This is a genomic window from Candidatus Nealsonbacteria bacterium DGGOD1a, from assembly GCA_022530585.1.
Classification (GTDB): domain Bacteria; phylum Patescibacteriota; class Minisyncoccia; order Minisyncoccales; family UBA5738; genus UBA5738.
In genome coordinates, this window is the sequence record CP092821.1 from 747,429 (window position 1) to 862,771 (window position 115,343).

The following is a 115,343-nucleotide window of genomic DNA, read 5'->3' on the forward strand; positions in this document are numbered from 1 at the left end:
GATGACTGTGAAGATTTAGCTTCAACAAAAACAGAAGAGAGCCGCACTAAAACTTATCAATGGTTGACGGGAGAGGTTATACCGGCCGGGGACAGAAATACTCGGCTGGTTGTTGTCGGCAATTTACTCCACGAAGACTCGCTTTTAATGAAAATTAGAAATAATATCCAAAACGAAAAAATTGAAGGCGTCTTTAAGGAGTATCCGTTATTGGATGTAAATGGAATTTGTTCTTGGCCGGGAAAATATCCTACAAATAAAGATATTGAAAACGAAAAAAGGCAAATCGGCAACGAAACCTCTTGGCAGAGAGAATATCTTTTAAGAATTATTCCCGATGATGACCAAGTGGTACGCCCGGAATGGATTCATTATTATGACCAGTTACCCGATTTCTCGCCGCAAACGGAACACCGCTTTGCGATCATTTCAGCCGATTTGGCAATATCGCAAGAATCCAGCGCGGATTTTACGGCGATTATCGTTGCGGAAATCTTCGGTTATGGAAAAAATGTTAAAATTTACATCCTTCCCGATCCGATTAACGAAAGACTTACTTTTCCTGAAACTGTTGAAAAGTTAAAAGCTATGGCCGGCGTTTTCGGTTTGATGGCTAAAATTATCGTTGAGGATGCCGGATATCAAAAATCAGTTATCCAGCAACTGGCTGCCTATGGATTAAATGTTGAAGGATTTACGCCTCACGGACAGGATAAACGCGCCCGGCTTTCCGCTACCACGCAAATGATCAAGTCCGGACATATTATATTTCCTAAACATGGCGCGGAAAAAATGATTCGCCAAATAATAGGGTTTGGCGCGGAAAAGCACGACGATCTCGTTGATTCGTTTTCGATGATTGTTATAAAAATCATAGAAAGCGAAAACTGCTATGGAGAAATTTCTTTCTTTTCGGGCGACAATGAATTTGACAGCAAAAAATATGGCTTAAACAAAGGGAATACACAAGAAGAAACCAAAAAATCAAACGAAGAGGAAAGAAAGAAGCTTGAGCGCGAAGCAGATTTAGAAATTTTACAACGCGATTTTAATCAATGCCAATCCGGATACTTTTTCGGTCAGTAGTTTTAAATCGATTTTTATTAACTTATTTTGCGGGCGGATTATAATTGTAAGCGTCAATGAGTTGCGCTATCCAAATTATTATCCCGGGTATTACAAAAAGAAAACAGCCCGCCACAAAGCTTATAAAAGCAATAATGCCTTTTAAAACTTCCCCCTTAACGATTTGCCCCATTCCGGGAATGAAAAAAGACAATAATGCGGGTACGCCGTATTTCTGTTTCGTATTTGTAGTAATGTTTATACTCTGCGCCGGAGCATATTTTTCGCGCTCTTGGGCTCGAACACGCTCCTCTTCTTGTATTTTTGCGATTTCTTCTGATGTTAATGGCATATATTTAAATTGTTAGATCGCTTCTTTTGAAAGATGAAAATCGACTTTATATGTATACAGGGCGATATTTTGCTGATTCATAAGCGCGTATTTGAGTTTATCGTCAGCTTCCAAAACAACGACGCACCCTTTTACGCTTTTATCTTGCGCCAAGTTCTTTTTAATCCAGGACATATATCTTAAAATCTGACCAACAACATAATCGGAAGGTTTTCCCTTTTTTAGTTCAATTATCAAATATTCGTTTTTATCCTTGGAAAGAGCCAAAATATCAATCGGGCCGACATCCGTTTGATATTGCTGGCTGTATAAATCGCCCTCATCGTATATCAAGCTATATTCCTTGCCAAAGATAGTTTTATCCCAATTGTCTATCAAAAAATCTTCCAAATGGCTTTCCAGCCCGAAATTTAACGGATCCACGATCCCTTTTTCTTCCAATTCTTTTTCTATCGCAGATTCATTATCGACTTCGGCACCTATCGGACTGTTCCCGGAGATATCTCCGAAAATACCATCCAACTGCCACAATGTAATGCCATATTCGCTGACAAGTTCGGTTAAAACATTGTTAACTTTAATATATTTTTCCGCAAAACCGTCCTTAGGCAAAAATTTTGGGAAAAGATCAAGCTGGCGCAATGCATCTTCGCTTCTTCGGTTCCAAACTCCGTATTTATCGGGATATGCAACAAGCAGAATCGGGGTTAATACCGCTTTGCCCAAACCATGAATAACGCATCTATCGTTTGCGCCGAAAATTTTGTTCAACCTGTCTTTCAATGGAATTGATTCATCGAGTAAAATCTTTAACATGTTTATTAACTTTACCATATTGGCGGTGATCATATTGCCTTGACGATGAATTCCTTCCCAATGGAGATTGTTTTTGATCAATAAAAACGACTTAAAATCTTCTTTGGATAAATTGCCCAAATTCATTAGATCAAATATTTTGCTTCTTCTCCACTTTATGTGATTCGTATTCTTGAATTTTTTCGGCGGCGGGGTGGAAATTATCCGTGGATTGGATATATTTGAAATATCTTAACCAATATTTCACATATGTCCAATCCACAGAACAACGATGTTAATTTGAATGTGTTTCAGATCGCGCTGGGTTTATCATCTCCCTGGTTTGTCCAGAAAACCGAATTTTCCCAAAAAGAAGGACGGTTGGATATTCATATCAGTTATCCCAAAGGTTCCCGCTTCATTTGCCCGCTCTGCCATCAAGAGCATCCGATACATGATTATCAAGAACGCGTTTGGCGGCATTTGAATTTTTTCCAGTTTGCCGCTTACCTGCATGCGCCGCTGCCTCGCCTGCAATGTCCGAAAAGCAACAATACCACAATTACCGTTTCCGTTCCCTGGGCAAGGCCAAACAGCGGGTTCACTTTGCTTTTTGAAGCTTTCGCGATGGAATTGGCAAGCCACATGCCTCTGGCAATGGTTGAAAGAATTTTAGGAATTTACGACAACCGCATCATGCGAATCGTCCAGCATTATGTGCGGGAAGCCCGATTAAAAGTGGATATGTCGGGCGTGAACGGAGTCAGCGTCGATGAAACCAGCAAAGCCAAAGGACACGATTATATTACCGTATTTTCCGATCAAAAAGAAAGAAAAGTGCTTTATATCACTGAAAACCGGGACGCTAAAACCTTTGAATCATTTGCAGCCAACCTTGCCGCCCACAAGGGCGATCCGGCTAAAATCACCACCGCCTGCATTGATTTGTCCAAAGCATTCATCAAGGGAGTTACTGACTATTTGCCCAACGCCGGCATTGTTTTCGATAAATTCCATGTAATGGGATATGTTAACAACGCCGTTGATGAAGTCTGCCGCCAAGAGCGCAAAGCCAATCCCTTACTCAACGGCACCCGCTACGCTTTTCTCCATAGTCCGGAAAATACCACCGCAAAACAGAAAAAACAGCTGGAAAACTTGTGCAAGCTGAATCTCAAAACCGTGAAAGCCTATAATCTTAAACTCGCTTTGAAAGACATTTATTCCCTTACCAGTCCATATTATGCCGAATCAAAACTGAAAAACTGGTATTTCTGGGCCACCCATTGCCGCTTGCGGCCGATGATCGAGGCGGCCAAAACTATCAAACGCCATTGGCAAGGAGTTGTTAGCTATTTCAAAGACCGGGTTACCAATGCGTTCGCCGAAGCCATCAACGGCATCATTCAGACCATCAAACGCCAAGCCAGAGGCTTCAAAAATACCGATAATTTTATCACGCTGATTTACTTGCGTTTGGGGAAATTGCATTTTGACCTGCCGCCCGTAATCGGCTTAAATTCACATTAAATGGAGAAGAGCCTTATTACCAGTTTGAATAGAGCGTAAAATTGCCGTCAAAGTACTTTTCCCTTGAGTATTTAAACCAAAAATGATTGCTTCACTGGAAAATTCACAACCGCCAGCATTGCAATCAACAAATCTTCCTATATTCTTAATTTTATGAATGCGTTTCAGCATAAATAGTTTATGTAAATAATCGTATTTACATTTTTAAATATCTGCCACCTATTTTTCATTAAAAATTCGTTTTTGAGCAAGCTCGGTGTATCTTTTTTCTTTTTCAATGCCAATCCAATTCCTTTCTAAATTATTTGCAACAATCGCCGTTGTACCACTTCCCAAGAAAGGATCTAATACTAAATCTCCTTTATTCGATGAAGCGAGTATAATTCTTTTTAGCATTTCTTCCGGTTTTTGAGTCGGATGAAGTGCCCTTCCATTTTTTCCATGCAATCTTTCCTTTCCTTGGACTAAGGGTAACGACCACACATCCCGCATTTGCTTTAAAGAGCCATCTTTCTGTTTTTCTGGGTTAATTTTTTTCAAATCGCTATAATTAAATATCCATTTCTTACCTTTTACAGCCCACACAATAAATTCCGTTGAATGGGTAAAAACTCTTTTTGTCATGTTGGGCATGGCGTTTGTTTTTTGCCAAACAATAACATTATTAATTTTAAAATTGAGTTGCTTAAGAACGATCATAACTTCGGAAAGGTTATGATATGTGCAAGATATATAAATCGAGCCGTTATCTTTTAGCGCAGAAAAACACCCGCCAATCCACTTTCTTGTAAATTGCATATATTCAGGAGCTGTCATCTTATCCCATTCTTCATTAATCATATACCAATCTCCACCAGTTTTATTTCCTTTCCATTTTAAGCCATTACCCGAGAGATTATAGGGTGGGTCGGCGAACACCAAATCAATTGATTTTTCATCAATCTTTTCTTTTAGAATATTTACGCAATCGCCTTTATAAATAATATTTTTCTCCATTGTTAAAAAATTAGGCTTTTCTCCCAAGAGGTAATGGTATTGGGGATATTTCTTACCCATTCATTTGAATCGGATAAATTTCGCGATACATCCAATATTTCATCATAGAGGCGGAAAAGGTCGCTATGCTTTAAAAGCTTCCCGTTTTGCTTAATCTCAATAAGAATTTTCAGAATTTTTATGAAGTCATCGATAGACAACGGAACAATTTTCTGTTTTTGTCCTTCATATTCATATTTTATAGAAGTCCAAAAAGTATTTATCGTATCACGGTGCAATTTAGGAGCCACGAATAAACAATAAACTTTTTTGTCCTGATACTTATTTTCAAAATCTCTTAAATGCCTCATAACCGGCTGGCCTTCGTTATACCATTGATCGCGTCCAGTAAGCATCGTAACTTCACAAATTGCATTATAATCTTTATAAAAACATTCAATGTCTGGGGTGTTTGCCGGAGCAGTGAATGTCGGCTCATTGTCATCTCCTACGGGATAGTTTGGTTTTATCCTTAAGGCGTCGTTCAAAGCATTAAGTCCAAGCGATAAAAGTTTTTCTAATAAAATCGGCTTATCTTCTGCGTTGAAAATATTTTTCAATTCTTCAATATATTTTTTAATCTGCTCTATTTCTTGAGACTTTTGATGATTTTGCTCATCTTGTAGCTCTCTTCGGTAGTCTCTTAAATCATTAATAAATATTTTCAGCTCATCCACATTTAATGTTTTGTAATCCGAAAATACTTTTTGACTTATTCCTATCCCTTCTTCGTACGATCTTATGTCTTCTAATAATTTTGTGGAAATTTCAACAAGTTTTTCTTTTGTTTCCCACGGTAGTTTTGGCTCCGAAATATTAGAAATGTAATCTAAATAATCTTTCTTTGAAGCGAAAGTTTTTGATTGTCCGTTATCGAAATTAAGTAAATTTTGAATTTCGATTGATCTCCTCTGTTCTAAGTCAATATAAAATCCTCCGCCTCGAATATATACATAACGAGTTAGGCGAAAATATCTAATTGCGTTATCTCCGTAATCTTTAAGATTCTTTAAAAGTTTTTGAATTTTTGCAACATTCGATACGCCTAAAAATTCTTTTGCAAAATATTTTTCATACTTATTCCAAACTATTTTTTGCTCTTGTTTTGATTTACCTTTGAGGGTTTTTCTTAGCGCAACAATCTTTTCGGCATAAGAATCTATATCCTCATAATTGACAAGCGTCGGACAAAATAAAGAAAATTCATCTTTGCTAATGCCTTTCGCTTTTTCTCCGATTTTCTCTGTTTTTTCGTTTACCTTCTGAATGAGATGAAGAACACTGATAAATGGCTTTATATTATAACCATCATCAAGTTTGTAGTCATCATTATCAAGGTTGGGAATTTGCCATTTTATAAAGCTTCTAAAAAATATTTCCCCAAGATCAAAATTGTCTTTTAGGAACAAACTTCCCAAACTAGTAATAAATAATTTTCCGTTCCTTATTACGATAAATCCAAATTTTTTAAGTGGATTTATAGACTGCCTGCCCCTCATCGCCGGGTCTTCGTATTTTTTAGCATTAAAAATTTCTTCAGCTTGTTCTAACGACATTTCTTTTGTCGGGTCATCGATTAAATCAACCTGCTCTTGGGAAAGTCCATTATAGAATTGAACACTTCCATAACCGTATATCCTTTCTTTAATCAGAAGAATTTGATATTTTTTTTGGCATTCCAAATCCCACTCACAATTTTCAAGTTGTTTCAGAACAATTAAAAAATCTCTCAATCTTTCGGGATTCCTTAATGTTGTTGTAATTGACCAAGGTTTTTTCATATTTTTAACTTAACTGGCTATTTTACAATAAAAAACTCTTTCAGTATGGCCGTTTGTTTCACTCTTTCCCGCTGTAAATGCTTTATAGTCTCGTTCAAAAATATCAACATCGCCACGGCTCTTTAATGTATTAATAATTTGCGTATCACTAATTCTTGCATTTGACCTTCCATCTTTTGATTCCCCTGTATTGTTGTATGAAACTAAAATATGCTTACAATTTGCGTTTCCAATTAGATCGGCGAAAGAGCTGGCAGCTGATTTTAGGCAATAATTACTCTTTAGCTGGGCCCTGTCCATTTTTTTTGCTTTTCCAAAAACTGGCGGCTTTCCCCAGTTCGCAAGATTTTCTAATAAATGGTAAGCATCGGCATATTGACGAGAATTATATGGCGGATCCAAATATAGAACATCGCAACTTAATTTTCTTATGAGCTGATTCGCATCTGTTTGGTAAATTTCATTATTTAAATTATTTTCAACTTTCAAATCTGGCATTAGGAGGCGTAATGGTTGAATCATGTCTAAATCCTTCCTGTAGGCATCGTAATGACCAACGGTATTCGCCACCTTATCTACCGCATATATTAGTGAAGTTATTAAAACTGTTTTTTCAACTTCATCTTTCGCAATTTCATCAATCTTTTCGCGGATAACCCCTATTTTTTTCGCATTTTCCAAAGTAAAAAAAGTGTTTCCGAAATTTTCAGAAAAATAATTATCGTATCTTGTATCTAAATTATTCAATAACGCTATTTTCTTAGCTATTTCTTCGCTATTCACCTCCGTGATTCCCAAGAAAGCTTTCAATGGAAGATAATTACTTGTGAGAAGGTCGTTTGAAATAACCTTGATGTTCTTTTTATTAAATCGATTTCCTACCACGCCCGTTCCGGCGAATATGTCACAAAAAGATTCAAATCCGTTACATTTCTCATTCACAATATCCTCGATAAATCCGACTAATTTATATTTGTTGCCCAAAAATCTTCTATTCTGTAGCTGGAAAAAACCTGATTTAATGTCGTTATTATGCGAAAAATTATTCTTCCGTTCTTTTTTAATAATATTCGGAGAATAGATCGGTTGATCGTTTTTCAATAAACTGAACAAGGAAATTTGGTTGCCATCGGAAATATAATTTATTTCTGATACTTGGGAATCGCTTAGGAAACTATGGGTTTCGCTTTCGCTAATGACAATAAAATCAACAATATTAATACCCATGATCTGCCCGGCTTCTAATATTTTATTCAAAACCTCGGAATCATGTTGGCTTGCGTTAACATCTCCTGATGGATGATTATGTATTAAAACAACTCCTGCCGCCCTTAACTCAATAGCGGGGCCAAATATTTCTCGAGGATGAATTAAACTTTTATCTAAAATACCGATAGATACGATTTCCTTTTTTAAAAGTACATTCCGAGCATTTAGATATAGACATACTAGATGCTCCTTTTTCTTATCTCTTATATCAGCTACCAGAGCAACTGCCTCTCGCGCAGATTGAATAATGTTGTCTTTAGGATTTAACTCATCAACGCAACGCTTTACTAATGCAACAGCTGAAACAATTTGTAAAGCTTTTGCTTTTCCGATTCCCGGAATTTCTAAAAGATCGGCAACGCTTATATTTAAAAAATTTTTACCAAATTTCTTGATTATTTGCCCGGAAAGCTCCTTAACGTTTTTCCCTTTAATTCCGCTGCCAATCATGATAGCTAAAAGCTCACTCTTAGAAAGAGCATCTGACCCCCTTTCGAGGAATCTTTCTCTAGGTCGATCAATTTTTGGGATGTCCTTTAATTTTCCCATTTATATATACTTATTGCATTTACTTTACTCTTTTTAAGGCATTTTTTCAATCAGCATAAGGGGGTCTGGACTCCCTAGCGCGGTTGCGTCATTAATGTACTTGTAAAGGAATAACAAGCAAATTTATGGAACAAACAATATCGTCGCAAATTCATAGCTCTCCGCCACTTATTGCCGCAAATCTCAAATATTGCCTTTATGCGCGGAAATCGACCGAAGCCGAAGATAAGCAGGCACTTTCGATTGAATCGCAGGTAAAGGAAATGCTAGAACTTGCGCGGCGAGATAATCTGAATGTGGTTGAAATCAAACGCGAGTCGCATTCTTCAAAGGAAGTTGGCCAGCGGCCTATATTTAACCAAATGCTGGGCGAAATCCGCCAAGGAAAGTATAATGCCGTATTGACATGGGCACCGGATCGATTAAGCCGGAATGCCGGCGATTTGGGATCGGTGGTTGATCTTATAGACCAAAAATTATTGCTGGAAATCAGAACTTATGGCCAAAAATTCACCAATAATCCTAATGAGAAATTCCTACTTATGATTTTGGGATCGCAAGCCAAGCTGGAAAACGACAATAAGGCCATAAACGTGAAGCGAGGACTACGAACCCGCTGTGAGATGGGTTTGAGGCCCGGAGTGGCTCCTACGGGCTATCTGAACGAGAAACACACCGACAGGAAATGCCAAGCGCGAATCGACCCGAAACGTGCGCCGATCATCAAACAAATGTTCGAAAAAGTGGCATACGAACAATTGAGCGGCCGGAAAGTTTATCGCTGGCTTAGGGAAATTAATTTTGAAACCAAAACTGGCAAACCATTGGTTCTGGCCAACATTTACCTGATATTTAGAAACCCATTTTATTATGGAGAATTCGAATATCCGGTCGGTAGCGGTAATTGGTACACCGGAAAACATACGCCAATCATTACTAAAGAACTTTTTGATAGGGTTCAATCCACGATAAATGAAAATTTTGTACCAAAAACCGAAAGCAAAGAATTTGCCTTCACAAAACTAATAAAATGCGGCCATTGCGGTTCGGGCATCTCGGCCGATGAAAAATTTAAAAAGCTCAAGGATGGCGGCACAAACCGCCACGTTTATTATTTCTGTACCCACGCCAGGAACATTGACTGCAAAAACTCACCAATCAACGAGCAATCCCTAATCAGCGAACTCGTAGAACTGATGGACAAAGTCGATCTTGATGAAATCGGAATCCGGTCAAGAATCGAGCAAGAAATCGCCAGATTCAACAAATTCAACGCCGGAGTACTTGGCAACAAACAACAAGCCAACAGCACGGAAATCGACATCAGAAATTACACCAAATACCTCCTCAAAGAAGGAACAATAATTGAGAAACGAGAATTACTCTCCTGCCTCAAAAGCAAACTGATACTTAGGGACAAAAAAATTACTCTGGAATAATCAAAAAGCCAAAACCGCAAAAAATGCAGTTTTGGGCTTCTGAATACGGCACTCAACCGGTATGGCTTAACTGGGTAAGGGATATACCACTCGGTCACCCGACTTAACATAGGCTGGCTGGCCATCTGGGGCGAAGTTGGAACATTATTCAAAAAATAATACGTTTTAAATTACGTATTTATAAGTGTATTAAGTTGATTTATTATCATATCTCTAATTATTGGCAAATCACGGGAAGAATAACAGCTATTGTCAAAATAAAAATGTTCATCAAACATCTTGCATAGTTGATCCTCTATCACATGTTCCAAACCAACTAATAAATCTAATTGATTTCCATTTTTTTCACTATCTCCCACATGTCTGAACATCTCCGCCCAATCATATGACCAATAATTCTTTAAATTACCCCTAATAGCAAAATTCTGGATAAAAATTTCTCTCTCTTCTATGTCGCTATATAACTTAATAGTTTCTGGCGAAAGCTTTTTCTGCTCCTCAATAAAATTAACAAGAGCATTGTATAGATTTTGTTCGAACTTTTGACGGCTGTAATCGGGATAGGCTTTAAGCATATAATCCATTACAACGACATTCTGTCGCAAGGTACTTATAGTAATATGGCAATATGTCTCTAGCTGATCTTGTGGTTTATCTTTAGGAGATTCTAGTTGAACGGGATCGGCTTTTTTCTCAATACTTTCAATCCAGCTCTCAAGTAATTCGCACCACTCTGTCCAATTGCTCATTTCCTCAAGCTTCGGTAAAAGCTCAGAATCTAAGTCTTTCAAAATTGCGTCATCATTGTAATGCCAATGTCGGCGCAAAGTAATAATATATCTATTTAAGAGTATTGCGTGTCGACGAGAATCGTAATAATTAAATGAATTTTTCGCTTTATTTTTAATAAATGCTAATTTTTGATCAATTGGTTTAAGTCGACGATTAAATAAGATGCCTCCAATTTTGTTTAAAAATATTTCGGCACTTGTTTGATCCAGCTTGCCATCATTTAAAAATTTAAGATAAGTTGTCGCTGACACATCTATGGCCTCCAATACTTCATTTGCGCCGTATCTTCGCAAAAGATTACCCAATATGGCTTTACCGCTCTCATTAATGGAATAGGGATTTATTTTTGCATCAGCATATTCTTTGATCATTCCTAAAGTTTTATCATCAAGCTTAGATAAAGATTTTTTCCATTCAAACATCAATTCGATTTGCTCTCGGCGTTCTTGCAACATTTCCAATTGCTTTCGCTGTTTTTCGACGACTGCATTATCGCTTAATGGCCTATCGCTTTTACCAATATTACACTCATAACAGCTTGTAATAAGATTTGCGATATCGTTTTCCCCACCTTTGGCAACAGGTTCAATGTGGTCAACCTGTAAAACAACATCGGGCGCTTTACGTCCGCAATAATTACAAGTAAATTTATCCCGCTTAAACACCTCAAAGCGTATTTTTTTGGTTAATGCAATCCTTTCCATGTAATATTAACTATCTAATTATCTCAACCTCGATATTTTCACAAAATAACAAAAAAATCAATAAATACAGTTTTATTGGGATGGAATTTTAAAAATCAAAATGGCCGAGGCGTCTCGGTTACTTGATTTAGCGTATGAAACTTGCCGAAGCAATTGTAATTGAAAAGCCAAAAACCGCAAAAGATGCGGTTTTTGGCTTCTGAATACGGCGCTCAGCCGGTATGACTTAACTGGGTAGAGTAACTATGCGACTCGGTCACCCGACTTAGCATAGGCTAGCTGCGGGACATGGATTCGAACCATGATAAACGGATTCAGAGTCCGTTGTCCTACCATTAGACGATCCCGCAATTTATAATGCCTGATTTAAGATATAAGATTTATGATTTACGAATAACTCAAAATTACGGATTCTTCTTAAATCTTGAATCCTAAATCTTAAATCAAACAATTCGCATTATAGCGGATTGTGTCAGACTTTCAAGTAGCGGGTAATGGCGATCATACTGGAAAAAATTCCCAGTCCGGCGCCGATACCGATCTGGATTCCGATCAGAGTCCAAATTCCGCCAAAGAAATTCTGCCACAAACTCATCCCGGGAAGAATTGCGGCCAGCATCGGGCTCAAATACCAGCAAATCGTCGCCGCGATTAAAAATGAAAACACCGCGCCCAAAATGCCGAAAATCAACCCTTCAACCAAAAACTGCCCGCGCACAAACCATCGCGACGCGCCCACAAGCCGCTGGATGGCAATCTCGCGGCCGCGGCTCAAAATAGCCGTCCGGATAGTGTTATAAGTGACAATCACCGATATAAAGCCGAGAATGGCGAACAATATCAACCCGACCTTCTTGGTGTTTTCGGTGATCGCGAAAATCTTTTGGATTACTTCTTTTTTTTCGTTATAATTCACGCGGTTCACCATATCCTTATATTCATCCTGCGCCAGCAACGCGGAAACTTCGTCAAACTTCACCGTTGATACCGCGCTCACATTCAATAACGAAACAAGCGGATTGCCGTTGATCTCATTGAGCGATTCCAACAAAACCGCGTCATTTTGGTGGCGAATCTTGAAATCTTCCAACGCCTGGTCTTTGGACACATACTGCACATTTTCAATGCCCGGGATTTGATTGATTTTGTCCTTAACTCTCAAAATGTCGTTTTCGGAAACGCTCTCGTTGAAATAAACCGAAATATCCGCCTTGGATTGGAATTCTCTGATCAAAAAAGCGCTCACATCCTTCATCTCGAACAACAGCGAAGTGAGCAAAATCGGAATCATTATTATGAAAATATTGGCTATCGCGATTCCGCCGTCGCGGCTCAAATTGTGCCAACCCAAACCGATTATTCTTTTGATGGAAGTAAACATAGAGTTCCTTGAATAATTTTTAATTGCCAATTTTCAATTTTCAATGAATGATCAATTGCCCAATTTTCAAACAAATACAAAATTTTGCATTCCGTTTGAACTATTGCAACATTGAAAATTCAATGAAAATTAGAAATTGAAAATTGAAAATTTTTAGAGAGCGAACCTTCCCTTCTCTTCGTCGCGGATAACCTTGCCTTTTTCCAGAGTCACTACGCGTCTTTTAAGTTTATTGACAATCTCGCGGTTATGCGTGGCCAGCACCACGGTCGTGCCCATCTCATTGATTTTGAGCAGAAGCTTTAAAATATCCAAAGTGTGATAAGGGTCAAGATTGCCGGTGGGTTCATCGGCCAGCACCACTTCGGGCCGGTGGATCAGCGCGCGCGCAATGGCTACCCGCTGGCGTTCGCCGCCGGAAAGCTCGGCCGGAAAATTTTTCTCGCGGTCGGACAATTCCACGATCTCCAATATCCGCGGCACATCCCGCCTAATTTCAGTGTCGCTGGCGCCGATAACTTTCATCACATAGGCGATATTGTCGCGCACGGTCATATTTGGCAAAAGTTTGTAATCTTGAAAAACCGCGCCAATGCTGCGGCGCAAACCATTGAGATTCCCTTGCTTCAATTTGTAAATGTTCTGGTCTTTGAATAAAATACTGCCGTTGGTCGGTTTTTCTTCAACCAGCATCAGCTTGAAAAGCGTGGTTTTGCCCGCGCCCGACCGACCCACCACCGACACAAATTCGCCCGGCATTATGCCAAACGAAACTCCATCCAGCGCCACGATATTGTTGGCGCCCGCGGTTCGCGAATCATAAACTTTCGTGATGTCGTTAAATTTAATCATTTGATTGAAACCAATTTACAAATCGCGATTCGTTATGCCAGCTTGATTTCCGCTTCGATAAATTTGTCCAATTCTCCGTCAAGGACTTCGTCCACTTGCGTCGTTTCCACTCCGGTGCGCGTATCTTTCACCAGCTTGTAGGGATCAAGCACATAGTTGCGGATCTGGTTGCTCCAACTGGCCGAAACCCGCTCGCCTTTGATCTTCGACAGTTCGGTCTCGCGCGTTTCCCGCATCAGCTGGAACAGCTTCATTTTTAACAATTCCATGGCCCGGTCGCGGTTTTGCCCCTGCACGCGCTCGGTCTGGCAAGTGGTGAATATCCCTGTCGGGATATGGGTAATGCGCACCGCCGACTCGCGTTTATTCACATATTGTCCGCCCGGACCGGACGACCGGTAGAAATCAATCCTCAAATCTTCGGGCTTCAATTCCAAATTTTTCAATTCGCTTTTCGGAAATTCGGGATAAACTTCCACCAGCGCGAATGATGTCTGGCGCAAATGTTTGGCGTTGAACGGAGACAACCTCACCAAACGATGAACGCCGGTTTCTTTTTTCAAATAACCGTATGCCGTCAATCCTTTAATATATACCGAAACTTCTTTATAGCCAACCCGTCCGTCGGTAACGCCATCGCCAAACGACTCGTGCAAAATGGCGGTTTTAAATCCTTTACGCTCGCAATAACGATTGTACATCCGCAAAAGCATCGCGCCCCAATCCTGCGCGTCCTGGCCCCCCGCGCCGGAATGAATTGTCAGTATCGCGTTTTCGCGGTCATATTTGCCCGACAAAAAAACAATTTGTTCGATTGCCTCAAGTTTTTTGAGAGCTTGGGCGATCGCTTCGTTGTCCCCCGCGTCAACCAATAATTCCAGTTCCACTTCCAGATTCTCGAAATCTTCAACCGTTTTTTTCAAACTGGCCAGCTCTTCGCTGACTCGCGACGCCGCATCGGGAGAACTCCAAAAATCCGGCCGGGAAGTTTCGATCTCCAATTCTTTTATCTTCTCTTTTTTGGCGCGAAAGTCAAAGACGGTCCATCAAAAGATGGAGCTTATCCCGCAATTCGTTGATCCGCGAATTTGTGTCCGCCATAATGGTTTATACAATCCCCACTGCCAATTTACCACACAAAAAACCAAAAGTGAAGCTTGGTTTTTGATAATTGTGAAATTGAAAATTGATTGTAAATCAAAAATTGATAATCGAAAATTGCAGAAACAACCTTTTGGGTTGTTTTTGCGAATTTGGGAGCCGAGAAGAGGGGTCGAACCTCCGACCTGCGGTTTACGATACCGCCGCTCTGCCAACTGAGCTATCTCGGCTTGATAACGGGTTTGCCGCCACGACAAAATCTTATCACAAGTAAAAGTTTGAAGCAATAAGCCTTATTAAAAAATGCCCTCACGGGCAAGATTTAAAAACTTGAGAGGATGATGGGGACGATCGGGTTTACATCCGGCGCTGTAATTTTTATATACTCACCGGGAAACCCTTTGGACAGCGCTTTCGGAAACTGTCCCGGAGGCGAAGCCTGAAGGACGGTAACCGGCAACTGTCATATTCTTCCTCATCATTCTCCCAACTTTCACTTTTTCTCGGTAAAACGCTTATCGTCTTACACCTACATTATACAATACTTTTCTATTATTTGTCAATAGCAAAACCCGTAACCCCTCACCGGGGTATTTGTATCTGGGGTCTAACCCCTGTGTAATCGCAGGGGTTAGACCCCTTTAATGGCATTATGAATTTAAATTCGAATACTGTTACAGGGGTCGCGCTAAAGCTTCGCAGGGGAACGACCCCAAATGCAAAAAGCGCTACCCCGGTAAGTGGTTACAAAAACCGGTGGAAACCGAAAATCGGCTTGCCGCCGGCCAAGTTCCCGGGGAAAATCATGGCTGCGGGTTTTGGTTTCCCGGCGTTTCCTTTTCGTAATCCGGCCGTATCTTTTTTCCGGGAATGCCCAGAGCCAGAAAAAAACCGCCCGCGATCAAGCTCATAACTGTCGCCACCTCGAATTGCGTTGCGGACAAAACCGAATTCTTGTGCGCCATTATCCCCAACCCGAACCCGATCAAGATTCCGCCCAGGATTGTAAAAATAAATTTAATGAATCTGTTCATAAATTCATGATTTAAGATTTATGATTTAAGGTTCAAGAATGAATTAAAAATCATAAATCATATCTCTTAAATCTTAAATCAAAGCGACAAAAAAACGAGATTACTCTATTTTATCACAAACAAAGATAAAGTCAGGCAAATTAATGTTTTTTGGAAAAATCACAGATGGCTTTGAACTCGCACCACTCGCACTGCCAACCCGGCTTGGCGCGGAAATCGCTTTTGCTGATTTCCTTGATTATGGAAGCGATCTTGTCGCGCTCGTCAACCACATCTTGCCCGCTCGGAGAAAATGATAACGGCTTGCATTCGTTTAAATAAAAATAAGTCAATTTCTCCGCGTTCAAGTCGAATACTTCCTTGGCCGCAATCTGGTAAATCATCAACTGCATCTTGTCTTCGGGCCGCAACCGCTCCTTGGCGGCGCCGGTTTTGTAATCAATGATTTCAATCCCGCGTCCGCTTTCATCAATGCGGTCAATCTTGCCCGTGATGGAATAGCCGTCGATTTTCAGATTGAAATCCTGCTCCAGCGCCGGCACGCCATTGATGGTGTGTATCCTCGGCCGGCGGACCGAAAAATCTTTCCAAAAATTTTTTAACGATTCCAGCCCTTGTTTGTAATATGTTTCTTTTTCGCTCTTGCCGTCGTACCATTCGTCGATCCAATTTTTTTTGTAAATATCCGCCAGCTGTTTGAAACTCCCTTTTTTGTTTCCCATTTCAAACAAGAATTCGTAAAGCGCGTTATGCATTGTTTTGCCATAGCTGAAAAACGCTTTACCGCGCGTGGGAATCCGCAAAATATGGGCAAATTTGTATTGCATCGGACACTTCTCGAACGCCGCCAACTGCGTGAACGAAAAGTGGCCCGGCAAAACTCCGCGCGCTTGCGGCTTGCGGTAGTTGTTGGCAACGCGCACCGTACGCACTTCATCTTCATGGTTGTCGCCGTTATAACCCATTTCATGCAAAAACCGCGAAATCTTTTTGGGTCTTATCCCGCCATAGTCCGCGGCCGAGGTCAAATACAATCCGCGCCGCGCCCGAGTCATTGCCACATAAAATAAACGCCTTTCTTCTTCCAAATGCGCGTCGCCGGCCGGAACCGGATCGTTTGCCAATTCCTCGGGAATTTCGATTTCGTCGCCGCGCGCGCCGGTCGGAAATTTCCGATCAACAAGATTGGCGATGAAAACATACTCGAATTCCAGCCCTTTGGCGGAATGAATCGTCATGATCTGCACCGCGTCCGGAGTTTTAATCGGATCGAAATTCAATTTGCCTTCCTCTCCGGATTCGATTTCCATATCAAGTTCATCAACAAATTTTTTCAAATTGGGATCGATATTGGCCGCTTCAAAATCCTTGATTTTGCCATAAAATTGGCCTATAAAATCAATCTCGCCGCGGCGATCCTGGCGCACCAATTGCTCCAGATAACCCGAATCTTCCAAAAATGACAGCATCAATTCGGAAACTTTTCTTTCCCGCACGATCGCGCCGTGCTTTGACGCCATTTCCAGCAATTTGTTGATGCCCGCGATGCCGTGCTCGGTCAGTCCGCTTATCAACGGCAGTTCGTTTAACGACTCATAAATCGATTGGGATTTTTTATACCCGTACTGGGTAATTTTAACGATATCCGCGTTGGGAATCATCAAAAACGGCATATTGATCACCCGCCACACCGCCGAACTTTCGTGGTAATTGTTTAAAAACTTCAGGTAGGAAATGATGTCCAGCACCGCGGGCTTGGAATATAAACCTTTTAACGCCATAAATTGCGCCGGCACGCCCGACCGCTCGCACGCGCGCGCGAATTGGCCGGCGCTCTCGTTGGCCCGCAGTAAAATCGCGAAATCGCCGTAACCGCAATTTTTTTCCTCCTTTAGAATTTTAATGATTTCATTGACCACGCCCTGCACTTCCTGCTCCACGCTTTTAAAATGCAAATGCCTGATGACGCCATCGCAATCCGCGTCAGCGATCAAACGCTTGTCTATTTTATCAATAAATTCTAAACGCCGCGGATTGTTGGCCTGGATAAAATTATAAGCCTGATCCAAAATATTCTGGCATGAACGGTAATTGCGCGTCAGCACCACGCTCTCCGCTTCGGGAAAATCTCTCTTAAACTGGACGATATTGCCAAAACTGGCGCCGCGCCAGCGATAAATCGCCTGGTCGTCGTCGGCGCATACGGTAAGATTGTTGTTCGGGGCGGCGATAAGCTTAACCAGCTCGTATTGTATCCAATTGGTGTCTTGAAACTCATCCACCAGAATATATTTGAATTGCTTGCGGAATTTTTCCAGAACCGCGGGCCGTTTTTTAAAAAGATCAACCGCGTAATTAAGCAAATCGCCGAAATCCAGCAAATTATTTTCCATTAATAAATTCCGATAATGTTCATAAGCGCGGACCAGTTCAAGCAACCTTTCTTTTTCTTCAACCGCGCCTTTGGCATACTTTAAATAATCCGCGGGAAATATTCCCTGGTCTTTGCACCGCGAGAAATGATTGAGTAGGGCGTGGATGAACTTTGCCGGATTGCCCAGCGGTTTGTAATATTTCAACTTCAAGCGGTCAAGATTGTTCCGCACCAAAAGCCACGCCGCGGTTTGGTCAACCAGCTTGAAATTTCCCGGAATACCGATATCCAGCCCGTTTTGGCGCAAAACCCGCTCGCAAAACGAATGGAAAGTGCATATCCAAAGATCGGCATAGGCAAGCGACAACAGATCGTCCACGCGGTCTTCCATTTCGCCCGCGGCTTTGTCGGTGAAAGTAAGCGCCAAAATCTCCTCGGGCTTGGCCAATCCTTGCTCAACAAGCCAGGCGATCCGGTGCGTGATTGCCCTGGTCTTCCCGGTCCCCGCCCCCGCCACGATCAAAAGCGGCCCCTCGCCATGGGTAACGGCGGTTTTTTGCTCCTTATTTAACTTTTCCAAATCAATCGCCATACAAAAACTTGACAAAAAAATTATCTATGTTAAACGCTTGTTATGGATATCGGAGATTTTATTTTGGGTGTGATAACAGGAATGATGATCGAAATACTGATAATAATGATGGCGATCATCATATATTATGTTCCAAATTAAAAGATATCCCTTTTTTTAAATCCCACTTTTGCATTTTAGCGTAAAATCAAAAAATTTAAAAACGCCTCTTACGATTGTCAGGGCGTTTTTGTTTTATTGTTCGTCAATGTTCAATTTTATTGATTATGAATTTCTTCTTCTTTTTGCGTCCAATCTTTGTATTTTTCTTCCACAATATCTTTTTCTTTTTTGATCCGATGATGTTTTTCCTCCAATTCTTTGGGAATCGCGCGGTTTTGCTTGGCGTAATAATCAAAAATCGCTTCCGCCAGCGCGTCGGCGGCCAAAACCGAACAATGCAATTTAATCGGCGGCAGGCCGCCCAAACTTTGCACGATCTCTTGCTTGTCAATGGCAATCGCCTCTTCTAAAGTTTTTTCTTTTGCCAAATCCGTAATCGCGCTGGAAGTGGCAATCGCCGCCACGCACCCGAAAGTTTCAAATTTAATGTCTTTGATGATTTCTTTTCCCGCTTTATTCTTGCCCACTTTGATATACAGCCACATCACATCGCCGCAGACCAAGTTACCCACTTTGCCGACGCCGTCAGGGTTCTTGATCTTGCCATAGTTGTGTGGCCGGGAAAAATGTTCCATCACATCGGCGGTATAAGGACCGCTGGCGGCGGTTCTTCCTTTCGGACATACGCCGCATTTGGGTTCGCAAACCGCGCGACTTTTTGTCGTTTTTTTTGTAATTTTCTTAGTCATTGGCTTTAAACGGCGAAATTTCTCTCAACCTCGTTATTATTTTGGGCAAGGTTTTCAAAACATAATTTACATCCGAATCCTTGGTCTGGCGCCCTATCGACAACCGGAGCGAGCCGTGCGCCTCCTGGGGCTTTAAACCGATGGCGGTAAGCACATGGCTGGCGGTCAGTTTGGCCGATGAGCAGGCCGAACCGGTCGACGCGGCAATGCCGTTGATGTCCATCTGGATGATCATCGACTCGCCCTCCACAAACTCAAACCAAATGTTGGCGTTGCCCGGCAAGCGTTTGGCCGGATGGCCGTTTAAATGGGAACGAGGAATGTTTTTTAATATCCCGGCGATCAATTTATCGCGCAATTTTATCTGGCGCGCCGATTCTTTGGCCATTTCTTTTTTGGCGATCAACGCCGCCTGCGCGAAACCATAGATCGCCGGCACATTCACCGTGGATGAACGCATTCCCGATTCCTGGCCGCCGCCGTGCAATATCGGTTCGATTTTCACTCCTTGGCGAACGAACAAACAAGCCGCGCCTTTCGGTCCGTAAATTTTTTGCGAACTGGCGGTCAATAAATCAATGTTCATTTTGGAAACATCAATTTCAATTTTGCCGAATGATTGCGCCGCGTCGGTGTGAAAATACGCGCCTTTATCGCGGCATATCTTGCCGATTTCGGCAATCGGCTCAATCGTGCCGATTTCATTGTTGGCGTGCATCACCGAAACCAGCACCGTGTCGGAACGGATTGCCGCGGCGACATCGTCGGGATTTGCCAAGCCGTATTTGTCAACTTTGAGGCGCGTCACTTCAAATCCCTGCTTTTCCAGCCACGCCGCGCTTTCCATCACGCACGCGTGCTCAATCGGCGAGATGATCAGATGTTTTCCTTTTTGGCGATTGGCAAACATCACGCCCTTCAACGCCAAATTATTGCTTTCGGTGGCCGATCCGGTAAAAATAATTTCTTTCGCCGGCGCGCCGATAACCGACGCGACATCTTGGCGGCTTTGTTCCAAAACCGCGCGGGCATCCTGGCCGAAAGAATGAAACGACATTGAATTGGCAAAAATTTCCGGCAAAATACCGGCGGCAAGTTTGGCCGCCCGCGGATCAACCGGAGTGGCCGCGCCATAATCCATATATATCCGCTTGGGTTGCAACTGACGATCGCTTTTATTTTTCTTAACAATTATTTTTTTAACCATCATATTGTTTAAAAATTTAAAATGCAAAAATCAAAATGAAAAGTTAAAATGAAGAAACGACATTTTTAATTTTAAACTGTCATTTTTCATTTTGATTTTTACATTTTAAATTTTTTTGTTAATTAAATCATCCAAACTCACGGAATCGAGAAAATCGCTGACCGCGGCTTGCATTTTGATCCACAGGCATTTGGTTAAACAATCGTTTTGGCGCGGACATTTGCCGTCGATGCACTTAACTTTCGTGGCCGGATTTTCAATGGCGTTAAAAATCTCTCCGATCTTAATTTTGTCCGCGCTTTTGCCCATAATATATCCGCCGCGCACGCCCTTTTTGGCCGCCACCAAATTCGCTTTCAAAAGCTTGGCGAAAATTTTTTCCAAATAATCCGCGGGCATTTTCTCGCGGATGGCAATCTCGCGCACCGACACCGCGCGGTTATCAATTGAATTTTGCGCCAAATAAGCCATCGCCCGCAACCCGTATTGCACCTTGGTGGATATCTTCATCGTAAATGTAAAATGTAAATATCAAAGATAAAAATGACAATTTAAAAATTAAAAATTACAATTAAACAATTTTAAATTTTACTCTGTCGCTTTCCATTTTGATTTTTTAACTTCAAATTATATTAAAGCCGACTCTTTTCGTCGGCTTTAATATATCATCATTGAACCGCGCCTGTCAAATTGAAAATAGTTCCTTTGAATTGCGAAGCCGTTAAATTCAAACGCTTTAAAGGGGTCTAACCCTTGCGATTATCCCTCGCAAAAGCCTCGGGACAGGCGCGAGGGATAGACCCCAAATACAAAGCGTTTCGCAACTCAAGATAATTAAGTTTTCTTTTTAAATTCCAAATACGAATAAACAACCAGATAGAAAGACAAAATTATTATCAAGCCCGTAAAGATTATAAATCCCCATTCACCCAAAAAGATCGTTGCCAAACTTAAAATAGCGATAATCTTAAAAATTTTCGCGCCCAATTTGTTGGTTTTGTCCCAGACCTTTTCGCTCGACAGAGTCCATGGAGTGCGGATGCCGATGAACCAATTTTGTTTTGTGTTTTCCAAGATCGTAGCGATAAAATAGAAAAGGATGGCCATTGCCGGCATAATCGCCGCGGTCATATTAAATTCGATGCCGTTGTTGAACAGAACGGTAAGCGCGTAAATATAGGCCATAAACGCCACGAACGCGGATATGAATTTATCATAATAATTACCGAACTTCGCGTAATTCTCTTTCAAGGGATCAATCTTGGGCAAGACTAAAAATAATAAAAACATCGCCAAAGTGATTATGGGCATCAAAAACAACGCCCAAAATTTAGGCATATAACCGTTGGCGTTCCCGTCGCTTCCCCAATGGCTGGCCATCAATTCCGGCATTGCCGCATAGAAATACGCGCCCGCGGCAAAACACAAAACTATTGCCGCAAAATCAATTTTTTCAATGTTCTTCATGAATTTACGGCCTATCGGCAATCCCCTTGTTTTTGGAGAAAAGATAACGCATGCCGCCCAAACCCCAGACGATCGCGGCAAACGAGAATATGCCGCCGATCACCGGTATGGCGAATAAAATCCAAAGAACGGCAACGCCGACCAGCGCTTGGGCGGCCGGTGAATCCTGCTTGCTTTTCCAATAGTCTTTGGTAATTTTTCTGCCCACCGCGATCGCGGCCAAAACTCTTGACAGAAACAGCGCGGCGATAAAAAGCAAGACTGCCAGTATCGCCACCGGAATGCCGATGATTGTAATCGCCAGCGCAATCGCGGCAATCGGAACCGCGATCATAATTATCAATCCCCAGCCAAACGACCGGCCGGGTTTTTTCAAGATCGCCCCGGCAATCTTTGATGTGAGATTTTTAAATAAAAACACCAGCGCCAGCGCAACCGCCAGATTGATAATAAGACCCATCGCTTTGTCCGCGGCATTTTGCCAAACTGTTTTTCGCGCCTTCGAAAAAACCGTGCCGTCCTTGACCGCGGGAACGGTTCGATTGACGCCGCCCAAAATCTGCCCGCCCTGATTTGCCAATTCGTTGTCGCTGGTATAGTTCAGCTCGCCGCCAATACGGCTGTCTTTTCGCAAAGTCAGATTTTTATCGTAAAAATCGGCATTGCCGGCGATATCGCCGTTAATGGATATTCTGTTGCCGGCGCCGGCGATATTGCCGGCGATCCGGCCGCCGATATCGGCTTGCTGGCCGGCAAAAAGCATTTCTCCGGCGATCGCCGAACCGGCCGATATTGTTTGCGCCGCCACGGTTACATTTCTCCCGCCGCGCCGCTGATTTTCACAATCTGGCCAACGCACCGCACGCTTCCGCTCACGGCGCCGGTGATCGTGATATTTTGACCGGCGCAAATGATATCGCCGTCGACGGCGCCGTTAATATCGATATTCTGTCCGGCGCAAATGATATCGCCTTTAATATCGCCGTCAATCATGACCGTTTGGCCGGAAGCTAAAAGCGTTCCATCGACAACCTCGCTTTTGGGCACGACAACCTGCGATCCGGTTCTTGCCGCGAAAGCAAGCGCGTCCTTTGGAAACACGAAATTCAGAATCAAAAAAACCGCGAAAAAGAAACGCGCGAACAAGCGTTTTGTGTTCATATGTGGTTATTCACCGGTTATTATTTTACTTTGAATTATGAAACGCTTTACATTCTGGGGTCTATCCCTTGCGCCTGTCCCGAGGCTTTTGCGAGGGATAATCGCAAGGGTTAGACCCCTTCAAAGCATTTGAATTTAATGGTTTCGTAATCCAAGATATTTTAATCATTTTACCATTGATGGATGTTTTAAAGAAGCCCGCTTCATATAATGTTCCCTTCTTTCGCCGCTGAATTTCTCGATCGCGTAACGCAACATCATGCGCGGCATCGTCTTGTAATGCTTGTTCAAAAAATCTTCCTCGGTTTCCCGCCCGCAACGATTGCCGATTTCCCGCAACGCCCAACCAACCGCTTTGTGAATCAAATCTTCTTTATCGCCAAGCAGAAGCTCGGCAATTTCCAACGCGGCGCGGCAATCGCCATTTTTTATAAAGAAAAATGTCGCCAGTATCGCGATCCGCCGCTCCCACAAGCTTTTTGACCTCGCCAGCTTGAAAAGAATGCTTTTGTCTTTGCCCTCCAAATATCCGCCGACGATTTGCGGCGCGGTCAAATCCACCAAATCCCAATTATTGACATATTTCGTATTTTTCAAATACAGATCGAAAATTTTTCGTTTTGTTTTATCGTCCCCTTTTTGAAATTTCTTCACCAAAATCAAAAGCGCGGCCATACGCTCCTCATGAAATTCGCTTTCCAGCAGTTTTCGCGCTTCGTCGGGCGTAATTTCTTCCCAACATTTTTTAATCGCCGCCCGTATTTGCGGCACCATCGCGCCCAAAAACTTGTCGCCCTCGGCATATTCTCCCGGCCCGGTCTTAAAAAACCTCTGCAACTCCCGAGCCTTTTCCTTGCTCGCTCCAATTCGCAATTCTCTTTGTATTTTTTCTATCATATTTTCCTTTCTTTTGAATTTTAATGTTGATAAATTGCATGAGCCCATCACAATTTATCAACATTAAAATTATTTTCCCCACTTACAGCCGGTTTTAGACTCAATCGCTTTTGTTTCCGCCGCGGCGATTTCGGTTTTGTATTTTTGATTTTCCGGGTAAAAGCGCGCGATTGCCAAGCCCTCGGCAACCATCTTTTGATTGATGTTTTCGCTGTCCAAAAATATATAACGCAGTTGCCGGCCATATTGGTCCGAATCTTCGCTGTCCGCTTCCAGCGATACGGTTTTCCCCAAAATCAATTCCTCCAACCGCAAGCGGCCCGCGTCATAGCACGGATATCCTTTTTCATCCGCGTCGATTCCCAGCAAACGCACATGATCGCCGCCCGAAACCACAATTGTATCGCCGTCAAGAACCTTGGTGACAATCGCTTTTTGGACTCGCGCCGGCGCGTTTGAGACCGCATTTTCGTTTTGCGCGGGAAAAACGGCGATTTGATCGCGGCCAAACCAAGCCGCGGCCGATAAAACCAGAACAAACAGGGCGGCGATTATTGATTTATTTTGTCCGGGAGTAATTTTCATTTTTTTATCGCGAGCAAAAGATTTTGAATCTGTTTTGCCGCGTTTTCCCGGCCTTGGGCCGCGATCTTTTCCATTATGAAAAAATCAAACCACTTAAACGATGCCACTGCCGGTTTGAAGCAAAAATCGCATTGCCTTTCCTCGAACCCGCTCAATTCTTTCTGGATGATATCCATCGCGCGCGCGGCGATCTCGATGCGGTTAATCTTGCCGGCTTTTTCATCGTCGATCCGGTCAACCGCGTAAATCGACGAACCGATCACGAATTCCGCGCCCGCGGCGCGCGCTTCTCCGGCCGGCAAATTGCGCGTCGCGCCGCCATCGATATAAAATTTGCCGCCGATCTCGCGCGCGGCGAACACTCCCGGATAAGCCGACGATGCCATTACCGCGGCCACCGGGTCGCCGGAATTAAAAACTTCCCGCTCACCCGTGGCAAGATTGGTGGCGCAACAAGAAAAAGGAATCGCCAATTGGTCGAATTTTTTGCCTTTGCACAACTCCGCCAGCGCCAGCTGGATGTATTCCAACGCGCCGTCCGCGCCTTTGGCAAACAGCAGTTTGTTTTTCTTGCCGAAATTACCGATCGCGTCATCGTAAAATCTATGCAATGTCTCCAAACCGCCGATCGCGTACGCCAATCCGATAATCGCGCCCGCGGAAGTTCCGCAAACGAAATTGATTTTTATCCCGGATTTTTCGATTTCTTCAATCGCCCCGATATGCGCCACCCCCAGCGCCCCGCCGCCGCTCAAAGCAAGTCCGATTTTTTTATTGGTCATAATGATAAAGCCGCGAAATAGGTTTATTGCGCGCGCAAATACTCGGCGGCGGATTCGGGAGTAATGGTGGAAATTTCGATACGGGCTCCGAATTCAAAACCGGCCATAGTGCTGGTTTTGGGCATTATAGTCCAATGGTAATGATAGAAAGAATAATCGCCGCCATCGCTGGGCGCGGTGTGCAAATAGAAATTATACGGCGGATCGCCCAACCCTTTATATATTTTTTTCATCACCGCGGAAAATATATCGGCCAGACTTTTTATCAAGGCCGGAGTGATCTTTTCAAAATAGGGCGAATGTTTTTTGGGCGCGATAATCACTTGAAAAGCCGATTTGGGCGCGAACGGGCAAGTGGCGATAAAATCTTTGTTTTCATAAACAATGCGCGCTTTGTCTTTGCGCTCCCAAGCCGTCATTTCGCAACTGATGCATTTTTTGTTCCTTTGATAATATCTTTTTGAATTGGCCAAAGCATTGCGCACATCGACATCGATCAAGGGGCTGGTAATAATCTGTGAATGCGGATGCGGCTGGGACGCGCCCGCTTCCACTCCGTGATTGTGAAAAATTGAAATGTATTTCACGAAGTCGCGCTTTTTGAGATCCAAATAGCGCGTCCGATAAGCGGCAATCAATTCTTCCACCGCCGCGACATCCATTAGCGCGATATGTTTTTCGTGGCTGCGCGTAACCACCACTTCGCAAAAACCCGCCGCGTCCATCGAATGATAAAGCGGCCCCACGCGCTGTTTGCAAATTTTGGCGCCCTCAACCGCGCAAAACGCCGGAAATTTATTGGGAATTACAGCCAGCGTCCAATCGGCCGGCAACAAAGCCGCGTCGACTTTTTTTCCGTTGGCCAGCGCCATAATCGGCGGCGCCTGCTTTTCCAAATTGCAAAAAATACAATCCTGCGGCGTTATGGGCGAATGTATCCGCTCGCGTTTGAACGCCTCGGGCCGCTTGCCGCGGCCGGGCGCGATCACCACCCAGTCCCGGGAAACTTCGTCGTAACGCAACTGCGATGGACAGCATTTATTGTTGTTTTCTGTTTGTTCCATATACTCCTTTGATAAGATTTAAACGAATGCGCATCAAATCCTGGAACATCTTCACCATCGAGCCGACTTTGACGGTACTGCGCGTGTCATTCTTCCACAATATGCCGACTTCCTTGATCCGCAACTTGGCCCGTCGAACAAGCGCCAGGATTTCCGGATCAAACGCAAACCGGTCGATTTTGCATTTCGGCAAAATTTCCCGCGCGGCCATGGCGGTCATTGCTTTGAAACCGCACTGCGTATCTTTGATCGCCCAAGTGCCAACCATGATATTGGTTAATAATCCCCAACCCTCCCCCAAAAACCGCCGGATCATCGGCTGGGGCGGCTCAAGCTTCGCGCCTTTGGCATCGCGCGAACCGATTACCACATCATAACCTTCTTTGAAATATGGCAGGAGTTTTTCCACCTGTTCGATTGGCGTGGAATTATCCGAATCGGTGAATAATCTGACCTGGCCCTTGGCCGCCAACATTCCCTGCCGCACCACATAACCCTTGCCGTGGTTTGCCCGGTTATCAATCAATTTCAAATTGCCCACCTTGCCGATCAGCGCCTCCACCGCGGCCGCGGTCCCGTCTTTTGACCCGTCATTGACTACGATAATCTCGTAAGCATACGGTTGTTTTTTTAAATAATCGCCGATCGCGGTCAAAGTCCGCGGCAAACGCTGTTCTTCATTGTATGCCGGCACCACCACCGAAAGATAGACATCCCGATTGGCGGCGGATCGAAACGATCTTGGCGCTCCGCCGGCCGCCCGGCCGCGGCCGCGCGCGCCTCCCCTGCCGCTTAGATTGCCCTTGCTTCTTCCATTCACCTTATTGATTTCACCATTGTTGCTGATCATTATTTTGCGTTATTGTTCGTTATTGCTTTTCGTCCCTTTTTATAATCTACCACAAAACCCGGTTCCAAACAAAAACGGAAGCCTTGTCTCTGTTTTTTCAAAAATTATATTACTTTGAATCGCGAAATAGCGAATTTTGAAATCAATTTTTTTGCGTAATCGCCAGAAATTTGATTTCAAAATTAGCGCGGTAACCGCCGCGTTCGGTGAAAATTGACTTCCCAAAAGCTGAAGTCAAATTTCCCCAAACGCTAGTTTCGCAATTCAAAGGAAATCAATTGGCTGAATTAGTTTTTAAATTCGTCTTCATTTGGCGATTCGGGTTCATCGATTTTTGTCAGAATACGGGCGCCGTCGGGAAAAATCGCGATAGTGTGTTCAAAGTGCGCCGCCCAGCCGCCGTCTTTAACGCGGTAAGTCCAGCCGTTCTTGTCGCGGTAAATATCCGGATTCCCGGCGGTCACCATCGGCTCCGGACAAAAAACCATACCGACTTTAATCGCCGGCCCTTTGTGCCGCCGGCCGTAATTCATAACTTGAGGATCCTCGTGCAGGCTTTTGCCAATGCCGTGTCCGCACAAATCCGAAATCACATGAAATCCTTGGCTTTCCACATAGCGTTCAATGGTGTTGCCCACATCGCCGAAAGTATTGCCGGCGCGGGATTTTTTTATGGCGTATTTCAGCGCTTTTTTGGTAATGCGCAGCATGCGCCGTGTTTCCGGCGCGGCCTCGCCCACCGCCACCGACAGCGCGGTATCGGTGTGGAATCCTTTATAAACCATACCCACATCGACCGTGACCAAATCTCCGTCTTTAACAATTCTTTCGGAAGGAATCCCGTGCACCACCTCGTCGTTGATGGAGACGCAGGTCGCGGCCGGAAAACCGCCGCCGCCCGAATTCTCGGGCAAACTGAAAGATGGTTTCCCGCCGCACTCGAAAATCAATTTCTCCGCCAGATTATCAATCTCTTTGGTGGCAATGCCGATTTTCACTTCATCTTTCAAGCGCGCCAAAACCGAGGCCAACAGCTTGCCTCCTTGAGCGATTATTTCCAAATCTTTGGGTGTTTTAATGTAAATCATTTTTTGACAAAACTGTCCCGCCTTGGCGGGACAGCAGATATCCTGGCATTAAATTTCGTAAACTTTAAAACACGGCCCCAGCGCGTCCAAAATGTCGGAAAAAACATTTTCCACATATTGGTCGGCATTGATCTTTTTCAAATTAAAATTCCGGCTGCGGTAATAATCTTCAAGCGGCGCCATAGTTTGGTCATATTCTTCCAAGCGCAATTTTATGGTTTCCACATTATCCAAATCGCGATGAATCAACCGCGATCCGTCGAGCGGACAGCGCCTCAAATTGGCATTTTCCGGAATATAAAGTATGGAATGGCGCATCAATTCGCAAATTCGGCGGTTGCTGTTGCGAAAAATCGTCTGTTCCCGCGGCAGATCAAGAAAGAAGATATGAATGTTTTCCTTGCCGTAGAGTTTTTCCAAAAAAGGAATTTCGATTTCAGCTTCCGGCAATGACCGGGGAGATCCGGATAATATGAGCGACTTGCCCAGGCTGTGTATCTCGGCCATTCTTTTATTCATCAGGCAAGCCGTGAATTCCACCGAGCACAACACGCCTTTGCGCCTCTTCTCAAGTTCGACATCGATAGGATATCTCTTGCCCTCGATTTCAATCGCTTCGCCGGATTTCGCGTTCTTGAATTTTTCCTCAAGCACGCGGCTGGTATCCAGATTGTAGAAATAGAATTTAGACGCCAACAATTCCGACTGCGTGCCTTTGCCCGCGCCCGGAGGGCCGAAAAGCAATATCACTTTCTTGATATGGTTGCCGGAGAGATTGTTGGAAGATGCGTTGCCGCCTTCGGCGGACTTGGAAATTTCTTTGTTAAAAAGTTTCATATTCGCGCATTTGAAGCTGGGCCCTGATTTGTCGCACAGTTTCCAGAATAACGCTAACCGCGATCAAAAGCGATGTGCCGCCGATCAAAAAACTGAATGAATTGATGCCCGTAAACGATCCGATCACCTGCGGCATAATCGCGATTATTCCCAAGAACACCGCGCCCACAAGAAGCACCCGATTCAAAATATAATGCAGAAAATCGGCGGTCGGGGTTCCGGGACGAATGCCGGGAACAAACCCGCCCATCTTTTGCAAATTATTCGATATTTGTTTAGGGTCGAATGTCACCGCGGTATAAAAATAAGTGAAGAGCACCACCAACAGGAAATAAGAAGCCATATAGAACGCGCTGTCGGCCTGGAAAAGATTGACGGTCGCCTGCGCGACACTGCCCACCCATCCGGGCGAAGAAACCAGAAAATTGGCGATCATCGACGGAAACAGCAATATCGAAAGCGCGAAGATAATCGGAATCACGCCCGCCGGATTGATATTCAACGGCAAATAGGTTGATACCCCGCCCACCATTTTCATCCCCCGCACGCGTTTGGCGTACGACACGGGAATGTTGCGCCGCGCTTCATTGACCAATACCACCGCGGCCACCATCGCGATCGCCATCACGAAAAACGCGATGTAGCCGGGAATCATCGACGGATCATAAGCGGACGCCATTTGTTGGACATTCTTCGGAAAATCGGCCACGATGCCGGCAAAGATCAAAAGCGAAACGCCATTGCCGATCCCCTTTTCGGTTATCAATTCGCCCATCCACATCAAAAGCATCGATCCGGCCGTGATCGTCAGAAGCGCCGCGACCATTACCAAGGGCGAGGAAAACTCCACCACATTCTGGCGTTGCAGCAATATCATCATCGCGTAACCTTGCAATAATGCCAGAGGAACCGTAGCGACGCGCGCATATTGGTTAAATTTGGTCCGGCCCGCTTCGCCTTCTTCTTTATACATCTTTTCCAGCGTCGGGAAAATCATTGTCAACAACTGCAAAATAATGATTGCCGTAATGTAAGGCCCGAGCCCGAGCATCGCGATCGAAAGCCGGTCCATTGATCCGCCCGTAAACGCGCCTAAAAGCTGGAACATTTGGAATTGGCCGAAAAATATTTTCAGCTGGTTGACATCGATTCCGGGAATCGGGATATTGCACATCATCCGGAACAGCGCGAAAGCTCCCAGCACAAAAATGATCTTGTTGCGCAAGTCCTTGATCTTAAAAGCCTGAATTACAGTTTGGTACCACATCTCAAAATTTAAAATGCAAAAATCAAAGATCAAAATTAAGGAAAATATGTCGTTGAAATTTTCTTCAAAAATTTTAACTCCAAAATTTTTCATTTTCCCGCCAGAGGCGGATGCGCCTCAGGTGCAGATCTTTCAATTTTTAATTTTTTACGCTGCCTCCCGCTTTCTCTATCTTCTCCTTCGCCGATTTGGAAACTTCGCAATCCTCGACAATCAAATTCTTGGTAATTTCTCCCGTACCCAGTATCTTTATTTCGGGATATCGACCCGAAACCCGGGGCGCCAAATTCATTTCCACCAAAGTTCTGGGATTGACTTTCTGGCCGTTTTCAAATTTTGATTCAAGCTCCTTGATATTCACAATTTCCGCCTTAACGCCAACTCTATGGTTTTTATAACCCCTCAATTTGGGATAACGCTTCAAAACATCCCTGATGATGGGACGAAAATTGCGGCCCGATCTTGCGGTCTGGCCCTTGCCGCCGTGGCCCGAATAAGTGCCGCGCTTGCCTCCGCGGCCGACGCGCTTCCGGGATTTGACGGCGATTTTAGCGGCTAATTGATGTGTCTGCATGATAACCTTGAATAATTTTCAATTTCCAATTTTCAATTTTCAATTAAAAATCCGGAAATCGAAATTCAGTATAAATTTAAAAATTATTTTTCCGGGACGACTTTTTCTTCAGCAATCGGCGTGATGATTTCCGATTTTTTGGAAGTTTGAAGTTTCAGATATTCAAAAGCTTTTAAAGTCGCGCGCGCGTTGTTCAATTTATTTTTAGTCGTACCCAACATTTTGGAAGAAATGTCTTTTATCCCGGCCAACTGGCAAATCAAGCGCACCACGCCGCCCGCCATCAAACCGCGCCCTTTGCGCTGGGGTTTGATGATAACCTGGGCGGGACCGACTTTGGCAACCGCTTCGTGGGAAATCGTTCCCTTGACCACCGGCACGATCACCATATTCTTTTTTGACTGAATGGTCGCTTTTTCGACCGCTTGAGCCACATCCAAACCGGAAGCGACTCCCAAGCCAACTTTGCCCGCCTTATTGCCGCTGATCACAATCGCGCGAAAACGCAACCGCCGCCCTCCGGCGCGGGTATGGGAAACTCTCGACAAATCAAGCAGTTTGGAATCCATACCGTCGCGATCCTTCTCTTCGCGCTTGCCGTAACCTCCCCGCGATCTGCCGCCGCCGAAACGGCTGTCGCCTTTGGGCCGCGAAAACCGATTGTCCTGGCCGCGAAAACCGCTCCGGTCGTTCCGGGGCGCAGTTTGCGCCGCCGGCGGCGTTGCCGGAACAGCCGCAACCTGCGGCGCCGTTCCTTTTTGTATTGTTTGTTGTGTTGCTTCCATGTTTCAAATTTAAAATGCAAATATCAAAGATCAAAATTAAGGAAAATATATATCGTTGAAATTTTCTTCAAAAATTTCAACTCCAAAATTTTTAACTTTCCCGCCAGAGGCGGGTGCGCCTCAGGCGCAAATCTTTCAATTTTGATTTTTTAGAATTCCAATCCTCCTTTGCGCGCGCCTTCCGCCAAACTCTTCACTCGGCCGTGATAACGGTAAGCTCCCCGATCAAACACAACTTGTTTGGCTTTCAATTCCTGCGCGGCTTTGGCGATCGACTCGCCAACCGTAAACGCCAACGCGCATTTCTCGGACAACTCGCCTTTCCGACCGGCCGCTTTTACCGCCTTCAAATCGCTGCTGACCGCCAATGTCACTCCTTTTTGGTCGTCAATCAACTGGGCCAGAATGTGCTTGTTTGACCTGAATACGCACAACCGAGGTTTTGCCGCCGTACCCGAAATCCGGGCGCGAACGCGGCGATGCCGATCCGTTTTCCGCTGTATTTTATGCTTGATTTTATTTCTGATGCTCATCGTACCTAATTTAAAATGCAAATATCAAAGATCAAAATTAAGGAAAATATATCGTTGAAATTTTCTTCAAAAATTTCAACTCCAAAATTTTTAACTTTCCCGCCAGAGGCGGATGCGCCTCGGGCGCAGATATTTCAATTTTCAATTATCTTTATTTCGCGCCGGCGGCCGCTTTCTTGCCAACCTTCTTGCGCACCTTTTCGCCGACATAACGGATTCCTTTGCCTTTATAGGGCTCCGGCGGCCGAACCCGGCGAATCTGCGCCGCCACCTTGGAAACCAGTTCTTTGTCGCAACCCGACACGCTGATAATATTTTTTTCAACTTTAAAAACAACTCCCGGTTCGGCATTGATCGCGACCGGATGGGAAAATCCCATATTCAAAACCAAACCCTTGCCTTCAATCGCCGCGCGGTACCCGATTCCCTCAATTTGCAATTGTTTGACGAAATCCTGCGTTACTCCCTGAACCATATTTGCCAAATGCATTCTGACCGTACCCCACATCGCGCGCGCAACCTTGCTTTCATTGGCGGGATTCACCGTTAAAACCGACGCTTCCTTGGTAATTAAAACCTCCGAACCGAAATCACGCGATAATTGCCCTTTCGGACCTTTTACCGTAATGTTCGCGCCGTCAATGGCGACATCGACTCCGGAAGGTATGATTATTGGTTTCTTGCCTATTCTGCTCATTTTACTTAATTTAAAATTGAAATATCTGCGCCTGAGGCGCACCCGCCTCTGGCGGGAAAATGAAAATTTTTGGAATTGAAATTTTCAAAGAAAATTCCAACGACATATATCTTCCTTGATTTTGATCTTTGATTTTTAAACTTTTAATTTTCTATTACCAGATCTCGCAAAGCATTTCTCCGCCGATGTTCTGTTTCTTGGCTTCATATTCGGTCATCAATCCCTTGGAAGTCGTGATTATTCCTATGCCATGGCCCTGTTTCACTCTTTTGATATCGCTCGCGGCCACATAAACCCTCAAACCCGGCTTGGAAACCTTTTTGTAACCCGAAATTGCCGGAATTTTATTCGTGTATTTCAACGAAATCTCCAGGCAAGGATGCGTTTTGCCGGTCTTTTTTATTTTCCGGCTCTTTTTTTCCACGCCCGCGACAAGCCCTTTTCTTTCCAGAATTTTGGCAATGGCGTATTTTATGCTCGAATACGGCACCGCCACCAACGGCTTTTCCACCGCCTGCGCGTTGCGGATCATTGTTAACATATTTGCGACTGTATCCATGTTTCAAATTTAAAATTTAACTTTTAATTTTTTATTACCAGCTGCTTTTCGTCACCCCCGGAATCAAACCTTTGTTGGCCGCCTCGCGGAAACAAATCCGGCATAAACCGAATTTCCTCATATAGCCGTGCTTTCTGCCGCACTTAAAACATCTGCGCACGACCCTTGATTTGAATTTGGGAGTCCTTTTTGATTTGGCGATTTGTGCTTTTGTTGCCATATTAATAATTCAAAATGTAAAATTTGATTTTTCAACTTTTAACTTTCTCTGATCGGGAATTTAAGAAGTTTGAACAGAGCCGCGCCTTCTTCCTTGGTTTCCGCGGTCGTCACTACCGTAATTTCAAAACTGAAAATAAAATTTATTTTTTCCGGCGAAATCTCCGGAAACGCGATATGTTCTTTTATGCCAAAGGTCAAATTGCCGGCCTGATCGATCCCTTTCGGGGGAATACCCTGAAAATCGCGCGACCGGGGCAAGGCCACCGTGATCACTCTTTCCAAAAAATCATACATTTTACCGCGCCGCAAAGTCGATTTGGCGCCGATATTCTGGCCTTCGCGGATCTTAAAACTCGAAATTGAGTTCTTCGCCTGCGTTACCATCGCTTTCTGGCCGCAAATTTGGGTAAGGTCGCGGGCAACCGCTTCCTGAATTTTTTTCTGTTCATCCTTGGTTTTGCCCGAAACCAAACGGCCAAAACCGCAGTTGACCACAACTTTTTCAATCTTGGGAACCTCCATTTCGTTGCGATAGCCGAACTGCTTCATCATTGCCGGCACCGCTTCCTTTTTATATTTTTCCAATAAATAAGCCATAAACTCTAATAAAATCCGAAATACGAATTACGAAATCCGAAACAAATTTAAATTTTCAAAATTATAATGTTCAAAACGGATAATTAGATTCGTTTTGAAATTTGAAAATTCGTGCTTGTTTCGAATTTCGAATTTCGATATTCGATATTTGCATCTTCTATATCTCGGCCAGGCACTTTCTGCAAATCCTGACCGTCTTTTTGCCGCCATTCTCGCCGCCTTCGATCACTTTATATCCGACTCTCGCCGCCTTGCCGCATTTGGGACAAATAAGCTTCACATTGGACGCGTCGATGGATTTTGGCAAGGAAACGATCTGGCCCTTTTGCCCCTGTTGTCTCGGTTTTTGGCTTTTTTTGGCGATATTCACGCCCTCCACCACGATCCGCCCGTTCTTGGGCAACGCCGTCAAAACCTTTCCGGTCTTGGCGCGGTCTTTCCCGGATATCACCAACACATTGTCGCCTTTAATTATCTTCATATATAAACTTTAAGCGTAAGGCGAAAAGTGTAAAGTAAGAATTCGAACCCGTATTTTTACTTTGCACTTTGCGCTTTTAACTTTGCACTTTTATACCAGTTCTTCGGCCAACGCCGCCACTTTATCGTAACCCTTCTCTTTTAATTCCTTGGCAACCGGTCCAAAAATCCTTCCGCCTTTGGGTTCCATTGTCTTGCCTTCCAAAACCACGCAGGCGTTGTCGTCGAAGCGCACATATGTGCCGTCTTGGCGTTTGTACTCTTTTTTCTGCCGAATGATCACCACCCGCACTTTTTCGTGTTTCTTAACCATCTTGCGCGGATCGGCTTCTTTGACCGCGGCCATTACCACATCGCCCACCGCCGCGTACCGCCGGCGCGTACCGCCGGACACATGAAAACACTGGACGATCCTTGCCCCTGTGTTATCCGCGACCTTAAGCATTGTTCGAAGTTGAATCATATTAATATCGCCTCTTTTCGGCGTCTGAATAATCAAAGTTTAAAACGGAGTAATTGTACTATAAAAATTAAAAAAATGCAACCCTGCCTACTCGGCGGTTTTAACTTCTTTTTCTTCCGCCTTGGCCGCGGCGATCTTTCCGGCCACTTTCCAGCGCTTATCGGCCGACATCGGACGGCATTCCTCGATCACCACCGCGTCGCCAATCTTGTATTCGCCGGTCTCGCAATGAGCTTTATATTTCTTGCTCACCTTATACCGTTTGTGGTATTTCGGATGTTCCTTTAAACGCTCGACCAAAACCACCACGGTTTTAGCCATTTTGTCGGACACGACTTTTCCTGTTAATTGATGCTTCATATCTAATTCAAAATTTAAATATCAAAATGTAAAATTGTTGTGTTGAAATTTTCCTTGAAAATTTTAACTATATATCTTCCTTGATTTTGATCTTTGATTTTTTAACTTTTAATTTTCTATGGTTTCGTTTTGCAAAGTTTTTATTCGCGCGACATCCAGCTTTATCTGCCGGACTTCTTTCAAATTCTTCACTTTGCCCGCCGACAAATCAAATCTCAACTCGGCCAGCTTGGCAAGTTTTTCATCCAGTATCACGGCTAATTCTTGTTTATTTTTTTGGCGCAATTCGGAAGTTTTCATTTTATGTGATTTCAATATGCTTAGGGCTCTTCCACAAATAAGTTCCTTAGATTGGTTATCAGATTTGTCCCAGATTTCGTTTTTTCCGACCGAGCAAGATTTGAGATGTAGCAATGGCTACATTGAAAATCTTGCGACCGAAGAAAAACGAAAGATGGGGCGAATATGGAAGCAAGATGGGGAAGTTATTTGTGGAAAAGACCTTAGAATTCTTTTTTGACAAATCTGGTTTTGATCGGCAATTTATCGCCGGCTTTCTCAAGCGCCTCGCGGGCGATATCTTCTTTAACGCCATCCAGCTCGAACATCAAGCGTCCGGGTTTCACCACAAAAGCGTAATGGTCGACTCCTCCCTTGCCGCCGCCCAAAGGCACTTCTTCGCCTTTGCTGGTTACCGGCTTGTCCGGGAATATTCTGATCCAAAGCTTGCCGCCCTTCTTCAAATATCTTAAAATCGCCCGGCGGCCCGCCTCGATCTGGCGCGAAGAAATCCATTTTTCCTCAAGCGCTTTCAAACCGAAACTGCCGTAATTCAACTCGGCTCCGCGGTACGAAAGACCGATACCGCGGCGGCGGCCCTTCTGCCATTTGCGATGCTTAACTTTTTTCGGCATTAAAATCGACATACTGATAATTCAAAATTTAAATATCAAAATGCAAGATTGTTGTGTTGAAATTGTTTACAATTTCAACGATATATATTTTCCTTAATTTTGATCTTTGATTTTTTAACTTTTAATTTTTTACAGCTTTTCCCCTTTGTACACCCACACTTTTATTCCGATAACGCCGTAGGTGCAATGCGCTTCGGTCAGCTCGTAATCAATATCGGCCCTAATGGTTTGCCGCGGCAAACGCCCCTTGCCAAGCCACGCCGTGCGCGCGATTTCAACACCGTTCAACCTTCCCGCCACCTGAACCCTCACTCCCTGCACATCCCGCGAACCCATAGCCTTCTCTATCGATTGTTTCAGAACCTTCAAATAAGGCATCCGCTTCTCGATTTGCGCCGCGATTGATTGGCCGATATAAGCCGCCGACGCCCAAGGATTCGTGATTTCTCTGATTTCAACGCGCAAATCCGCGCCGTTCTTTTTTGTTTTGCCGGTTTTCGCGCCCTTGAAAATCAATTTCTCCAATTTCTTCCGCAACTCCTCGATCCCTTGCCCCTGGCGGCCGATAATAAGACCCGGGCGCACGCATGAAATTATCACATTCATTTTGCCGGGAAACCGGTCGATCTCGACCTCGGAAATGCCGATGCCCGCGAGGCGCTTGTGAAGGAATTGGCGTATCAGAAAATCTTCTTCCAACATCGCGGGAAATTTCTTTTCGTAATAACCGCGGGAATACCATCCCGAGCTATCTTTTATTCTGAATCCTTTTGGGTGAACCTTGTGAGCCATAATAGCAAATTTAAAATTTAAATATCTGCGCCTGAGGCGCACCCGCCTCTGGCGGGAAAATAAAAATTATCGATTTAAAATTTTTCTTTGAAAAATTTCGATATATAATTATTCTTTGATTTTGATTTTTGATTTTTCAACTTTTAACTTTTCTTTAAGTATCATCGTGATATGGGCCGTTCTTTTTTGCAGTTTGTCGGCGCGGCCGCGCGATCTGGGAAAAACTCTTTCCGACATCGGGCCGTCGTTGACCATCAATCGATCAATATAAAAATTATTCGGATCCAATTTATAAGTATTCTTCGCCGTCGCCATTGCCGATTGCAAAAGCTTCAATATCGGCAAACTGGCCTTCTTGGCGGTAAATCTCAAAATCGCTTCGGCCTCGGTCGTCGATTTATATCTCACCAGATCCGCCACCATCCTCACTTTCCGGGCGGTGATCTTTAAATTTCGTAATTTTACCGTGATTGCCATATTAATAAATCAAAATTTAAATATCTGCGCCTGAGGCGCACCCGCCTCTGGCGGGAAAATGAAAATTTTAACGATATATTATTCCTTGATTTTGATTTTTCAGCTTTTAGCTTCGCGCTTTCTCTATTTCTTCTTTGTCGATGCCGCGACGGTTGCCGCTCCGGCGCTCGCCTGCTTGGCTTCAAGATCCTTTTGCATCTTCCCGCCGTGGCGATGGAATTTGGTCGTCGGAGAAAATTCTCCCAGCTTATGCCCCACCATTTCTTCATTGGGCTTGACCGAAATGAATTCTTTGCCGTTATGAACCGCGAACGCCAGCCCGATCATTTCGGGAACAATCGTGCTCCGGCGCGACCAAGTCTTAATAACCGCGATGCCGCCCTTTTTGACTTTTTCCATTAACTTCTCGTCCACGAAAGGACCTTTTTTTAAGCTTCGTGCCATATTTTTTCTAAATTTGAATATCGAATATCGAAATTCGAAATATGAAATTCAGTTTGATTATTTGAAAATTCGGGTTTGTTTCGGATTTCGTGCTTCGGATTTCGTGCTTTTATTTATTTCGCTCTTCGTTTAACAATTAACTTGCTGGTCCACTTTCTCGGATTGCGGGTCCGGACGCCCATTGCCGGTTTGCCCCACGGAGTCTTGGGATGCCTCAATCCGATACCCGTCCGTCCCTCGCCGCCGCCATGCGGATGGTCGCAGGGATTCATCACCGAACCGCGCACCGTCGGCCGCCATCCTTTCCTTCTCATCGCGCCCGCGGTATGATAATTCTCGAATCGGTATTCCGGATGCGAAGCCTTGCCGATCGACGCGTAACATTCCGCCGGCACTTTCCTCACTTCTTTGGAAGGCATCTGCAATTGGACGAATTGGCCTTCGGTGGCCATCACCCGCGCCGCCGATCCGGCGGACCTTACCATCTTCCCGCCTTTTCCGGGCTGTAATTCGATATTAAAAACTTCGGTGCCGACCGGAATATTTTTCAACATTACGCGATTGCCGGTTTTAATCGCCGCGGTTTCGCCGCAAATGATGTCTGCCCCCGCCGCCAATTCGTCGGCCGCCAAAATATAGCGCCGGTCCCCGTCATCGTATTTCACCAATGCCAGATACGCGGTGCGGTTCGGATCGTATTCCATGGCGATCACTTTTCCCGCGATTCCGAATTTTTCCTGTCCAAAATCAACCACGCGGTACATCCTTTTGACGCCGCTGCCGCGATGGCGAACCGTGATCCGACCGGAAAAATTCCTGCCGGCCTTGCTTTTTAACGGCCTCAGCAAATGCTTTTCCGGCCTTTTTTTGGATAATTGGGTTTTCATATATAAACTTTAAGCGTAAAGGAAGAATTCGAATTCGTATTTTCACTTCGCGCTTTTCGCTTTTAGCTTCGCGCTTTTTCTATTTGGGCAAAACTTCAATGCTCTGGCCTTCCTTGATTTTCACGATCGCCTTGCGATAGCCCGGTTCCGTGACAATTCCGCGGCCGCGCCGGCGCCGCTTGCCGGGGACATTCACCACATTCACGCCCGTGACTTCCACTCCGTAATAATTCCCAACCGCGCGGGCAACTTCTTTTTTGTTCGCGCCGCTTGCCACCTTGAAAACATACTGGTTGATTTTCACAAGCTTTGAAGCCTTTTCGGTCACATGCGCGTGTTCCAAAACCCGCATTGCCTGTCCGCTGACCTTGCGAACGGTTTTAACGCTCTCGCCCGTTTTGGCGGCGACGGCTTTTTTTTCTTTTTTTACCGCCGCGCCTTTTTTAACGCCGGAATATTTGCCGCCCTCTTTTTTGAATATGTCGGTGATTGCCATAACTATTTCTTTTTATTCACGGGTTTCTTCACGGTTTTGACGATCTTTACCGCTTCCTTTTTCTTGCTTTCGGCCGGCTTTTTGGCCGCGATCGCGCCAATATCGCTGATCGCTCCCACCGGCATCAACAAACATTTGGTATTCAACAAATCAAGAACATTGAGCTTGGCCGCTTCAATCGTTTTCACATCGGCAAGATTGCGGCTCGCCAAAATTTCGTTTTTGGCCGCCGCGGGCAATGCGATCATTATCTTTCCCTTTTTGAAATTATCGTTGACTTTTCTGACGCTTTCCAAAACTCGGAGCATTTCTTTGGTTTTGGGCTGGCTGACCGCCAAACTTTCCAAAAAGAACAGCGAATTGGCCGAAACTTTGGCCGTCAATATCATCGCCAAGGCTTTTCGTCTCATTTTCTTGTTGATTTTTCCGCCGTAAATCTTTTCATTGGTCGGGCCAAAAACCACTCCTCCATGGCGCCATTGCGGCGATCTGATCGATCCCTGGCGCGCGCGGCCGGTACCCTTCTGCCTCCACGGTTTCTTGCCGCCGCCGGATACTTGGCCCCTGCCTTTCGTATGCGCCGTTGACTGCCGCCGGTTATTCATCTGGGTCGTCGCCACCTGATAAACCAAATCCCGGTTCATCTTGACTTCGAACAAATCTTTCGGAAGTTCAATCGTCCCCGCGGCTTCCCCTTTTTGATTGTATGTCGTAACTTGCATAAAACTTAATAATTTCGAATATCGAATGTTCGAAATCCGAAACAATTTTCTAATTTTCAAAATTCGAATGTTTAAAACTGGAATTCCGTTTCGGTCATTCGATATTTGAAAATTCGAATTTGTTTCGAACATTCGAATTTCGTGCTTCGGATTTTATCCGCGTATTTCCAATAATGTTCCTTTTCTTCCCGGAACCGCGCCCAAAATTGCCATCAAATTCTTTTCCGCGTCAACCATCACGATTTTCAAATTTTTCACGGTAACCCGGTCAACGCCCATCCGTCCCGGCATCTTCTTCCCTTTGCGGATCGCCGCGCCGCCCATTCCCACCGAACCGACATTGCGCAATTCGTGCTTGGTACCGTGCGTGCAGGAAAGTCTTCCTTTAAAACCATGCTTTTTAACCGCCCCCTGGAAACCCTTGCCTTTGGAAAGGCCGGAAACTTTAATGACATCTCCCTCTTTGAAACTGTCCACCTTGACCGAATCGCCGGCTTTCAAATCCAAACCGCCGTCAACGCCCCGATATTCTTTAATGGTCCGAAACGGCTTTCCCGCCTGGCTCTTTTTGACGCGCTTTGAATCAATATCGCCAAATCCCAACTGCACCGCCGCGTAACCGTCGTTTTCCTTGGTCTTTAATTGCGTCACCCGGCAAGGTCCGGCCTCGATCATCGTAACCGGCATCCTTTTGCCGCCGGCGGCGAAGATCTCCGTCATTCCGATTTTTTTTCCTAAAATGAATTTCATGTTGGCAGTTTAACAATGGAAAACCGGGCATAGCCCGGTCCCAACTATGGCTATTTCTTTAATATTTGATTTCAATATACCGAATCCAAAAGCGATTATTACGATTACATTTTAATCTCAATATCCACGCCCGCCGGCAAAGTGAGATTCCGAAGCGAATCAATGACCTTGGGCGTCGGATTCACGATGTCCAGCAAACGCTTGTGCACCCGAATCTCGAATTGCTCCCGCGCGTCTTTATGGACAAATGTCGACCGGTTCACGGTGTATTTGTGAATCTCGATCGGAAGCGGTATCGGCCCAAGAATCTCGGCGCCATAACGATTTATCGTCTCAATGATCTGCTTGGTGCAATTATCAACCACCTTGTGATCGTATGCCCGAAGCTTAATCCTCAATTTGGGCCTGGAAGTTTCCTTGATCTCTTTATTTTTCTTTGTAATCGTTGATGCCATTTGTCTGCAATTCCATTAAATTTGCTTTTGGAATTTCCTTTTAAAAGTTTTGTTAATCGCGAGATTAATCATACGCGATACCGGCTTTGGCTTACTTTACTATCTTGGTTACCACGCCCGCACCCACGGTTTTGCCGCCTTCGCGGATGGCGAATTTGGATTTCTCTTCCAGCGCGATCGGATTGATCAATTTCACATTGAAAGTGACCGTATCGCCGGGCATCACCATTTCAACTCCGGGATTCAAAGTTACCTCGCCGGTCACATCGCAGGTGCGAACATAAAACTGTGGCTTGTAACCGCTGAAGAACGGAGTGTGGCGGCCGCCTTCTTCCTTGGTCAAAATGTAAACTTCGGAAGCGAATTCGGTGTGGGGAGTGATCGAGCCGGTCTTGGCAAGCACCTGGCCGCGTTCAACATCTTCCTTTTTCAATCCGCGCAACAAAATACCCACATTGTCGCCCGCCCGGCCCTCATCCAAAATTTTCTGGAACATTTCGATCGAAACCGCCGTGCTCTTGGAGGTGGGTTTGATGCCAACCAATTCAATTTCTTCGTTGGCATGCACGATGCCGCGTTCGATTCTGCCCGTTGCCACGGTTCCGCGGCCGGCGATCGAAAACACATCTTCCACGGCCATCAGGAAAGGCTTGTCGGTGTCGCGCACCGGCTCGGGGATATACTCGTCAACTTTATTCATTAAATCAAGGATCGGTTTCACCGCCGGATCATCAACGGTTTTCGCGTCAAGCGCTTTCAGCGCGGACCCGCGCACGAAAGGAATTTCATCTCCGGGGAAATGGTATTTCTTCAATAATTCACGCACTTCGGATTCCACCAAATCAATCATTTCCGGATCATCCACCATATCGCATTTGTTCAGAAACACCACCAAGGACGGCAAACCGACTTGGTGCGCCAGCAAAATGTGCTCGCGGGTTTGCGGCATCGCGCCGTCATTGGCGGAAACCACCAAAATACCGCCATCCATCTGCGCCGCGCCGGTGATCATATTTTTGATGTAATCGGCATGTCCCGGGCAATCAATGTGGGCATAGTGTCTTTTGTCGGTCTCATACTCCAAATGCGCGATGTTAATCGTCACGCCGCGCTGTTTCTCTTCGGGAGCCGAATCGATCTGATCGATTGACTTCATCGCCACCTTGTTTCCTTTCAAGTTTAAGGAATGCAAAATCGCCGCGCTCAAAGTGGTCTTGCCATGGTCGACATGGCCGATGGTGCCAATGTTCAAATGAGATTTGCCTCTGACGAATTTTTCTTTTTCTGCCATAGGTTTTTTGTTATAAATATAGTTAAAAACTTAAATTAAAAAATACAAAAAATCGCAACAATCTTATTTTACTCATTTTCGGGAAAAAGTCAAATCCCTTGCGAAAAATCCGAAACCCGAAGCACGAAATCCGAAACAAATCCGAATTTTCAAAATTATAATGCTCAAAACGGGCATTAAATTCGTTTTGAAAATTTAAAAATTCGTGCTTGTTTCGAATTTCGATATTCGATATTCGAAATTGTTTTAATTTACTTCCTCTTCCCCGAAATAACTTCTTGGGCGACATTGCCGGGAACTTCTTCGTAATGGTCGAATTCCATCGTGAATGTTCCCCGGCCCTGCGTCAGCGAACGCAGATTCGTGGCATAACCGAACATTTCCGCCAGCGGCACTTTCACATTGATGATTTTGCTTTCCATCTGGTCGTCGGAATTTTCAATCTTGCCGCGGCGCGACGACAGATCGCCGATCACATCTCCGAAAAATTCTTCGGGAATCGTCACCTCCAATTTCATTATCGGTTCAAGCAATATCGGATTGGCTTTTCTGGCCGCGGTTTGCAACGCCATCGAGCCGGCAATCTTAAACGCCATTTCCGACGAATCAACTTCGTGGAACGAACCGTCGTATAGCGTCGCTTTCATATCCACCATCGGATAACCGGCCACCACGCCCTTGGCCATGGCTTCCTCAATGCCTTTCTCGGTCGGTTTGATATATTCTTTGGGAATGACGCCGCCTTTGATCTCGTCCGCGAATTCAAATCCTTCGCCGCGTTCCTTGGGCTCGAGCCTGATCCATACATCGCCGTACTGGCCGCGGCCGCCGGATTGCTTGACGAATTTACCCTGCGCTTCGGAATTGGTTTTGATGGTTTCTTTGTATGCCACCTGCGGGCGTCCCACATTGGCTTCAACTTTAAATTCGCGGCGCATCCGATCAACCAAAATATCCAGATGCAATTCGCCCATGCCGCGGATAATAATCTCGTTTGTTTCCTGGTCGGTTTCCACGCGGAAAGTCGGATCCTCATCGGACAGCTTCTTCAACGCGAAACCCATCTTCTCCTGATCGGCTTTGGTTTTGGGCTCGATGCGAATCGAAATAACCGGCTCCGGAAAAGTAATCTTTTCAAGAATGATCGGATGGTTTTCGTCGGAAAGGGTGTGCCCGGTGGAAGTGTTTTTCAAGCCAACGGTCGCGGCAATATCGCCGGCATACACATCATCGATCTCGGTACGGTCATTGGCATACATCCGCAACAAACGGCCGATCCTTTCCTTCTCTCCCGTGGTCGTGTTTAAAACATAGGACCCTTTTTTCAAATAACCCGAATAAACCCGGAAGAATGTCAGCGTCCCGACATACGGATCCGCCGCCACTTTAAACGCCAGCGCCGTGAACGGTTCATCGTCGGAAGGTCCGCGCAAAACTTCGGCCTCGCCCTTCACCTCCATACCTTTCACCGGCGGCAAATCCAAAGGACTGGGCAAGTAATGGCAAACCGCGTCAAGCACCGGCTGAACGCCGGTGTTTTTCAGGGACGAACCATAAAATACCGGAATGATCGTTCCCTTCATCGTGGCCGCGCGCAAAACCCGGCGCAGATCGTTCAAAGCGATTTCTTCCCCGGCCAGATAGCTGTTCATTAAAGTTTCATCTTCCGCCACGATCTTTTCAATCAATTTGGCGCGCCATTCATTGGCCATTTCCACCATATCCGCCGGAATTTCTTCCTCAACCACATCTTGGCCGTTATCGCCGTTAAAACGCACCGCTTTCATCGTCAGCAGATCAACCACGCCGCTCAACGCGCTTTCTTCTCCGATCGGAATATTCGCGGCCACGGCGTTTTTGTTCAATTTTTTCCAAATGGACTGCAAACTGCGTTCAAAGCTGGCGCCTGTCCTATCCATCTTATTGATGAAACAGATGCGCGGCACGGAATATTTGTCTGCCTGGCGCCATACGGTCTCGGATTGCGGCTGGACACCCGCGACGCCGTCAAACACCACCACCGCGCCGTCCAGAACGCGCAAAGCGCGCTGCACTTCGGCGGTAAAGTCGATGTGTCCGGGGGTATCGATAATATTAAAACGGTGTTCGTTGGTTTTCTGCTTGCTTAAATATTCGCCCGGAGACCAGAAACAGGTCGTTGCCGCCGAAGTGATGGTAATGCCGCGCTCGCGCTCCTGCGCCATCCAGTCCATAATGGCCGCGCCTTCGTGCACCTCGCCGATCTTGTGCGACAAGCCGGTGTAAAACAAAATCCGCTCGGATGTGGTGGTTTTGCCGGCATCGATATGAGCGATTACGCCGAAATTGCGATATTTTTCAATTGGAGCAAGTCTTGCCATAAAAATACAAAATGTAAAAATCAAAAATCAAAATGACAATGCAAAATTTAAAAATGCCGCGATATGGACATTTTACAACTCTGCGTTGTCATTTTCCATTTTGATTTTTCAATTTTAAATTTAATAATATTCCGCAAAAAACGGAAAGGCGATGTCCGCCTTTCCGTTTTTTCTTTTAAAATTAAAACTTGAAATGTGCGAACGCTCGGTTTGCCTCGGCCATACGGTGCGTATCCTCTTTTTTCTTGATGGCCACGCCCGTGTTATTGGCCGCGCCGATCAGCTCCTCGGCCAATTTGATCTTCATCGGCTGGCCCTTCTTTTTGCGCGCCGATTCAAGCAGCCAGCGAACCGCCAGCGCCTGTCCCCTTTCCTTGACCACCGGTTTGGGCACTTGATAGGTCGCGCCGCCGACGCGCTGGGATTTAACTTCCAAAAGCGGGCGGGCGTTTTCCAAAGCCAAATTGAAAACTTCCAGCGGATCTTTCTGGGTTTTCTCTTTCATTATATCCAAAGCGCCGTAAACGATCTTCTTGGCCGCGTTCTTCTTGCCCTTTTTCATTATGTGATTAATGATCTGGGAAATTAAAACGCTGTTATAAATCGCGTCCGGAGCAATTTCTTTTTTTGTATTTTTCTTGCCGCTCATAATAAGCTAAATTCGAAACACGAAGCTCGAAATCCGAAACAAATCCGAATGTTCAAAATTATAATGTTCAAAACGGGTATTGAATTCGTTTCGAAATTTGAAAATTCGTGCTTGTTTCGAGTTTCGATATTCGAGATTCGAAATTAGAAATTTTTACTTGCCCTTTTTGACTCCGTACTTGGAACGCTCCTGCTTGCGTTTTTCCACTCCGGTGCAATCAAGCTTGCCGCGCACGATATGGTAGCGCACGCCCGGCAAATCTTTCACGCGGCCGCCGCGAATCAAAACGATGGAATGTTCTTGCAATTTGTGGCCTTCGCCCGGGATATAAGCCGTGACTTCCATGCCGTTGGTGAGCTTCACCCTGGCCACCTTGCGCAACGCCGAATTCGGTTTCTTGGGAGTCGAAGTAAACACTTTGGTGCAAATGCCGCGCTTCAAAGGCGAACTGTAATTCCGGCCCCGATTTTTCAAAGTGTTGAAACCAAACGCCAGCGCCGGCGATTTGGTTTTATGCACGCGCTTCGTCCTTTTGTGTTTTATCAGTTGATGAATGGTTGCCATCTTAACAAATTTAAAATTAAAAAATCAAAATTAAAAATTTTGGAGTTATATATCCCCCAAACAGAATATAATTACCACATTAAAAAACAAAAGTCAAACTTTCCCGGAGCAATCCCTCACTGGGAACGGAATTTCAAGGGTCTATCCCTCGTTAATGCGAGGGTTAGACCCTTGAAATTCACCCCGAATGCTTTCTTGCCAGGGTCTAACCCCTGCGATTACACAGGGGATAGACCCTTAAAATACAAACCCCAGTGAGGGGTTACTTCCCGGAAACAACCGCTTCGCCAGATCTAAAATTAAAGGGGTCTAACCCTCGCGGTAACGAGGGATAGACCCCTTTAATTTTGTGGCGCGAAGGTTAGACCTTTGAAACCTTCGAAATCGCGTTAAAGGCTTTCCCCGCTTTCGGAGACATCTTCGCTCCCTCCGACAGATTCGGATATTTCTTCTTCGGATACTTCTTCTCCAGATACTTCTTCTCCAGATACTTCTTCCGAAACTGTATCGTCCGCGGTTTCCTCCTCTTCCAACTCTTCGCCGTCCGCGGCGGGATCAATCGTTTCTTGCGCCGCTTCGCTTGCCGCATCGCTTTTGTCATTTTCGTCTTCCGCCGCGCCTTCCTCGTCATCGGCGCTATCGGAAGACCCCGTGTTCTCGACAGAATCGCCAGCGGGCGCAGGATCGCCTTCGTTTGAAGATTGGCCATTGTTATTTTCCAAATTTCCGGCGGCGGAACCTGTCTCCGGCGATTCGCTTGATCCCGTATTTTGGGCCGGTTCGTCGCCGCAAGCCCCCTCGGTTTTTTCCCAAACGCCATTCTCGATCCAAGTGCAATAGACTTCTCCGGTCGCTTTATCCACCATTTCCAATTGCTCGACCCGCGCGGTCTTGGCGCTGAAAGTTTCCACCACCACCCTTCGCAAGCTGGCCGCGCCATCATAAATCGCCAGCCCCAAAGATTCCAAGATATTTCTCACCTTGGCCAGCAAACTGTTTTCGGATTCTTCCGCCGAATCAACAGTCGTGGTGGAATTTATCAACCCTTGTTCGGTCAACTGCAAACTTATATTGTCAATCCGCGATTGCTGGGCTTTGGCCACTTCCAACAGATAGGCGGTGAATTTGGGATAATCAAGCGACAGATAGCCGCTGGCGTTTTGGCCGACAAGTTCGGGCATCACCGCCTGCACTTCCTGCGCGATCATACCGATCTCGCGCTGGGCACCAAGATTCTTGGCCGCGTCCAGAGAAGTGTCCCAGTTATAATAAATGCCGCGCAGTTTGCTCAAATTTCCGATCACATCCATCTCGTCGGCAATCGATCCGATATTGATTTTCAGCCGGATATCCGACGATGAATTGGTCAATACGCCGTCGGCATCCGAATACACCGCGCGATTGCCCTCGCCGGCAAGCGTCCCAATCCCCACATTGCCGGCCCCGTCGATGCGCAGGCGTTCGGCAATCGCCGCCCCGCCCGTTCTGGTCCAGAAAGTCAATGCCGATGTTTCACTCCCCGATGTTGCCGTGGTCAAAAGATTGCCAATCCGGCCCGTGAGCTCATCCGTCCCCGCGCTGTCTTCGGCGTAAAAATTAATTAACCCGCCAATGCCGTCCGCCGCCGTGCCCGAAGTTTGCCGCCGCAAGCGCAAAACCTCCGCCACGGTATCGGTGGTAGCGGGATTGATGGACAGATACCCGGCAATGCCATTCGTGGAACCGCCGTAAACACCAAAGCTGTTCGTGGAATTGCCGTAAACGCCATAGCCATTCGTGGAACCGCCGTAAACACCAACATTGTTCGCGGAAAGGCCATAAATGCCATAGTTGTTCGTAGAACTGCCATAAATGCCATAGCTGTTCGTGGAATTGCCGTAAACGCCAAAGCTGTTCGTGGAACCGCCACGGACACCATAGCTGTTCGTGGAAAAGAAATTACCCGCGTAATAGGTTCTTCCCCGAATCACATAGCGCAGGCGAACATCGGTATTCGTCCAGCTGGCGCCGTCGGCAGAAGTCGCGCCCATATTTGACGACGCATCCGAATCCAAAATAATGTTCCCGCCCGTCGGCGCGGCGCTATATTTCAACACCAGCCAGTATTTTGTCCCGCTTACCATCGTGTAGCTCGTGCCCATCGACAAGATTTGATAACTTGTTGTGAGCGTGCCGAATTTAACGCTATTGCCTGTCGCCAGCGCGGCCCCGGTTGGTTTTGACGGCGAACCGCCGTCATCGGCGTAAATGTAGCCGGTGAGAGTTGCCGTGGTATTGGTAATATCCGCGCTTTCCTTAACCCTGACGGTGAAATCACCCATTGTGTGCGCGTCGCTGGCGGTAAATTGCACCGCCTGATACATTGTCGCCATTGTCGCGTCCGTGCCGGTGAACGCCGAACCGTCCTGCAAATCAGACGCGGTTTGCGACGCGTTAATCGACGGATAGGTTTCCTGATTAACCGTCTGCGCCGAATTGATATTCCCGGCCACATCCAACTTATACCCCGCCGCCGGACTCGTCGTGCCGATGCCGACATTGCCGTTACCTAAAAGAGTCATTACCGTTGTTTGCCCAGTAAAAGGCGCAACACCTCCATCATGTACCCTAAATTGCATATTATTTGCCGCACCTCCACCGCCCTGAAGACCGTTTGAATAGATTGAATTATAGCGAACATCGGAGTCCGATCTTCCCATACGAATCTGTTCAACTGTTTGGCCAATAGTTGTTGCCGCGCGTGAATATATAGTTCCTACTACATCAAGTTTCTGCACTGGACTCGTCGTCCCAATCCCGACATTGCCGGAAGAATCAATGCGCAGGCGTTCGTCCCAGCTTCCCGCGTTTCTTGTCGCGAATGCCAGCGCGCCGCTTTGCGCTCCATCCGCATGGCTCACGCCCACCAAATCAATGCCGGCAACGGTTTGCACCGCGCCGCTTAAATTCGCCTGCCCGAAAGCAAGACCGATGGTATTGTTGGCGGTGGTATCGGTATTCACGATCCCCAGCAAACTCGCGTCGCCGATATCCGTGCTGGAATTTGCCCCGGCAACATTAAACTTGTAATTCGGCGTTGTCGTGCCGATGCCCAGGCGGCTGTTGGTATCATCCCAATACATTCCGTCAAACGCGGTCCACGCGCCGGCGTTGTTGTAGAGCAGTTGGCCTTCCGCGCCCGAAGGCAGAGCGCCGCCCGCGGTAAGATTGACGCCGTTCCAAACCAAATTGCCCGAAACATTGTAGAGCCTGTCGACAATCGTTTCCGGCGCGGTGGTCTGCGCCAACCGCAACCGCCCGTTCACATCCAACAACTCCGCCGGCGTTGTCGTGCCGATGCCAATATTGCCTTTCAATATTGTTTTAGTGATTGAATCATTACCCAGCACTACGCTGTCAGAACCGGCTCCCGTAGCATTATAACCAATAACAATTTCATTAGTATCGCCATCGGCCAACGCTTTAGTGTTTGTTCCCAAGTAAATTGAATAACCAGATGTTTTATTATTATCAGAACCATCGGAAATATATCTGCCGGCATTATTGCCAAAAGCCGAATTATACGCGCCAGTAGTGTTGTTTAGCAAGGAGTTGGTTCCAAGCGCAGTATTATAATATCCCGAAGTATTATAGCGAAGGGAATAGCGTCCGACGGCAATGTTATTATAACCGGTAGTATTATCCCTAAGAGAACTGCTTCCTATACCAACAAGAAAAGATGACTGATTAACATTCGACGCGGTGCTCCCTGTCGTTAAATTACCGGCACCTGACCCCAAAAAAAGATTATCGCCGCTGGGCGTAACTATTCCATTATTGCCATACTCAAAATTGTGCAAAAATATTGCACCGTTTTTGGTGATCATCCCGAACTGGTTGGTATTGGTAGTGTTATCCAAATCCAAATTCCCCGCGGCAACATCCAACTTGTCCCCCGGCGCGGTCGTGCCGATGCCCAGCCTGTTGGTGGCATTATCCCAATACATTCCATCAAACGCGGTCCACGCGCCGGCGTTGTTGTAGAGCAGTTGGCCTTCCGCGCCCGAAGGCAGGGCGCCGCCCGCGGTGAGATTAACCCCGTTCCAAACCAAATTGCCCGAAACATTGTAGAGCTTGTCGGTTGTCGTTGCCGGCGCGGTGGTTTGCGCCAAGCGCAGGCGCCCATTCACATCCAGCAACTCCGCCGGACTCGTCGTGCCGATGCCGACATTACCGGTGCTTCCGTCCATTCTTACAATTTCGCTTGTTATACCCGAATCACCCCCACCAAAAAATGCCAGTGATCCCTTTCCGCTCGCGCTAATATAATTCCTAATCGCCCCATAAGAAAAGCCATTAACAACTTTAAATAACAATTGATTATACTCACCTACATTATTAATATCGGATTCCAAAGTTAAAAGCGTTGTATCTGTTACGGCGGTATTATTAACATGTAGCGTTGATCCCGGCGTCGTCGTCCCAATGCCGACATTGCCGCCTAATGGTTGTAAGGCAATATCCCGAGTAGTATTACCGCTGGTGCGCGCTTGTATCCAATAAGGGTAAGGGCTGGCATTTAACAACCCCATGGCTAGTTCAGATCCCTCTGATCTAAATATAGTTCCAGCAGTCGCACCCCAAGTTAAAGAAGCAGCTGTAGTACTAGGAGCTGCCACATGAAGCGTTGCGGCAGGACTCGTGATCCCGATACCCACATTGCCCTGAATTATCATTGACCCTGCCCCCGGATCAGTACCAACATAACCATTACCCAAAGAAAGACCACCCGTAGAATTTAATCGCAATTTCTCCGTCCTTGATGTGCTTCCCAAAGCTGTGGTTTCAAAACCAATATATACCCCGTGAGCGCTGGTAGTAAATGATTCGGCGGCATAACCAAATATCCCTGCGTTATTAGCCAACGCTGTGCCATCCCAACCGCCCCAGCCAAAGAACCCCATTCTGTCCCCAGTGCTCAAAGCCAAAGGTTCTGAAACAGTACCTCCATAACGGCGGAAAAAAAATTGCGATCCAGCTGAGGCGATATTGCTGTATGTATCAACCCCGATTTGCGCGGTGGTACCATTATTAACTACATGAAGTTGACCTAACGGTTCCGTCGTGCCGATGCCCAGGCGCGAGTTGGTATCATCCCAATACAAGCCGGAAAACGCGGTCCACGCGCCGGCGTTGTTGTAGAGCAGTTGGCCTTCCGCGCCCGAAGGCAAAGCGCCGCCCGCGGTAAGATTGACGCCGTTCCAAACCAAATTGCCCGAAACATTGTAGAGCCTGTCGACAATCGTTTCCGGCGCGGTGGTCTGCGCCAACCGCAACCGCCCGTTCACATCCAACATTTCCGCCGGACTGGTCGTCCCAATGCCAACATTTCCGCTATTATCTATTCTTAACCTTTCACTCATTGAGCCATCAGTTTTCCCAGTCTTCAACATAAATACAGTTCCGCCACCAGACTCTCTTAATGAAGTTAGCTCGGAAGAACCGTAACCCGCACCAGTTGTGGCGCTGTTAGTAAATTTCAGAGTCGTGGCTGTATTCGCTGTTGCAAAGTTAGAACGCAACTGGAGAATAGTCGTTTCTGCACCCGCAGCACCTCTAACAACCTCAAGTGGGTTCCCCGGACTCGTCGTCCCGATGCCGACATTGCCGGCACTCGAAATTCGCATTGCTTCGGTGCTACTGGCCGAAAAAGAAAGGTCTCCATTAGACTGACGAGCGATTATTACATCAGCCAATGCTGACCCCGAACCAAGCTGTAATTGGCCAGTTAAAAGTTGCGCACCAGCAAAACCCCCCAGCGACGAAGTCTTTGCCGTTATAGCGCCCACCACATTTATGCTCCCCGTAGCACCTGCAGCGAACCCGGTACCGACCTGCAATGTATACTCCGGACTCGTCGTACCAATACCTAGCCGGCTGTTGGTATCATCCCAATGCAGGCCGGAGAACGCGGTCCACGCGCCGGCGTTGTTGTAGAGCAGTTGGCCTTCCGCGCCCGAAGGCAGGGCGCCGCCCGCGGTGAGATTGACGCCGTTCCAAACCAAATTGCCCGAAACATTGTAGAGCTTGTCGGCAATCGTTTCCGGCGCGGTGGTCTGCGCCAACCGCAACCGCCCGTTCACATCCAGCAACTCCGCCGGACTCGTCGTGCCGATGCCGACATTACCGAGATTATCTATGGTCATTCTTGTCGCAGCACTTTCACCGTTGTTTCGTGTGCCAAATTTCAAACCAAAACTATAATCTCCATCTGTCGCGTTAACTTTGTATCCTCTAATATAAGGAGCGCCGTCCAAGAAAGACCCGCCGCTAGTATATTTTCCAGTAAAAGTAATCATCCCGCCAACACCAGCGGCGTAAGCCGTATCATCGCTCGCAACAATACTTGAACCGCTCGCGCCACTGGTCACCGTAGCGTGAGAATCAAGCCTACCAAGGGGTCCCGTCGTGCCAATGCCCACATTGCCGGTACTTGAAATTCTCATCCATTCTGTATTACCAGCATACAATTTAAAATCACCCGAAGCATATGTGCTCCCAACTTGAAAACCATTAGAACCTATCCCCATAACGCCAGATGAATTTAAGTAGGCACCACCTCCCGTAGCATAAACAGCGGCAGAAGCCATAATAGCTCCCACTACATCTAATTCACGTGTCGGTGCCGTCGTGCCGATGCCCACTCTTCCCGCGAAGGTGGAAGTGGCGCTGGCGTTAAATGTGCCGTTCACATCCAGCGTGTATCCCGGCGCGGTCGTCCCGATACCTACATTGCCGGTGCTCGGGTCAAACACAATGCCCGCGGTTGAGGTGGCATTCCCGACACGGAACCCTCCGTTCACATCCAGCGTGTATCCCGGCGCAATCGTCCCGATACCGACATTGCCCGTACTATCGATTCGTACTTGTTCCACCCCCTTAGGCAAGAAACTTATATATCCGTCTGTTGCTGAACTATGTGTTTTAAGGCTCAATTTATTATAACCTTGCGCAGTCAATTCATTATTTACATCACTGCCAATATAAGTATTTACTGTGTTGTAATACACTTTATTCGTACTACCCCCCACTCTAACATCTCCGACTACCTGTAAAGCTGTGACCGGCGTCGTCGTCCCGATACCCACTCTTCCCGCGAAGGTGGAAGTGGCACTGGCGTTAAATGTGCCGTTCACATCCAATGTGTATCCGGGACTGGTCGTGCCGATCCCCACATTGCCGGAACTGTCAATGCGCACCTGTTCCGTATTGTTTGACACAAGAGAAAAATAACCATTCGCCGCAAGATTTCCAACTTTGAGATTTGTTAAAACACCGCTCCCAGAGTTTGTATAAACACTTCCCGTTGTTCTTATAGTCCCAGCGACATCCAACGCTTGGCTTGGCGTTGTCGTGCCGATGCCCAGCCGGCTGTTTTCGTCATCCCAATACATTCCGTTAAACGCGGTCCACGCGCCGTTGTTGTTGTAGAGCAGTTGGCCTTCGGTACCGACGGGCAAAGTGCCGCCCGCGGTAAGATTGACGCCGTTCCAAACCAAATTGCCCGAAACATTGTAGAGCTTGTTGGCGATATCCGCGGGCGCGGTGGTCTGCGCCAAGCGCAACCGCCCGTTCACATCCAACAGCTCCGCCGGACTGGTTGTTCCAACCCCGAAATAACCGGCGGTAACATATGTATTTCCGGTTCCGTTGGGCGTAATGGCAATACCGCCATTTAAAACCGTGGTTGTAATGCTTGGCGTTGAAATTCCGTCCGATAAAATCACCGGCGAATTATCGGTAGTTCTAAATGTCTTTTCTCCCGTAAGAATAATATTGCCTTTAAGACGAATCTGCCCCCCGCCGGACGGCGTCGGATTAAGTTCGATATCTCCGTCACCGGTAGTTTGTAAAATTAAATTTTGGTCGATATCGGCCGAAACCACAACACTGTCGGCCAAATCGGTTTGCAATACTTTTTGCCCATCCACATAAATAGAGCCCGGTCCGACATATATGCTTTCCCAAAAATTTGTTGGGGAGCCAAGGGAATAAGTGTCATCGGCCGACGGTACGATATTGCCTGATATAGCCATGTTTCCGGCAACATCAAGCTTTTCCGCCGGACTCGCTGTCCCGATGCCCACATTGCCGGTGCTCGGGTCAAACACAATGCCCGCGGTTGAAGTGGCATTGCCCGCCCGGAACCCGCCGTTCACATCCAAAGTGTATCCCGGGCTGGCCGTACTAATGCCCACATTACCGCTACTATTTTGGATATATAACCTATCTGCCGCTCCAGCATAAAGGCTCAAATCTTTTGCCGCTGTAGTACCAACAGCTATGGCTGACCCTGATGCCGAAAGAACATAATTTCCATTGACTCTATAATTAGAGGAGTTTGTTGTTCCACTAACATCAAGCGCATACCCCGGACTCGTCGTGCCGATACCTAACCGGCTGTTGGTATCATCCCAATGCAGGCCGGAGAACGCGGTCCACGCGCCGGCGTTGTTGTAGAGCAGTTGGCCTTCCGCGCCCGAAGGCAGGGCGCCGCCCGCGGTGAGGTTAACGCCGTTCCATAAGAGGTTGCCCGAAACATTGTAGAGCTTGTCGGCAATCGTTTCCGGCGCGGTGGTCTGCGCCAACCGCAACCGCCCATTCACATCCAACAACTCCACCGGACTCGTCGTGCCAATCCCCACATTGCCGGCACTATTGATAGTTACACCTGAAGATAATGAACCCGCCGTCCCAAGGTACATTCTGTCATCAAGATTATAATAAAATATATTTCCTCTTGCTATGACATCTTTGTCACCAAATTGAATACCCGCAACACCAGCCGTCCCAGCGCTAGAACCTTCACCTGCAAGTATTGCAAATATAGAATTAGAATCAGCTGTAGCATTACTTTGGAATATACCAACTTGACTTCCAAGAGTCGGAATAGTGCCTGAAGTTAAAACCGCATGGAATGGGCGTTGTGGCGCAGTTGTTCCAACACCAACATTGCCATTGTTCAAAACCACCAAGCCTGTTCCGGACGAACCCCCGATCTGCGCGACGGTTGAGGTGGAAGTATCCGCCCCGACCACATGCAATCTCGAAGACGGGCTCGTCGTGCCGATGCCCACATTGCCAGTGCTATCAATTCTCATTCCCTCCACCAAACTTCCAGAAGAATTGCCATAAGATAATTGGAGATAACCTGCCGGATTGCCGGATGTAGAGTTTTCCTTGCGGCCCGCAATCGCGCCGAAACCGGCCAGAGTAGTCCCAAAATAAGATCCACCCATAGTTAACGAACCGCCTTTATTGATACCCATGGCGCCGTTGGAAGTTAACAACGCGGTTCCCCATGAATCGGTAACTTGGTTTTGGCCGTTAACATGCAACAGGCTTAGGGGTGCGCCCGGATAGCTGTTCGGCGCGGCCGTGCCGATACCCACATTGCCGGAAGGATCAATGCGCAGGCGTTCGGCCCAGCTTCCCGCGTTCCTTGTTGAAAACGCCAGCGCGCCGCTTTGCGCTCCATCCGCATGGCTCACGCCCACCAAATCAATGCCGGCGACGGTTTGCACCGCGCCGCTTAAATTCGCCTGCCCGAAAGCAAGGCCAATGGTATTGTTGGCGGTGGTATCGGTATTCACGATCCCCAGCAAACTCGCGTCGCCCACATCCGTGCTGGAATTTGCCCCGGCAACATTAAACTTGTAATTCGGCGTCGTCGTCCCAATCCCCAGACGGCTGGTGGCATCGTCCCAATACATTCCGTCAAACGCGGTCCACGCGCCGGCGTTGTTGTAGAGCAGTTGACCCTCCGCGCCCGAAGGCAAAGCGCCGCCCGCGGTGAGATTAACGCCGTTCCAAACCAAATTGCCCGAAACATTGTAGAGCTTGTCGGCAATCGTTTCCGGCGCGGTGGTCTGCGCCAACCGCAACCGCCCGTTCACACGCCGTTCCAAACCAAATTGCCCGAAACATTGTAGAGCTTGTCGGCAATCGTTTCCGGCGCGGTGGTCTGCGCCAACCGCAACCGCCCGTTCACATCCAACAGCTCCGCCGGACTCGTCGTGCCGATGCCCACATTGCCGGTGCTATCAACACGCACCCGTTCATTGCCGGCGGTGCTTAAAGTAATATAGCCATCAGTATGGGTTGCCGCATTGCCAGATGACAGAGTTAAAGGATAGGCACCGGTGGCGGTGGCAGAACCAAAGCTATATTTAGCTCTATTAAAATTGGTCATATAAACCCCCCTGTTCGTTCCGCTCATCACCAGATCATTAGTTACTATATAAGCATTAGAACTTATCGTACCAGCAACATCTAATTTCACAGAAGGCGCCGTCGTGCCGATGCCGACATTGCCGGTGCTTGGGTCAAACACAATGCCCGCGGTTGAAGTGGCGTTCCCGACGCGAAACCCGCCGTTCACATCCAGCGTGTATCCCGGACTCGTCGTGCCGATGCCGACATTGCCGGCACTATTAATTCTCATACGCTCAGCATTGCCTGCCGCAACACCTATCGTTGGCGTAGTGACAAAAGAAATCAAAGTCGGAGCTGGAAGCGACCCACCCACCGTACCACCAAAATAAAGTTCATCTCTTGACGCATCGCGACTATCAGCGGATAAAACGGAAATATTGTAAGTATTGTCATAAGAAGGAATTGCAATACGCCCAAGTTTTCTAACATTTGCCGATAAAGTAGTCGTATTCAAATCCGCCCCAATTAAAATGCCACCGGTAGCGCTTCCAGATTGCAAAGTAGTAATACCAAGCACATTTAACTTTGAAGAGGGTTCCGTCGTCCCGATGCCCACATTGCCGGTGCTCGGGTCAAACACAATGCCCGCGGTTGAAGTGGCGTTCCCGACGCGGAAACCGCCGTTCACATCCAGCGCATACCCGGGACTGGTCGTGCCAATGCCCAGGCGCGAGTTGGTATCATCCCAATACATTCCGGAGAACGCGGTCCACGCGCCATTGTTGTTGTAGAGCAGTTGGCCTTCCGCGCCCGAAGGCAGGGCGCCGCCCGCGGTGAGATTCACGCCGTTCCAAACCAAATTGCCCGAAACATTATAGAGCTTGTCGGCAATCGTTTCCGGCGCGGTGGTCTGCGCCAACCGCAACCGCCCGTTCACATCCAGCAACTCCGCCGGACTCGTCGTCCCGATCCCGACATTGCCGGAATTTGATACGATAAATTTCACGGCATTGGCCGAATTATCCAATCTGAAAATGCTTTTGGCGACCGCCATCGCGGCGCCGGCGTTATCGTTTGAAAAAACAGAATCCACCGTTAACGACGAATTGCTTGCTATCGAAACAACGGTTTTGGTTTCTCCACCAACGGTAATGTTGTCTCCGATACCAACTTGCGTTGTAAAATATGAACTCGTTCCGGCAACAATAGCGGAGCCCGCGCTGGTCGCCACCGTTCCGGAAGCGTTAAAACCGGCGGGAGCTTTAGCCGTCAATCTTGATAATTTTGTTGAAATCCCCCCAATGCCGATACTGCCGTCATCGCCAATAAATAATCTGGAAGTATTTGCGGTTGATCCGCTTGGAGTGGTGTAAATATTATACGAAGTTCCATGGCCGGCGGCAGTCCAATCTTCAGTAGTTTTGGCAATGGCAAACGCGCCCCGGCCGTAAGCGGAACCATCCCAGCCGTAGAAATTATGATAACCCAGCTCCGCGCCGGTAAGCGCCGCGCCATCTATATCGCTTGGGTTCCCTCGTTTATATGTGTTAAGACCATTGGCATAATTACTCTGCGTCCAAAAATATAAATTGAGATATCCGTTGGAATTTTTTGATCCGAATTTTCCTCTGGAAGCGACTTGAAGCTCGCCGCCGCTCGTGATCTTGAATCTTTCGTTGTCTTCGCCGTCGTCAGCCACAAACAAATCCGCGCTGTCAAAATAAGCGGTCAGGCCGGAAGCGGTTTCCCCCAAATATCTGCCGGAAATATAAAGATGGGTATCGTCGGTAATTGAAGCAACTCCGAATGTTTCCGTCCCGATTTTAATCGCGTCCCCTTCCTCCAATTCGCTGGTGAACAATGTTCCGGTTCCCGTCACCAACGCTTGCCCGGTCCCTATCGCCACCGTGCCGGTAAGAGTGGAAAATGATTTTCCCTTAAGGTTGAGAATCGTCTTCGGACTGCTCGTGCCAATCCCCACATTGCCGGCGAAATAGCCATTGCCGTCGCGGTCAACGAAAAACTTCTGAACTCCGGCGACGCCAACGCCCAAAAGCGGCGCGCCGGCAATGGCGCTGGAAGGATTTATCAAAACGCTGGATTGGGCAAAATCGGTCGACAGCGGCTGGTAAGTGAACACCGCCTGCCCCGAAGTTGACATTCCGGAAGTGTTGATGTTGGCGACATAGATATCGTTGAAGCGGTGCGCGGCGTCGCCCAAACTCGCGCCCAAATCGGTTGCCGGAGAAATATCCCCTGAAGATGATATTCCGGCCAGCACCGCTTTGCCGTCGGAATCAATCGAAGACACCACATTACCCCCCGAATCCGCGATCTGGAATTGGTAGGTGCCGGCGTCATCGCCAAGAACCACCCGGGCGCCGCCGCCGGTGGTGAGTTTCAAAAGATTCGCGGTTTCATTGTCGATCGATTCCGCGCCGGCGCCGAAATTCAGCCGGCCGCCGGAAACCGTGATGTCGCCGGACAACCGGATGTCGCCGGTCGCGTCAACCGCGTATGTCCCATCGGCCAGTTTGGCCGCGGTGGCGCCGTTCACCGCGTATAATGCTTGCGTCCCATCGGCGATATCCACCGTGGTCGTGCCGTCGGTAATTTGAGTTTTTCCGCCCGCGCCGGCTTGCAAAATTAAATCTTTGCTCGCGCCCGTGGTAATCCGGCCGGCATCGACAAACGACAGTTGGCCGCTTTCCAAAGTCGTGGACGCCACATCCAGCTTGCCCGCGGCGTAGATGTCATACCATCTTTGAGACGAGCTTCCCAAATCATAACCCAATGTTGAATCAACGAACGGAACGATGCTGGCGGCGTTGTCCGTATCGCCCACCACCAGATTGCCGGTGCCGTTGGGCGCGAAAACCAGATTGCCGTTGTCGGTGGTGTAGAATGTGCCGCCGCTCGTCAAAGTGATGTCGCCGTCCAATACCAGATTGCCGGTTGAATCAATATAGTTGGTATCGGTATGAAATTGCACCGCGCCCGTGCCGTTGGGATTGACGAGCAAATTCGTGTCGGCATCGCGGGTGGAAATGGTGGAAGACTTGATGGCGATGTTGTCGGCTTGCAAAGCAACCCCCGATCCGCCTTGGATCACGGACAATACCGCGGCCGTGGTGGTCGCCGAAAAAGCCGCCGCGCCCGAATAGGTCTGGCTGCCGGACACCGTGAAATTGCCGCGCACGACCGCGTCGCCGCCGGCGCTAACCGTGAAATTGCCGCTCCCGATATCCAGCGAACCGCCGGTGATCGCGCCATGGCGGTTCACCGTGAAACTGCCGCCGCCGATATCCAAAGTGTTGGCGCCCAAATTATCCGGCGGATTGTAACTCTGTCCCAGCGAATAATTGGGCCGGTCCGAATCCATCTGGCGCAGAATTTGATTAACTCGCGCTTTGGTGCCCTCATCGGCGACAACGGTATTGACTTGAGTTTGTATTTCTTTGGTATGAATGGTTTGAATCTCCTTGGTTTGCACTTCCTTAGTCTGTATTTCTTTTTCCGGATAAATGTTTTGGACGATTGGCGCCGGCTGATTTTCAGAGGGTCTAACCCTCTGATCATCTTCCAAAAATTCTTGATCGTTGGAAATTTGGCCATTCATCGACAATTGATCATTGCCCGGAGAATCTTCTATTCCCAGCCAGCGGCGCGCCGTGTCGCGAATATGGTTTTTGATTCCGTCGAAAAATGAGGACAACGACGCTTGCCCCGCCTGCGCCAAATTTTTAGTGGAATAAAGCCCGTTTTGCAAAGATCCGGCCGCGGCGCTTCCGGCCGCGGAAACTCCGCTTCCGGTCGAATGAACGCCGCGCGCCAAAGACCGCGCCGCGGTTTCGCCCAACCCCGCGGTTTGTTTGGCCGAATTTTCAACAAGGCCGCCCGCGGCAACGGCAACGGCGGTCGCGTTATTTTCTGTTTTTACCGCGAAATTTTGAGCAAAATCAACCGCGGCTGATTTCGCGTCCGAAACAAACTCCAGCGCGGCGGGAAACACCTCGTTTTCAACCGCGGCAATTCCTTGGACAAACTGGCGCGGCGCCATTTGCGCGGCATCCCGGAAAAAATCGGCAAAACCAAAAGCGCGGTCCCGCAAGGAATCGGACGGATAAAATTCAACCGCGGCCCAAACGATTTGATACGCGCCCGCGCAACACAAAAATACCAAAAATGCGAACGCAATTTTCGTGAAAATTTGCGGTTTTTGATTATTTGGCTTTCTCTCCATAACCCATTTCCAAGCACAACTTTCCTTATCTTAAATTATACTCTAAATACGCCGCGCGCGCCACTGTGGATAACCGGCGATTTTAAAGCGGAAAAACAAACGCTTTTCACCGCCGAGCCGTTACCGGCAAAACAACCTCCCGCGACCCCTGTAATCAAAAAGGCCAAAAGGGTCCGACCCTTTTTAAAAGGGTCGGACCCTTTTGATTAACAAAACGCGCATCCCGGCGAACGATTGCGGCGCAATTATTCCAACGCGACTCCGGTGATTATCTGATATAAAAACGCGATAATCGGCCAGATAACGGGCAAAAAGAAAAATATAAACACCAACAAAAAAACCGGTCCGTATTTCTGCAAAAAGATTTTGAAATCCGTTTGCGACGGCGGCAAAAACGCGAACAAAATATGCGAGCCGTCCAGCGGCGGAATCGGAATGAGGTTGAAAACCGCCAACCCCAAATTAATGATCACCACCGACTGCGCCAAAGTGTAAAAACCGGCGCTCACCGGGTCCAAAATTACCGGCCAAAACCTTAATATCAAACCGAAAATCGCCGCCAGAGCGAAATTCGCGGCCACGCCCGCGACCGCCACCTTGACTTGGCCGTATTTTTGGTCGCGGAAATTATAAGGATTGATCGGCACGGGCTTGGCCCATCCGAAAATGAACGGCGACCGCAGCAAGGTCAACAGCAAAGGCAAAAAAAACGACCCGACCCAATCAAAATGCTTCAACGGATTTAAAGTTAAACGGCCGGCGTATTTTGCCGTGGGATCGCCCAGCGAATTTGCCACCGCGCCGTGCGCCACCTCGTGGATAACCACCGAAAAAATCAGCGCGATAATTGAAAAGATTAAAATTAAAATTTCAGCCATGGAATCCCCGAATAATTTTCAATTTTCAATTTCTAATTTTCATTGAATTTTCAAATAAATTCAAATAAAGATTAGAAATTTAATAGAAATTATGAATTAGAAATTAGAAATTTATTCGCTTGTATATTAGCACAAGCGCCAAGTCTTGCCAATTTCCGATAAATAGCATATAATTGCTTTGTTAACAAAATATCCATGTCAAAAATTTGCGCATTGTGCGGAAAACAAGGAATGATGACCTGGTCGCGCGTCCGCTTGAGGGCAACCAAGTTCAACCCCACCGCCAAAAGAAAACAATATCCCAATTTGCAATCGACAACTTTGCCCACCGGGGAAAAAGTAACCGCTTGCGCCAAATGCATCAAAGCATTGAACAAAACCAACGCCAAGTAAAACCACGAGGTTTATTCGGTGTTGATTGCAAACCCGTTACAAAGCGGGTTTGTTATGTAATCAGTTGAGTTAATTTTCAATTTTCAATTTCTAATTTTCATTGAATTTTCAATGTATCGATGAACCAAACGAAACACAATGCGGCATTTTGTTTGAAAATTGGAACATTGGATATTTTTTGAAAATTGAAAATTGAAGATTGTTTTCAGGAATCGGGTTGTATTACAACGGCAGTATGTGCCCTTGGGGTGGGTACGATCCGGGTTCAATTCCCGGCAGCCCGACAAACAAAACGAGCCGCATTTGAAAGAATTTTAAAGACTGGCGCGGCGCCGGCGAAGTCCGGCTTCGCCGGATTTTTTGTTGTTTTCCCAAAACCGTTGATTGGGCGTTTGAAGGCGCGGAAAAAATTCAATATACTTGATTTAATGGATATTTTTTCTTACTCGACAAAAACAACGGATGAGATTCTTTCAAAATCGGGCGCCGATTTAAAAAACGGCCTTGACGCGCAAACCGTCGCGCGGCGGCGAAAAAAATACGGCAAAAACAACATTGCCTTGAAAGAAACCGCGGGGTGGCATATTTTTTTCCGCCAATTCAAGTCGGCGTTCGTTTATCTCTTGATCGCGGCCATAGCCATCACCTTTTTCCTGGGCGAATGGGTCGACGCGCTGATGATCTTGATCTTTCTGGCGATCAACGGCGGTTTGGGATTCTACCAAGAATTCAGCTCGGAAAAAACCGCCCAGCTATTGAATAAATTCGCGTTGCCCCGGGCTAAAGTGTTAAGAAACGGAAAAACGGAACAAATAACCGCCGATGCCTTGGTTCCCGGAGACATAGTGATACTTGAAACCGGCAACCGGGTACCGGCCGATTTGCGGTTGATCGAAACGGACAATATGATTATTGACGAAACGATTTTGACCGGCGAATCGGCTCCGGTTCATAAAAATTCCACAACCCTGAAAACAAAACCTGCCTCTTACGGTCAAGCCGCCAACTTGGCGTTTTCGGGCACCGACATCCTTAAAGGCGAAGCGCGCGGCATAGTAATCGCCACGGGCGAGGATACGGCTTTCGGCCAAATCGCCAAACTGGCCGGTGAAACAATAAAAGAAAGCGATTTCGAAAAAGGCATCCGGCGTTTTTCGCAATTCATTTTGAAACTGGTCGGAATAACGCTTTTGGCGGTTTTCTCCGCCCATTTGCTTATCAGCCGCGACGGCATCGATATTTTTGAACTGGTAATTTTTTTGGTGGCTTTGACCGTAAGCGTCATTCCCGAAGCCCTGCCGCTGGTAACCACCTTTTCCCTGTCTCGAGGCGCCAAACGGCTGGCAAAGAAAAAAGTCATCGTCAAGCGACTGTCCGCGATTGAAGATTTGGGAAGCATGGAAATCCTGTGCAGCGACAAAACAGGCACATTGACGGAAAACCGCCTGGCGATCGCCGATGTTTATTCGCAAAACCGCGATCAAACAATATGGATGGCCAATCTGGCGTCTTCATTTGAATTGGAATCGAGAATTGAACCGTTTGACATCGCACTGGAAAAAGGATTGTCCATCGAACAAAAAAATAAAATCAAAGCGGCGGTTAAAATATCGGAAAATACTTTCGATCCCGAATCAAGGTTGAATTCGGCGGCGGTTTCGGTCGATGGCAAGATTTTTCTGATCAAAAGAGGCTCTTCGGAAGCGATTATCGCGTCGTGCGCAAGGTTGGCGAAAACCGAGAAAGAGAATATCAATGAATGGATAATCCGGCAGGGCAAACAAGGCCGCCGGGTTTTGGCCGTTGCCTGCCGGGAATTCGAAACCGGCGGCAAAAAAAACTTCGACTATGACCGCCGGCTTTCCCGGCGCGATTTTATATTTGCCGGAGTTATTTCCTTTGTTGATCCGATCAAAAAAAGCTCGTTTGCCACCGTCAAACAAGCGGAAAAACTCGGCGTCAAGATAATCATTATAACCGGCGACAGTCCCGAAGTCGCCGGAGCGGTCGCTTGCGAGATTGGTTTGATCGAAACGCCGGGAAAAGTGATAACCGAAGAGCAGTGGCGCCGGGCAAACGCCGAAAAACGCCGTTATTTTTTGGAAAATTACCGCGTGTTCGCCCGCGTCACGCCCGAAGGAAAATTCGCGATCATTGAGGCGTTGCGCGGCGCGCATACGATCGGCTTCTTGGGAGAAGGCATCAATGACGCCGCGGCGTTGAAAATCGCCGGCGTATCGATGGCGGTCAACAGCGCCTCCGATATCGCGCGCGAAGCCTCGGATATTATTTTGTTGGAAAAGAATTTGAATGTCGTCATCGAAGGCATCAGAGAAGGCCGCCGAATATTTGCCAATACCGCCAAATACATAAAATCAACGCTGGCATCCAATTTTGGAAATTTCTTCGCCGTGGCTATCGCTTCCTTGATAGTCGATTTCCTGCCAATGCTTCCGATCCAAATACTGCTGGTCAATTTGCTGTCCGACGCCCCGATGATCTCGATTTCCACCGATACGGTTCAGGAAAATGAACTCAAAGCGCCCAAAAAATATCAAACCAACGAAATTATCATCATTTCCATGATCCTGGGTATGGTCAGCACGGTTTTCGACTTTATATTTTTCTCGTCTTTTTACCGCGTCTCCCCGGAAATCCTGCGAACCAATTGGTTCATCGGCAGTATTTTGACGGAATTGGCGCTGTTGTTTTCCATCCGCACCACAACAAATTTTTTGAAAGCAAAACGCCCTTCGCCGCCGATAATCGCCTTGAGCGCCGCCACTTTAATTCTGACCGTCGGCCTTCCCTATACGGCTTTCGGACAGGAAGTCTTCCGATTCGTCGCGCCGGCGCCGGCTCATCTGGGATGGATATTTTTGCTGGTGTTCGCGTATTTCGCCGTTTCCGAAGCGGTAAAATTGCTTTATTACAGAAACCGGGCAAAAGCTTAAAAGGCTTTCATAAATCTCCTTTAAATTGCGAAACTTTAAATTCAAATACCTTAAAGCGTTTCGTGATTCAAAGAAATTTCTGAAATTACGCGGCGCGTTATGGCGATGTTTCGCCAAGACAGGGTTACTAAAAAATCCCTCGACAAGCTCGGGATTCTTTAGTAACCCTGTGAAAAAGTAATTCCACAAATATAGGTGGGTGCCAAGGCCTCCGCCACGGCGAAGAACCATTTCAAGCTCCCGTGGATGTTGTGTTGGAAAACTTTTATTACAGGGTTGATATGAGTATACCCCGCCCCAATCCCCTGTCAAACAAAGTTATCAACAGCCTAAAGGCCAAGAGTTTGCACCAGTTGTTTGATCAGCGAGACGGCCACGGCCGGGGCTTGGAGGCTCACGGAAAGGCGGCCTTCGTCGTCTTTCACGGTCCAGGGGCTTTCTTTGACAACCACCTTCTTGTTGGCGGCATCCCACTCGTAAGTGTAACCCGAAGTCAATTCATAGTCGTCGACATAATCCTTGGCGGCTTCAACCGGTATGGCATTGCGCAAAAACATTTTGGGGAGGCCGTGCAATTCCATGGCTTTTTCCATTAATTTCTGGTCGGTCTCCAAACGCTGGCGGATGGGCTCGATCCCCAACTCGTCGCCTTCCTTGGCCACCAATTTTTGCTTGCCGAAACCGGAACACGCCGGATTGTCGCAAATCAAATAAAATTCTTCCGTTTTTTCATCGTAATCGACATTAGCCGTGGGCAACAATCCTAAATTGCGCGATGTGTTGCAGGCCGGACAAATCCGGCGGCCGGCGATGCGGCCGGCGATCACATTGGTCGGCACATCGATAAACGCCATAATATCCGCATCGTCGCGGGCGCCGATAAGCTCGCGGAAAAACAGCGAATAAGACACTTGGTCCATATCGCGCGGAAATCCGTCGATGAAAATCGTTTTCTTTGATTTCTTGGCGATCTCCATTTTAATCAGGGCCAGGATCAATTCGGTCGGCAAAAGCGTTTTTGTGTCGCGGCCTTCAATGGCCGGGATCAATTTTTCCACCGCGATCCAGCCGCGATAATTTTTCTTAAGGTATTCGGTAATTTCCCGTTTCTTGGATTCATCTTGAATATCCTTGGAAATCGCGCGGATCATATCGCCCACGGAAAAATGCTCAAGTTTGTCGGCGCCCAGCAATTCGGCCAGCATTTTGGAATAAGTGCCTTTGCCGGAATTTTTTTTGCCCAAAAGATAAACAATAAAAGTGTTATCCTTGACATATTCCTTCAACTTTTCGATTTCCTCCCCGGCCTTGTAATAAAAATAATCCTTGCGCTCCTTGGCGTCGGTTAAATTGAATTTTTGCTCCTTGCCTTCCATTTTGGTTTTGAATATTGGGAAATCCATGAATTTAGTTAAAAATTAAAAAACCAAAGATCAAAATGACAATGCAAAATGTTAAAATGTCGCGATTTAAACATTTTTCAACTTTAAATTGTCATTTTCCATTTTGATTTTTGCATTTTACATTTACTTTTCCGTTTTAAGAAAAAGGAGATTGCCATCGGTTTTAAACATAATATCGCCGTTTTGGTCGGTTCTCAATGTTTTAATATCATACTTTGCCAACAAATCCAAGGTCTCTTGATGCGGATGTCCGTAAGAGTTGTTCGATCCCGCGGAAATCACGGCCGCGGCGGGAAACAGCGCCGCGGTAAACGCCTCGTCGGCCGAAGTCTTGCTTCCGTGGTGCGCCACTTTCAAAACATCGGCCGGTTCGGGATCGACCGAAAGCGCGGCTTTTTCTCCCTTAACGGTGGCATCGCCCGTGAATAAAAACGATCTCCGGCCGTAAACCAAGCGCGCCACCACCGAAGAATTATTGGCGCTTTGGCCGGAATTTAAATCGCCCGCCGCCGGCGCCAGAATTTTCAAAACGCAATCGGGATCAGCCCCGAGAACAAGCATCCGGCCCGGCCGCGCGATCACCACATTGGCGCCTTCCCCGACGATCAAATCGCTCCATTCTTCGCTTTCCGCGTTATCTTTGGCGACTCCCGACCAAATGATATTGCGCACTTGATAATTCTTAAGCACCGCCAGCAATCCGGACAGATGATCGCGATCGGCATGGGATAAGACCACCCAATCAATATCGCGGTCATAAAATGGCATCGCGGACCCCAACTTCTCCAACACCGCGCCGCCGGGTCCGCCATCAATCAAAATCTGAACTCCGTTGGGCAATTGAGCGAAAGCCGCGTCTCCCTGGCCCACATCAAAAAATTTCACTTCAAGATACCGCCTCTGCGAATTGCCAATCACCGCCAGCCAAACAAACAAATTGGCCAGCGCCAATCCCAAAACCAGCCATTTTATCCATTGATCTTGTTTTTCGCCCGCTTTTCGCGAATTTTCGCCCGGTTTCTCCATTCGACTATTCTAACACATCGCCCAAATTTAAAGCGCCGGCTTTAAGCCCGCGCTTTAAAATTTGATTTATTTTTTAAAAACTATGCCGCGGCCGCGGCTTCCGCCTCCGCCTTGCCCATAATTTTAAACATCTTGGTGCCGCAAACCGGGCATTCGCCGGTCATCGCCTGGCGCACCATTCCGCCCTTGCCCTTCATCTCCACGGGTTTCTCGTTCTTCATTTCCTGTTTGGCCTTGCACTTAACGCAATATCCGATTGTTGCCATGATATTATTTATTATTTATTATTTTTACTTATTCGAACTTATCCAAAATAAATCCGATATGCCGGTTTGATTGAAACGACCTTTAACCGGCCTAGATTGCTTTGCTTTATATAGAGTAATTGAGCTTAAAAATTAAGTCAAGGGCGATAAATTAATTAAAAATGCAAAAATCAAAATGAAAAATGACAATTTAAAGTTGAAAAATGTTCAAATCGCGACATTTTAACATTTTGCATTGTCATTTTGATCTTTGATTTTTACATTTTACATTTTACATCGAACGCGGTTTATTCTAATATGAAGCCATCTTAATCCCAATTTAAGGGGTCTGTCGCCGAATTAGCTTCAGAACGAAATTTTCAGTTTTCGAGCGAAAAGAATGAAGAATGAGGAGGCATATTTAAGCTAAATCCGGCGACGAATGATGAATTCTTTGCAGCCGAAAAATGGAAATTGCAGTTGAAGCTAATTCGGCGACAGACCCAAAAGAATATGCCACAAGAAAAAATTTATGTTATCGGGCATAAATCGCCCGATACCGACACGGTTTGCTCGGCGATCGCCTATGCCGAATATCTCAAAAAAAACAAGGTTAACGCGGTGGCCGCGGTTTGCGGCGATTTGAATCCGGAAACCAAATTCGTGCTGGATTATTTCAAGGTCGGCAAACCCCAAAAAATGACTTCCGCCTCGGGAAAAACCCTGGTATTGGTCGATCATAACGAAACCGGCCAGATGCCCGAAGGCGCGGATACGGCCAGGATTATCGAAGTCATCGACCATCACAAAATTTCTTTCCAAGGGAACGAACCGATAAAATTCCGCACCGAACCGGTTGGATCAACCGCGACCATTGTCGCCGGAATAATGCTGGCCGACAAATTCAAAATCACCAAGCAATTGGCCGGGATTCTGGTTTCGGCGATATTGTCCGACACCGTGGTTTTCAAATCGGCAACCACCGCCGAAATTGACGCTAAAACCGCCAAGACGCTTGGCAAAATCGCCAAAATATCCAATTTAAAAACTTTCGGCATCGAAATCAAAAAACAAAAAGCCAGCCTGAAAGGACTTACCGCGGAACAAATTCTACATTCCGACTATAAGGAATTTGATGCTAACGGAAAGAAATTTGCCGTCGGCCAAATCGAAGTAGTGGACATAAGAGAAGCCAAAAACCGCACGGCAGAGATCCTTCGGCAAATGGAAAGCAACAATACGGAAAACAATTTGGCGTTCACCGTACTGATGGCCACCGATATCATCAATTGCGGATCCCAACTCTTAATTGCCGGCGATGCCGCGCCGATCGAAAAAGCTTTCGGCAAAACCTGCGCCAATAACGCGATTTATATGGAAAATATGATGTCTCGCAAAAAAGACCTCCTGCCGCCCGTAATGAAAGCAATCGGTTAGCCGCTCAATATTGCCAAAAGCGAATTTGTTGAGGTTTGACCTCAACTTTACCTCAACTTTAGGAATAATCTTGAATTGCGAAACGCTTTTGCATTCGAGGTATTTGAATTTAATGGTTTCGTAATTTAAAGCAATAAGCAATAACAATATGTTTACCGGAATAATAACAAATTTGGGCAAAATCGCGGAAATAACCACCGCGAAATTGGTTGTTGAAACCGGCGCGGATTTTTGCGCCAAGCTGGAAATCGGCGCCAGCGTCGCGATCAACGGCATTTGCCTGACGGTCACGGTTTTTGACAAAAGTTCTTTTGCCGTGGAAGTAATGCCCGAAACCGTGAAACGCACCAATTTGCAATACCTGCGAATCGGCGGCGAAGTAAATCTGGAAATGCCGGCCACCGGAGAATCGTTTCTGGCCGGCCATATTGTCCAAGGCCACATCGACGGCATCGTCCAACTGCGGAGCATAACCGATGACGGCAACAGCCGCGTATTAAAATTTGCCGTGGATAAAACCTTAGTTAAATATATCGTCGAGAAAGGCTCAATCGCGGTCAACGGCGTTTCGTTGACCGTAATCGAAGCGGGAAACGATTATTTCACCGTCGGCATCATCCCCCACACCTGGGACGCGACCATGTTCCACAATTTCAAAACCGGAGATTTTGCCAATATCGAGGTTGATGTTCTGGCAAAATATATTGAAAAACTAATCAAAAAATAGATGAAAGATATTAAAGACATAAAAATCGCCGTCATCAGCGCCGCTTTTCACAAAGAAGTCACCGATAACCTCGAAAAACATTGCGTTGACACCCTCAAAGAAAAAGGATTGTCCGACAGCCAAATCGAAATCACAAAAATTCCGGGCGCGCTGGAAATACCGCTGATGGCCAAAAAAATGGCGAAGAAAAAAATTTATGACGCGATCATCGTCTTTGGCGCGATCCACAAAGGCAAAACCACGCATTTCGAACTGATCTCGCGCGAATGCGCGCGGGGATGCATGGATGTTTCCCTGCAATTCGAAATCCCGGTAATCTTTGAAGTGCTGACCGTAATGGATATCGCCGACGCAATGGATCGCGCCACCCGCGAAAAAGAAAACAAAGGCGCCGAAGCCGCCCTGACCGCTTTGGACATGATCAGGCTGATGTAAACATAAAAATAGATTCAAAAACGGATTTTCAATTTAAATTTCCTATTCTTTGGGGCTTCTTTCGAATTTACTTTTCAAGTCCAGCCATTTCTTTTCGTTATAGGTGATTATGCCGACAAAAACCGCCTTGCCATTATCATCAATAATCATTGTTTTAGCGATATCAAAAATAAATAGCGGATAGTCATGGATATCGGCGGTAATGAGCGGCAACCGCCCTTGATATTTAATTAATTGAGCGGCGTTTAAACAATCACAGAAAGAAATCTGCTTGGGGCTAATTTCATGAGAACGATATTTATACATCGCCGAAAGAAATGCGGCCAATTCAATGTCTTCTTTTTTAATATCCAAAACGGCAAACCGATCAACCCAAGCATTGAGCTTGTCGTATATCGCTTTGTCGTTGCAATAACCGACAAGTTCAAATTTAGTCGAATTCAACACCATCATTTCGCATTGTTTATCGCCCAACAAATCGTAAATTTTACAAAAACGCGCCGCCCTTTTTGAAGATGCAAGCGCGGATAAAATATTGGCATCGAAAAGTATGAATCCATGTTTAAACGGATCCGCCGCATTCACAAACGCCATTTCCATATTTTTCTTTTTCCTTTTTGATAAAAATGTCCCTGATCGACTCAGTCTCCGCCCAAAACTCGTCTTTTTTCAAATCCGACCAAATAAATTTTCTTTTCTCTATTTCTATCTTTTCAATTTTTTTTGTGTTTTTTTCGGCCATATTTTTGACTTGTTTATGGTAATTTAATTATAGCAATTTGACAATAAAAAAGTCAAATTTTTTGTTAATTTTGGATAATAAATTTTCCGACTCCTGTCTGAGCCTTCATATTCTCTGAAGCGACCGAATTTTGGGCTATCCAGGATAATACTTCACCCCTTTTCTCTTCGCTTGAAAAACTGACTTGGAAATTTTTCATTTCCGTGGAATACAGATTATATTTGATTTTGTCTTTGTCGAAAATCAATTTAACGGCCAAGCCGTGGCGCACTTCGTCAGAGAATATCTGGTCAAACAGGAAATTGCCCAGCGAATAAAATATGGGTTTGCCTTTGTAGATTTCGATTGGCTGGACCACATGCGGATGACCGCCCAAAACCGCGTCCGCGCCCGCGTCGATAAATTGGCGGCCCTTAACTTGGGAACCCGGCCAAAAATTTGTCTGGTATTCCGCGCCCCAATGGGCGTAAACAATCACAAAATCCGCACTGCCCCGCGCATCTTTAATTTTAGCCAGCGTGCCCGCGATCGCCGGATCGCCGAATTCGTTATAGCCGATAAAGGCGATTTTCAATCCGTTGATATTTTTTACCAATGCCGGCCCCTCATTGTAAAAATCGCCGAAATAACTGATGCCCGCTTTGTCCAAATACGCCCGCGATTGCGCAAAACCGTCTTTGCCGAAATCCCGCACATGATTATTGGCCAAATTAACGATATTAAATCCGCTATCCTTGAGCGCCTTCGCCAACGCCGGGTCAAAAGTGAAACTGGTATTGTTCGGATCCAGCGGCCGCGGCTTAAAATCCGTGAACGATCCTTCCAAATTCGCCAGAACCAGATCATTGCCCGCCAAAAAATCTTTGATATTTTCAAACGGATAATCCGCGCCCTTGCGGTCAATCTCCCGCTTGATATAACGGTCAAGCAACAAATCACCAAACGCCAGCAAAGTTACCGGCGCGATTTTAACAGTCTCTTCTTTTTCGATAATTTCATTTCTCGCTGTCTTTGCCGGGGTCGCAAAAATCTGATCCCGGCGGCTATCGTTTTCCGAATGGTTAGGCCGCAAGAAAAAAGCAAAAAACGCGGCCAGGCCGAAAATCACCGTGAAAACAGCCGCTCCGATAAATCGCGCGCGCTTTTCGTCTCTGATTTTAACCTTAAACGGTTTCTTTTTTGCCATCGCAACAAATGGCGCACCCGGCGCCGATCACCTTGATTGATATGGTTTTATTTCCCATTGTTTTTTTGCTTATCCTTGAATTACGAAACGCTTTGCATAACGAATTTCCGGTTCTCGAAATTTTGCCCTTCAAAATCCATAATTTTGCAATCTAAAAAGCCGCCTGCTTGGCGGCGACTTTGAAATTATGCCGGAAATGGCTGAAGAAGCCAACCGCCGCCTTCTTTATGCGCTTCAATGCATTTTTGACTGCCGTGTTTAACCTTTTCGGCGATGGAAATGCTGTTACGATTAAATTCCTTGTCGTCTTTTACGGTGATAATGATGCAAGCCCTGTCGGGAATTTTTTCAAATTCCTTCGGATGTTTTGACAGATATTCGTCAAATTCCAAAGAAAGTTTGATATTTTTTTTAATAAAATTTTGTCTCATAATTTTATTATGATTATTTGGCATTAACCATTCATTAAATAATTCTCCATGATCTTTCTGAAATTTTTGGTTATATGCCGCTTGGCTTCCGTAAAAACATTATTAGCATCCCCGTCCAGATATGTAAAGATTCGCTTCTTTTTCAAGTAATAGGTGTGCTTATGCGATTTATTGCCGTGGCGGCAATTATCTATTCTTATTATAGTACGCCAGCGAGAATCAACCAAACTGTGGTATTGGACAACAAATTCCAATATATATCCCCGTTTTTCGGTGAATTCAACAAGCAATTTATCTTTATCGGTTAACGGTTGGATATACCTAACCTTTTTCATATTTATTACTTCCAGCCTTGGTTGACGACGCGCCAGACCACTTGTTCTTGCGGAAGCTGGATCGCGCCCTGCGGAGTCTGCTGAACCATATTGGTTTGCTGTTTGCGGTAGTCGATGGAAAGTTCGAAATAATTTTGCAGGTCTTTACTTTCCACATAGGCGATGCGATAATCCTTTTTGGTTTGCATCACATTCTGTCCCAGCTCGTTTTCCGGATTCCACAACGAATTCAAATTCATCTCGCGGTTATATTCTTCCAGCAAATCGGTCATCGCCTTCGATAACTCCTCATCGGCGTATTGCACGGTTTTGACGCCCAAATCCTCCTTGGCTTCCTTGCGGCCGATGAAATATTGGTGCGAATATAATTTTTCCGTGAAATAATCCACCACTTTCTCGATCTCCTCTTCGCGCATCGGATTTTTATGGCTTTTCAACAACCGCTTGGCCAGAATACGGATCAGATTATGGATGCGATTCACATTGCCCAACGCCAATGGATGGATCTGCGGATTGGCATCCACGAATTTCTCGAAAATGCGCGAAAGCTGTTCGTCGTCCTTGATGCCGAACTTGTTTTTGGCCAGATCAAAATAAGCCATTACATCCTCCACCGAAATCGGAATTCTCTGGTGCGGGTTTTGCGGATCGACCGGATTGAAAACATTGGCCGTGGACGGATCGATGGGCGAAATTTCCGACAAGTTGCTCATCACAATTTCATCCGCGCCCAGCGCGATCATCGTGGCCGCGCTGTGCGCTTTATAAGACACCAGCACCGAAAACTTGGCGCAATGTTCGCGGATCATCGAAACCAAACGCCAGGGAACCATCGTGTCTCCGCCGGAACTGTACAGAAACAAATCGATATTCTCGGTTTTGCCGATGGCCCGCAATTGCTTGCCGGCTATCGGAATGATATCCATTGCCACGCGCGCGCTCACCGGCCCCGGCCGGTCGCTGGTCAAATAAGTAATCACCCGCGATTCGCGCAAACCTTCAATCCGCTGAATCAATTGTTTTTTATCCATAAATTTTTTCGCTTTTAGATTGCCATAATCATATCATTTCCTCCGATATTTGCCACTCTCGCAAATAATTATCCGTCATTTTTGTTCTTGGCGCATCTATAATTTACCAGGCTGACATCGGCGTAAACCGCGCTTTTGAATTTCCACAAAACATCAAGGCAAAAAGCGGTATCTTCGCCGATACGCAAATCGTTATATTCAACTTCCTCAAAAACATCCCGGCGCACCGCCGCGTACCCGTGATGCGGATGAGCCCCCTCTATCCATTTTTCTTCCGCCGGCCGGTCGATAAAAATAAATTTGGAATTGTCTTTTTTGGGAGGATTGCCAAAAGTGAAATCAATCAGCTGCCGGCTGAAAACAAACGGAATTTCATCTTTGTCGTACTTTTCAAACCCGCGGCCGTCCCTTTTGAAACCGTGCAAAAATAATTTTGGATCGTATTTCAGAAAAACATCTTTGGTTATCTCGATTTTCTGCGGATGGCACTCGTCGTCGGCATCGCAAAAAACCAAGATATTATGCGCGGCCAGCCTGGCTCCTCTGTTCCGATTCTGGCCCGCGAACTGTTTTTCGCCGATAACGCGAAACTTCACGGGAAAAGGATATTTCGAATACTTTTCTTCGAGAACGGAACCGTCTTTTTCCGATGTTTCGCTCAAAGCGACGATAACCTCTTCCGGAAGGCGGGTTTGGCGGCGCAAACTCTCCAGCATTCTCCCGATGTCGCAAATATCGGAAGGATGGCAAGGAATGATAATTGATAAATCATTGATCATCGTTTTTCCGTTTAAACGCGAAAATCACAACTCGCCGAGCAAGCCCAAGAGCTGTTTGAAAATTACATCCGAGCCCAAATTGCGTTTTAATTCGGCGCGCGACTCCCGTCCGACCCGGCGCTCCGCGGCGGTTTCTATTTTATCGAAAACATTATTTGTATTTTCAAAACCGACGATAAACGATTCCAGCCCGAAGCGCCGGAATTGTTCGGCCACCCCCATATTGGGGCTGATCAGCGCGGGCGTGCCGCAAGCGACCGCTTCCATGGCGATATTGCCGTAAGTTTCAAAATGCGAAGGACAAATTACGACATCCATCATCCTGTAAAAACGCGCCAGTTCTTTATTCAGCATCGGAGCGACGAATTTTATGTCTTTTTTTAATTTGGCATAAATCCTGCTTCGAGGATTAAGGCTCGCGACCGCGCAGATATTTAATTTCCCTCCTGCCGACGAATTGAATTTCGCGAGCCTGGCGATGAAACGGGGATTTTTCTCGTGTGTCCAGCGCATAACAAATCCCGCGTTGATGCCGCTTCTTCCAGCCAGTTCCGGCAAAGGGCAGTTGGCGAGTTCTCCGATTTTTGAAGTATTTTTAAAAAAATACAAAGGTACCGGATTCGGGAGGATTTTGCATTTTTTCAATGGCCGGCCAAACACTTCTTTTTCCGCGGCTTCGCGCGCGATATTCGAAGGAAAAATATAAAACACGCTATCGTCAAGATAGCTTTTTTCCATTTCGCGGTAAATGTTCCGCGCCCTTTCTTCATACTTTTCGACTTCTCTGGAAATCACCCCGTGGTAATGCAAAACTATTTTTTTCGCGCGCGCCCTAACGGCCGCGATGTACAGACACCAAACCAGATGATATGTGCCGCTAAGAAGGATTATATCCGGCTTTTCCGCCGCGATCACTTTTTCGTATTCGAGGATAACGCTTTCCATCGATGATTCAAATTCCCCGAGATTGCCGGCCGCTTTTGCCAAATCGCCGATATTTTCAAACGGGATCGAAATCGAATAAAGCTTCCAATTTTTTTCTCCGGAAATGTTAACCAGCGATTTTTCTCGGCCGCCGTCGGCCCGCGTGATATCAACGCCGATCAGTTCGACTTCTTCTTTTTCATATGTTGCCTTGATGTAATCCGCCAAAGAAAGAACATAATGCGTTATACCCGCGATTTTATGGAAATGGATGCTTGTTAATATTTTCATTTCGAAGACTTATCCGATTTGACATAATTGAGAAGCAAACCGTGAATACGATCCGGATTGAGTTCATTTTTTAATTCAAGCCTGATCTTCGGATCAACCGTTTCTCCCATCATCCGGTCGATTTTCTTAAATACTTTCGCCGGCACATCAAACGGTGAAATCCATTTGTCCAGCCCGAAGCGCCGGAATTGTTCGGCCACCCCCATATTGGGGCTGATCAGCGCGGGCGTGCCGCAAGCGACCGCTTCCTGCGCCACATTGCCGTATGTCTCGAAACGGGAAGGGCAAACGATAAGATCCATTTTTGAATAAAATCGCCCCATTTTCGCGTTTTCCATCGGCTGGACCATTCTAACCGAATCGCAAATATGTTTTGGAATGTCAACCACGGCGCGAAAATCGCTCAACAGGCTAAAAACATTGTTTTTTATCGATTTTGAATTATGAAGCGCGTATTTTTTAATAAAAGACTTATTCTTTACATGCCGCCATCTGGCAATCATTCCGATATTGTTAGTATCATTCTTTATCTTACTCGTCTTAAAGAAATGAAGCGGAATCGCATTGGGCAAAACGCAAAAATGCTTCGGCTCGCGGCCGAAAACATCCTTGGCCACGGCATTTTTCGCGAATAAAGAAGGAAAGATATATCTTAAATTGTCGGAATCGAAGGTTTTTTCTATGCCTTGGAAAATCCGGCGCATCGCCTCGGGGTAATGTTCGGTTTCCTTGGTCAGGCTTCCGTGATAATGCAAAACAATATTTTTCACCGTGTTCCGCGCCGCCAGAAACAAACACCACGGAAGATAATAGGTGCCGTTGAGCAATATTACATCCGGTTTTTCCCGCCGGATAATTTCTCTGTACCGGTCGATTATCGGGCTTAACTTGTTTTGAACCTCGCCGATATTGTCCGATTTTTTCACCAATTCTTTGATATCGGGATGCGGCATGGAAGCGGTTATCACCCGAATATTGTCTTCACGGCTTTCTTTAATTTCCGACGATGCTCCAAGATTGTCGTTCTTGGCCATTTCCACTCCCACAAGCTCCAAATTATTGGAGTTTTTTTGTTTCTTCACATAAGAAGCCAGCGAAGACAAGGTTTGGGAGATGCCGGCAAGATTATAGAAGCGGACATTGGTTAGAATTTTCATCCTGTTAAAATTAGCACGATTCAACCGTTATTTCAATAGTTTTGCGGCAATTTCGCGGAAAGTTGATATCGCTCAAAAGCGCGCCGTCCCTACAGTTCTGCTTGAAAAAACCAACTCGCATCAGCTTGCCCGTTTCCGGCCGGTGAGCATTCTTACGGCTTGTTCCATGGAACCGGCAAGAGTGATCGTACCGGCGTTGACGAAATAGATTTCATCGGCATTGACGATGGTGTTGAGGCGATGCGCGATAATGACTTTGGTGGTGTTTTCCGGAAGTTTTCCGATTATTTCTTCCAGAAGCTGTTCGGTAACCGTATCGATATTGGCCGTGGCTTCATCAAGAATCAATAAATCCGGTTTTCTTAAAACCGCGCGAATAAAAGCTATCAACTGCTTCTGGCCCAAACTGATGGTATCGCCATCGCCGACAATCTTTGTTTTCAGCCCCTGGCCGAACCGCGCCAACAAACCGGAAAGGCCGGCGTCTTCCAGCGCGGTCGCCAGCTGTTCATCGGCGCAATCAATGTAATGCGGATTGCCGTAAACAATATTGTCGCGGATCGTACCGGTAAACAAAAGCGGCTCTTGCAGGATAAAACCGATCCTTCGCGCGCGGACTTCGGGCGAATACGAACGAATATCTTTGCCTTCAAACAAAATCGCGCCCTCGGACGCGTCGTATATCCGGGCCATCAACGAAGCGGTCGTGGTCTTTCCGCCGCCGGTCGGACCGACCAGCGCGTAAGTCTTGCCTTTTTTGAGCTTTAAATTAACTTTTTCCAAAACCGTTTTCCCGTCCAAGTAAGTGAAAGATACATTCCGAAATTCCAACCGCAGATCGGTTTTATCGCGGCCAAACCTGTTCTCGACGATTTTCATATCCGATTTTAACGCCAACACTTCCGAAATGCGTTCAATGGCCGCGAACGCCAGTTGCAATGTGGGCCACACCGTTGCCAGCTGGCGCAGCGGGCCGTAGAAACTGTTGACATACAACAAATAACCGATCAGCAAACCAATGGTGAAATCGCCGGCGCCGATCAGGTAAATTCCGTAGCCAAGCACGATCATTTGCGCCAAGATCGAAGCTACGCCATAGATTGGAACGAAAACATTGCTCGCGATCCCGGCTTTGACCGCCGCGGAAAAATTATTGGCATTGACGCCGTTGAATTTATCGCGGAAATAATCAAGCCGGTTGAATGCCGCGACCACTTTGAAATTCGCTAAACTTTCCTGAATTTCCGAACTCATTTTGCCGGTCGTTTGCAAACTTTTTAGATTGGCCCGCTCAACCCACGGCCCGAACAACCGCGTCGCGATCAAAACAACGGCCGCCGGGATCAGGGCCGCGGCGCCAAGGCGCGGGTTCAACAACACCAAAAATATTCCCGCGCCGGCAACGATAAAAAAACTGCGCATTAATTGCATCAATGCCTGGCCGATGAACTGGTTTAATTTATCGGTATCGTTGTTGACGCGGGAAATCAAATCGCCGGATTTATTCTGGTTGAAAAACGCCAGCGGCAATTCCTGGAGCTTATTGAATAGTATATTGCGCAAATTAAACAGCGCCCGGCGGCCCGTACCGCCCAAAGCGATGGTTTGGACATAACTCGCGATCAATATCACCAGATATACCGCCAACAGCTGCCACAAGCAAACCGCAACTCCGCGGTAATCGCCGTTTTTTATGTACACATCAACCGCCCGGCCGATGATTATGGGATCAAGCAGAGCGGCCGCCGCCCAAACCAAAGCCGCGAAAATCGCCAGCGCGATATTCGCTTTTTCGCCGGCCAAAAGCGGCGCCATCATTTTTAAGGCCCGCGCCGATATTCCTTTTCTGTTTTTATTTTTGCGGTCGCCAAGCGCGTAATTCATGCTCGTATTCATTGGTGCTTTTTTGCGAATTATATATTTGTATGTATTCCGGCGATGACTCGATCAACTGTCGATGCGTGCCGCGGGCCAGCGCTTCCCCTTCCATCAAAAGAATAATCTGGTCGTAATCTTTCACCGGTTCGATTTTCTGCGTGACCGACACCAAAGTGATGCCGGGATACCGGCTGCGGATATTGGCCAAAATTTTCCGTTCGGTTTCATTATCCACGCGCGCGGTGAAATCATCGAGCAAAAGAATTTTGGGATTCAACGCCAGCGCCCGCGCCAGCATAACGCGCTGTTTCTGCCCGCCCGACAAGCTGGTTCCCCGCTCGGACACCATGGTGTCCAGTTTTTTTGGCAGCGTATCGATGAATTCCTTCAACTCGGAAGCGGCAATCGCTTTCTCGATGTCCGCCTCGGATACTTTGGCGTTAAACGCGATATTCTCCCGCAAGCTGATATTAAAAATTATGCTGTCCTGGAACACCAGCCCCACTTGCCGGCGCAAAGCGGCTTTGTCATATTCGTTGATGTTCTTTCCGTCGTAGTAAACCGCGCCGGATGTCGGCTCCAGCAATCCCGTTAAAATATAAATCAGCCGAGTTTTTCCCGCCGCGGTCGGACCGATGATCGCGGTGCGCGTGCCGGCGTTAATTTTGATATTCACATCTTTCAACGCAATTTTCTGGCCGTAAAGCAAATTGATATTTTCCATATCAATATCGCCGCGCAATGCCGTCGCGAGTTTTCCGGTTTCTTTGAGATCGGGAGCGGCCAGCACCTCGTTAACGCGGCGATAAGACGCGTCGGATTGGGCGATAACCGTGCTCATAAAACTGATGACAATGATCGGAAAAATAAGTATCGCCAAATAGCTGTTAAACGCCGCGAAATTGCCCAAACTCATCGCGCCGGTGATCACGAAGTGGCCGCCCATTCCCACAATGGCCAGCGTGGCCATATTGGCGATGAAGGTGACTGCCGGAATCAGAGCCGCAAAATATCTCATAATCGTCAAACCGATGTTTTTCGATTCCTCGTTGGCCGCGCCGAACTTTTCATATTCATAACTTTGGGAATTTAGAATCCGGACGACCGCCGCGCCCGTTATGCTTTCGTTGATCACGCAATTCAGCCGATCGATGGTTTCCTGCATTTTGGTGAACAATTTATGCACCCGTCCCAGCACCAAATAAAACGCCAGGCCGATGAACGGCATCAGAGCCAAAATCGCCAGCGTCAATTTCCAGTCGATCATCAACATCAGCGCGCCGGCGCCCGCGATTAAAAAAACCGACGATACCAAAGACGGAATCGCCAACGACACGAACGATTTCACCGCGTCGACATCCGAAGTGAGATTCGTCAAAAGCTTCGCCGGCGTTACGCGCTCCACGAACGAGTAATTCTGTCGGGCGAGTTTTGCCACCACCTTGGCGCGCAAATCGCGCGCCACCAGCTCCGACGCGTAGGTTTGCGCTACTCCCTGCAGATAGGTGAACAAAAAAACAAAAACCGCCACCAGCGAAAACTGAATGGCCAAAGCCCCAACATCAAAACCGCCCGCGCCATAGGCATCGATCCCCGCCGCGATCAATTTGGGTACCGCAAGACTCAACCCGTTGCTTGCCGCGGTCAACAAAATAATACCGGCCACAAACCGGCCGTAAGGCTTTACCAGCTTAACCAACTCAACCGAAGTTTTATTGTTTCCGTTGTTTTTCCTGTCAGCCATCAAAATATACTACCCATTCAACCTACCTCTTTTATCCCCTTTTTTCAATCAACAACCCCGGCAACAATAAATTTTATATTTTCCATTCGAGTCCGCGATCGGGGTATTAACCCCGATCTTGCGGCCAAAGGGGGCACCCCTTTGGAATCCTCTTGGTGCACCCCGGGGCAAAGCCCCGAGGTATTGCACTCAATAAAAAAATATTTCATTTGAAATATTCATGTTGGGGCGAGAAAATTTTGCGCCAAAGCCAATTTCCTTCGGTTTCTTTTTACGCAACGGCAACTGCTTGGCGTTTATTGATTGAATTTATCCCACGAAACAACCGCGCCGTACAGCGCGACATATACGCCGTTGTTTAGCGTTTCAACCGCCCATTGAATTGCGGGCCTTCCCGTGATTTTTTTGGCGGAAAGCGGGTCCAAGACTGAAAACCTAAGATTTTTTTGGCGGATACCTTTTTGGCGGCGGATTTCATCCGTGTCCATTAAACAGGCACAGATCAAAAGACGGTTTGAGCGCGTTCAACTTTTCGATTGAATTCATCCGGAGCGAGCAATCATCGACTTCGATCCCGACCGAATAGTTCCCCTTTTGGGCAAACACATTCCCTCGGGAATACTCGGGATTCCTTTCGGTCACATTCCGGCCCTTTCGGTTTCGCCAGACCTCTTTTTCCGTTCGGGCTTCGTACCCTAAACGCGAAAAATATCTCATTATGAGCCATTGAATCTACGGATGGTGCGGGGTATGAATTTTTAGTAAATCCTCTACTAAGTAGTTCACTTTAATAGAAAATTAATCCAAAGACTTATAGAATTAGGGTACTTGACAGCTTGTGGATAACTTCTTGTATTGCGCCATGAAAAATGGTACTATGTAAATAGCTCATCTACCATGCGTAGAAGGAGTATCGGATACCGCCCCCAAAGGCGGTGTTTGTTTATTGTACTTTTCAAACTCTTTTTTATATCTTTTTTTGTTATATTTATCGATAGGAAAAGCGGTACAAAAAAGGTAATAGTCTTTTCTTTTAGTAATTATAACTATATAGTCCCATTTACCGAAACAGAAACAAATTCTTTTTTGAATTTTACCTTTTTTGTTTTTTCTTTCCGTTTCCCACAATTTGATATCACCGCAAGGATAATTCTCAATAATAGCTTTCGGCCACTTCAATCTTTCACATCTTCTTAAATCTGGGGTTCTTTCCTCTTCTACCTCTCCCCCTGAAATCATGTGCCAAAATGTATATTCTTTTCCCTTTAAATAAGGGTCTCTAATACATTTCACCTGTAATTTATCAAATAAGATTTTGTCTTCAAAAAAATCTTTTTTGAAACATAAATATAGGGCTTCTAAATACTTTTCCCAATCTCCACCAAAATCATCAAAACACAACAAGTCGGGTAATTTAGTCATAGATCACTCTTGCGCTTTCCAAACGAAGACATTAAATTTATCCTCTCGATACAAAGTAGATTTTTGTAGCGAATACCCAGACCTTTCTATGATTCTTTTGATAATATCAATTTTCGCCTTGCTTGTTTCCAATCCTCGATTTTGATAGCATACAGCTCCTAACAGAAAATCCGTAACTTGCATTAGTTCAATTTCATCAGATCTAACAATCTGCATGTTTTCGATGATCTTTCTATCAAAATCATACATGTTATTAGATAAAACTTCCTGTAATTTTTTCACTTTCTGCCCTCCTCTTGTATCTTTGATATCAATGTATATGCGGTATTTATCTTCGGGATTAAAGATGGTTTTGAGCAGAGCAAAATACATTTTATAATACCACTCATCGTGAGTCTGCTTAAACTGAGAATGGTTCAAAAGGTGCTTGTCGGGAATCACAAGACACCGAAAATGTAAATCATCATTATCAAAAAAATAATCTACAATTTTTTTATAAAAAGCAACCTTCGCTGGAGAAACCTTTGTCCATTTTATCTCAAAATTAGATCCTATATTGTTTTCTTTTTTTATCTCTCTAATACGTTTAAAAATTTCGTGCGTTTTTTCTAATGGACACCATAAAGCACCAAAAGCCTGAAGTGGTCGGGGTTGTCAAGACACGGAATTTTGAGGAACCAGATGGTAAGAATTTGTTAAATTTGTTTGCTTAATCTTCTGAAAATGCACTTCTGCTGGTCTTCGGTAACCTAATGACTGATGGCGGCGCAGATTATTGTAAAGCGGAAAGTATTCATTTAAACCTCTGCGGGCTTGTCCCACATCTTGGTAGGAGTTTAAGTAAATGTTTTCCCGTTTGACCGTTCGCCATAATCTCTCGGTGAAAATGTTGTCCATATAGCGGCCGCGCCCGTCCATGGATATTTCGACTTGTTTTGATTCCAGAATTCCCGTAAATTGAGGACTGGTAAAATGGCTGCCTTGATCGCTGTTGAAAATTGCCGGCCGGCTTTGCGCCAAAGCTTCGTTTAAACATTCCAAGCAAAATCCGATTTCCAAGTTGTTGGATAATTTCCAAGCGATCACATAGCGGGAAAACCAATCAATAATCGCGGCCAAATAAGCAAATCCCGTTTCCAGCCGCACATAAGTAATATCGCAACCCCAAACTTGATTCGGCCCGGTAATTTTCAGACCTCTTAACAGGTAAGGATAAATTTTGTGTTCGTTGTTTTTTAAGCTTAAATCAAGCTTGTTTTTGGGATAAATCGCCTCAATTCCCATGGTTTGCATCAATGCGCGAGTGTGGCCGCGGCCAATGGGAATTCGGTAGGTTTGATTCAATTCTTCTTTGATCTTCCGACTGCCATAGAACGGGAATCGGGTGTAAATAATATCAATCAAATCCATGATTCTTTTGTCTTCTTCGCTCGGCGGCATCGGGCGGTAATACCAGCTGGCGCGGGATATTCCCAATAATTGGCATTGTCTTTTTAAAGAAATATTTTTGTTGTCTTCTTCAATCAGCGATATTTTCCGCTCATGGGTTAGGGATTTGCAGTTTTTTTTTAAGCCATTCCAGTTCCATATCTCTTTGGCCGATAATCTTGTAAAGATTGTCTAATTCCGCCTGACGGCGGATTTGCTCGTCTTTCTCCTTTTTGCGACCGTCCTTGAACAATTCGGCCAGATTATCCAACGCCTGCTTTTTCCAAAGCCCGATCTGTGTCGGATGAACTTGAAAATCCGAGCTGATTTGGGCCATTGTTTTTTCCTCCCTGATTGCGGTTAACGCCACTTGCGCTTTTTCTTGGGGAGTAAAACTCCGCGTTTTTTTGTTCATATCTCATCATATCTTTTCCACACCAGTTGGCGCAAATTTCGTGTCTAGATTTGTAAGACCATTATAGCCATAGCCTGTTGATGGTCATGTTCCAAATGGCAGCTTTCGTCACAATAAATATTATAGATTTGGCTCATAAATTATTAAACCGTAACCCTTAAAAACTTTATTTTAATCTACAGTTTTCGAAGTATTTAATCAAGATTTAAAAATTCGACGAAGCCTCACGGCTTCGTGAGATTTATTTATATATTTTACCCCCCCTCCCCCACCTGCGGCTAAAATGCGTTGGCCTGAGCCCAATTCGAGCCCGGCTGCCCCCTTGCGAGCGCCGCCCTGGAGGAGAGCCCTCCGGAAGGGCAAGCGAAGCTCAGTCGGGGGCAGATAGATGGTATAAATCAGCTGTTCTTGATAAAATAGGTACAAACTTCGTTGAAAATGTACTCCATAATATAACAAAGTTCCTTTTTTCCCTCTAAATTGCGGCCGGCGGCGATCGCCGCCCATTGAATTGCGGGCCTTCCCGTGATTTTTTTGGCGGAAAGCGGGTTCGATACGGAATACCTAAGATTTTTTTGGCGGATACCTTTTTGGCGAGTCTTTCAAAAAACTAATAATTCTATTAACCGATCCATTAAAATCACTTTTAATTTGATGTTCCCAAATCGTTAGCACTTGCCAACCAATTTTCCTTAACTTTCCCGCAACGAACCTATCCCTCAATTTATTTTTTCTTAATTTATTTTTCCAAAACTCATTTGGAAGCACCGATTCCCACCGTGAAAGTTGCCAACCGTGCCAAAAATCACTATGCAAAAAAACCGCCTTTTGAAATTTTAGTAAAGCAATATCTGGCTTACCAATTACTTTTTTGTAGTTTTTTTTAAATTTAATGCCTTTCCTTGATACTTCTCGAAAGATTTTCTGCTCAAAATCAGTATTCGACGAATGAATCCTCGACATTATTGAACTTCGTTTTTCCTTACTAAATTTATCCATTTTTTAAAAAATACTTTTTGACTCCGCAGCTAATTCTTGAGTTAAACTTAGATTCCATGCTCGCATAGTTTTATGCCATCTTCTGAATTTTAAGAATTGCTCCCAAGTAAGCTCTAAAATTTTCTTTGGCTTATAGTGTTTATCGATTAAAACGATAATCACATACTCAAACTTTTTTTCCGGATTTTTATCGGTTTGATCACCGCAACCGTAAAAAACGCCCGTAAGATTCCCTGGTTCTGAAATTGTTTTAATACTATAACGCTCGCCTCTCCTGCTAATGGCATCTACATTTTGCGTTCCCTCCGGGGCCGCTTGAAGCTTAGCTAAGCCTGGCGTTTTATTGTATATTTTAATTGCCAAAAATTCGCCGCGTTCGCCAACTATATTTCTAGTCCTCACTAATCCTCGTTCTTTCAATTTAAGACCGATGTATGCGTAGAGTGTCCAAATTTCCTCATCCGATAACTCATTCGCCGCATTCAACACATCGTCAAATTTTAGCAACAAATCTCCTTTTTTTATGTTCTTTTCCATATACTCCATTTTACTTTGATGATATAATTTGTTAAAGAGGGAACAGAAACATGACTATCTCGCGTAAAAAAAAGATAAAAGTAATCGACCTTTTTGCCGGTATCGGCGGTATTGGCCTCGCCTTTAAACGCGCGGGTTTTGATATTGTTTATTCAAATGATTTTGACAGGTTTGCTTGTAAAACATATGAAGCTAATGTCGGAAAGATTGATTATCGCGATATCAAAAAAGTCAAACCAGAAGAACTACCGATCTATAATGTTTTATTGGCTGGATTTCCGTGCCAACCGTTTTCCGCTCTGGGCCATCGTTTAGGATTTGAAGATCCGAGAGGTAATTTATTTTTTGAAATAGAAAGGTTACTGCACACAAACAAACCAGATGCTTTTTTTCTCGAGAATGTTCGTCATCTTAAAACTCATAACGACGGGAATACTTTCCGTGAGATCTCCAAAGCTTTGGAGGGTCGTTTAGGTTATAAATTATTCGTAAATATTTTAAACGGAAAAGATTTCGGCTTACCGCAGAGCAGAGAGCGGTTTTATTTGGTAGGCTTCAGGGAAAATGTATCATTCACGTTTCCGAAGGTAACAAATAAGGAATTACCGCGCTTGGATTCGATCCTTGAGGAAAACGTCGACCCCAAATATTACCTTTCCGAAAAATATTTAACTGGGCTAGAAAAACACAAAGAGAGACATCGAGGCAAAGGCCACGGATTCGGATATGAAATACTAGATCCGCAAGGTATCGCTCACACTCTTGTCGCTGGTAACATGGGCAGGGAAAGAAACTTGATCAAAGATAAACTGGTGGAATCGTATGATCATGAAATTTTGACTCCAAGAAATAAAAAGGGTGTTCGCAAATTAACGGTTAGAGAATACGCTCGCCTTCAAGGATTTCCAGATTCTTTCGTTTTCCCGGTTTCAGACAACCAAGCATATAAACAAATAGGTAACTCTGTCTGTGTACCAGTAGTGCATGCAATCGCAAAAAAAATGAAAAAGGTTCTTGAAAGCACCTATTCTTTTCAACAAAATCAAGATTTAATGCCAGGAGAACATACAGCGAACTAAAAAATTTAGTGAAATTTCGGCTCCTTGCGAAAACACTTATAACAAAGTGTTTTTAAGTTATTAATTTCGTTATTTTTCGGATCATTATCGATATGCCGAACGAACAGATCTTTACCATGATCTTTTTGGCTTGATCCCCTGTCTAACCCGCATCTCGTACATTTAAAGCCATCCCTTTCTATGGCTTTTTCTCTATTCCCACCGAAATGCTTAAGATTCCAAGCCTCTTTCATTTTTTTCTTAACTTCTGGTCGTTGAGCGTATTTTTTTGAATATTCTTTATTTTTTTGTTTTATTTTCTCCGCATTTCTTTCATTGGAAGCTTTAACTAAATCTTTGAAATAATCGCTTTTGAAATAACAGTTACGACAAAGACCATAGCTGTGATGAGGTGTTGTGGTGGTTCCGCAATTTCGACATTTTAAATAAAATCTGCTCCACCGTTGTTTATACTTATCGGAATTTTTACCCAAGATATCAATTATCTCTGGAAAATTTTTTTTAATAATTTTTAAAGAAATTTTCTCATCCGATAAAAATTTGTTCAAAGAATATTGAGTGGATGCTTTTTGCATTAATTCATTTCTTCGATTTTCATAAGATCCGTATTTCTTTTCGTCTCGTTTTGTCTCATGCGATTTTTTAATATCATCAACAAACGAAGAAACATCAATTACCTGCCCCGCGTTTACGGATTGATGAATTTCATACATAATCGCCTTACTTAGTAATTGGCGAATACGCTCTCTGGTTATCCCGTGCTTTTGGCCTATTTCCTCAAGCGTGCATCCTTGCTTATAAAGCTCAAGAATATCCAAGAGTCGTGTTATGTTTTTTTCCGCTTCCTCCATATTGGTTAATGTGATTCATCGGGATTATACGCATCGTCAAACAGAAAATTTCCTAAGTCTTTGGCTGCCGCTTCATGCACCTTTGAAATCATAGTTCCAAGAATTTCTGCATCTATCGTGTCGGCGTTGAATCGATCTGGATCTTTTTTTGCCAACCGTTGGAGCGCCTCCTTAATAAAAATATCTATATACCTCTGGAAAAGAAAGTCTCTCCATCTTAAGTGTTCGGCTCCGTATTTTTCTATGATCGCTGCAGCAAGCGGGCTCGAAGTATTAATCCAATAGATTCCCGCATCAACATCTTGTATCCTTTGATATACGACAGGCTGACGCGGATCGAGTTGCACCTTTTTCCCTCCATTGAGAGGATCATCGTCAAAACTCGACAGCTTAACCATAGGAAATTTACCCGTTTTCTTTGGTTTGTCTCCGCCTCCCTGCTGATCGCCAGATCCACCGCCCTTGGTTCCGCCTGAATCACCAGTTCCCGTTCCTCGTCCGCCCCCGGACCCACCAGAACCAAATCCTCCGCCGGAACCCACCCCTGGCCCGACCAGCACTTCCGCAAACAATTGGCGCATGAATTTATTTTTCCATTCGTTCAAAAAATCATTATAAGTGGAAGACAATTTTTTGTTAATTTCTTCTTGCTCTTTATCTTCTTGATCAGCGATTCTTGCGGCCAATTCATCCACCTGAGACCTTATCCATTGAAGCAATGCGTTACTCCTATCGTTCGGAATAAGCTTTTCCCTGTCATTGCTAACGGAAGAATTCGCTGGTTCTTCAAGAATCGGACATTCACATTCCCCATAGAGAAAAACCGCCTGCGTATAATAGCGAATACCCATTTCGTATATCCTGTAAGAACCGATAACCCCAAGTTCGCCAATGATATCGACTCTATTAAGATCGGAAAACCGACCGCCCCGCTCTAAGGCAACCTCCGAAGTGCGAAGAATTAACCGGCCACCAGGATATTTCAAATTTTCCATTTCTATAACCAGTTTTTCCGCATCTTTTTCCAAAATCAATTTGTCGGGTATCGGAATAACAATAGGTTCTTCGAATCCTGGACGAGGTTTAATTTCGTCTGGCAACAATCTTTCGTATAATATTACATCGTTTTGACTTACGGAAAGCGGAATCCGCATCAGCACTCTTCGAGCCTGCGGATGGTTTTTCAATTTTTCACAAATTCGTAACGCTTTAATTTTTGTTTTCATTCCAACCGGACTAACCCCTCTCGCTACCGTAAACCCCGTCTCACCATTTAAAATTGATTCTTTCAATTCTGACGGAACAATTTTTTCTATATTGGCAAACTTTATGGCTTCGTTTACGTTAAATGGTATGTCCTTAAAAGGCTTGTTTTTTTGATAATTTGCAAAACCATATTTTTTATTTTCACTAAAACCAAAAACATTAAGTTTTCCGTCTCGGAAAGTAATAAAATACGATTCGTCAAACATTTGCCTCATATAAAACTTACCGCCGTTTCCGTGGCCTCCATAAGTTTTTTTCTTCATACCTCGTTTTGCCGCCTCTGGATCGCCCCACCATTGAAAAGCTTCCTGAATATCCAACGACGTCATACCCACAAAATCGATATTTTCAACTGTCGCTTGTCCATCTTCTTCGTCGGTAAATCTTAAGACAACATATTGCTTGTTATCTGGCATTCCTTTTCTGATATACGCATCCGCCGAATTTTTTACTAATTCTGAAATACCTTTTTCGTGATCGAATTTGAATTCTCTTCCCCAAATTTCCAAAAGATTGTCATGAAATTTATTCTGCTCTTCCTGAATGACAAACGTTTTCGTTTTAGCCATATTATTTTATTGCCTTGTAGGTAATTAATTCTTCGAACTTATTAAACAAAAAACTATGATACTGAATAATTTTGTCGTAAAGGGGTTTTTTTTCGTCCGATTTCAACGATTTCAACTCCTCAACAACGCTTTTCATTGTCTCAACTCTTCCCATAAAATCATTTTTACTTGTTCTGACAGTGACCCCCAAATAATTATAAAAATCAGTATCCAATATTTTTTCCCGTTCATCGTTTATAAAAAGACCCTGAAACCCGTCCAGGATTAAAATTCTTGCGACTTCTTTTTCCGCATGTCTCGACAAACGATTATCGCTTCTTATATGTTTACCGGCAACCGCATCTTTAATCTGGGTAGCAATGGAGACACCACGATCTGTCAAGGTAAATATTTTGTTTCCAGCCGTAACCAATCCTTTCTTCTTCGCATCGTAAAGTGGTTTATGCACCATATCGCCAGAATCAGGATATTCCTTATATCCCCTCAAATGAAATTCCTCGGGATAATCCTTAAACAGCTTAACCACAATATCTTCAAACCGAATGTTGCGCCGGGTACCCCCAGAAAGGTTTAACAACGCAAGTAATACTTTTTGAAAACGCGAAAGACTTTGTGATTTTTCCATAATATTCAAAATATTTACAATTTAAATTCTCCTGTTTTTTTGGAAAAAATAAATTTAGATTTCGTTTCTTTGATTTTTTTTTCGATTTCAGAAAATATTTTATCTATATCTTCTTCATTATATTCATAAACATGTCTATTCGCGCAATTTCCCAGAACTTTTAGACGCTTTAAAACCATGTTTGTGCGTAAAGTTGCCAAACGACAAAACCTTTCGCGTGAACTTTCATTTTTTGGTGACTGCTTGCTCATATGCTTTGTTTTTGTTATAGATATATTACCCTTGCAAATAAGATGAACCCTTGGTAAGAGCTTAGCGTATTGTAGATATAAGTCAAGCTAACATGTTAAATTATTTTCTATACGCCAGAAAATCTACGGATGTTGAGGATAAACAAGTCCTATCTATTGAGGCGCAGCTTTCCGAATTGCGCGATTTTGCTACGCGCGAGAATTTGACCATCATCGAGACTTTCATTGAAAAACAATCGGCCAAGATTCCGGGAAGGCCGATCTTCAACAAGATGGTCGAACAGATAGAGAAAGGCCGGGCGCAAGGCATCATTGCTTGGCACCCCGACCGGTTGGCCCGCAACAGCGTTGACGGCGGCAAGATCATCTATCTTGTCGATACCGGCACAATCGCCGCCTTGCGCTTCCCCACCTTTTGGTTTGAACCCACGCCGCAGGGAAAATTCATGTTGAATATTTCTTTTGGCCAAAGCAAATATTATATCGATTCGCTTTCGGAAAATACCAAAAGAGGGCTTCGCCAAAAGTTAAGGCGCGGCGAATATCCGGGCCGCGTACCGGTTGGTTATATAAACGATTCGCGCGATAAAAGTATTGCGGTTGATAGAAAGAAAGCGAAAATCATCAAAGAAGCGTTTGAATTGTACGCCAAGAACGAATCAAGGCTCGAAGATATTTCTGCTTTTCTCGCGCAAAACGGAATCGTAACCAGAGGAACTAAAAGATGCGTCAAACGGAGCCAAGTGTCCCATATTTTATTAAATCCTTTCTACTACGGACATTTCCGGTTTTTAGGCGAAATCCACGAAGGAAAACACGAGCCAATTATCACAAAGAAACTTTTTGATAAAGTGCAAGAAGTTTTGAGAGATCGCGGCAAACCGCAAAGGAAAGCGAATGACCCGAAACCGCTTTGCGGTTTGCTTCATTGCGGAAATTGCGGAATGGGAATAACCGCCGAAGTCAGAAAAGGCCATACCTATTACCGCTGTACCAAAAAATCAAAAACCGTTAAGTGTTTGGAAAAGTATATCCGCGAGGAAGAACTCGACCGGCAGTTGTCCGAAGAATTGCAAAAATTTTCTTTGCCCGAAGATTGGGCAAATCGATTATCGCAAATGACCGCAAAAGAAGAACAAGGAATCTCTCAATCTTCCGCCGTCCTCACTCAAGCATCGCGCGATGAGCTACAAGACATTAAAACCAAGCTCCCGCGCCTTTTGGACAGCTATCTCGATCAAGACGTCGACCGCGAGGACTATCGCCAAAAGAAGGCCGATCTTATGAGCCGGAAGAAAACGCTGGAAGAGAAAATCGGCGATCTTGAGCAGGGCCGTAATAGTTGGCTCGGACCGATGCGAGAATGGCTAAATGAAGCGCAAAATATAGGGAAAATCGCTCAAAATTCGGATCTTTCCGCCAAAAAGGTATCCGCCAAAAAAATCTTCGGCTCGGACCTGCATCTTTCCGCCAAAAAAATCACGGGAAGGCCCGCAATTCAATGGGCGGCGGTCGCCGCCGCGAAAAATTTTCCTCCTAAAACTGACTTAAGTTACTTAATGGAGCGAGTGAAGGGAATCGGACCCTCGTCTCGACCTTGGGAAGGTCATGTACTGCCACTGTACGACACTCGCGAGTTCGTCCCGCCGTGGCGGGACAATTTTTAATTTTCATTAAAACTTCAATTTTCAAAAAATTTTCAATGTTTCAAATGCCGATTCAGTCTTCTTTTTGTGATGTATTTACTATTTTCTGGAATATCATCGTCAATTCTTGCGCTTCCTGCCACAATTTTCGTATTTCTTCCTTGTTTTCCGGAAAACAAACCGCGATCATCCTTAACCAATGTTTTGTTTCTTGACATTCTTTCTTGCAAATATAAATTTTGTTCCTAAAGTCCTTCTTTGAGCTGGCGCCATTTGCTTCCATATAATTCGCACCGACACTCGTGCCCGACCTTACGATTTGGCTGATAAGCGGTTTTGAAATCGTATCTTGTTTTACCGCTCTGCAAAAGATTATAACACTCTCGCCAAATTTAGCGGTGCGTTCTTCCAGATCGTAGCTTTTGCCACCATTTGAAACATTGCAATTTGAAACATTCATTGAAAATTGGAATTTGAAAATTAAAAATTGTAAATGACCCTGCGGCAAGACCGCAGGGCGTTCGCAGCTACAATTCAAACAATCGTAACTGGCTCACGTCTTTTGGTCTGCCTTGGTTTTGAATGTATCGCTCAATAACTTTCCTATTACCGCGTGCGCTGATCGTAGCGATATAATAGCCGTCTGTCCAGAAATCTCCACCCCAGAGTTCTTTTTTAATTTCGGGAACTTGCCGGAACACCTCGCGCGCGGTAATGCTTTTTATTATTTTGATAACCTGGCCGCCGGAATACTTCGGCAGGAATCTTGCCAGAATATGGGCGTGGTCTTGGTCGAATCCCACATGGCTGATCTCAATGGCGTACCGTTCCATAAATCCTTTCAGGCTCTCGACAATTGCGGCAATCACCTTTTCGTTCAGTAATGCTTTGCGATATTTGACCGTAATCTGGATGTGGTAATAACATTCGGAAACATTGTGGTACCAACGCCAGATATCCCGCTTTTCTTGCTCCATATTGGCTTATTGTAACACGGACGCGCTTTCGCGCGTGATGGTAGGGGGATATCCCCCTACCAAACCACCCCCTTAAGTTGTTCCCTGCGGCAAGACCGACAGGGTGAAAACATTATTTAAGGTTTGATTCCTTTGATTTTTTCCCACAGGTCACTCCAGAAGGTGTCGCCGGAAACGGTTCCATCTTGTTTTGTAGCAGAGGTTTGTCCGTCTTGCAAGACCGCGATCACCTCTTCGCCCGGTTTTTTATAACCTTGCTCGCGCATCTTTTCCTCCTGGAAACTTTCCCCCTGCGCGGCGTTCAAGCCGGCTTTGAGCGCGTCACGGCGTTCTTCCAAAATCTGAATCTGCCCCTGCATTTTTTTGATCTCGACATCCAGCGCCTGGCGGCTATTGTAGATGCGCCAATTCGAAAGTGCCAAAAACGCGACCACGGCCAAAGCGGCCAACCCCGCCGCCGCCGAGACGAATTTTGATTTCAGCGAAGACTTCTTCCTGATTTTTGGAATCCTGATTGCCATATGGATTCAAAATAACAAAATTTTCAATTACCAATTTACTTTAAATTACGAAATAGCAAATTTTGAAATCAATTTTCGGCGTAATCGCGGAAATTTGATTTCAAAATTTGCGCGGTTACCGCCGCGTTTGGTGAAAATTGACTTCCCAAAAGCTGAAGTCAAATTTCCCCAAACGCTAATTTCGTAGTTCAAAGGAATTTAAATGCAACACCGCGAATCCGTTGAGAATTGACTTCCCATTCGCCTAGCGGCGAAGCTGAAGTCAAGTCTCCACAGATTTGCTTTGGCATTATCTTCAGCGAACGATTAACTTGGATCGCTTGACTTACGCCTCGAAATATCCGATAAATAATACATTGGATATCCGCCGAACCGATAAGTTATTTTACCTCAAAAACAAACAAATATGAAATCCAAAAAAATCATCAAGGGCGTCTGGAAAGTTATGATCATTTTTGTGGCCTTGAGCACCGTCCTGTCCTTGGTCGCGGTCGCGCTCTACTGAAGAATCCGTTAATTCAACTAAAAAAACGCCGTACCTGGCGTTTTTGCGTAATTATAATTTGGCTATTATACCATCGATTGCCGCAAATTCGTTGAGGATTGACCTCCCAAAAGCTGAGGTCAAACCTCAACGAATTTGCTCCCCGGTCAATAATCGTCCACTTCGGCGTTTAGCCGGCTTTGAACATATCCATAAACACCGTGGGCGGGATATGGACCTGGCCGCGAGCTTGCAATTTCTTCTTGCCTTCTTTTTGTTTTTTCAATAATTTGTTTTTTCGGGTCACATCGCCGCCGTACAACGGCGCGGTTACATCTCTTCTCTTGGCGCCCAAAGTTTCGCGCGCCACCACTTTGCCGCCCAAAACCGCCTGAATCGGCAGGGAAAACATTTGCGATGGCAATTTATCCTTGAGCTTGGCGGCGATCTTGCGGCCCTCGGGCATCGCTTCTTCCTCGGGAACGATCTTGGCGAACGCTTCTTCCTTCTCGCCGTTGATCAAAATTTCCAGCTTGACCAAATTGGCCGGCCGATAACCGATAAGCTCGTAGTTCATCGACGCGTAACCCTGGCTTACACCCTTGAGCGAATCATAGAATCCGCTCACGATCTTGCGCATCGGAATCTCGTAGCCCAAAAGCAATTTTTCATTGCCCACATAATCGGTGTTGATATAAATGGCATTGTATTCTTTGGCCATATCCGAAATCGGTCCCAGATAATCGATCGGCGTGACGATCTCCAGCTTCACCCACGGCTCGGAAGCTTCCTTGACCGCCGATTGGTCGGGCCAATCGCTGCTCGTATAGATCACCTGTTCGTCGCCCCGGTTATCCTTGATCTTGTAGACCACCGACGGCGAAGAAATTATCAGATCCAGATCAAATTCGCGAAACAGCCGTTCGCAAACGATTTCGGCGTGCAAAGTTCCCAAAAAACCGCAACGATAACCCCGTCCCAAAAATTCTTTCATTTCCGGCTCAAAAATAAACGACGGGTCGCTCAATTTCAGTTTCGACAGCGCCACTTTCAAATCATCGAAATCATCGGCGTTTTCCGGATAGACCGAAGCGAAGATCATCGGCTTGGGTTCGTCATAACCCGGCAAAGGCCGGACCAAAAAAGTTTTGGTCTTTTCACTGTACGCCCAAGCCTGCGTGATCGTTTCCCCCACCCGCACCTTTTCCGGGTCTTTAACGCCTGTGGCAACATAACCGATCTCGCCGCAAACCAAACCGGTTGATTTCTCCATTTGCGGCAAAAAATAACCGGTTTCCTTGACAATGCCGTCAACTTTATTTTGTATCAATCGCAATTTATCGTTGAACGCCACGCGGCCGTCCATCAGGCGCACATACGCGATCACCCCCTGATAAGGGTCGTATTTAGAATCAAACACCAGCGCGCGCAAGGGTTTTTCCTTGTCACCGAGGGGCGCCGGCACTTTTTTAATCACCTCGTCCAGCAATTGGTCCACATTCAAACCGCTGCGCGCCGACACCGCGAAAATATCCTCCGGCTTTAAATTCAAAAGCGCGGCCAGATCGGCTTTGGCTTCATCGACTTTGGCATACGGCAAATCGATTTTATTGATCGCCGGAATAATCACCAAATTCTGTTTTCGCGCCAGATCAAGGTTGGCCAAAGTCTGCGCCTGAATACCCTGCGCCACATCCACCAATAAAATCGCGCCTTCCACCGCCTCCAGACTGCGGCTCACTTCATAGCCAAAATCCACATGGCCGGGTGTGTCGATCAAGTTCATCGCGTATCCCTTGTATTCCATCCGCACCGGCGTCATTTTAATGGTTATCCCCCTTTCCTTTTCCAAATCCATCATATCCAGATGCTGTGTTTCCAGCTTGTCTTTTTTGATGGTGCCGGTTATTTCCAAAAACCGGTCGGCCAAAGTCGACTTGCCGTGATCAACATGGCTGATGATCACAAAATTCCTTATTTTCGATTGATCGTGCATCTTTTTACAAATAGGTATTTTGCAATGCTCAAAGCATTGCAATGCAGTAGCAATGCTTTGAGCATTGCAATGGCAATTCAAGAAGCCAATAATTCCTTAATCTCGGGCGTTCTAAAAAGCCAAGCCGCGGCCAGATAAACCGCGCCGCCGACCGCGCCGCCGGCAAGCAAAGTCGAAAGCGGACCAACGGAAAACGGCAAAGCTTCCATCGTCAAATATAGCGCAAGCGCCATAAAAATTCCAGCGCCGATCGATTTAAACAAGGAAAAACAAATCTCTCTCGCCAAAACCGGCACCCGGTTTTTGCGCCGGAGCAAAAACCACAGTATCGCAAATTGCAACAAATTGGCGATGCCATAAGCCAGCGCCAATCCCAAAATCCGAGCCCAGGGCGCGAACCAAAAGACGAACCAAAAACTCATGGCGATATTTGCCGCCACCGAAACAACCGTGGACCAAGTGGGCGAAGCGGTGTCTTTCATGGCGAAAAACAAGCGAAACAGCGCCGGCATTGCGGCCGCGAAATATATTCCCAAACAGAAAACCATTAATGTGAGCGCGCAAATCTCCGCGTCATAAGCGTCGAATTCCCCGTGCCGATACAAAAAATCCACCAACGGCCGGCTTAAAAAGAATATCAAAACCGCGGCCGGAATCGCCAAGAAGCCAACCTGGCGCAAAGTTTGAGAAAATTTTTGGGCCAATTTTTGCGTCCGGCCTTCGGTGAAATATTTTGAAAATGGCGCGAATGCCGCCGTGGCCCAGGAAACGCCGACAATCCCCACCGGCAGAGAAAAGATATTGCTGGCCAAATTAAAAATCGTAATCGATCCCGGCGCCAAAGTTGAACCGATGATCGTGGGTATGATCAGATTTATCTGATTGGCCGCGATCCCCAAAGTGCGGGGTAACATCAAACCAAATACCCGCTTTAATGATTCGGCGCGCAAATCAAAAACGGCCCGCCAGCGAAAACCGCATTTGACCGCGGGCGCGATTTGAATCGCCAGATAAAGCAACGCGCCCAGAATCACGCCAACGCCCGCGCCCGCGATTCCCCATTCGGGCGCCAGAAATAAAATTCCCGCGATGATTCCCAGGTTATAAAGCGGCGCGGCCAAGCTGTAGGCCAGAAATTTTTTAAAGTATTGCAGAACTCCCGAAAATATCGATGCGATTCCGAAAATTACGGGACTCAAGAACATCAACCGGCTCAAAAACGCGGTTTGGCTTAATTGTTCCGGCGAAAATCCGGGCGCCACCAAAACCACAAGCTGCGGCGCGAAAACAAAAAAAACCGCGGCCGACAACGCCAGCAAACCAAAAAAAACATTCAGGATGTTGTTTGTAAAACGCCACGCGCTTTCCTTGTCTTTTTGGTAATAATCCGAAAAAAGCGGCAGAAATGCCACTGTGATCCCGCCGAAAACCAAAACATTGTAAATAAAGTCCGGGATGCGGAACGCCGCGAAATACACATCCAAATCCGATCCGGCGCCGAACCGCGCCGCCAACAGCCAGTCGCGCAACACTCCCAGCAACCGGCTGGCAACCGCCGAAACCGCCAAAATCATTGCCGGAACGGCGATTCCCCGGCTTTGCGCGTTAATCAGGTTGCCGTTAGAAAAATGATTGAACATAAAATACAACAAATACTCTTTAAAAAGGGTCTAACCCTCGCGATCACACGAAAGATAGACCCTAAAAACGGAAAACCCAAGCCGGCAATAAGCCGAATTCTGTGTCGCCCCGCCGGATTTGGCGGGACCAAGCAATCATTTATCTGGACCGCAAATTGCTTCGCGGCCTCAAGCGGTTTACTTTTCACCCCGCTTTGGGCGGGGTGTTTAACCTTGCACCCGAGCAAGGATTTAGCCGTTTCACCCCTATGTCGCCATAGGATTAATCCCCGGCCTTTCGGCTTGGGATTCTTCCGCCTTTCGGCTCGAGCGTCACTGTTCGCACCTCTACCTCGCGGTCGAAGGGAATTACCCTCTGCTTTTTTCCCTCGCCTTGCGGTTCGGGAAGAGTGTTCGGACTTTCCTCTCTCGAAGATTTTAATCTTCGGGAGCGATTGCGTACCAGCTTGGGTTTTCCGTCCAATCGTCCCGTTTTCGCGGCATATCCCGTTAGTTCCAGAACTCTTGTTATCGTAACTTCTATAGTTTAACAATTAAAATCAACACCTGTCAAGATAAATATTTTTAATGTCAAATGATAATAGAAATGTCATACCCTGAATTTTTTTAGAAATGTCATACTTGGAAAAATTTTTAGAAAATTTCGCTTTCAAGAAAATACCTTTTCGTATTCTTCCAGCTTGGCAAACTTTCCGCGCCAGGGATGGTTCGGCGCCGGAGTGCGCGCCTTGCTCGCCGCAATCGCCACCGGCAGCGGCTCAGCCGCCTTTTGCGGCTTGGCCGGCAAAAGCTTGAAATTCAAGTATTTGCCGCGCAATCTGATCGCCAGCGATCCGTCAAGCCGTTCTTCAACCAGCGCTTTTTCTTGCCGCCGGATTGTTAATGGCTGTTCTTTGCTTAATTGATACCAATGATTTTTGAATTGAATGGTAAAGTCATTTTTCACTTGCCGGGTTGACTGGACCGAGAATATCGCGTCCAAATTCGATAATTCCTTGTCGGTCAGTTTGCGATGCAGATCGGTCTTGATTTTGGGAGCGACGGCGAATCTTTTGCCGTAGTCGCCGGCCCAGAATTCTTCCAAAAACTCATTGGCTTCTTCAACAGTGGAAATGTTTTGCAAGCGCAATTCCTTTACCAGCCGGTCTTGGAAGGTGCCGAAAGGATTCTCCACCCGGCCTTTGGCTTGCGGACTGTGGGCGGTGATCAGGGCAATATCCAATTCTTTGCAAGCCCTTTGAAATTGCGTTAACAGCTCATGATTGTCTTTGGCGTTCTTGTGGTTGATTTTGTAAGTGCTGAATTTGTCCAAGTAGATGGCAATCGGCTTGCCGTATTTTTGAATGTATTCCTTCCAGTAGGCAAAGACATCTTGAATGCCTTCGCTTGTGCCGAGTTTGAGCTTGACCGGCTTGCCGGTGGCATCGTCAATGCCGGAGAGCAGGCAAAATTCCCCGCCGCGACCTTCAAACCAGAAATGGTAGCAACCGTCAAACTGGATCATCTCGCCGAAACTGTCCTTGCGTTCCCTTTGGGAGCGATATTGTTTGTTGCGCTTTCGTTTTTTGGGAATCCAGATTTTTTCTTTGATCATCAAGTTTCGCGTGGCGGCCGGGCCGATATCCAGACGATGGATTTCCACCAGCTTTTCATGGGCGAATACGGGACCGAAATCAGGGTAATTTGTTTCAATTATATCTTTGGCTTCTTGATACAATGCCGGATCGGTTTTGTGGTTGCTTTCCCTGCCTCTTAATTTGTGAATGATGCCTTTGGCGCCATTGGCGATTGTTCTTGCCTTCAAACGCTTTACCTGCCTTACCGACAGAGATAATTGCTTGGCCGCGTCCGTGCCGTTGATCAATTTGGCAATCAAATTCTTGATCACTTGATACTTGGCTAAATCTTTTTGCGTCATACCAATAATTTCTTTTTCCATGGTTGATGGGATTAATTTATTAATCCCATCATACCGCGAGGTATGACATTTCTATTATCACCGTACTATGACATTACTATTATTAAATGACAGATAAATATTTTTAAAAGGGTCGGACCCTTTTATAAAAGCGCGGCAAGGAGTTACGAAAAATCTGCTTACGACGAAGCGAGGGTGACGGTGGAGATTATTTTTTCGAAAAGATCAATATCGGTTTGTTTGCCTTCGTTGCCGTCTTTTGCGTAAAAAAACACAAACCTGTAACAAACATCCTTGATCTTCGCGACATAGCCGATATAGTGGCTCGCCATTCCGCCTTGGGCGGTTTCATCCTGCCCGGTTTCAATCCGCGTGAAATTGGCGCCGGAAATATTCTTATCCGTGAGTTTTATGCTTTGATTCAAAGCGTCCGCGGCGGGTATTTTGCACTCATCTTCCGCGAGCGGCGCGGCAATCGCCGATTTATCCGGATTGGACACGAATTTACCCGCGCTAAACACCATTGCCTCGGCCTTTTTGTCGTTCGCCGGATCGGCGTTTTCATAAAGCGTGAACCCGATTCCGCCCTCGGTGCCATCGCTTGGATTCGCGGTTTTTTCTTTTTTAGCCAATTCCGCCGGATACTTCAATTCAAATCCGTATTCGCCGTTCTTGTAAGTTTTCCACCCCGCGAAATCTCCCGCCTGAAAATTGTTTTGTCCAAACATCAAATAAAAACCGGTTCCGGCGGCGGCCGAAACAAGGATAATCGCGGCCAATATCATTTTTATTTTGTTTTTTTGGTCAATCATAATTTTATCATTTCTTAAGATTGTCGATCAAGCATTGTTTGAATTTTTCCAGATTTTCGTTTTTCACGCGAAAGCCGCCGGCTTTGGGATGCCCGCCGAAACTTATTAGCAAATTTTTGCATTTTTTCATCAACGCCACGCTGTCAATGGCATCAATGCTCCGCACCGTTCCCTGGCAATCGAAATCGAGTTTCTTGTAGATGAAAACCGGCTTTTTGTAATCGATATTCAAAATCGACGCCACGGTTCCCAAAAGATTCATATCCCAATCGGGACTGCCTTCAAAAATTATCGGGCATTCGATTCCGAAAACCCGCTTTTTTATTTCCTCGACCACCCCGTCGATCTTTGCCCGGCGCAACTTGTTGATTTCCAAAAATTCTTTTATTAACTCTTGCGATCTCTCCAGCGAATCGGTGGTCAGCAATTCAAACGCCGCGGGCGCGCCGCCGCGCATATCGCGCACATTCAATACCGCGATTATTTTGCTTAGACGATTGTTGAAATTGCGCGAATCATTTTCAAAAAACGCATCTGTTTCAAAAAACGCGCGCAAACCGGGCCGAAACGATTGTTTTACCGTCAGCAAACCTTCGTCGATAATATCATTGTTCCCGGCTTCGCGCGGCATCATATCCGCGATCGTGGCCAGCGCGGCCAGTTCGGCAAAACTTTGCCGCAAATTTCCGTAAAAATCCGGGCCGAAAAGCTCCTCGGCCAGTTTGAAAACCAATCCCGCCGCGCAATAAAATTTAAACGGCGAAGAATCTCCCGGCTGTTTGGGATCGACAATTATATCGGCTTCGGGCACGCCGTCCAGAATCTCATGGTGATCGATGATCAGCGTGGAAAACCCGGCCTCGCGGGCAAGCTTAACCTCTTTGAAATTGCCGATTCCCAGATCAACCGCAATCAAAAGCGCCGGAGCGAGCGGCGCGAGAACTTCCAGCGCGGTTTTCGTAATCCCGTAACCTTCTTTTTCCCGATTCGGAAAGTGATAGGCCGCCACATTGCCGCCGATATTCTTCACGATCTCGCCGGCCATAATCGCGGCGCTCACGCCGTCAAGATCGGCGTCGCCGTAGATTATTATTCTTTCCTTGCCGGCGGCGGCAAGTTTTATCCGTTCCGTGGCCTTATCCAAATTTTTTATCTTTTCGTTTTCCATTTTTAATTATTTATTCACGGTCGGCGCCGGTTCGCTTTGAATGTCGGGTGCGGCTTCCAAAGCGGCGATTCCCGGCAACCGGCCGCCCGCCAGATATTCCAGCATCGCGCCGCCTCCGGTGGACAGAAATTCAAAATTCTTTTCCGCCTTATATTTATGAATCGCTTCCAATGTTTCTCCCCCGCCGGCCACTCGATAAGCGTTGTTCGCCCGGGCAATCGTTTCCAGTATCGCTTTTGTGCCCGCGGCAAACGCCGGACGCTCGGACAAACCCACCGGGCCGTTGAAAAAAACCGTTTTGGCGTCGTTGATTATCTCGGAAAAAATTTTAACCGTTTCCGGACCGATATCATAGATTTCTTCCTCGCCGCGCATCGTTCCGATCGCCGCGGTTCTTGAATATCCTTCGACGGCGCCCTTTAAAGCCAGAATACCGTCGATCGGAAGATGGATTTTGGGACTGGTCAAGTTGATCGCGTCGATGGCCGGATCGTCCGGACCGCTTTCCCGACCCATCAACTGCCGTTTCTGCGCCAATATCTTCTCGCCGATCTTTGAACCGATCAAAACATGATCCGCGACCTTCAATATGTTGGCGATCACTTTGCTTTTTGTTTCGATTTTGGCGCCGCCGATAACAACCACGAAAGGCCGGGCCGGTTCCTTCAGTATTCGGGAAAGTTTGTTGATTTCATCTTCGAAAAGCAATCCGGCATAGGAAGGCATATATTTGGGAACGCCCGTGATCGACGCGTGTTCCCGGTGCGAACAGGAAAACGCTTCATTAACATAGCAATCTCCCATTTTGGCAAGCTGGCGGGCGAAAGCGTCGTCATTGGCCTTTTCTTGTTCATGAAACCGCAGATTTTCAAGCATTATGATTTTCCCGGGCTTGGCGGATTTGATTTCTTTGTCGATTTTTCCGCCCGCGCAATCATCCAAAAATTTCACCGGCAGCGAAAGCAATTTTTCCAAACGCTTGGCCGCGATCCGCAAACTGACCGGTTTGCCTCCGTTCTCCAAATGGCTCATCAAAACCGTGACCGCGCCCTTTTTGGCCAAAAATTTTATCGTGGGCAGGGTTTTGACAATCCGGAAATCATCGCTGATTTCGCCATCGTCGCCGATCGCGACATTAAAATCGCACCTCACCAACACTCTTTTGTTTTTGAAATCACCTTCCGATAAGAATTTCATAATAAATATTTTTATTTTTCGGATTTTTCGTTATCCGCCGCACCGCCCAGAGCTTCGTTGAGCGCCTTTTTAAGCTCATCCATCCGCACCTCTTTTTTCGGCCGATAGCCGGGCGAGTCATTTTTTTGGCCGGCGAAACGCACCGGATTCGCGCGCGCCAAATCCGACAACGATATTCTTGGCGGCGCGGATATCGGCGCGGACGCGGATATTTCCGGCGCGCTCTTCTGTTGCCGTCGATCATCGCCGTTGTCCCCGGTTTTTTGCGCGTAATTATCGGTTTTGGCGGCAACATCGCCGTTGCCGCGGGCATTGTCGTTCTGCAGTTTTTTCAAACATGGCTTGCAATAAACCTTCCGGCCCGGTTCGGGCTCGAATATCACTTTGGTTTTTTTGCCGCACATTGAACAGGTTATCTCGTGCATCTTGGTTTGGCTTTGTCCGTCCGCGGGCATTCCCGGAGTCTTGGCCGCCGCTTCGTTCATTTCACCGCTCCATTTGGCGATCTTCTCTTCGATCACTTCGCGCGCCACGCTGTAGCGTTCGCGGGAAGCGCGGATGATTTTTTCTTTTTCCGAAACCGCGCCTTTCTCCATCGGCGGCAAAGTGATCGCCGAAAACGGCGCGCTGGTAATGCCGTCGATCATCAATTTCAAATAAATATGATATTTGCCGAGATTCACGAAATCTTCGATGGTGATCTCGGGCGTGAATTCCGGCTCCAGAAACTCCGCGTCCTCGGCGCCCACCCGGAATGTAATGATCGTGCCCACATTGCCGAAAACCGCGTCCTTGACCCGCGAACTTTTGCCGTTGGCGCCCATTTCTTCCAGCTGGCCCAGATACTGGTTGGCCAGGATCAGCGACAGGCGGTATTTGCGCGCTTCCGAAAGAATATTGACAAACGAATCCGTGGCGAAATTCTGGAACTCGTCGACATAGCAATAGAAATCGGTTCTTTGCTCCTCGGGAATGTTCTGGCGCGACATCGCCGCCAGCTGGAGCTTGGTGATCACCATCGCGCCGAAAAGCCGCGACGCGTCCTCGCCCACCATTCCTTTGGAGATATTCACTATCAGTATCTTTTTTTCATCCATTATCTTGCGTATGTCGATGGAAGATTTTACCTGGCCGATGATATTGCGCATCAACGGATTGGCGATAAACTGGCCGATCTTATTCTGAATGGCCGCGGTTGATTCCTGTTCGTATTTCTGGTTGTACTTGGCGTATTCATTCACCCAGAACGCCCTGATGATCGGATCGGTAACTTTTTCCACCACCTTGGCGCGGAATTCCGCATCGGAAAACATGCGGTTGATTCCCAGCAAAGTTGAATTCGGATATTCCAAAAGCGCGAGAATCGTGTTGTTTAAGATATATTCCATCCGCGCCGACCATACATCGGGCCATATCTTTTTAAACACCGCCATCAACCCCGCGGCGATCAAGTTTCGATGCTCGGGATTGGTGATTTCCATCACATTGAATGCCGTGGGAAAAGCCACATCTCCCGGATTGAAATAAATCACATCGTTGACCCGGTGGGAAGGAATATAATCCAAAAGTTTTTCCGCGGCTTCGCCGTGCGGATCGATAAACGCGATGCCGTTGCCGGCCTGAATATCCTGAATGGCCATATTCTCAAGAAGGTTGGATTTACCCATACCGGTCTTCCCCACCAAATACATATGCCGGCGGCGATCGTCGGTTTTAATGCCGAATTTGGTTCTCTGGTTGCGCCAGGAAACTTCGCCAATATAAATTATCTTTTCTTTTTGAGCCATAACGAATGCGGGATTGCTCCTTTGTCTTATTGTTATATAATACCTTTTTTGGCAAAATTTGACCAACGGCATCAATGCCATAATTTTCAATTAACAATTAACAATTTTCCTTTGAATTACGAAACAATTAAATTCAAATGCTTTGGAGGGGTCTAACCCTTGCGATTACACAAGGGATAGACCCCAAATGCAAAGCGTTTCATAATCGAAGATAATTGGTAATTTTGAGACTTAAAAGCAAAATTCTCCCGCTTAACGCGGGAGAACCGCAAACTTGATTATCGCCGCGCGGTTTAGGTTGGCAAATTGCTCGGCGCCACGGTCTCCTTGGCTTCGGTGCGCTGAATGCCGGGCGTGGGCGACACAATCTGCGACGGGAAGTGGAAAAGCGTGGCCATTTCTTCAACATTCAATACGATCTTGGAACCCAAATCGCCTTCTTTGGCTCCCCACGGACTGTAATAATTAAGACGGTCGCGGTAAACCCGCAACAGCCGCCGCTTCTTGACATAGGCGCGGCGCGGCGCGATTGCGTTCACGAACGGAATCGGCGAAAGCTTGACCCGGGTTAAAGTTTTGGACCAAACCCACAACGAATTCAAATTGGGGCTGGTGAAATGATTGAAATAATTATATAAAAACCGGTAATTCGGCGGGAACCACGAATCGCGGCGGCCCAAATAGATATTGCGCACATAACAACCGAAAAACGGTTTGGCGATCTTTTTTTCCACCGCCTCGATGGTTTCCCGTTCGCCCGCGGTCAAGCGCATTTCCGCCGGAAAAAGCTCCTGCTGTTTTTCCTCTTTTTCCTTGGCTCCTTCGATGATGAAATCCGCCAATTCTTTCCAGAGCGGCGGCAAATCGGCTTTTTTCTCGTCAATCCGTTTGGCCAAAACATCGCGGATATGTTCGCCTTTTTTAACAAACGCCTTGCCGTCGGAAAGGGAAATATACATCGGCCGGGCGTGTATCTGAATCCATATCTGTTCGCCTTTTTTCAACTTGGCCATCCCCTCCATAAGCGCCGTGAACGGATCAACGATCTCTTCCTCTTCAACGCCCTGCTCGACATATTGTTCATAGGTCGGAATCGGAAATTGCGGATCTTTGAGAGTATAATAATCCCAACCGAAAAGATCCCAATCTTTGTTGGGTATGTCCATGGGAATTTGCTTGGTGTAATCAGGCACCGCTTCAATTTCGGCTTCCGGATACTGCGAATAAACCGCGGCTTCCACCGCGTCGCGGTAATCGGCGTGGCAGCGAATGTAAAAATGGATTTTCCCGTCGATGGAAGCAATTTCGAATTTATAGCTGGTTTGCGGTTCGCCCGAAGCGTATTTTTCCCACCAATCGGGATCGTTGAAAATCGCGCCGTGCAATGCCACGAACAACGCCTCCATGGCTTTAATCGGCTTGGGAATGAGTTTGGGAATTTTTATCTCCAAAAGCACCGGCTTCCAAATCGTGCCGAACCACATTTCGGTGCGCCACCATTTCCAATAATCTTCGAATTTTTTCGACAGCCAAAAAAACGCCGGCAACCACCACCAGTATAAAACAATCCTCCACGCAAGATCGACGAATTGTCCGAGTTCTTCGAGCACAAATAATTTAAAATGTAAAAATCAAAACGACAATACAAAATGTTAAAGCGCCGCAATATGGACATTTTGTAATTTTACATTGTCATTTTTAATTTTGATTTTTTAATTTTACATTAAACAAAAATAGACGCCGTCCGCCTTTATTATAACCCGAGATATTTTTAAAACAAAGTCTTACGCTTCCCGCACTCCGGAATGCCAATATTTGCCTTCTTTGTCGCGCAAAAAATATTTTTTGTTGCTCAAATTCATCAAAACCGTGTTCTCTTTGATGAATCTTTGCTTCATCACGCGATCAAGAATCTCATTTTTGGTCAAGGGCCGGTTTTCGTTGCTGAAAATGTTTAAAATGACATCTTTGACATCTCCCTCCACATAACCCCATTCGCGCAGGGCGTAAATGCCCCGGCCGATCAAAATAAACCGCTTGTCGCGGATAAGTTCGTTGTGAACCGTCTGCACCAGACTGCCATCAATTTTTTTGGAGACATCGGTGAAATGAAGCGGACCGCGGCTCTTTTTAAACAAAAGATAAATTCTGTCTTTAATACCCTTGGGATTGACTTCCGGCCATTCGCGCAATCCGTAAAGACCCTCTTTGTTTTTTTGGATTTTTTTGGAAATGCCCAGATACGACTCGCCCACCGCCTTTTTCAATCCTTTCGGCGCGGCCAATTCGCGGCCCGAAACCAGTTGTTTTTTCTCTTCCAACAACGCGACCGCCGCGGCCTCAAAATCTTTGGCGGTCCGAACCGACTCTGAATCAACCGCCCAAAAACAATTGAAATTATCGGTTTCGCCCACCCGGATGAAATCTCCGAAAAGCGTTAAAAGAAAATACGCGTGCGCCTTGAAACCGCTTTGCTCCGCCGAAGCCTTGTGCGAAGGCGAGCCGCCCAATTCCCGCAATAAAACATTTTCTTCGCAAACTCCGCCGAGGTTCTTTAAATGCTTGGCGAACAATTTGGAAATTTCTTTGTATCCGGAAATCTTCTTTTTCATTTTGGCCAAGCCCGCCTTTTCGATCTGGCGCACCCGCTCGCGGCAAATGGCATGACTCTTGCCGATCGCTTCCAAAGTTTCGCGCTTCCCGGTTTTTAAACCAAAACGACGCTCGATAACCTCGCGCTGTTTTGAAGGAAGCAAAGAAAGCAATTCCGCGCAAATCTGTTGATAATTGATATTGGCCATGATAATGGCATCATTAATGTTAATCCAGGGCAAATTTTAATACCATTGATTATTATATATCCCATTTCATTTTTTGTCAAACAACCGGGCGGTAACCCCTCACCGGGGTATTTGTATCTGGGGTCTAACTCCTGTGTAATCGCAGGGGTTAGACCCCTTTAATAGCATTATGAATTTAAATTCGAATGCTGTTGCAGGGGTCGCACCCCTGCTTCGCTAAAGCTTCGCAGGGGAACGACCCCAAATGCAAAAAGCGCTACCCCCGGTGAGGGGTTGCACAACAACCGAACAAAAAACAAAAACCCTCGCATAGACGAGGGTCGTTTGCCTTGAATTTCAAAACCGAAATTCTATTTTTTGGATTTATTTTTGCTTTTTTCCATCCAAACCGCCAAAATCTGGCCGGCCAGAAACACCGAGGAATAAGTGCCGGTAACGATTCCCAAAATCAACGCCAAAGCAAAATACCTAAGACTGGTTCCGGCCCAGAAATAAAGCGCGAAAACCGGCAGAAGCGTGGCCACCGATGTATTGATCTGCCGGCTCAAAGTCTGGTTGATGGCGCGATCCAATATCTCGGCGAAAGCAACTTTGCGATCGCGCAAAAGATTTTCGCGAACGCGATCATAAACCACGATCACATTGTTTATCGCGTAACCCACCACGGTCAAAAGCGCGGTGATGATCGGAATGGTAATCTGCACGCCGTAGAACGCGCCCAGCAAAGCGAACACGCCCAGCGGCACCAGCACATCGTGGCACAAAATCAAAAACGATGCCGTGCCGTATTGCCATGAACTGACCGGCCCGGGAACATTGCGAAAAGCCACCGCGATATAAACCAGCATCGCCAACAAAGATATCAACACCAGCGCCGTCATTTTTGAGGTCAATTCCTTGCCCACCACCGGCCCGATCGATTCAAAACTTTTTTCTTCAAACGATCCGGTCTCTTTTAATTTCTCCAACAGCCGGCCATGCGCCGTAGCGTCAAGGTTTTCCGTGCGGACCATTATGCCTTTGTCCCCGGTCGCGTAAATCGCTTCCACTTTGAACTCCGCGATCTTTTCCCTGATCGCGCCCGTATCGGGACGCGCATCTTTATAGTCAATTTCCAAAACACTGCCGCCGGTAAATTCAATGCCGGGCTTCAAGCCGTAAAAACCGATCGCCGCGATCGATCCGGCCACCAAAACCAATGTCAGAACCAGAAATATATTTTTGTATTTGATGAATGGAATCATAAGAAATGTAAAATTTAAATATCAAAATGTAAAATTATTGCGTTGAAATTGTTTTCAATTCCAATGATTTTTCCTTAATTTTGATTTTTGATTTTTCAATTTTTAATTCTTTTTATACCCCGTCAGCTTGCCGCGGGGAACAAAAAGAATGAGGATTCCAAAGGAAACATCCTTTGGTCGATGGCGGGGTTAATACCCCGACATCAATGTATTTTTTTATTTGTTTATGCCAAGGGTTTCCACAACCAATTGAACTTGCCCAATTTGGTTGCCGCCATTACCCGCAGAAAGGTCCGCGTAACCACAATGGCCGAATACATCGAAAGCAATATGCCCCAGATAAGCGTGGCGGCAAAGCCTTTCACAAAACTCGTCCCCAGAAAAAATAATATCAACGCCACCACGATCGTGGTGAAATTACCATCGCGGATCGCCGGCCAAGCGCGGTTGAAACCTTCTTCGATGCTCAAAGCCAGACTCTTGCCGCCTTTGAGCTCTTCTTTCATTCGGGAAAAAATCAGTACATTGGCATCCACGGCCATACCCACCGACAAGATAAACCCGCCAATGCCGGCCAAGCTCATTGTCACGCCCATCAATTTGAATGCCGCCAGTAAAACAACCGCGTAAAGCGTCAATGCCAGCGATGCCAGCAATCCGGGCAGGCGGTAATAGAACACCATAAAAATCACCACCAATAAAAATCCCAAAAGACCGGCATTGATCGCCCGGTCAAGCGAAACCGCGCCCAAAGTCGGCCCGATCTTTTGCTGGGTGATAGGTTGTCCCAGCGGAACCGGCAAGGCGCCTTCGTTCAAGCGCTTGATCAAAATTTTTGCCTCTTGCACGCTGGCAATCCCGGTGATTTGGGCTTTGCCGCCGGAAATCTTTTGTATAACATTGGGCGCGTAAAGATCCGCTTCGTCAATCTTATCGTCACCGGTGGTGTCAATAATCGATTTGCCGTCCAAAAAGATCGCCATCGGCTTGCCCACATTGCGCTCGGTCATCTGTTCGAAAATTTTTGCGCCTTCGCCGTCGAACTGCATTTCCACCACCGGCGCGCCGGTGTTCGGATCAAAATCCAAAGCCGCTTTTTGCAGATATTTCCCGGTCATTTCGGTTTCTTTGAAATATGGATTCTGAAAAGCAATCTGGTAATCGGCCACCTTAACCATTTCTTCGGGGGTTTTGCCCTCCAATTCTTTGATCTTGGCAACAATTTTATCGGTTTCTTCCTGGGGCCGCTGTTCCAAAAAATTCAGCCAAGGAGTGGCGCCGATCCATTCGATTGCCTGGTCGATGCTCTCAATGCCGGGCAATTCCACGATCAAACGGTCTTGTCCCGAAACCTGAATTTGGGGCTCGGCCACGCCATAGCTGTTGATGCGCCGTTCGATCAGATCTTTAACACCCTCCATCACGGTGGCGCGATCCTTTTCCGCCACTTGGCTCAAATCGGCCTGATATTCCAAATGCACTCCGCCTTTAACATCCAATCCCAAATTAAACGGCTTGTCGGCAACATGCGGAATTTTAAAAGGAATCTTTGAATTTATCGCGTCAATCTGCCGGTTGGCAAACCCCGGAAAGCAAAACAACGCGGACACCAACGCCAAAACTGCGATAAACAAAAGCGACCACCAATAATTTTTCTTCATATTAAATCTTAAAAAATTAAATTCACTCGCCCATTTAAATACCACAAATCCGCCCAAAAGTCCAACGCGCGTTATCAACCCCGCAAAATTTCGCAGTTAAAACGCTTTTCTTGAAAATCGATTGCGCGCCGGATTTCATCGTCGCCGGGATCATAACCAGCCGCGGCGACCACCAATTTGTCATCATCATCGTCCAAACGATGAATGATCGCAACCGCTTTCCCCTTCGCTTTTGCCAGCGGTTCATCCGCTCCCAAGAAATACGCGTCCAAATTCTCGCCGTCCGGCGCGATCACGCCCGGAATATAACCGTAATTAACTTCATAAACAAAACCAAATTCGGGATGGACGCTCCCCATCGGCCGGTCAACGACAATTTCCACTTCCCTGCCCAAAAATCCTTTCGCAATTTCCAATGATTTTGAATTTCCCATTATCGATGCATTGCCAGCAATGCAAAATTCATAAAATAACGGTCGAGCGATTCCAAATCGCTGCCGTATACTTTGCCGCCCAGAACCGCGTCGCAAAAAACTTCATAGGCGCGGCATAGCTCTTTTTTTTGCGAAGCAGTACGGTTCCTGTCCGCGAATGTCAAAAAAAACAATTCTTGGCCGCGAACTACCGCGCCCCAGAATTTGGCCGCATCCCTTTCTTTGGCTAACCGGGCGCGGCTGATCTCGCTGCCGATATTCCCGAGTTGCTGCGCGAACGACAATTCAGACCATCGGCCGGCAGCCAGATTCTTGTGAATGGCTTGCTCGCTCACTTTATTAGTTTATTGATGATTTCTGTTATCTGCTTCTGCGTTTCCAAATTATCAACCGCGCGGCTACGGTTCCCAAAGGCTGGTTTTAAATTTACCATCGAATCGAATTCTATAAATTCAACTCCCTCTTTTTCCGGATACAAATTGATACCCCAGACATGCTGATGATTGGAGCATTCTCTTTCAATCAGTAACTCAAGCTCATCCATGTGCAAATCCCCACCGAGAGCCATTATTCCTTTTTCAACATCCACCGCGGCCTTAACCATATCGCCAAAACCCTCTTGGGCGATCTTTTTAAGTTCGAATCTGGTTATCGGGCTTTTGATGATTCTTATTTCCATGATATTATTTTGACCCATTAATATCGCTATCGCAAAAATTTTTCCCGGTTCGGTAGCTCTCCATCGCCAATTTGCATGTTTCGAATACCGGTTGCGGCAAATTTTCGATTTCGTACCAGCCCCATGATTCCGATCTTTCCGGTTCCAATACTTTTGGCTCACCGCTTTCCCAATCCGCCAATAATCCTATATGAACATAATGCTTTGGCGCATATTTGATTATGTTTGCCAAAAATTGGAATCGGATATTTTTAATTTTAATACCGCATTCTTCGCTAATTTCCCTTCTGACGCAATCCTTGAACGATTCCATATATTCCAAGTGGCCGCCGGGAAAAGCGTATTCTCCTTGGCCATGGGACCCTTTTCTTTTGCCAAGCAACACTTTCCCTTCTTTAAAGATCATTATACCAATGCCAACCTTAGGTTTGTTTTCTTGTTCCATAATTAAATTGATGATTTTTCGAACATCGGAATTAAAATACAATTTGGCGAGGTCGCACCTCGGCGAGTACGCCGAGGAACGACCTCAAATGCGAATACGGATTATTTCCCGTAGCACTTTTTGTATTTTTTGCCTGAACCGCACGGACAGGGATTGCCGCGATTGACTTTGTCCAAATCAACCGCCCATATCTTCCAATATAGATTTGATTCGTTTTTTCAACGGCGGCAAATCTTCTTTTATGGTTTTCCAAACTTTTTCGAAATTCAAACCGAAATAATCATGTGTTAAAACATCTCTCATGCCACAAATATCTTTCCATGGGATTTCTTTATGATCTTTTTTAAAATCAGCGGCAATATTTTTTGCCGCCTCGCCGATAATTTCAATCCTCCTGACCGCCGCGTCTTGCACCGCGCCATTATTGCGAAAATCACCTTTGGACATATCGCCGACATAAAGCTCGATCTTTTGGATACATTCCAATATATCCCCAATAAAAGCTTTTTGGCTTCTTTTTTTCATAAAATCGGAATCTGCTCTTTTAGTATGTCGTCTTTTAATAATGGATGCAAAAGATGATATTCCACCAGATCAACCTTTTTGCCGATTTTTTCCTCCAAATCAACTTTTAAGCCGCCCATGCCAAATAAAGTCATTTCCTCGGGCAATTCCACCAATAAATCGACATCGCTATTCCTTTTTTGTTCGCCGCGGGCGTAAGAACCGAAAATCGCGGCCTTGGTCACACCCCTTGCCTTTAAAATAATTTTTATCTTTTCAATTATTTTCTTGTTCATACGCAAAATATAACACAAAAATATAGTTTTATGAAAATAACGCCAACGCGATTTGCCGTTGTCGCATCGCCGATTACGGCAAGGAACAACCTCAAATGCAAAACACAAATCACTTCCCGCAACACTTTTTGTATTTTTTGCCACTGCCGCACGGACAGGGAGCGTTGCGGTCAACTTTGCCGTAGCGAGCCGAAGAGTTTTGCGGTTGAGGCCGGGATGCCGCGGCGACCGCGTTTTTATTGATTGTAACATTCAAAAGATTTTGCAGAATGTTGGCTTCAACCGTGTCCAAGAGATTGCGAAATTGCTTGTTGGCTTCGCTTTTATATTCCACCAGCGGATCCTGCTGGCCATAAGCGCGCAAACGCACCGAATCGCGCACGCTGTCCATCATCTCCAAATGTTCCTGCCAGAAAAAATCAATTGTTTTGAGCGCGATGAACCGGCCGGCTTGAATCATCGCTTCCTTGCCGTTTTCCGCCTCCCGTTTGGCGTATTGATCGCCCGCTTGGCCCTTTTCGACCAGCTCCATAATATAATCATGGATTTCTTCGTCGCTTTTCTGCAGAATTTCATCGCGCTTTTTGTAAATAACCTCGCGATGCTTGTTTAAGACGCTGTCATAATCCAGCAAGTGCTTGCGAATGTCAAAATTGGCGCCTTCAATCTTGGTTTGCGCCTCTTCGATCCTTTTGGAAACCATGCCCGACTCGATCGGCTGGTCCTCGGGAACTTTTAACATATCCATCAATTTTCTCATCGCCTCGCCCGCGAAAATACGCACCAAATCATCCTCGGTGGAAATGAAAAATTGCGTGGTACCCGGATCGCCTTGGCGGCCGGCGCGGCCGCGCAACTGGTTATCAATGCGCCGAGCTTCATGCCTTTCCGTGCCGACAATCAGCAATCCGCCCGCGTCGCGCACCTTTTGCGCTTCCGCCGCGGACGAAGGGTTGCCGCCCAAAATAATATCCACGCCGCGGCCCGCCATATTCGTGGCGATCGTCACCGCGCCATAGCGGCCCGCTTGGGCGATGATTTCGCCTTCGCGTTCATGGTTCTTGGCGTTCAGTATCTCGTGTTTTATTCCTTCCCTTTCCAACAATTTTCCCAGATATTCGTTTTTTTCCACCGACCGGGTGCCCACCAGCATCGGCTGGCCGATTTTATTGCGTTCTTTTATCTCGGCCACCAACGCTAAAAACTTGCCGCGCTCAGTCTTATATATCCGGTCGGGCAAATCAACGCGCGCCAATTTATTGTTGGTCGGAATCGGCACCGAATCAAGCCCGTAAACTTTATCGAATTCTTCGGCGGAAGTTAGAGCCGTACCGGTCATTCCCGCGAGCTTTTTGTATCCTTTGAAAAGATTCTGGAAAGTGATTGACGCCAGCGTGAGCGACTCGGCCTGAACCTTTACGCCCTCTTTGGCCTCAATGGCCTGATGCAAACCGCCCGACCAGCGGCGGCCCGGCATCAAGCGGCCGGTAAACTCATCGATAATAATAACTTGGCCGTCCTTAACCACATAATCGCGATCCGATTTATAAAGCGCCTGGGCGCGCAACGCCTGTTCCAAATGATGAAGATATTTTATCCCCTTCTCTTCATATATGTTTTCCATACCCATAATCCGCTCCACTTTGGCAATGCCGCTTTCGGTCAAAGTCGCGGCCCGGTCTTTTTCGTCCACCTTGTAATCGTCTTCGGGTTTCAACTGCGGAATTACGCGCGCGAAATCCTGATACCATTTGGAACTTTCCTCGTCGGGGGCCGAAATAATCAGCGGCGTGCGCGCCTCGTCAATCAAAATCGAATCGACTTCATCGACGATGGCGTAGTTAAAACCGCGCTGGACTTTGTCTTCCAAACGATAAGCCATATTGTCGCGCAGATAATCGAATCCGAATTCGTTATTGGTGCCGTAAGTGATATCGGCCGCGTAAGCTTCCCGGCGCGAGCAAGGCCGCAAAAAATCCTGCGAAATATGAAATGACCCCAAATTATCCCGCATCGTATCCTCGGTTTCCTGCGCTTTTTTATAATTCGGATCGTATAAGAACGACTGATCGTGATTGATGCAACCCGTGGACAATCCCAACGCGGAATAAACTTGGCCCATCCAAACGCAATCGCGCCGCGCCAGATAATCGTTAACCGTAACCAAATGCACCCCCTCTCCCGACAGCGCGTTCAAATACACCGGCGCGGTCGCGGTCAAGGTTTTGCCTTCGCCGGTTTTCATTTCCGCGATTTTTCCCTGATGCAAAACAATACCGCCCATCAGCTGAACATCAAAATGCCGCTGGCCCAAATTGCGGCGCGCCGCTTCCCGCGCCAAAGCAAACGCCTCGGGCAGAATATCGTCTAAAACCGCGCCTTTGGCCAGACGGTCCTTGAACTCCGCGGTTTTGTCTTTGATCCGCTCATCGCTCAACTCCCGGAAATTTTTTTCCAAGCCGTTAATCGCGTCCACCTCCGGTCGC

107 protein-coding genes, 4 tRNA genes, 1 other RNA gene and 1 pseudogene (2 of these 113 cut by a window edge) are annotated in these 115,343 nt (G+C 46.2%); 10 read left to right on the forward strand and 103 right to left on the reverse strand.

What is annotated here, in order from left to right; translation table 11 throughout:
- On the forward strand, positions 1 to 1,086 hold the 3' portion of the coding sequence (terL, locus tag L7H18_03720) for a phage terminase large subunit (GenBank protein ID UMX47530.1). The gene continues 486 nt to the left of window position 1, outside the view; 1,086 of the gene's 1,572 nt are visible here — the last part of the coding sequence; the start codon falls outside the window, past its left edge; the stop codon is at positions 1,084 to 1,086.
- A 22-nt stretch (positions 1,087 to 1,108) separates the two neighbouring features.
- Here the strand turns inward: terL and L7H18_03725 are convergent, their stop codons facing one another.
- A complete protein-coding gene (locus tag L7H18_03725) occupies positions 1,109 to 1,417 on the reverse strand; it encodes a hypothetical protein (GenBank protein ID UMX47531.1) in 309 nt (102 codons plus the stop codon).
- A gap of 12 nt (positions 1,418 to 1,429) precedes the next feature.
- Complete coding sequence (locus L7H18_03730) at positions 1,430 to 2,359, reverse strand: endonuclease NucS (GenBank protein ID UMX47532.1); 930 nt, start codon at positions 2,357 to 2,359, stop codon at positions 1,430 to 1,432.
- A gap of 123 nt (positions 2,360 to 2,482) precedes the next feature.
- Here L7H18_03730 and L7H18_03735 point away from each other — a divergent pair, with 123 nt between their 5' ends.
- Entirely contained in the window at positions 2,483 to 3,742 is a 1,260-nt protein-coding gene (locus L7H18_03735; GenBank protein UMX47533.1) for an ISL3 family transposase, read from the forward strand.
- Here the strand turns inward: L7H18_03735 and L7H18_03740 are convergent.
- Genes L7H18_03740 through radC form a run of 4 tightly spaced genes read right to left on the reverse strand, consistent with a single transcriptional unit; the run spans position 3,734 to position 8,376 of the window.
- A complete protein-coding gene (locus tag L7H18_03740; GenBank protein ID UMX47534.1) occupies positions 3,734 to 3,913 on the reverse strand; it encodes a hypothetical protein in 180 nt (59 codons plus the stop codon). The genes L7H18_03735 and L7H18_03740 overlap by 9 nt on opposite strands.
- Positions 3,914 to 3,961: 48 nt before the next feature.
- A complete protein-coding gene (locus L7H18_03745; GenBank protein ID UMX47535.1) occupies positions 3,962 to 4,738 on the reverse strand; it encodes a site-specific DNA-methyltransferase in 777 nt (258 codons plus the stop codon).
- A gap of 2 nt (positions 4,739 to 4,740) precedes the next feature.
- Entirely contained in the window at positions 4,741 to 6,558 is a 1,818-nt protein-coding gene (locus L7H18_03750; GenBank protein UMX47536.1) for an AlwI family type II restriction endonuclease, read from the reverse strand.
- 9 nt (positions 6,559 to 6,567) lie between these two features.
- Positions 6,568 to 8,376, reverse strand: coding sequence for a DNA repair protein RadC (gene radC / locus L7H18_03755; GenBank protein UMX47537.1), 1,809 nt, complete (start codon positions 8,374 to 8,376; stop codon positions 6,568 to 6,570).
- 125 nt (positions 8,377 to 8,501) lie between these two features.
- On the opposite strand from radC, the gene L7H18_03760 reads away from it, so the two are divergent.
- Positions 8,502 to 9,815, forward strand: coding sequence for a recombinase family protein (locus tag L7H18_03760; GenBank protein ID UMX47538.1), 1,314 nt, complete (start codon positions 8,502 to 8,504; stop codon positions 9,813 to 9,815).
- 170 nt (positions 9,816 to 9,985) lie between these two features.
- Here L7H18_03760 and L7H18_03765 read toward each other — a convergent pair whose 3' ends face one another.
- From L7H18_03765 to L7H18_04005, 49 genes are all read right to left on the reverse strand, one after another.
- The gene (locus tag L7H18_03765; protein ID UMX47539.1) at positions 9,986 to 11,311 is read right to left on the reverse strand and encodes an HNH endonuclease; all 1,326 of its coding nucleotides are present in this window, start codon (positions 11,309 to 11,311) and stop codon (positions 9,986 to 9,988) included.
- A gap of 279 nt (positions 11,312 to 11,590) precedes the next feature.
- Positions 11,591 to 11,661, reverse strand: a tRNA-Gln gene (locus L7H18_03770).
- A gap of 122 nt (positions 11,662 to 11,783) precedes the next feature.
- Positions 11,784 to 12,692: a permease-like cell division protein FtsX gene (locus L7H18_03775; GenBank protein UMX47540.1), complete on the reverse strand. Its 909-nt coding sequence runs from the start codon at positions 12,690 to 12,692 to the stop codon at positions 11,784 to 11,786.
- A 153-nt stretch (positions 12,693 to 12,845) separates the two neighbouring features.
- On the reverse strand, positions 12,846 to 13,544 hold the full coding sequence (locus tag L7H18_03780) for an ATP-binding cassette domain-containing protein (protein ID UMX47541.1): 699 nt from the start codon (positions 13,542 to 13,544) through the stop codon (positions 12,846 to 12,848).
- A 32-nt stretch (positions 13,545 to 13,576) separates the two neighbouring features.
- A protein-coding gene (gene prfB, locus L7H18_03785; protein UMX47542.1) for a peptide chain release factor 2 occupies positions 13,577 to 14,645 on the reverse strand; the annotation gives its coding sequence in 2 pieces (ribosomal slippage) (positions 13,577 to 14,584 and positions 14,586 to 14,645; 1,068 coding nt in all).
- Between the two features lie 157 nt (positions 14,646 to 14,802).
- Positions 14,803 to 14,875 (reverse strand) — tRNA-Thr (locus L7H18_03790).
- Positions 14,876 to 15,448: 573 nt separating this feature from the next.
- On the reverse strand, positions 15,449 to 15,679 hold the full coding sequence (locus L7H18_03795) for a hypothetical protein (GenBank protein ID UMX47543.1): 231 nt from the start codon (positions 15,677 to 15,679) through the stop codon (positions 15,449 to 15,451).
- Positions 15,680 to 15,819: 140 nt separating this feature from the next.
- The gene (locus tag L7H18_03800; protein ID UMX47544.1) at positions 15,820 to 18,645 is read right to left on the reverse strand and encodes a UvrD-helicase domain-containing protein; all 2,826 of its coding nucleotides are present in this window, start codon (positions 18,643 to 18,645) and stop codon (positions 15,820 to 15,822) included.
- Between the two features lie 257 nt (positions 18,646 to 18,902).
- Positions 18,903 to 19,382 carry an iron-sulfur cluster assembly scaffold protein gene (locus L7H18_03805; protein UMX48450.1) on the reverse strand — a complete coding sequence of 160 codons (480 nt, stop codon included), beginning with the start codon at positions 19,380 to 19,382 and terminating at the stop codon, positions 18,903 to 18,905.
- Positions 19,383 to 19,488: 106 nt separating this feature from the next.
- On the reverse strand, positions 19,489 to 20,706 hold the full coding sequence (locus tag L7H18_03810; GenBank protein UMX47545.1) for a cysteine desulfurase: 1,218 nt from the start codon (positions 20,704 to 20,706) through the stop codon (positions 19,489 to 19,491).
- A 102-nt stretch (positions 20,707 to 20,808) separates the two neighbouring features.
- A complete protein-coding gene (locus tag L7H18_03815) occupies positions 20,809 to 21,213 on the reverse strand; it encodes an Rrf2 family transcriptional regulator (protein ID UMX47546.1) in 405 nt (134 codons plus the stop codon).
- Between the two features lie 324 nt (positions 21,214 to 21,537).
- Entirely contained in the window at positions 21,538 to 22,170 is a 633-nt protein-coding gene (locus L7H18_03820; protein UMX47547.1) for an SdpI family protein, read from the reverse strand.
- Positions 22,171 to 22,174: 4 nt separating this feature from the next.
- Positions 22,175 to 22,978, reverse strand: coding sequence for a hypothetical protein (locus L7H18_03825; protein ID UMX47548.1), 804 nt, complete (start codon positions 22,976 to 22,978; stop codon positions 22,175 to 22,177).
- Between the two features lie 2 nt (positions 22,979 to 22,980).
- A complete protein-coding gene (locus L7H18_03830) occupies positions 22,981 to 23,331 on the reverse strand; it encodes a polymer-forming cytoskeletal protein (GenBank protein ID UMX47549.1) in 351 nt (116 codons plus the stop codon).
- Positions 23,332 to 23,496: 165 nt separating this feature from the next.
- Entirely contained in the window at positions 23,497 to 24,228 is a 732-nt protein-coding gene (locus tag L7H18_03835) for a DNA alkylation repair protein (GenBank protein UMX47550.1), read from the reverse strand.
- A gap of 69 nt (positions 24,229 to 24,297) precedes the next feature.
- Positions 24,298 to 24,813: a thermonuclease family protein gene (locus L7H18_03840; protein UMX47551.1), complete on the reverse strand. Its 516-nt coding sequence runs from the start codon at positions 24,811 to 24,813 to the stop codon at positions 24,298 to 24,300.
- Positions 24,810 to 25,595 (reverse strand): patatin-like phospholipase family protein, encoded by a 786-nt coding sequence (locus tag L7H18_03845; GenBank protein UMX47552.1) that lies wholly within the window; start codon positions 25,593 to 25,595, stop codon positions 24,810 to 24,812. Before L7H18_03845 ends, L7H18_03840 begins: the two co-directional genes overlap by 4 nt.
- A 23-nt stretch (positions 25,596 to 25,618) precedes the next feature.
- Complete coding sequence (galT, locus tag L7H18_03850) at positions 25,619 to 26,659, reverse strand: galactose-1-phosphate uridylyltransferase (GenBank protein ID UMX47553.1); 1,041 nt, start codon at positions 26,657 to 26,659, stop codon at positions 25,619 to 25,621.
- A complete protein-coding gene (locus L7H18_03855) occupies positions 26,634 to 27,509 on the reverse strand; it encodes a glycosyltransferase family 2 protein (protein UMX47554.1) in 876 nt (291 codons plus the stop codon). Before L7H18_03855 ends, galT begins: the two co-directional genes overlap by 26 nt.
- Positions 27,510 to 27,796: 287 nt before the next feature.
- Positions 27,797 to 28,597, reverse strand: a complete 801-nt coding sequence (gene map / locus L7H18_03860; GenBank protein UMX47555.1) for a type I methionyl aminopeptidase — start codon at positions 28,595 to 28,597, stop codon at positions 27,797 to 27,799.
- Positions 28,598 to 28,645: 48 nt separating this feature from the next.
- Entirely contained in the window at positions 28,646 to 29,434 is a 789-nt protein-coding gene (locus L7H18_03865) for a nucleoside monophosphate kinase (GenBank protein ID UMX47556.1), read from the reverse strand.
- Positions 29,421 to 30,794: a preprotein translocase subunit SecY gene (gene secY, locus L7H18_03870; GenBank protein UMX47557.1), complete on the reverse strand. Its 1,374-nt coding sequence runs from the start codon at positions 30,792 to 30,794 to the stop codon at positions 29,421 to 29,423. The genes L7H18_03865 and secY overlap by 14 nt, the downstream gene beginning before the upstream one ends.
- Positions 30,795 to 30,840: 46 nt before the next feature.
- On the reverse strand, positions 30,841 to 31,275 hold the full coding sequence (locus tag L7H18_03875; GenBank protein UMX47558.1) for an uL15 family ribosomal protein: 435 nt from the start codon (positions 31,273 to 31,275) through the stop codon (positions 30,841 to 30,843).
- An 83-nt stretch (positions 31,276 to 31,358) separates the two neighbouring features.
- Positions 31,359 to 32,060: a 30S ribosomal protein S5 gene (locus tag L7H18_03880; GenBank protein ID UMX47559.1), complete on the reverse strand. Its 702-nt coding sequence runs from the start codon at positions 32,058 to 32,060 to the stop codon at positions 31,359 to 31,361.
- 149 nt (positions 32,061 to 32,209) lie between these two features.
- Entirely contained in the window at positions 32,210 to 32,593 is a 384-nt protein-coding gene (gene rplR / locus L7H18_03885) for a 50S ribosomal protein L18 (protein UMX47560.1), read from the reverse strand.
- A 151-nt stretch (positions 32,594 to 32,744) separates the two neighbouring features.
- Positions 32,745 to 33,290, reverse strand: a complete 546-nt coding sequence (gene rplF / locus L7H18_03890; protein ID UMX47561.1) for a 50S ribosomal protein L6 — start codon at positions 33,288 to 33,290, stop codon at positions 32,745 to 32,747.
- A 154-nt stretch (positions 33,291 to 33,444) separates the two neighbouring features.
- A complete protein-coding gene (rpsH, locus tag L7H18_03895; protein UMX47562.1) occupies positions 33,445 to 33,831 on the reverse strand; it encodes a 30S ribosomal protein S8 in 387 nt (128 codons plus the stop codon).
- A gap of 52 nt (positions 33,832 to 33,883) precedes the next feature.
- Positions 33,884 to 34,069 (reverse strand): type Z 30S ribosomal protein S14, encoded by a 186-nt coding sequence (locus L7H18_03900; GenBank protein UMX47563.1) that lies wholly within the window; start codon positions 34,067 to 34,069, stop codon positions 33,884 to 33,886.
- Positions 34,070 to 34,107: 38 nt separating this feature from the next.
- Entirely contained in the window at positions 34,108 to 34,668 is a 561-nt protein-coding gene (gene rplE, locus L7H18_03905) for a 50S ribosomal protein L5 (GenBank protein ID UMX47564.1), read from the reverse strand.
- Positions 34,669 to 34,825: 157 nt separating this feature from the next.
- The gene (gene rplX, locus L7H18_03910) at positions 34,826 to 35,149 is read right to left on the reverse strand and encodes a 50S ribosomal protein L24 (protein UMX47565.1); all 324 of its coding nucleotides are present in this window, start codon (positions 35,147 to 35,149) and stop codon (positions 34,826 to 34,828) included.
- A 90-nt stretch (positions 35,150 to 35,239) separates the two neighbouring features.
- Positions 35,240 to 35,611 carry a 50S ribosomal protein L14 gene (rplN, locus tag L7H18_03915; GenBank protein ID UMX47566.1) on the reverse strand — a complete coding sequence of 124 codons (372 nt, stop codon included), beginning with the start codon at positions 35,609 to 35,611 and terminating at the stop codon, positions 35,240 to 35,242.
- 87 nt (positions 35,612 to 35,698) lie between these two features.
- Positions 35,699 to 35,971 (reverse strand): 30S ribosomal protein S17, encoded by a 273-nt coding sequence (gene rpsQ, locus L7H18_03920; GenBank protein UMX47567.1) that lies wholly within the window; start codon positions 35,969 to 35,971, stop codon positions 35,699 to 35,701.
- A 108-nt stretch (positions 35,972 to 36,079) separates the two neighbouring features.
- Positions 36,080 to 36,271: a 50S ribosomal protein L29 gene (gene rpmC / locus L7H18_03925; protein UMX47568.1), complete on the reverse strand. Its 192-nt coding sequence runs from the start codon at positions 36,269 to 36,271 to the stop codon at positions 36,080 to 36,082.
- Positions 36,272 to 36,474: 203 nt separating this feature from the next.
- The gene (rplP, locus tag L7H18_03930; GenBank protein UMX48451.1) at positions 36,475 to 36,891 is read right to left on the reverse strand and encodes a 50S ribosomal protein L16; all 417 of its coding nucleotides are present in this window, start codon (positions 36,889 to 36,891) and stop codon (positions 36,475 to 36,477) included.
- A gap of 123 nt (positions 36,892 to 37,014) precedes the next feature.
- Positions 37,015 to 37,677 (reverse strand): 30S ribosomal protein S3, encoded by a 663-nt coding sequence (rpsC, locus tag L7H18_03935; GenBank protein UMX47569.1) that lies wholly within the window; start codon positions 37,675 to 37,677, stop codon positions 37,015 to 37,017.
- Between the two features lie 108 nt (positions 37,678 to 37,785).
- The gene (rplV, locus tag L7H18_03940; GenBank protein UMX47570.1) at positions 37,786 to 38,154 is read right to left on the reverse strand and encodes a 50S ribosomal protein L22; all 369 of its coding nucleotides are present in this window, start codon (positions 38,152 to 38,154) and stop codon (positions 37,786 to 37,788) included.
- 123 nt (positions 38,155 to 38,277) lie between these two features.
- Positions 38,278 to 38,598, reverse strand: coding sequence for a 30S ribosomal protein S19 (gene rpsS / locus L7H18_03945; GenBank protein ID UMX47571.1), 321 nt, complete (start codon positions 38,596 to 38,598; stop codon positions 38,278 to 38,280).
- Positions 38,599 to 38,711: 113 nt separating this feature from the next.
- Positions 38,712 to 39,485, reverse strand: coding sequence for a 50S ribosomal protein L2 (rplB, locus tag L7H18_03950; GenBank protein UMX47572.1), 774 nt, complete (start codon positions 39,483 to 39,485; stop codon positions 38,712 to 38,714).
- Between the two features lie 79 nt (positions 39,486 to 39,564).
- Positions 39,565 to 39,981, reverse strand: coding sequence for a 50S ribosomal protein L23 (gene rplW / locus L7H18_03955; protein UMX47573.1), 417 nt, complete (start codon positions 39,979 to 39,981; stop codon positions 39,565 to 39,567).
- A 2-nt stretch (positions 39,982 to 39,983) separates the two neighbouring features.
- On the reverse strand, positions 39,984 to 40,703 hold the full coding sequence (gene rplD, locus L7H18_03960) for a 50S ribosomal protein L4 (protein ID UMX47574.1): 720 nt from the start codon (positions 40,701 to 40,703) through the stop codon (positions 39,984 to 39,986).
- 153 nt (positions 40,704 to 40,856) lie between these two features.
- Positions 40,857 to 41,453 carry a 50S ribosomal protein L3 gene (gene rplC, locus L7H18_03965; GenBank protein UMX47575.1) on the reverse strand — a complete coding sequence of 199 codons (597 nt, stop codon included), beginning with the start codon at positions 41,451 to 41,453 and terminating at the stop codon, positions 40,857 to 40,859.
- A 104-nt stretch (positions 41,454 to 41,557) separates the two neighbouring features.
- Positions 41,558 to 41,908 carry a 30S ribosomal protein S10 gene (rpsJ, locus tag L7H18_03970; protein ID UMX47576.1) on the reverse strand — a complete coding sequence of 117 codons (351 nt, stop codon included), beginning with the start codon at positions 41,906 to 41,908 and terminating at the stop codon, positions 41,558 to 41,560.
- 91 nt (positions 41,909 to 41,999) lie between these two features.
- On the reverse strand, positions 42,000 to 43,199 hold the full coding sequence (gene tuf, locus L7H18_03975; protein ID UMX47577.1) for an elongation factor Tu: 1,200 nt from the start codon (positions 43,197 to 43,199) through the stop codon (positions 42,000 to 42,002).
- A gap of 251 nt (positions 43,200 to 43,450) precedes the next feature.
- Positions 43,451 to 45,559, reverse strand: a complete 2,109-nt coding sequence (gene fusA, locus L7H18_03980) for an elongation factor G (protein UMX47578.1) — start codon at positions 45,557 to 45,559, stop codon at positions 43,451 to 43,453.
- A 181-nt stretch (positions 45,560 to 45,740) separates the two neighbouring features.
- Positions 45,741 to 46,208, reverse strand: a complete 468-nt coding sequence (rpsG, locus tag L7H18_03985) for a 30S ribosomal protein S7 (GenBank protein UMX47579.1) — start codon at positions 46,206 to 46,208, stop codon at positions 45,741 to 45,743.
- Between the two features lie 153 nt (positions 46,209 to 46,361).
- Positions 46,362 to 46,772, reverse strand: a complete 411-nt coding sequence (gene rpsL, locus L7H18_03990) for a 30S ribosomal protein S12 (GenBank protein ID UMX47580.1) — start codon at positions 46,770 to 46,772, stop codon at positions 46,362 to 46,364.
- Between the two features lie 389 nt (positions 46,773 to 47,161).
- Positions 47,162 to 56,719: a tail fiber domain-containing protein gene (locus L7H18_03995; protein ID UMX47581.1), complete on the reverse strand. Its 9,558-nt coding sequence runs from the start codon at positions 56,717 to 56,719 to the stop codon at positions 47,162 to 47,164.
- Positions 56,704 to 61,209 (reverse strand): hypothetical protein, encoded by a 4,506-nt coding sequence (locus L7H18_04000; GenBank protein UMX47582.1) that lies wholly within the window; start codon positions 61,207 to 61,209, stop codon positions 56,704 to 56,706. The genes L7H18_03995 and L7H18_04000 overlap by 16 nt, the downstream gene beginning before the upstream one ends.
- Positions 61,210 to 61,454: 245 nt before the next feature.
- The gene (locus L7H18_04005; GenBank protein UMX47583.1) at positions 61,455 to 62,087 is read right to left on the reverse strand and encodes a site-2 protease family protein; all 633 of its coding nucleotides are present in this window, start codon (positions 62,085 to 62,087) and stop codon (positions 61,455 to 61,457) included.
- Positions 62,088 to 62,282: 195 nt separating this feature from the next.
- On the opposite strand from L7H18_04005, the gene L7H18_04010 reads away from it, so the two are divergent.
- The 3 genes from L7H18_04010 to L7H18_04020 all read left to right on the forward strand — a co-directional run bounded on the left by L7H18_04010 (position 62,283) and on the right by L7H18_04020 (position 65,434).
- Positions 62,283 to 62,480: a hypothetical protein gene (locus L7H18_04010; protein ID UMX47584.1), complete on the forward strand. Its 198-nt coding sequence runs from the start codon at positions 62,283 to 62,285 to the stop codon at positions 62,478 to 62,480.
- A gap of 213 nt (positions 62,481 to 62,693) precedes the next feature.
- A tRNA-Pro gene (locus tag L7H18_04015) sits at positions 62,694 to 62,764 on the forward strand.
- Positions 62,765 to 62,908: 144 nt separating this feature from the next.
- The gene (locus L7H18_04020) at positions 62,909 to 65,434 is read left to right on the forward strand and encodes an HAD-IC family P-type ATPase (GenBank protein UMX47585.1); all 2,526 of its coding nucleotides are present in this window, start codon (positions 62,909 to 62,911) and stop codon (positions 65,432 to 65,434) included.
- Positions 65,435 to 65,763: 329 nt separating this feature from the next.
- Here L7H18_04020 and L7H18_04025 read toward each other — a convergent pair whose 3' ends face one another.
- The 3 genes from L7H18_04025 to L7H18_04035 form a co-directional block, all read right to left on the reverse strand.
- Positions 65,764 to 66,837, reverse strand: a complete 1,074-nt coding sequence (locus L7H18_04025) for a nucleoside monophosphate kinase (protein ID UMX47586.1) — start codon at positions 66,835 to 66,837, stop codon at positions 65,764 to 65,766.
- 123 nt (positions 66,838 to 66,960) lie between these two features.
- Positions 66,961 to 67,863: an MBL fold metallo-hydrolase gene (locus L7H18_04030; protein ID UMX47587.1), complete on the reverse strand. Its 903-nt coding sequence runs from the start codon at positions 67,861 to 67,863 to the stop codon at positions 66,961 to 66,963.
- An 80-nt stretch (positions 67,864 to 67,943) separates the two neighbouring features.
- Positions 67,944 to 68,129, reverse strand: coding sequence for a DUF5679 domain-containing protein (locus L7H18_04035; protein ID UMX47588.1), 186 nt, complete (start codon positions 68,127 to 68,129; stop codon positions 67,944 to 67,946).
- Positions 68,130 to 68,621: 492 nt separating this feature from the next.
- Here L7H18_04035 and L7H18_04040 point away from each other — a divergent pair, with 492 nt between their 5' ends.
- The 3 genes from L7H18_04040 (at position 68,622) to ribH (ending at position 70,707) form a co-directional block, all read left to right on the forward strand.
- On the forward strand, positions 68,622 to 69,545 hold the full coding sequence (locus L7H18_04040) for a manganese-dependent inorganic pyrophosphatase (GenBank protein UMX47589.1): 924 nt from the start codon (positions 68,622 to 68,624) through the stop codon (positions 69,543 to 69,545).
- Positions 69,546 to 69,693: 148 nt separating this feature from the next.
- Entirely contained in the window at positions 69,694 to 70,272 is a 579-nt protein-coding gene (locus L7H18_04045; protein ID UMX47590.1) for a riboflavin synthase, read from the forward strand.
- Positions 70,273 to 70,707, forward strand: a complete 435-nt coding sequence (ribH, locus tag L7H18_04050; protein ID UMX47591.1) for a 6,7-dimethyl-8-ribityllumazine synthase — start codon at positions 70,273 to 70,275, stop codon at positions 70,705 to 70,707.
- Between the two features lie 42 nt (positions 70,708 to 70,749).
- On the opposite strand, the gene L7H18_04055 is transcribed toward ribH, so the two are convergent.
- From L7H18_04055 to L7H18_04135, 17 genes and pseudogenes are all read right to left on the reverse strand, one after another.
- Positions 70,750 to 71,307: a hypothetical protein gene (locus L7H18_04055; GenBank protein ID UMX47592.1), complete on the reverse strand. Its 558-nt coding sequence runs from the start codon at positions 71,305 to 71,307 to the stop codon at positions 70,750 to 70,752.
- Positions 71,270 to 71,449 carry a hypothetical protein gene (locus L7H18_04060; GenBank protein UMX47593.1) on the reverse strand — a complete coding sequence of 60 codons (180 nt, stop codon included), beginning with the start codon at positions 71,447 to 71,449 and terminating at the stop codon, positions 71,270 to 71,272. Before L7H18_04060 ends, L7H18_04055 begins: the two co-directional genes overlap by 38 nt.
- A 64-nt stretch (positions 71,450 to 71,513) precedes the next feature.
- Positions 71,514 to 72,635 carry a CapA family protein gene (locus L7H18_04065; GenBank protein ID UMX47594.1) on the reverse strand — a complete coding sequence of 374 codons (1,122 nt, stop codon included), beginning with the start codon at positions 72,633 to 72,635 and terminating at the stop codon, positions 71,514 to 71,516.
- A gap of 185 nt (positions 72,636 to 72,820) precedes the next feature.
- Positions 72,821 to 73,066, reverse strand: a complete 246-nt coding sequence (locus L7H18_04070) for a hypothetical protein (protein UMX47595.1) — start codon at positions 73,064 to 73,066, stop codon at positions 72,821 to 72,823.
- Positions 73,067 to 73,089: 23 nt separating this feature from the next.
- The gene (locus L7H18_04075) at positions 73,090 to 73,401 is read right to left on the reverse strand and encodes a hypothetical protein (protein UMX47596.1); all 312 of its coding nucleotides are present in this window, start codon (positions 73,399 to 73,401) and stop codon (positions 73,090 to 73,092) included.
- A gap of 5 nt (positions 73,402 to 73,406) precedes the next feature.
- Positions 73,407 to 74,432, reverse strand: a complete 1,026-nt coding sequence (locus tag L7H18_04080; GenBank protein UMX47597.1) for a hypothetical protein — start codon at positions 74,430 to 74,432, stop codon at positions 73,407 to 73,409.
- Positions 74,433 to 74,500: 68 nt separating this feature from the next.
- Complete coding sequence (locus L7H18_04085) at positions 74,501 to 75,211, reverse strand: glycosyltransferase family 2 protein (protein ID UMX47598.1); 711 nt, start codon at positions 75,209 to 75,211, stop codon at positions 74,501 to 74,503.
- 24 nt (positions 75,212 to 75,235) lie between these two features.
- On the reverse strand, positions 75,236 to 76,426 hold the full coding sequence (locus L7H18_04090; GenBank protein ID UMX47599.1) for a glycosyltransferase family 4 protein: 1,191 nt from the start codon (positions 76,424 to 76,426) through the stop codon (positions 75,236 to 75,238).
- On the reverse strand, positions 76,423 to 77,583 hold the full coding sequence (locus tag L7H18_04095) for a glycosyltransferase family 4 protein (protein UMX47600.1): 1,161 nt from the start codon (positions 77,581 to 77,583) through the stop codon (positions 76,423 to 76,425). The genes L7H18_04090 and L7H18_04095 overlap by 4 nt, the downstream gene beginning before the upstream one ends.
- 120 nt (positions 77,584 to 77,703) lie before the next feature.
- Positions 77,704 to 79,479 (reverse strand): ABC transporter ATP-binding protein/permease, encoded by a 1,776-nt coding sequence (locus L7H18_04100; GenBank protein UMX47601.1) that lies wholly within the window; start codon positions 79,477 to 79,479, stop codon positions 77,704 to 77,706.
- Positions 79,436 to 81,205 carry an ABC transporter ATP-binding protein/permease gene (locus tag L7H18_04105; protein ID UMX47602.1) on the reverse strand — a complete coding sequence of 590 codons (1,770 nt, stop codon included), beginning with the start codon at positions 81,203 to 81,205 and terminating at the stop codon, positions 79,436 to 79,438. The genes L7H18_04100 and L7H18_04105 overlap by 44 nt, the downstream gene beginning before the upstream one ends.
- A gap of 296 nt (positions 81,206 to 81,501) precedes the next feature.
- Entirely contained in the window at positions 81,502 to 81,693 is a 192-nt protein-coding gene (locus L7H18_04110; protein UMX47603.1) for a hypothetical protein, read from the reverse strand.
- Positions 81,694 to 82,093: 400 nt separating this feature from the next.
- On the reverse strand, positions 82,094 to 82,627 hold the full coding sequence (locus L7H18_04115; GenBank protein ID UMX47604.1) for a hypothetical protein: 534 nt from the start codon (positions 82,625 to 82,627) through the stop codon (positions 82,094 to 82,096).
- 3 nt (positions 82,628 to 82,630) lie between these two features.
- Positions 82,631 to 83,164, reverse strand: coding sequence for a DUF3800 domain-containing protein (locus L7H18_04120; protein UMX48452.1), 534 nt, complete (start codon positions 83,162 to 83,164; stop codon positions 82,631 to 82,633).
- Positions 83,165 to 83,344: 180 nt separating this feature from the next.
- Positions 83,345 to 84,470 (reverse strand): annotated as a pseudogene (locus tag L7H18_04125) (IS3 family transposase).
- Between the two features lie 564 nt (positions 84,471 to 85,034).
- Positions 85,035 to 85,469 carry a very short patch repair endonuclease gene (locus L7H18_04130; protein ID UMX47605.1) on the reverse strand — a complete coding sequence of 145 codons (435 nt, stop codon included), beginning with the start codon at positions 85,467 to 85,469 and terminating at the stop codon, positions 85,035 to 85,037.
- A 3-nt stretch (positions 85,470 to 85,472) separates the two neighbouring features.
- Entirely contained in the window at positions 85,473 to 86,006 is a 534-nt protein-coding gene (locus L7H18_04135) for a hypothetical protein (protein ID UMX47606.1), read from the reverse strand.
- Positions 86,007 to 86,056: 50 nt separating this feature from the next.
- On the opposite strand from L7H18_04135, the gene dcm reads away from it, so the two are divergent.
- A complete protein-coding gene (dcm, locus tag L7H18_04140; GenBank protein ID UMX47607.1) occupies positions 86,057 to 87,085 on the forward strand; it encodes a DNA (cytosine-5-)-methyltransferase in 1,029 nt (342 codons plus the stop codon).
- 5 nt (positions 87,086 to 87,090) lie between these two features.
- On the opposite strand, the gene L7H18_04145 is transcribed toward dcm, so the two are convergent.
- The 28 genes from L7H18_04145 to secA all read right to left on the reverse strand — a co-directional run.
- A complete protein-coding gene (locus L7H18_04145) occupies positions 87,091 to 87,936 on the reverse strand; it encodes a hypothetical protein (protein UMX47608.1) in 846 nt (281 codons plus the stop codon).
- A 5-nt stretch (positions 87,937 to 87,941) separates the two neighbouring features.
- Positions 87,942 to 89,771 carry a hypothetical protein gene (locus tag L7H18_04150; protein ID UMX47609.1) on the reverse strand — a complete coding sequence of 610 codons (1,830 nt, stop codon included), beginning with the start codon at positions 89,769 to 89,771 and terminating at the stop codon, positions 87,942 to 87,944.
- Position 89,772: 1 nt separating this feature from the next.
- Positions 89,773 to 90,396 (reverse strand): hypothetical protein, encoded by a 624-nt coding sequence (locus tag L7H18_04155; GenBank protein UMX47610.1) that lies wholly within the window; start codon positions 90,394 to 90,396, stop codon positions 89,773 to 89,775.
- Positions 90,397 to 90,410: 14 nt separating this feature from the next.
- Positions 90,411 to 90,647 (reverse strand): hypothetical protein, encoded by a 237-nt coding sequence (locus tag L7H18_04160; protein ID UMX47611.1) that lies wholly within the window; start codon positions 90,645 to 90,647, stop codon positions 90,411 to 90,413.
- A 149-nt stretch (positions 90,648 to 90,796) separates the two neighbouring features.
- Positions 90,797 to 91,117, reverse strand: a complete 321-nt coding sequence (locus tag L7H18_04165; GenBank protein ID UMX47612.1) for a hypothetical protein — start codon at positions 91,115 to 91,117, stop codon at positions 90,797 to 90,799.
- A gap of 1,090 nt (positions 91,118 to 92,207) precedes the next feature.
- Positions 92,208 to 92,281 (reverse strand) — tRNA-Gly (locus L7H18_04170).
- An 85-nt stretch (positions 92,282 to 92,366) separates the two neighbouring features.
- Positions 92,367 to 92,753 carry a four helix bundle protein gene (locus L7H18_04175; protein ID UMX47613.1) on the reverse strand — a complete coding sequence of 129 codons (387 nt, stop codon included), beginning with the start codon at positions 92,751 to 92,753 and terminating at the stop codon, positions 92,367 to 92,369.
- Between the two features lie 67 nt (positions 92,754 to 92,820).
- Complete coding sequence (tnpA, locus tag L7H18_04180; GenBank protein ID UMX47614.1) at positions 92,821 to 93,270, reverse strand: IS200/IS605 family transposase; 450 nt, start codon at positions 93,268 to 93,270, stop codon at positions 92,821 to 92,823.
- A 116-nt stretch (positions 93,271 to 93,386) separates the two neighbouring features.
- A complete protein-coding gene (locus L7H18_04185) occupies positions 93,387 to 93,791 on the reverse strand; it encodes a septum formation initiator family protein (GenBank protein ID UMX47615.1) in 405 nt (134 codons plus the stop codon).
- A gap of 674 nt (positions 93,792 to 94,465) precedes the next feature.
- A complete protein-coding gene (gene lepA / locus L7H18_04190; GenBank protein ID UMX47616.1) occupies positions 94,466 to 96,271 on the reverse strand; it encodes a translation elongation factor 4 in 1,806 nt (601 codons plus the stop codon).
- Between the two features lie 77 nt (positions 96,272 to 96,348).
- Positions 96,349 to 97,911 (reverse strand): murein biosynthesis integral membrane protein MurJ, encoded by a 1,563-nt coding sequence (murJ, locus tag L7H18_04195; protein ID UMX47617.1) that lies wholly within the window; start codon positions 97,909 to 97,911, stop codon positions 96,349 to 96,351.
- Between the two features lie 72 nt (positions 97,912 to 97,983).
- An RNA gene (rnpB, locus tag L7H18_04200) (RNase P RNA component class A) lies at positions 97,984 to 98,361 on the reverse strand.
- A 199-nt stretch (positions 98,362 to 98,560) separates the two neighbouring features.
- Positions 98,561 to 99,850, reverse strand: a complete 1,290-nt coding sequence (locus tag L7H18_04205; GenBank protein ID UMX47618.1) for an ISNCY family transposase — start codon at positions 99,848 to 99,850, stop codon at positions 98,561 to 98,563.
- A 158-nt stretch (positions 99,851 to 100,008) separates the two neighbouring features.
- Entirely contained in the window at positions 100,009 to 100,641 is a 633-nt protein-coding gene (locus L7H18_04210; protein ID UMX47619.1) for a hypothetical protein, read from the reverse strand.
- Between the two features lie 7 nt (positions 100,642 to 100,648).
- A complete protein-coding gene (locus L7H18_04215) occupies positions 100,649 to 101,809 on the reverse strand; it encodes a DHH family phosphoesterase (protein ID UMX47620.1) in 1,161 nt (386 codons plus the stop codon).
- 6 nt (positions 101,810 to 101,815) lie between these two features.
- On the reverse strand, positions 101,816 to 103,006 hold the full coding sequence (locus L7H18_04220; protein ID UMX47621.1) for a phosphoglycerate kinase: 1,191 nt from the start codon (positions 103,004 to 103,006) through the stop codon (positions 101,816 to 101,818).
- 11 nt (positions 103,007 to 103,017) lie between these two features.
- A complete protein-coding gene (locus L7H18_04225) occupies positions 103,018 to 104,793 on the reverse strand; it encodes a type IV secretion system DNA-binding domain-containing protein (protein ID UMX47622.1) in 1,776 nt (591 codons plus the stop codon).
- A 293-nt stretch (positions 104,794 to 105,086) separates the two neighbouring features.
- Positions 105,087 to 106,403, reverse strand: coding sequence for a hypothetical protein (locus L7H18_04230; protein ID UMX47623.1), 1,317 nt, complete (start codon positions 106,401 to 106,403; stop codon positions 105,087 to 105,089).
- Between the two features lie 174 nt (positions 106,404 to 106,577).
- A complete protein-coding gene (locus L7H18_04235; GenBank protein ID UMX47624.1) occupies positions 106,578 to 107,594 on the reverse strand; it encodes a hypothetical protein in 1,017 nt (338 codons plus the stop codon).
- Positions 107,595 to 107,944: 350 nt separating this feature from the next.
- Entirely contained in the window at positions 107,945 to 108,838 is an 894-nt protein-coding gene (gene secF / locus L7H18_04240) for a protein translocase subunit SecF (protein UMX47625.1), read from the reverse strand.
- A 224-nt stretch (positions 108,839 to 109,062) separates the two neighbouring features.
- Positions 109,063 to 110,499 carry a protein translocase subunit SecD gene (secD, locus tag L7H18_04245; protein UMX47626.1) on the reverse strand — a complete coding sequence of 479 codons (1,437 nt, stop codon included), beginning with the start codon at positions 110,497 to 110,499 and terminating at the stop codon, positions 109,063 to 109,065.
- Between the two features lie 74 nt (positions 110,500 to 110,573).
- A complete protein-coding gene (locus L7H18_04250; protein ID UMX47627.1) occupies positions 110,574 to 110,915 on the reverse strand; it encodes an inorganic pyrophosphatase in 342 nt (113 codons plus the stop codon).
- Between the two features lie 17 nt (positions 110,916 to 110,932).
- Positions 110,933 to 111,268 (reverse strand): hypothetical protein, encoded by a 336-nt coding sequence (locus L7H18_04255; GenBank protein ID UMX47628.1) that lies wholly within the window; start codon positions 111,266 to 111,268, stop codon positions 110,933 to 110,935.
- Positions 111,265 to 111,612 carry a DUF5674 family protein gene (locus L7H18_04260; protein UMX47629.1) on the reverse strand — a complete coding sequence of 116 codons (348 nt, stop codon included), beginning with the start codon at positions 111,610 to 111,612 and terminating at the stop codon, positions 111,265 to 111,267. Before L7H18_04260 ends, L7H18_04255 begins: the two co-directional genes overlap by 4 nt.
- A 4-nt stretch (positions 111,613 to 111,616) precedes the next feature.
- Entirely contained in the window at positions 111,617 to 112,057 is a 441-nt protein-coding gene (locus L7H18_04265; protein UMX47630.1) for an NUDIX domain-containing protein, read from the reverse strand.
- Between the two features lie 177 nt (positions 112,058 to 112,234).
- A complete protein-coding gene (locus tag L7H18_04270; GenBank protein UMX47631.1) occupies positions 112,235 to 112,582 on the reverse strand; it encodes a DUF86 domain-containing protein in 348 nt (115 codons plus the stop codon).
- Positions 112,579 to 112,857, reverse strand: coding sequence for a nucleotidyltransferase family protein (locus L7H18_04275; GenBank protein ID UMX47632.1), 279 nt, complete (start codon positions 112,855 to 112,857; stop codon positions 112,579 to 112,581). The genes L7H18_04270 and L7H18_04275 overlap by 4 nt, the downstream gene beginning before the upstream one ends.
- Before the next feature lie 109 nt (positions 112,858 to 112,966).
- Positions 112,967 to 115,343: the 3' portion of a preprotein translocase subunit SecA gene (secA, locus tag L7H18_04280; protein ID UMX47633.1), read on the reverse strand. 56 nt of this gene lie beyond the right edge of the window; only the last 2,377 of its 2,433 coding nucleotides appear in the window; the start codon falls outside the window, past its right edge — the gene reads right to left on this strand; its stop codon occupies positions 112,967 to 112,969.

Bases quoted from the DNA above. Each gene is read 5' to 3' on its own strand.
- L7H18_03725 (UMX47531.1), bottom strand. From the start codon at position 1,417: ATGCCATTAACATCAGAAGAAATCGCAAAAATACAAGAAGAGGAGCGT.
- L7H18_03730 (UMX47532.1), bottom strand. From the start codon at position 2,359: ATGAATTTGGGCAATTTATCCAAAGAAGATTTTAAGTCGTTTTTATTG.
- L7H18_03735 (UMX47533.1), top strand. From the start codon at position 2,483: ATGTCCAATCCACAGAACAACGATGTTAATTTGAATGTGTTTCAGATC.
- L7H18_03740 (UMX47534.1), bottom strand. From the start codon at position 3,913: ATGCTGAAACGCATTCATAAAATTAAGAATATAGGAAGATTTGTTGAT.
- L7H18_03745 (UMX47535.1), bottom strand. From the start codon at position 4,738: ATGGAGAAAAATATTATTTATAAAGGCGATTGCGTAAATATTCTAAAA.
- L7H18_03750 (UMX47536.1), bottom strand. From the start codon at position 6,558: ATGAAAAAACCTTGGTCAATTACAACAACATTAAGGAATCCCGAAAGA.
- radC (UMX47537.1), bottom strand. From the start codon at position 8,376: ATGGGAAAATTAAAGGACATCCCAAAAATTGATCGACCTAGAGAAAGA.
- L7H18_03760 (UMX47538.1), top strand. From the start codon at position 8,502: ATGGAACAAACAATATCGTCGCAAATTCATAGCTCTCCGCCACTTATT.
- L7H18_03765 (UMX47539.1), bottom strand. From the start codon at position 11,311: ATGGAAAGGATTGCATTAACCAAAAAAATACGCTTTGAGGTGTTTAAG.
- L7H18_03775 (UMX47540.1), bottom strand. From the start codon at position 12,692: ATGTTTACTTCCATCAAAAGAATAATCGGTTTGGGTTGGCACAATTTG.
- L7H18_03780 (UMX47541.1), bottom strand. From the start codon at position 13,544: ATGATTAAATTTAACGACATCACGAAAGTTTATGATTCGCGAACCGCG.
- L7H18_03795 (UMX47543.1), bottom strand. From the start codon at position 15,679: ATGAACAGATTCATTAAATTTATTTTTACAATCCTGGGCGGAATCTTG.
- L7H18_03800 (UMX47544.1), bottom strand. From the start codon at position 18,645: ATGGCGATTGATTTGGAAAAGTTAAATAAGGAGCAAAAAACCGCCGTT.
- L7H18_03805 (UMX48450.1), bottom strand. From the start codon at position 19,382: ATGGAACATTTTTCCCGGCCACACAACTATGGCAAGATCAAGAACCCT.
- L7H18_03810 (UMX47545.1), bottom strand. From the start codon at position 20,706: ATGATGGTTAAAAAAATAATTGTTAAGAAAAATAAAAGCGATCGTCAG.
- L7H18_03815 (UMX47546.1), bottom strand. From the start codon at position 21,213: ATGAAGATATCCACCAAGGTGCAATACGGGTTGCGGGCGATGGCTTAT.
- L7H18_03820 (UMX47547.1), bottom strand. From the start codon at position 22,170: ATGAAGAACATTGAAAAAATTGATTTTGCGGCAATAGTTTTGTGTTTT.
- L7H18_03830 (UMX47549.1), bottom strand. From the start codon at position 23,331: ATGAACACAAAACGCTTGTTCGCGCGTTTCTTTTTCGCGGTTTTTTTG.
- L7H18_03835 (UMX47550.1), bottom strand. From the start codon at position 24,228: ATGATAGAAAAAATACAAAGAGAATTGCGAATTGGAGCGAGCAAGGAA.
- L7H18_03840 (UMX47551.1), bottom strand. From the start codon at position 24,813: ATGAAAATTACTCCCGGACAAAATAAATCAATAATCGCCGCCCTGTTT.
- L7H18_03845 (UMX47552.1), bottom strand. From the start codon at position 25,595: ATGACCAATAAAAAAATCGGACTTGCTTTGAGCGGCGGCGGGGCGCTG.
- galT (UMX47553.1), bottom strand. From the start codon at position 26,659: ATGGAACAAACAGAAAACAACAATAAATGCTGTCCATCGCAGTTGCGT.
- L7H18_03855 (UMX47554.1), bottom strand. From the start codon at position 27,509: ATGATCAGCAACAATGGTGAAATCAATAAGGTGAATGGAAGAAGCAAG.
- map (UMX47555.1), bottom strand. From the start codon at position 28,597: ATGATTTACATTAAAACACCCAAAGATTTGGAAATAATCGCTCAAGGA.
- L7H18_03865 (UMX47556.1), bottom strand. From the start codon at position 29,434: ATGAAACTTTTTAACAAAGAAATTTCCAAGTCCGCCGAAGGCGGCAAC.
- secY (UMX47557.1), bottom strand. From the start codon at position 30,794: ATGAAAAATTTTGGAGTTAAAATTTTTGAAGAAAATTTCAACGACATA.
- L7H18_03875 (UMX47558.1), bottom strand. From the start codon at position 31,275: ATGCAGACACATCAATTAGCCGCTAAAATCGCCGTCAAATCCCGGAAG.
- L7H18_03880 (UMX47559.1), bottom strand. From the start codon at position 32,060: ATGGAAGCAACACAACAAACAATACAAAAAGGAACGGCGCCGCAGGTT.
- rplR (UMX47560.1), bottom strand. From the start codon at position 32,593: ATGAGCATCAGAAATAAAATCAAGCATAAAATACAGCGGAAAACGGAT.
- rplF (UMX47561.1), bottom strand. From the start codon at position 33,290: ATGAGCAGAATAGGCAAGAAACCAATAATCATACCTTCCGGAGTCGAT.
- rpsH (UMX47562.1), bottom strand. From the start codon at position 33,831: ATGTTAACAATGATCCGCAACGCGCAGGCGGTGGAAAAGCCGTTGGTG.
- L7H18_03900 (UMX47563.1), bottom strand. From the start codon at position 34,069: ATGGCAACAAAAGCACAAATCGCCAAATCAAAAAGGACTCCCAAATTC.
- rplE (UMX47564.1), bottom strand. From the start codon at position 34,668: ATGGCTTATTTATTGGAAAAATATAAAAAGGAAGCGGTGCCGGCAATG.
- rplX (UMX47565.1), bottom strand. From the start codon at position 35,149: ATGAAGATAATTAAAGGCGACAATGTGTTGGTGATATCCGGGAAAGAC.
- rplN (UMX47566.1), bottom strand. From the start codon at position 35,611: ATGATTCAACTTCGAACAATGCTTAAGGTCGCGGATAACACAGGGGCA.
- rpsQ (UMX47567.1), bottom strand. From the start codon at position 35,971: ATGAAGCATCAATTAACAGGAAAAGTCGTGTCCGACAAAATGGCTAAA.
- rpmC (UMX47568.1), bottom strand. From the start codon at position 36,271: ATGAAAACTTCCGAATTGCGCCAAAAAAATAAACAAGAATTAGCCGTG.
- rpsC (UMX47569.1), bottom strand. From the start codon at position 37,677: ATGGCTCACAAGGTTCACCCAAAAGGATTCAGAATAAAAGATAGCTCG.
- rplV (UMX47570.1), bottom strand. From the start codon at position 38,154: ATGGCAATCACGGTAAAATTACGAAATTTAAAGATCACCGCCCGGAAA.
- rpsS (UMX47571.1), bottom strand. From the start codon at position 38,598: ATGGCACGAAGCTTAAAAAAAGGTCCTTTCGTGGACGAGAAGTTAATG.
- rplB (UMX47572.1), bottom strand. From the start codon at position 39,485: ATGAAAACCCAATTATCCAAAAAAAGGCCGGAAAAGCATTTGCTGAGG.
- rplW (UMX47573.1), bottom strand. From the start codon at position 39,981: ATGGCAATCACCGACATATTCAAAAAAGAGGGCGGCAAATATTCCGGC.
- rplD (UMX47574.1), bottom strand. From the start codon at position 40,703: ATGCAAGTTACGACATACAATCAAAAAGGGGAAGCCGCGGGGACGATT.
- rplC (UMX47575.1), bottom strand. From the start codon at position 41,453: ATGAAATTCATTTTAGGAAAAAAAATCGGAATGACGGAGATCTTCGCC.
- rpsJ (UMX47576.1), bottom strand. From the start codon at position 41,908: ATGGCATCAACGATTACAAAGAAAAATAAAGAGATCAAGGAAACTTCC.
- tuf (UMX47577.1), bottom strand. From the start codon at position 43,199: ATGGCAGAAAAAGAAAAATTCGTCAGAGGCAAATCTCATTTGAACATT.
- fusA (UMX47578.1), bottom strand. From the start codon at position 45,559: ATGGCAAGACTTGCTCCAATTGAAAAATATCGCAATTTCGGCGTAATC.
- rpsG (UMX47579.1), bottom strand. From the start codon at position 46,208: ATGAGCGGCAAGAAAAATACAAAAAAAGAAATTGCTCCGGACGCGATT.
- rpsL (UMX47580.1), bottom strand. From the start codon at position 46,772: ATGGCAACCATTCATCAACTGATAAAACACAAAAGGACGAAGCGCGTG.
- L7H18_04000 (UMX47582.1), bottom strand. From the start codon at position 61,209: ATGGAGAGAAAGCCAAATAATCAAAAACCGCAAATTTTCACGAAAATT.
- L7H18_04005 (UMX47583.1), bottom strand. From the start codon at position 62,087: ATGGCTGAAATTTTAATTTTAATCTTTTCAATTATCGCGCTGATTTTT.
- L7H18_04010 (UMX47584.1), top strand. From the start codon at position 62,283: ATGTCAAAAATTTGCGCATTGTGCGGAAAACAAGGAATGATGACCTGG.
- L7H18_04020 (UMX47585.1), top strand. From the start codon at position 62,909: ATGGATATTTTTTCTTACTCGACAAAAACAACGGATGAGATTCTTTCA.
- L7H18_04025 (UMX47586.1), bottom strand. From the start codon at position 66,837: ATGGATTTCCCAATATTCAAAACCAAAATGGAAGGCAAGGAGCAAAAA.
- L7H18_04030 (UMX47587.1), bottom strand. From the start codon at position 67,863: ATGGAGAAACCGGGCGAAAATTCGCGAAAAGCGGGCGAAAAACAAGAT.
- L7H18_04035 (UMX47588.1), bottom strand. From the start codon at position 68,129: ATGGCAACAATCGGATATTGCGTTAAGTGCAAGGCCAAACAGGAAATG.
- L7H18_04040 (UMX47589.1), top strand. From the start codon at position 68,622: ATGCCACAAGAAAAAATTTATGTTATCGGGCATAAATCGCCCGATACC.
- L7H18_04045 (UMX47590.1), top strand. From the start codon at position 69,694: ATGTTTACCGGAATAATAACAAATTTGGGCAAAATCGCGGAAATAACC.
- ribH (UMX47591.1), top strand. From the start codon at position 70,273: ATGAAAGATATTAAAGACATAAAAATCGCCGTCATCAGCGCCGCTTTT.
- L7H18_04055 (UMX47592.1), bottom strand. From the start codon at position 71,307: ATGGAAATGGCGTTTGTGAATGCGGCGGATCCGTTTAAACATGGATTC.
- L7H18_04060 (UMX47593.1), bottom strand. From the start codon at position 71,449: ATGGCCGAAAAAAACACAAAAAAAATTGAAAAGATAGAAATAGAGAAA.
- L7H18_04065 (UMX47594.1), bottom strand. From the start codon at position 72,635: ATGGCAAAAAAGAAACCGTTTAAGGTTAAAATCAGAGACGAAAAGCGC.
- L7H18_04070 (UMX47595.1), bottom strand. From the start codon at position 73,066: ATGAGACAAAATTTTATTAAAAAAAATATCAAACTTTCTTTGGAATTT.
- L7H18_04075 (UMX47596.1), bottom strand. From the start codon at position 73,401: ATGAAAAAGGTTAGGTATATCCAACCGTTAACCGATAAAGATAAATTG.
- L7H18_04080 (UMX47597.1), bottom strand. From the start codon at position 74,432: ATGGATAAAAAACAATTGATTCAGCGGATTGAAGGTTTGCGCGAATCG.
- L7H18_04085 (UMX47598.1), bottom strand. From the start codon at position 75,211: ATGATCAATGATTTATCAATTATCATTCCTTGCCATCCTTCCGATATT.
- L7H18_04090 (UMX47599.1), bottom strand. From the start codon at position 76,426: ATGAAAATATTAACAAGCATCCATTTCCATAAAATCGCGGGTATAACG.
- L7H18_04095 (UMX47600.1), bottom strand. From the start codon at position 77,583: ATGAAAATTCTAACCAATGTCCGCTTCTATAATCTTGCCGGCATCTCC.
- L7H18_04100 (UMX47601.1), bottom strand. From the start codon at position 79,479: ATGAATACGAGCATGAATTACGCGCTTGGCGACCGCAAAAATAAAAAC.
- L7H18_04105 (UMX47602.1), bottom strand. From the start codon at position 81,205: ATGGCTGACAGGAAAAACAACGGAAACAATAAAACTTCGGTTGAGTTG.
- L7H18_04110 (UMX47603.1), bottom strand. From the start codon at position 81,693: ATGGACACGGATGAAATCCGCCGCCAAAAAGGTATCCGCCAAAAAAAT.
- L7H18_04115 (UMX47604.1), bottom strand. From the start codon at position 82,627: ATGACTAAATTACCCGACTTGTTGTGTTTTGATGATTTTGGTGGAGAT.
- L7H18_04130 (UMX47605.1), bottom strand. From the start codon at position 85,469: ATGGATAAATTTAGTAAGGAAAAACGAAGTTCAATAATGTCGAGGATT.
- L7H18_04135 (UMX47606.1), bottom strand. From the start codon at position 86,006: ATGGAAAAGAACATAAAAAAAGGAGATTTGTTGCTAAAATTTGACGAT.
- dcm (UMX47607.1), top strand. From the start codon at position 86,057: ATGACTATCTCGCGTAAAAAAAAGATAAAAGTAATCGACCTTTTTGCC.
- L7H18_04145 (UMX47608.1), bottom strand. From the start codon at position 87,936: ATGGAGGAAGCGGAAAAAAACATAACACGACTCTTGGATATTCTTGAG.
- L7H18_04150 (UMX47609.1), bottom strand. From the start codon at position 89,771: ATGGCTAAAACGAAAACGTTTGTCATTCAGGAAGAGCAGAATAAATTT.
- L7H18_04155 (UMX47610.1), bottom strand. From the start codon at position 90,396: ATGGAAAAATCACAAAGTCTTTCGCGTTTTCAAAAAGTATTACTTGCG.
- L7H18_04160 (UMX47611.1), bottom strand. From the start codon at position 90,647: ATGAGCAAGCAGTCACCAAAAAATGAAAGTTCACGCGAAAGGTTTTGT.
- L7H18_04175 (UMX47613.1), bottom strand. From the start codon at position 92,753: ATGAATGTTTCAAATTGCAATGTTTCAAATGGTGGCAAAAGCTACGAT.
- tnpA (UMX47614.1), bottom strand. From the start codon at position 93,270: ATGGAGCAAGAAAAGCGGGATATCTGGCGTTGGTACCACAATGTTTCC.
- L7H18_04185 (UMX47615.1), bottom strand. From the start codon at position 93,791: ATGGCAATCAGGATTCCAAAAATCAGGAAGAAGTCTTCGCTGAAATCA.
- lepA (UMX47616.1), bottom strand. From the start codon at position 96,271: ATGCACGATCAATCGAAAATAAGGAATTTTGTGATCATCAGCCATGTT.
- murJ (UMX47617.1), bottom strand. From the start codon at position 97,911: ATGTTCAATCATTTTTCTAACGGCAACCTGATTAACGCGCAAAGCCGG.
- L7H18_04205 (UMX47618.1), bottom strand. From the start codon at position 99,850: ATGGAAAAAGAAATTATTGGTATGACGCAAAAAGATTTAGCCAAGTAT.
- L7H18_04210 (UMX47619.1), bottom strand. From the start codon at position 100,641: ATGATTGACCAAAAAAACAAAATAAAAATGATATTGGCCGCGATTATC.
- L7H18_04215 (UMX47620.1), bottom strand. From the start codon at position 101,809: ATGGAAAACGAAAAGATAAAAAATTTGGATAAGGCCACGGAACGGATA.
- L7H18_04220 (UMX47621.1), bottom strand. From the start codon at position 103,006: ATGAAATTCTTATCGGAAGGTGATTTCAAAAACAAAAGAGTGTTGGTG.
- L7H18_04225 (UMX47622.1), bottom strand. From the start codon at position 104,793: ATGGCTCAAAAAGAAAAGATAATTTATATTGGCGAAGTTTCCTGGCGC.
- L7H18_04235 (UMX47624.1), bottom strand. From the start codon at position 107,594: ATGGCCAATATCAATTATCAACAGATTTGCGCGGAATTGCTTTCTTTG.
- secF (UMX47625.1), bottom strand. From the start codon at position 108,838: ATGATTCCATTCATCAAATACAAAAATATATTTCTGGTTCTGACATTG.
- secD (UMX47626.1), bottom strand. From the start codon at position 110,499: ATGAAGAAAAATTATTGGTGGTCGCTTTTGTTTATCGCAGTTTTGGCG.
- L7H18_04260 (UMX47629.1), bottom strand. From the start codon at position 111,612: ATGGAAATAAGAATCATCAAAAGCCCGATAACCAGATTCGAACTTAAA.
- L7H18_04265 (UMX47630.1), bottom strand. From the start codon at position 112,057: ATGGAACAAGAAAACAAACCTAAGGTTGGCATTGGTATAATGATCTTT.
- L7H18_04270 (UMX47631.1), bottom strand. From the start codon at position 112,582: ATGAAAAAAAGAAGCCAAAAAGCTTTTATTGGGGATATATTGGAATGT.
- L7H18_04275 (UMX47632.1), bottom strand. From the start codon at position 112,857: ATGAACAAGAAAATAATTGAAAAGATAAAAATTATTTTAAAGGCAAGG.